Genomic DNA, 114,459 nt, shown 5'->3' on the forward strand with positions numbered 1-114,459 from the left:
GGCGATTGCGAAACAGGCGCGTGAACGCAACCTTCTCGGCGCGCGTGTCGGCCAGCCGGCGCATGCCCGCGCTGACACGCGCAAACATGCGCTCCAGAACCATGCTCCCCTTTTTTGCAGGCGCAGGTCGCCGAAGTATCCAAGCAGCAAAGCCATCGTCGTAGCCTCCAGAACAATGGCAGCTACAGAATCANATGCGNTTCAAACACTTCAAGCCATTTTCCGGCGTCGCTTCTTCACGCTTGACCACAGCACGAAGCAAATGTGTGCGCACGCTAGCCCACAGGGGAGAAGGTGGATCGGCGCGTAGCGCCGAGACGGATGAGGGGTGCTGGACGGAGCGCAATAGCCGGCTAATCTAAGCCATGCCGCATCAACCTGTCCCGCCAGCCAAACGAAGCTTCGCCCGTTCGCTCCGGCGTGTAATGACGGAAGCGGAAGACCGGCTGTGGCATGAACTGCGCGACCGCAGGCTCGACCGGATAAAATTTCGGCGCCAGGTTCCTATTGAAAAGTACATTGCTGATTTCGTCTGCTTCGAAGCACGCTTGGTCGTCGAGATCGATGGCAGCCAGCATGCGGAGTTGGAGTCTGACAGCGTCCGCAAAACTCACCTGGAAGAGAAAGGCTTTCGCATTCTGCGCTTTTGGAACGATGACGTTCTGAAAGACATGAACGCCGTTTGCGATACCATCATCGCCTATGTACGGGATACCAGCCTACAGCCTTGGCGGTAGGGGCGCGTTCTTCCCTTCTCCCCTGTGGGAAGGTGGATCGGCGCGTAGCGCCGAGACGGATGAGGGGTGTTCCAGCGGAGTGAGACGTTGGCTTTCCCTGGAACACCCCTCATCCGTCGCCTGCGGCGACACCTTCTCCCACAGGGGGAGAAGGGAAGAACACCTGCGGCCCGATCACAAACCGGTGAGCGCTGTAACGAAGGCGCCGACAGCGGCGAAGTGGGGATATCTGCGGTGCTTCCAGGCGCCGCCGCCCACGGAGCAAGCCGATGTCAGGGTCCAGCACGTTCATCAAAGTGTCCAGCCTCTCGGCGATTGCGCTGGCAGCGTCGCTCGGTGCGGCGGCGGCCCAGCCGCTCAGCGTGGTCGAGCTGTTCACCAGCCAGGGCTGCTCGTCCTGCCCGCCGGCCAATGCCAATCTGATCAAGGTCAAGGACCAGCCCGGCGTGCTGGCGCTGTCGTTCAACGTCACCTATTGGGACTATCTCGGCTGGAAGGATATCTTCGGAAAACAGGAATTCACCCGGCGCCAGGTCAGTTATGAGCCGGCGCTCGGCCATGACGGGCCGTTCACGCCGCAAGTGGTGGTCAACGGCCATGCCGATGTCGTCGGCGCCGCACCCGGCGAAATCGAAAAGCTGATTGCGGCGAGCGGCCGGACAAGCGGCCCGGCATTGTCGCTCGATGGCGGCAAGATCAGCATCGGCGCCGGCGCCGCACCTGGCGGCCGCGCCGATGTCTGGCTGGTGCGCTATGCCAAGGGCGTCGTCGAGGTGCCGGTTTCGCGCGGCGAAAACACCGGCCGCACCTTGCCGCACGCCAATGTCGTGCATGCGCTCGAAAACCTCGGCAGCTGGACCGGCGCGGCCGCGACATATCCTCTGCCCGCCGCGTCCGGCGGCATGAGCACCGCCGTGCTCGTGCAGTCGCCCGGTGGCGGACCGATCCTGGCCGCCGCGACCGACTAGATCCCGCTTCGACAAGAGATTGCGCAACGCCGCATGGAGCGGCGCCGCATAGCACGGCCGCCTAGAGGGCGCGCCTTCAACGCCAACCCCAAGGAGATCATCATGACCACTTCCCGCCTGACGCTGCCGGCGCTCGCTCTCGCTCTGTGCTCGACGGCGCTGTTTGCCGGCGGCATCGCCCGTGCCGACGACGCGACCAATGCGATGAAGCCGGCTGCAAATGCCATGAAACCGGCCGCGGATGCGATGAAGCCGGCCGCAGACGCCATGAAACCTGCAACGGATGCGATGAAGCCTGCCGACCCGATGGCCACCAATTCCATGAAGCCGGCGGCTGACGCCATGAAGCCGGCAACGGATGCGATGGCTCCGGCCAAGTAAAGGCGGTGCTGTTTCCGGCTTCGGTCCCGCGGGTCCGAAGCCGGATGCACGTGAAAGTGAGGCTTCGGCCGCAACTCGCCCGTCGCATGATCGTATCTTATCCAATAGACTCCACATGATGGACGTCACAGGAGCTCAAGCCATGACCGACATTCAAAAACCAGTCATCAGACAATCGTCGAACGTCTTCCGCAGCGCGCTCGCCGCTCTTGCGCTGGCCGCCGCGGGCGCCGCCTTCTGGCTGACGCCGGCGGTTTCGGCCGAGGACGCGGTGAAGATCCCGCCGCCGGCACTCGACGAAAAGGCGGCCACCGGCACTGAAAAGGCAGTCTTCGCCGGCGGTTGTTTCTGGGGCGTGCAGGGCGTGTTCCAGCACGTCAAGGGCGTCACCAAGGCCGTCTCCGGCTACACCGGCGGCGACAAGGACACCGCCGTCTACGAGACGGTCGGCTCAGGCCGCACCGGGCATGCCGAATCCGTCGAGATCACCTACGATCCGTCGAAGGTGACCTACGGCCAGCTGCTGCAGGTCTATTTCTCGGTCGCCCACAACCCGACCCAGCTGAATTTCCAGGGTCCGGACTCCGGCACGCAGTACCGCTCGACGATCTTCGCCGAAAACGATGCCCAAAAGAAGATCGCGCAAAGCTACATCGCCCAGCTCGACCAGGCCAAGGTGTTCCCGGAGCCGATCGTCACCACGCTGGAAACCGGCAAGACCTTCTATCCGGCCGAGAACTATCATCAGGACTTCCTGACGCTGAACCCGACCTATCCCTACATCGTCTACAACGACCTGCCCAAGGTGGCGAACCTGAAGGCCCTGTTCCCGGCGCTCTATAGCGAGAAGCCGGTGCTGGTGCTGGCGGCGAGCAATTGAGTTGAGTGCGAGAAGCGGGGGTGGGGTGTGCCAAGGGCGGCGACGCCCCGTCCGTTCGCCATCCTAGGGCGAAGCAAGGAGCGAAGCGACGCGGCGCAGACCCTAGGATGACGAAGGCGTGGGACTCTGCGGCCAATTTCGAGGGTTGGCTCCACCAACCTCGCTGCCAGCCGGCCTCCACCTTGCCGCTAGCCAGCCGCAACCTTCAGCCACAGCGCCTTTTCGCCAAGCGTGGCGACCATGCCGGCGTGCGCGGCGCGTTCGGCTTCGGTGACGCGCGGCAGCAGGGGTGCCGGGCGCTGGCTGATGATGATCTCGATCTGGCGGACATTTTCGCCTTGCGCCGGCGCGGTGGCGCTGTCGAGGATAAGGGCCGCCTGCTTGCCGCCGATCAGCTCGATATAGACCTCGGCCAGCAATTCGGAATCGAGCAGGGCGCCGTGCTTGGTGCGCTTGGTGTTGTCGATGCCGTAGCGCCGGCAGAGCGCATCGAGCGAATTAGGACCCATCGGGTGCTTGCGGCGCGCCAGCGCCAGCGTGTCGACGACGACGCCGTTGTCGATGACAGGGTGACCCAGCCGGCCGAATTCGACGTTGAGGAAGCCGACATCGAAAGTGGCGTTGTGGGCGACCAGCTTGGCGCCGTCGGTGAAGTCCAGCCACTCCTGCACGATCTCGGCAAAGGTCGGCTTGCCCGCGAGGTCCGCCGCGCTGATGCCGTGCACCGCCTGTGCCTCGGCATGGATCGCGCGGCCTTGCGGGTTGATGTAGTGGTGGAAGGTCCTGCCGGTCGGGAAACGGTTGACCAGTTCGACGCCGCCCAGCTCGATCACGCGGTCGTCGCGCGAATCGAGGCCGGTGGTTTCCGTGTCGAAGATGATCTCACGCATCGAATCAGTCGCTCCAAAGGAGCAGAATCGTGAGAGCGGAACAAAATGGCAATGAGAAACTATGATGGCCAGGGCAATCGCACAGGTTTGCGCCGCCCCTCATCGCCCTGCACCTTTCCTCTCCCCCGTCGATCGGGGGAGAGGTGTCGAGCGAAGCCGGCAGGCAGATAAGCGGCTCTCACATCGACAGCTGGCGGTCGAGCGGTGGGCTCAACCACCTGGCTTGCCTATCAGCTGGCTGATGATTGCAGCGACCTCCGCCCGCGCGGCGTCCATCCCCTGGCCGGTGTCGACGATGAAATCGGCCTGACGGCGCTTTTCCGCGTCCGGCACCTGCTTGGCCAGGATCGACGCCAGCTTCTCTTCCGTCATGCCGGGCCGCGCCAGCACGCGCTGGCGCTGGATCTCGGCTGGCGCTGTGACGACGACGACCTTGTCGACGCGGTTGCGGCCGCCGGTTTCGAACAGCAGGGGGATGTCGAGGACGGCGATCGGCGCGCCTGATCCACGATGCCTGGCCAGAAAGGCATCGGCATCGGCGCGCACCAGCGGGTGGATGATGGTCTCCAGCCGCTTCAGCGCCGCGGCATCGCCGAGCACGCGCGCGCCAAGTTTGGCACGATCGACCACGCCGGCGGATGTGGTGCCGGGAAAGGCGGCCTCGACCAGGGGGGCTGCCTTGCCGGCATAGAGGCGATGCACCGTCTCGTCGGAATCGTGGACCGGCACGCCGGCGTCAGTGAACATTTTTGCCGTGGTCGACTTGCCCATGCCGATCGAGCCGGTGAGGCCGAGCACGATCATGGCTTCGGCACCAGATCGGCGACGATCAGGGCCCGGAGTTCGGCCGTCACCCGCGGCCTGATGCCGAACCAGCGCTCGAAGCCAGGCACGGCCTGATGCAGCAGCATGCCAAGACCGTCGACCGTCTTCAGATTTCGCGCGCGGGCGGCCGCGAGCAGCGGCGTCTCCAGCGGCACATAGACGATGTCGGTGACGATGGCATGGTCGGGCAGCCGGGCGGGATTCGCCGACAGGCCTTCATTGCCATGCATGCCGAGCGCGGTGGTGTTGACCAGCAGGCCGGCATCGCCGAGCAGTTCGTTGGTCGCCGCCATGCCATGCGCCGAGACACCGGTGCCGAAACGATCGCGCAATTCCTGCGCTCGGGCCAGAGTGCGGTTGACGATGCGGATGTCGGCAACGCTGCGCTCCTTCAGCGCATGGATGACGGCGCGCGACGCGCCGCCGGCGCCGAGCACCACCGCCGGACCCTTGCTTGCCCAGCCCGGTGCATGATCGTCGAGGTTGGCGGCGAAGCCGTGACCGTCAGTGTTGCCGCCCCACAGGACGCCGTCCTCGAACCACAGCGTGTTGACGGCGCCGATTTCTTGCGCCGCCTGATCGCGGCGTTCCGCCAATGCGAAGGCCGCTTCCTTGTGCGGGATGGTGATGTTGCCGCCGCGGTAATTGTTTGCCTGCAATGTTTCCACGAACACGGCAAAGTCTTGCGGCGCGACATCGATGGCCTGGTAGCTTCCGTCGATGCCATGTTTGGCCAGCCAGTGACCATGGATCTTCGGCGAGCGCGAATGCTTGACCGGATGGCCCGACACGAAGGCTTTTTTCGACGCCTCAGCCATCGATCGCCCCCAGGTCTCGCAGTTCGGCCAGCAGCGGCAACAGCGGCAGGCCGACAATGGTGAAATGATCGCCCTCGATTTTCTCGAACAATTGAATGCCTTCGCCTTCGATCTGATAGGCGCCGACGCTTCCCAGCGCCTTGGCGCCGACGCGGGCGAGGTGGCGGCCGATGAATGCGGGGTCGAGCTTGCGCATGGTCATCGAAGCGATGCCGACATGGCGCCACAAAACCTTGCCGTCGCGAACCAGCACGGCGGCGCTGTTCAACTGATGGGTCTTGCCCGACAGCGCCAGCAAATGACGGCGGGCACCCTCCATGTCAGCCGGCTTGTGGAACACCTCGTCGCCGAGCGACAGCGTCTGGTCGCAGCCCAGCACCAGGGCGCCCGGCCTGCGCTCGCTGACTTCGGTCGCCTTAGCCTCGGCCAGCACCAGGGCGACGTCCTCGGGCGAGACGCCGCTATCTTGCAAAGGCGACTCGAGCGCGCGCTCGTCGACATCGGCCGGCACCGCCTCGACATCGATGCCGGCATTGACCAGCATCGCCTTGCGGAACGGACTGCCGGAAGCGAGGATAAGTTTTTCGGTCATGCTGATTCACCCATGTTGGCGCTCCGTCACGCACCCCTCATCCGACCGAGCTTCGCTCGGCCACCTTCTCCCACAAGGGGAGAAGGGAAGTCCCACGCGTACGCCGCTGCAAATCGCCAACTGGCGGTATCTTGCGGAGACGACGGTGCCACGTTCTTCCTTCTCCCCTTGTGGGAGAAGGTGGCCTCGCGAAGCGAGGTCGGATGAGGGGTGCTGGTGCTCACTTATCTTACCTGCCCTATCTATTCTTCCCCCGCAGGGCAACGATGGCCGCCGCCGTTTCCTCGATCGAGCGACGGCTGACGTCGATCATCGGCCAGCCATGGCGCGTGCAGATCTTGCGGGCGTAGGCGAGTTCTTCGCTGATCGCCGCGCGATCGACATAGTCTGATGCCTCATACGAGCTGCTGTTGCCGAGGATGCGGTTTTGCCGGACGTGCGAGATGCGCTCGGCGGTGGCGATCAGCCCGACGATGAGCGGCTTGCTGGCGGCAACCAGGCTTTCCGGCACCGGCACGCCGAGCACGATCGGGATGTTGGCGGTCTTGATGCCGCGGTTGGCGAGATAGATGCTGGTCGGCGTCTTCGACGTGCGAGAAATGCCGATCAGCACGACATCGGCATCGTCCATGTTGAGCGGCAACTGGCCGTCATCATGGTCCATGGTGAAATTGAGCGCGTCGATGCGGCGGAAATATTCGGCGTCGAGAACATGCTGGGCGCCGACGCGGCGGCCGGCCGGGGTGCCGAGATAGGACTGGAACACGGTCAGCACCGGCTCCAGCACCGAGACGCAGGGCAGGCCCATGGCCGCGCAGCGCTCGTCGATGCCGCGCGCCAGCTTCTGGTCGACGACCGTATAGAGGATGATGCCCGGCTCTTCCTCTATGTCCTCGAACACCTTCGCCACCTGCTTTTCGGTGCGGATGAGCGGATAGATATGCTCGATGGCGCGCGCATCCTTGTATTGTGCCGAAGCCGCCCGGCCGGCGGCGAGCAGCGTTTCGCCGGTCGCGTCGGAAATCAGGTGCAGGTGGAAGAAGCTCTGGGGTTTGTTCACAGGGGGTCACCTGGGGCTGTGGGCCGCTGTGGATAAAGCGGGATGGAAAAACGGGTCGGTCGGAGGCGACTGTATCAGATGGCAGTTTGTCCACAATTCGATGCGCTGTCAGCTTCGCCGGACGGCTGGGGACAAGTTTGGGGACGGCTTCTTTTGGCTGTCGTCCGTCCACAGGGCAGGTTTTGCGCCACTCTTGCTAAGGCTTTGACTCCAGTGACGGATTCCGGACTATCCCCAGAACCCTGCATCCAGGAAAAAGAAGCACGCGACAATATGTTGGCTGGTGTTTTCCGGGGCAAAGCGGGACAGGTGGCAATCACCAGAACCAACAGACTCTTAGAATCAGAAGAATCTTAGATATAAGAATCTTTGATTATAGAAGAGGCCGGAAGAAGCGAGCGCTCGATGCCCCAGAACCGGATCATGCTGGATGTCCTGAAGGGCAAGGCTCATTTTCCGCCTCCGCTCTGGATGATGCGTCAGGCAGGGCGTTATCTGCCGGAGTATCGGGAGACACGCAGGCGAGCAGGCTCGTTCCTCGATCTCTGCTATGATCCAGACCTTGCCGTCGAAGTGACCTTGCAACCGATCGAGCGCTTCGGCTTCGATGCTTCGATCCTGTTTTCCGATATCCTTGTCGTTCCGCATGCGCTTGGCCGTGACGTCCGTTTCGAAGAGGGCAGGGGGCCGCTGCTGACGCCGATCACCGCGCCGCAGATTCTGGCTCTGGAGGGCAAGGTGTTTCACGTGAATCTCGAACCGGTCTACGAGACGGTTCGCCGATTGCGGGCCAAATTGCCCGACGAGACAACCCTGATCGGCTTCTGCGGCGCGCCGTGGACGGTGGCGACCTACATGATTGCCGGCCATGGCACGCCCGACCAGGCGCCGGCGCGGCTTTTTGCCTATCGCGAGCCGGTGGCCTTTCAACGATTGCTGAAGGTGCTTGCCGAACATTCGGCCGCCTATCTCATCCGCCAGATCGAGGCGGGCGCGGATGTGGTGCAGATTTTCGATTCCTGGTCCGGCGTGCTGGACGATGAAACTTTCGATTTGTTCTGCGTTCAGCCGATGGCCGAGATCGTTGGCCGGGTGCGGGCGGTTTATCCCGATGTCCCGATCATCGGTTTTCCCAAGGGCGCCGGTGCGCGCTACCGGACCTATCGGCAGAAGACCGGCGTAACGGCGCTGGGCATCGACTGGACGGTGCCCCTGATTGCGGCGAAAGAATTGCAGCGCTCGGGTGCGGTTCAGGGCAATCTCGATCCCTTGCGGCTCGTGGCTGGCGGCAAGGCGCTGTCGGATGGCGTCGAGGCGATCCTGGGAGCGCTGGGAGACGGGCCGCTGATCTTCAACCTCGGTCACGGCATCACGCCGGAGACGCCGATCGCCCATGTCGAGGCGATGGTGAAACAGGTGCGGAGCGCGACACGCTGATGGCTCAGATGAACAACACGAACAGCGGCGGCCAGGCGATGATGCGCATGATATCAGGTATCGCCGTGCTGATCGTTTTCACCGCGCTTTTGTATTTCGCGGCACCCGACGGTTTCTACCCCTGGGCCAAGGCGATCCATATCCTCGCCGTCATCTCGTGGATGGCGGGCATGCTCTATCTGCCGCGGCTGCTGGTCTACCACGCCGATGCCGAGAAGGGCTCGGTGCAGTCGGAAACCTTCAAGGTGATGGAGCGGCGCCTGTTGCGCGGCATCATCAACCCGGCGATGATCGTCACCTGGGTGTTCGGCCTGTGGCTTGCCTGGAAGGGTTTCGGTTTCCAGGGCGGCTGGCTTCACGCCAAGATCGGAGCGGTGCTTTTGCTGTCGGCCATGCATGGCTATCTGGCCGGCGCGGTGCGCAAATTCGCCGAGGACCGTAATGAAAAACCGGCCAGGCACTGGCGGATGGTCAACGAGATCCCCACATTGCTGATGATCGCAATCGTCATCCTGGTGGTGGTCAAGCCGTTCTGATGCATGTTGCTCAAAAACGGCCAGGAGACTGCGACAGGCATTGATGCGTTTAGGCCTTCATAGGCCATGCAAAACGCAGCTTGCTCTTTCACCCGACCGACGATAAAAGACGGGTCTTCCTTCCCGTCATGCGCCGCCCCTCGTTGTTTTCGGCCGCGCCCGGCATTTGTCGCATCCCGCCGATATTTTCCCAAAGCCTACCCAGACTCCATCTATTCAAGGTCCGTCTATGCAAGAAATGAAACTCGCCGAGTTCAAGAACAAGAAACCGCCAGAGCTGATCGCTTATGCCGAATCGCTCGAGGTCGAAAACGCCAGCGTCATGCGCAAGCAGGAGCTGATGTTTGCGATCCTGAAGAAGCTGGCCGCCCAGGAGATCGAGATCATCGGTGATGGCGTGGTCGAGGTGCTGCAGGACGGTTTCGGCTTCCTGCGCTCCGCCAACGCCAATTACCTGCCAGGTCCCGACGACATCTATATTTCACCGTCGCAGATCCGGCGCTTTTCGCTGAAGACCGGCGATACTGTCGAAGGGCCGATCCGCAGCCCGAAAGAGGGCGAGCGCTATTTCGCGCTGCTCAAGGTCAACACTATCAATTTCGACGATCCCGAGAAGATCCGTCACAAGATCCACTTCGACAATCTGACGCCGCTCTATCCGACCAAGCGGCTGAAGATGGAGATCGAGAATGTCACCACCAAGGACATATCGGCCCGTGTGATCGACCTGGTGGCGCCGATCGGCAAGGGACAGCGCGCCTTGATCAACGCGCAGCCGCGTACCGGCAAGACGGTTCTGATGCAGAACATCGCCCACTCGATCACCGCCAACCACCCGGAATGCTATCTGATCGTGCTGCTGATCGACGAGCGGCCGGAAGAAGTGACCGACATGCAGCGCTCGGTGAAGGGAGAGGTGATCTCCTCGACCTTCGACGAGCCGGCGGTGCGCCACGTGCAGGTCGCCGAAATGGTCATCGAGAAGGCCAAGCGCCTGGTCGAACATGGCCGCGACGTCGTCATCCTGCTCGATTCGATCACCCGTCTCGGCCGCGCCTACAACACCGTCGTGCCGTCATCCGGCAAGGTGCTGACCGGTGGCGTCGACGCCAACGCGCTGCAGCGGCCGAAGCGCTTCTTCGGCGCCGCCCGCAACATCGAGGAAGGCGGTTCGCTGACCATTATCGCCACCGCGCTGATCGATACCGGCAGCCGCATGGACGAAGTCATCTTCGAAGAGTTCAAGGGCACCGGCAACTGCGAAATCCAGCTCGACCGCAAGGTGGCCGACAAGCGCATCTATCCGGCCATGGACATCCTGAAGTCCGGCACCCGCAAGGAAGACCTGCTGGTTTCCAAGCAGGACCTGCAGAAGATCTTCGTGCTGCGCCGCATCCTGGCGCCGATGGGAACCACCGACGCGATCGAGTTCCTGATCGACAAGCTCAAGCAGACCAAGACCAATGCGGATTTCTTCGATTCGATGAACACGTAAGGGGATGTGGTAGCGGTCCTTCGCGCCCCCCTCTGCCCTGCCGGGCATCTCCCCCTCTAGGGGGGAGATTATGCCCTTGGTCGCTTTCGGCAATTATCAACGCTGTAAGGTGAGCGGAACAGCGAAGCTGCCGATCTCCCCACTTGAGGGGGAGATGGCCGGTAGGCCAGAGGGGGCGTCTCTCGCCGGCGGTTAGCAAAACTATCGCCGTCGCAACAATCGCTCGAGCTCTTCAGCATCCGTCACCGCCGGCAAACAAACCTGCCCTGTACACAACCATGCACCTGCCTTGTCGGTCGGCGGCAGGATTCCACCGGGCAGCAAGGGTCGATTCGCTGCCGTACCGATCGGCACGACGATTTCGATGCGGCGCGGGTCCGGGTTTCGATTCGCAACCGGAACGAGCTTTGGATCTGTGAACTCATCCACCAACACCAGCTTGAGCGGCTCGATCGCCAGCGCGCAGGCATTGACGATGCCGGCCTGGCCATAGGCCTGCTGCGCCGCGCGGCCGGCGGCATGCTCGGCGACGTGCCAGGCTCTTTCCTGCAGCTCGAGATTGCCGGTGACGGAGCCGAGCCTGACCAGCGCCTCGATGATCTGGCCGGTGGCGGACGGAATGGCTTCGTCGACATCGCCCCGGATGCGGATCGGCACGTCGGTGCTGTCGGAAGCAGTCAGGTAGTAGCCAGTTTTCTCGGCGTCTGCGTGCCAATGGTCGAGTTGCTCGACGAACTTGCTGGCCTGGCCGACATAGCTCCAGTCGCCCAATGCCTCGAACAGCGAGATCGCGGCATTGGTCATGGCGGCGTAGTCGCTCGACAGAGCGGGGAACAATTTTCTGGCGCCGAGCATCGAATGTGGCAAGCGGCCGTCGCGGCTGGCTGAGCTGATATGGGCGAAGGCCTTTGCCGCAGCAATGATCCAGTCAGGCCGCGCCAGGGACCGGCCGGCCTCGGCAAGAGCTGCGATCATCAGGCCGTTCCAGTCGGTGAGGGTCTTTGCGTCGCGGCCGGGCCTGACCCGCTGTTCCCGGATGGCGAGAAGCTTCGCCTTGAGCGGGCCGAGCTCCTGGCGATCGATCTGCGCTTGCTGGGACCTTGTTTGGTGGACAATTGGCTTGCCTTCCCAGCCATGTGGGCTGGAGAGCGTGAAGTATTTGAAAAACAAGGCGGAATCGTCGCCTAGGGTGTTTTCGACCTCTTCCTTGCTCCAGGTGTAGAACAGCCCCTCCTCGCCGTCGCTGTCGGCGTCGAGGCTGGCGGCAAAGGCGCCGCCGTCAACGCGCATTTCGCGCAGCAGCCAGTCGATGGTCTCTTCGATTCGTACCCGGAACAATTCGTTGCCGCTCTGCGCGTAAGCCCAGTTGCAGAAGCGGGTGAGTTGGGCATTGTCGTAAAGCATTTTTTCGAAATGCGGCACCAGCCATTCGGCGTCGGTCGAGTAGCGGCTGAGCCCGCCGCCAATATGATCGTAGATGCCGCCGCTCAGCATCTGTTCGAGGCTGTTGAGGACGTCGTCGCGATGGGCAGCGTTGCCGTCACGCAGCCAGGACAGCCACAGCGTTTGCATGAACGGCGCGTTGGGGAATTTCGGCGCGCCCTTTAAGCCCCCGAGATCGCGGTCGATCATGCCGTCGATGCCTTTGGCCAGTTCCGCCAGCGTGTCGCGGTCGAGCACGGTTCTGGCGTGCGAACCGGCGAGCCGCGCCTCGACATGCGTCGTCAGGCCGTCGGCGCTCTGGATGAGGCTCGCCCGCTTCTCGCGCCAGGCCTTGTCCACCGCCTCCATCACCTGGATGAAACCAGGGCGGCCATAGCGCGGCTCGCGCGGAAAATAGGTGCCGCCCCAGAACGGCTTGCCGTCCGGGGTCAGGAACATGGTCAGCGGCCAGCCGCCTTGCTCGCCCATCGCGGAGAGAGCCGCCATATAGACCTGGTCGATGTCGGGACGCTCCTCGCGGTCGACCTTGATATTGACGAACAGACGGTTCATGACGGCGGCGACACCGTCGTTTTCGAAGCTTTCATGCGCCATGACATGGCACCAGTGGCATGCGGCATAGCCGACCGAGAGCAGGATCGGCCTGTCCAGCGCCTTTGCCTCTTCGAGCGAAGCCGGTGACCAGGCGCGCCAGTGCACGGGATTGCCGCTGTGCTGCTGCAGATAGGGGCTGGCTTCTTCGGCAAGCAGGTTTTGCGCGGGCAGCGTCACTGGGCAAACTCGGGTGCGATTGGCTGATAGGCGTGAAGCTAGGGCGGTTCGGTAGAGCGGGCAAATGATTTCAGGCGATTCCATCGTAGCGCTGTCGAGCGGCCGGCTGCCGGCCGGGGTCGCCGTCATCCGCATTTCCGGTCCGCAGACTCGATTCGCAATCGAAACGATTGCTGGAGCTATGGTTAAGGACCGGGTGGCGGTTCTGCGTAGATTTAAGGCGCCCGACGGGACCTTGCTCGATACCGGCCTGGTCGTTTTCTTTCCCGGACCGGCCAGTTTTACGGGTGAGGATGTCGCCGAGTTCCATGTCCATGGCGGGCGCGCCGTGGTGGCTCGAATGCTGGAGACGATCGGTGGTTTTGATGGCGTCAGGCATGCTGAACCGGGTGAATTCACGCGCCGCGCCTTCCTTAACGGTAAAATCGACCTCGTAGAAACGGAGGCATTGGCTGACTTAGTCAATGCCGAGACCGAAGCGCAGCGGCGCTTCGCTGTCCTGAATGCCCAAGGCGTCCAAAGCGAACTCTACCTCGGCTGGCGCCGCCGGCTGATCCATGCCCGCGCCATGATCGAGGCCGAGATCGATTTCGCCGACGAGGACGATGTCCCCGGTTCCGTTTCGGATACGGTCTGGTCTGATGTCAGAACAATGATCGATGAGATCGATCGGCACATCGCCGGGTTTCGCGCCGCCGAGATCATCCGAGACGGCTTCGAGGTGGTCATCCTCGGTGCGCCGAACGCCGGGAAGTCGAGTCTGTTCAACGCCCTGGCGCGGCGGGATGCCGCTATAGTAACGGATGAACCAGGCACGACCCGCGACCTACTTGAAGTGACGCTTGATCTACAGGGGCTGCGTGTCAGGCTCATCGATACCGCCGGCCTGCGCGACGCCGCCGGGAAGGTGGAGGCGATCGGCATCGAGAAGGCGAGGGCCAAGGCGCATGGCGCCGATCTGCTGCTGTTGCTTCAGGACGTGGCGGACCCACGGGATGTCGGTTCGCTGCCGGCGGTGGCGCCAACGCTGCGCGTCGGCACCAAGCTCGACCTGATCGAGAGCGGCGCGGCGAGCGAGGTCGCCGGCGGCTATGACCTCGTCATCTCGGTGAAGGACGGGACAGGCGTGGAGGCACTGCTTGCGGAAATCGGCCGGCGTGCGGCGGAGATAGCCGGCAGATCAGGCGATATCCTGCCGTCGCGCCTACGCCACGTCGAATTGCTTGGCGAGGCCAACCGTCATCTGCGCCTCGCCATGGATGACCGGGCCGTCGGGCAGGAGCTGCGCGCCGAGGAGTTGCGGCTCGCAGCCGATCGCCTGGGCCGAATCGTTGGCGCTATCGATGTCGAGGACATGCTGGACGTGATTTTCTCGCAGTTTTGTATTGGGAAATGACTCACGTGAAACACTGGGTCGGTCGGTAGGAACCAGGTTCCCTATGGCTTGACGGCTTGGATGCTACACTTTGATGAGCGTGCCTTGCTAATTTGGTGGAACGCCCATGACTTCGTCATCCACGGGCGGAGCAAGGAGCGCAGCGACGCGGCGCAGACCCGAGGATCCATGCCGCGACATCAAAGCAGCCGCCACGGTGCAGGATTCTGTGCCGCTGCACCCTACGGTCAAGGTCGCGGCATGGATCCTAGGGTCTCCGCTACGGAGCTTCGCTCCTGCTCCGCCCTAGGATGACGAAGTTGAGGGCTTCGGCCAATGCCAAGCCAGGAGAAAACTATGAAACCCTGGCGGTAAGGAACCTCAGCCGGAGAATAATAGACCGGCGGCGTGACTCACGTGAAACATGGCTGCAGTTGCACCCCCGCTCTGTTTCACGTGAAACTCATCGCGGAGTTTTCTTGACAGCGCCGCTCCGCGGGGACATGTGTCCCTCAATCATTCGAATCCGGGAAGTTTGTGATGACCAATCACTATGATGTGGTTGTGGTGGGCGGCGGCCATGCTGGTTGCGAGGCGGCCAGCGCTGCCGCGCGCGCCGGTGCCAGGACTGCCCTGGTGACGCTGCGTTTCGACACTATCGGGGTCATGTCGTGCAACCCGGCGATCGGCGGGCTCGGCAAGGGTCATCTGGTGCGCGAGATCGATGCCATGGACGGCTTAATGGGGCGCGTGGCGGATGCGGCCGGCATCCAGTTCCGCCTGCTCAACCGCCGCAAGGGTCCCGCGGTGCGCGGGCCTCGCACGCAGGCCGACAGAAAACTCTATCGCCTTGCCATGCAGGAAGCGATTCGGCAGCAGAACGATCTCGACGTGGTCGAAGGCGAGGTTCTGGACTTCGAGATCGCCGACGGGCAGATCACGGCGGTTCTCCTGGCCGACGGCCGGCGCCTGGCTTGTGGCGCGGTCGTTCTGACGACCGGGACTTTTTTGCGCGGGCTTATCCATATCGGCGAGAAGAAGATCGTCGCCGGCCGCATGAACGAGCAGGCGAGCCTCGGCCTGTCGGCGACGATGGACCGCGCCGGCTTCAAGCTTGGAAGGCTGAAGACCGGGACGCCGCCGCGGCTCGATGGCCGGACCATCGATTGGGCGTCGCTGGAAAGCCAGGCGGCGGATGCGGATCCGGTGCCGTTCTCGCTGATGACCGACCGCATCGAGACGCCGCAGATCGATTGCGGCATTACGCGGACGACGACCGCGACTCATGAGCTGATCCGCGCCAATCTCGGCCGCTCGGCCATGTATTCCGGTTCGATCGAAGGGGTCGGGCCGCGCTATTGCCCGTCGATCGAGGACAAGATCGTCAAGTTCGGTGACCGAGACGGGCACCAGATTTTCCTGGAGCCGGAAGGGCTCGGCGACGATACGGTCTATCCCAACGGGATCTCGACCTCGCTGCCCGAAGACGTGCAGCTCGACATCTTGAAAACCATTCCGGGGCTGGAGCGGGCCGTCATGCTGCAGCCCGGCTATGCCATTGAATATGATCATGTCGATCCGCGCGAATTGCATCAGACGTTGGAGACGAAGCGCATTAGTGGCCTCTTTCTCGCCGGGCAGATCAATGGCACGACCGGCTATGAGGAAGCGGCCGGGCAAGGCTTGCTGGCCGGCCTCAATGCGGCGCGGCGGGCGGCGGGGAGCGAGCAGATCGTGCTCAGCCGCACCGAGGCCTATATCGGCGTGATGGTCGACGATCTGACCAGCCGCGGCATCGCGGAGCCCTACCGGATGTTCACCTCGCGGGCCGAGTTCCGGCTGTCGCTGCGCGCCGACAATGCGGATGAGCGGCTGACGCCCCTGGCGGAGAGGCTGGGGATTGCCTCGGCGCAGCGGATGCAGCGCTACGGGCAAGTCATGCAGAGTCTCGATGAAGCGCGGGAGCTGGCGAAATCGCTCACCATGACGCCCAACGAGGCGGCGCGTCACGGGCTGGAGATCAACCGGGACGGCGTGCGCCGCTCCGGTTATGAATTGCTGTCCTATCCCGATGTCGATGTCGCCTGGCTGGGTCGCATCGATTCGCGATTCGCGGCGATCGACAGCAAGACGGCGGAACGCCTCGAAACAGAGGCGAAATATTCGGTCTATCTCGATCGCCAGAAGACGGATGTGGCCCAGATCCGGCACGAGGAGAGCCGGCTGATCCCCGAGACGGTCGACTTCGCCGGCGTGCCGGGACTGTCCAACGAATTGAAGCAGAAGATGCAGGCGCGGCGGCCGCGCTCCATCGCCGATGCCCAGCGCATGGAGGGCATGACGCCGGCGGCGCTGGCGATCATTGTCGCGCATGTCCGCCATGCGGAGAGCGCCAGGCGCCCACAAAGGGATGTTGCGTGAGTTCTATGTCCCTAGAGAGCCTGCAGGACGCGGCAGGCCCGGTTTCACGTGAAACATTCTATCGGCTGGTGGCGTTCGAGCAGATGTTCCAGAAATGGAATCGCAGCATCAATCTCGTCGCGCAATCGACGTCGGGCGATGTCTGGCAGCGTCATATACTGGACAGTGCGCAGCTCGCGCGCATAGAGCCTCAGGCCACACGCTGGGTGGATCTCGGCTCTGGCGGCGGATTTCCGGGCCTTGTCATGGCTTTCCTGCTGGCCGAGCGCGCCGGCGCTAGCATCGATCTGGTTGAAAGCAATCGCAAAAAAGCGTCGTTCCTGCAGACCGTCGTCGGCCAGTTCAACCTGCCGGCGCGGGTCGTGGCGCGCCGTATCGATGAAAGCCATGCACTTGTTTCGACACCGCAAATCGTGACAGCGCGGGCGCTGGCCTCGCTTTCGACCTTGCTGGACCTGTCGGCGCCATGGCTGACATCAGGCGCGCGCGGCCTGTTCCACAAAGGCCGGGATTACCGCGCCGAAGTGCAAGAAAGCGTTAACCGATGGTCATTCGATCTGGTAGAACATCCCAGTGTGACCGACCCTGGCGGCGTCATCCTGGAATTGTCCAACCTGCGACCTGTCTGATCCGTCACTGACAGGCGATTTGGCGCCCAAAATGAATTTCTGGCATAAACCCATGATGAAGAATGGCCCCCGAATCATCACCGTAGCCAACCAGAAAGGCGGCGTCGGCAAGACAACCACCGCCATCAATCTGGCGACCGCGCTGGCCGCGATCGGCGAAAAGGTGCTGATCGTCGATCTCGATCCGCAGGGAAATGCCAGCACCGGTCTCGGCATCGACCGCAAGGACCGGACGGTGTCCTCCTATGACGTGTTGACCGGCGAGTTGGAGCTGGAGGCCGCGGCCATCCCGACGGCGGTGCCCGGCCTGTCGATCGTGCCGTCGACGCTCGACCTGCTCGGCATTGAAATGGAGATCGCCTCCGCGCCCGACCGCGTGCTGAAGCTGCGCAATGCGCTGCGCGCCGCGACCGAGCGCGGCGCACCTTTCGGCTATGTGCTGATCGACTGCCCGCCCTCGCTCAACCTTTTGACTTTGAATTCAATGGCTGCGGCCGATTCTGTTCTTGTGCCGCTGCAATGCGAGTTCTTCGCGCTCGAAGGTCTCAGCCAATTGCTGGAGACGGTCGAGCAGGTGCGCCGCTCGATCAATCCGGATCTCACCATCCAGGGCATCGTGCTGACCATGTATGACGGCCGCAACAATCTCGCCAACCAGGTGGTGCAGGATGTGCGGGCGCATATGGGCGACAAGGTCTACGAGACCGTCATCCCGCGCAATGTGCGGGTGTCCGAGGCGCCGTCCTACGGCAAGCCTGCGATCCTTTACGATCTGAAATGCTCGGGCAGCCAGGCCTATCTGCAACTGGCGTCGGAAGTGATCCGCCGCGAGCGCAAGTTACGCGCCGCTTGATTAGACTCCCTGCAAATTAAGAGCCGATTCGATACCGAAACGATCCGGAACCTGGGATAAAGATGAGCGAAGACCTTTCGAGAAAGAGACTGGGGCGTGGGCTGGCGGCGCTGATCGGCGAGATCGATCGCCCAGCTGCGCCTGAAAAACCAGGCATGAGCGCCGACGGCAAGGTGCCGATCGAGTTCCTGACCCCCAATCCGAAGAATCCGCGGCGGCATTTCGGCGACGCCGAGCTGACCGACCTTGCCCAGTCGATCCGCGAACACGGCGTCGTCCAGCCGGTGGTGGCGCGTCCTTCGCCGGCACAGGCCGGCCGTTACGAGATCATCGCCGGCGAGCGGCGCTGGCGGGCGGCGCAGCGCGCCGGGCTTTCCGAGATCCCGGTCATCATCCGCGAGGTCAACGACCGCACCGCGCTCGAGCTGGCGATCATCGAAAACGTCCAGCGCACCGACCTCAATGCGGTCGAGGAAGCGCTTGGCTATCAGCAGCTGATCGACGAGCACGGCTACACCCAGGCCGATCTCGGCCAGGTGATCGGCAAGAGCCGCAGCCATGTCGCCAACACGCTCAGGCTCCTGAAGCTGCCGGACGTGATCCGCGACATGCTGGTCGACGGCGCGCTGTCGGCGGGCCATGCCCGTACACTGGTGACGGCGGAGGATCCGGCCGGCCTTGCCAAGCGTATCGTCGAAGAAGGACTTTCGGTGCGCCAGGCCGAAGCGCTGGCGCAGATACCGGCCGGCACCAGCAGCACCAAGGAAGCCAAGCCGGCGCCAAGTCCGGAGCAAAAGGACGCCGATACGCTGGCGCTGGAAAAGCTGTTGACCGATACGATCGGCATGATTGTGTCAGTGGATCACAAGGGCAAGGGCGGCACTTTGCGGGTTTCATACCGGTCGCTGGAGCAGCTTGATGAGCTGTGCAGAAGGCTGAAGCAGGAGCGTTAGTTAGCCGGCGAAGTATATTGAGACCGGAGATTGCGCAGTGGAAAGGGGCTGGCCGTTTGGCCGGCCTTTTCCTTTTGGGGCGCTGGTGATTGGCGAAATCGGTGACGCCGCGAATCTCCCCCCTTGAGGGGGGATGGCCGGCAGGCCAGAGGGGGTCGCCCCACATCAAGCGCCGGGCCCCTGCGGGAACGAAGAAGAGGTCAGCGCCCCACGCGCGGCGGCCCCCTCTGTCGCCTTCGGCGACATCTCCCCCCTCGAGGGGGAGATCAGGCTCGCTCCCCAGCCTCGCGCTCTCAACCGCGATCCCAAGCAGCGCCTGCCGCCAGCCCTGCCGCTCGCGGCTTGACAGTGCCAGGCAACGGCGTAACCTATATTAGATATGGCTTAAATTATGTGCCCTAGCGTGCCGGTCAGTCGAGGCGGGGGCTATTTGCCGTTCCTACAACAATCGTGAAATGGCACTGCCCCGCCAATGCGATATGCCGACGCGCCTGACGCAAGTGGGAGGTGCAAATGGCAGTCCGTTGGCAATTGTCCGGAAGTTACTTCGAAAATTGTAGCTGCGATGTCGTGTGTCCTTGTCTGCTGTCCACCAACGCGCAGCTGACATCGAAGCCGACGAAAGGTGTTTGCGACGTCGGTTTGGTCTTTCATATCAACACGGGCAACTACGGCGACGTTCGATTGGATGGGCTCAATGTCGCGATGGTCGCTCACACGCCGGGTCCTATGGCAAACGGCAATTGGACGGCCGCCGCCTATATCGACGAACGGGCCGATGACAGGCAAACAGAGGCGCTAGGTGCCATCTTCACCGGCGCTGCGGGCGGCCCTATGGCGGTGCTGGCACCCATGATTGGCACGAATCTTGGCGCCAAGAAGGTGCCGATAAGTTACCGGATAGACGGCAAGAAGCGGTCGGCGGAGATTGCGGGCGTCATGCAGATGGCGGTCGAGCCGCTGCCGACAATGCGCGAGGACGGGCAGATGTGGGCGGCCACCGGCCATCCTGTCAATCCCGATTGGCTCGCCATGGCGATGGGGGCGGAAGGCAGTACATTCAGCGATCATGGCATGAGCTGGGACAATTCCCGCCGAAACGGACATTACGCCCCGATCAATTGGTCTGGGCAGCAGTAGCCGTTGGCAGCGTAGCACGGAACGACCTCGTCCATGGCCCCGACGTTGCAGCGATACATCATTCTCGCGCTGCTGATCGCTATCGCTGCGGCGGCGTGGACCCTGCTTGTCTGGCAGCAGATGGGCATGGACGCGGACATGCGCATGGAAATGTACGCACTCACCATGGGTATGAAGGCGCCGCTGTTTCTTGCCATCTGGATGATCATGATGATTGCCATGATGTTTCCGACGGCCGCGTCCATGATCCTGACGTTTCACAAGGTCCAGGCCGGCAAACAGAGCCGGGGCGAGACCTTTGTCTCGAGCTGGGTGTTCGTGGCCGGGTATATGCTGGTTTGGGGCGTGATGGGCGTTATCGCCTTTGCCGGTGCGGCGGGTGCGGAGATGCTTGCCGGGCATGTGGGATTGTCCGCTGCGACGGCCGCGCGTATCGGCGGCGCGCTGCTGATGATTGGGGGCGCCTATCAACTCTCCCCACTGAAAGATCTGTGTCTGGCCAAATGCCGCACGCCGATTGGCTTCATCCTGACCTCATGGCGCGATGGTTATTGGGGTGCGGTTCGCATGGGCCTGGAGCATGGACTTTTTTGCCTGGGCTGCTGCTGGCTTTTGTTTCTCGCCCTCTTTCCTCTCGGGATCATGAACGTCGCCGCAATGGCCGTGGTCACCTTGCTGATCTTTGCGGAAAAGACCCTCCCGTCAGGAGGTGGGATCGCAAAGGTGTCGGGTATCGCTCTGCTTCTTTACGGCGCGGCGGTGCTGGTCTTTCCACAGGCGCTGCCAACCTTCCAGCAGGTGGGCGCCATGACAATGAATTGACCGATGGAGGCAGCGCTCGGCGCCGAGAAGAGGAGGATCGCTCTCCTACCGCTGCGCCAACCTGCTGCTCTCCACCGCAATGCCAAGCAGCGCCTGTCTTGCCAGCGCGACGGAAAGATCCGGCCGCCGCCTGGTCTGCAGCACCGCCGTCTGCAGCCGGGTCAGTGCGCGGCCGAGCGCTTCGGTGCTCCAGCGTTCCAGCGCTTTCTCCACCAGCTTGCGCCTGGAGAAAAACACCGGCGGGCGGGCGGCGGCAACGACCGAGGCGGCGTTGCGGTTGCCGGACTCCATCTGGCCGCGCATGATTTGGATCTGCTGCAACTGCCGCATTGCCGAGGACAGCACCAGGAAGGGCTGGCCGCCGGACTGGCAATGGCGGGTGAAGGCGGTGTCGAAGTCGCCGATCTTGCCTTCGAGAAGCGCGTCGACCGCGTCGTCGAAAGACGCGCCGGAGACATCACCTGACATCGCTTTGACCTCCTCCAGGCCGATCTCGGTCTGGCCATGGGCGTAGAGCACAAGCTTCTCGATCTCACCGCGCGAGGCCAGCCGGTCGCCGCCGAGATTGCGGCGCAGCGCCTGTCTCGCTTCCATGGTCATCGACATGCCGGCCCTGCCCAGTTCGCTGTCGATGACGGTGTCGATGTCGCGGGCTTCATCGGCATAGCAAGGCAGGGCCATGGCGTTGTCGGCCGCCTCGACGATGGCGCGCAGGCCGACACCTTTCTTGAGGTCGCCGGCCTCGATGAGAATGATCGCATCGCGCGCGGGCTCGGCCGTCAGCGCCTTGACGTCGTCGGCCAATGCCTTCTGGCCGCTGGCATTGCGCACCCACAGCAGGCGCCGGTCGGAAAACATCGGCACGGTGCGGGCCTCGTCGAGCAGCCGGCCCTCGTCGCGGTCAACCTCCGACCCCTCCAGCCTGACCACCGAGAAGGGATCGTCGAGCGGCAGGCCGGTCTTGCCGGCAAAGGCCTTTGCTCGCTCGGAGACGAGGCCGCGATCGGGGCCGTAAAGCAAGACGATGGAGATCCGCTGGTCCGGCTTCGCGAGCCAGCCATCGACCTCATATGCTTTCTTCTGTGCCATGGCGGGTTGGTTAGCATGATGTGGGGGCGGCATCCAGCTTGGGCGAACGGTCGACCCCCACTCCGTCGAGCTTCGCTCGACACCTCTCCCCCGTCGACGGGGGAGAGGAAAGGCGCGAGTTCGTCGACCAATCACCTTATCTGCCGGCAAACCTCGCCCAACCTTCCCTCTAATTGCGCGCCACCGCCCAACATCGACAAGAAATTTCGCGGACATATCTTCATCTTGGGTGCGGGAGGCTGGATCGGCCGGCGTGGCCGGGACCGACGTCCGCAGGCTACCCGACGAATTCGCACTGGCGGCGCAGATATGCAAATATCTGTTCCGGGCAACATTGGAGGACAAAGGTCATGGCCGATGCTGGGATGTTGCGTTTCCACGTTCCGGAGCCGGAAGTGCGGCCGGGTGGCATGCCTGACTTTTCCAATGTGCCGATCCCCAAGGCCGGCTCGGTGCCGCGTCCTGACATCGATGTCGATCCGCGCAGCATCCGCGATCATGCCTTCTCGATCATCCGCGTGCTGAACCGCACTGGCGAGGCCGTCGGCCCGTGGGCCGGCCTGCTGTCCAGCGACGAGCTCCTCACCGGCCTGCGCCACATGATGACGCTGCGGACCTTCGATGCGCGCATGCAGATGGCGCAGCGGCAGGGCAAGACCTCGTTCTACATGCAGCATCTGGGCGAAGAGGCTGTGGCTTGCGCCTTCCGCAAGGCACTGGCGCCGGGCGACATGAACTTTCCGACCTATCGCCAGGCCGGGCTGCTGATTGCCGATGGCTACCCGATGGTCACGATGATGAACCAGATCTATTCCAACGAAGCCGACCCGCTGAAGGGCCGGCAATTGCCGGTCATGTATTCGTCAAAGGAGCACGGCTTCTTCTCGATCTCCGGCAATCTGGCGACGCAGTACATCCAGGCGGTCGGCTGGGCGATGGCCTCGGCGATATCGAACGATTCGCGCATCGCAGCCGCGTGGATCGGCGACGGCTCGACGGCCGAGTCCGATTTCCACTCGGCGCTGGTGTTCGCCTCCACCTACAAGGCGCCGGTCGTGCTCAATGTCGTCAACAACCAGTGGGCAATCTCGACCTTTCAAGGCATCGCGCGCGGCGGTTCGGGCACGTTCGCGGCCAGGGGCCTCGGCTTCGGCATCCCGTCACTGCGCGTCGACGGCAACGACTACCTCGCCGTCCACGCCGTGGCCAAATGGGCGGCGGAGCGGGCGCGCAGCAATCTCGGGCCGACGCTGGTCGAATATGTCACCTACCGTGCCGGCGCACATTCGAGCTCGGACGACCCGTCCGCCTACCGGCCGAAGACCGAATCCGACGCCTGGCCGCTCGGCGACCCGATCGTGCGGCTGAAGAACCATCTCATCGCGCTCGGCGTCTGGTCGGACGAGCGGCACGCGCAGGCCGAGGCGGAAATCCTCGACACGGTTATAGCGGCGCAGAAGGAAGCGGAAAGCCACGGCACGCTGCATGCCGGCGGCAAGCCGTCGACGCGCGACATGTTCGAAGGGCTCTACGCCGAAATGCCGCCGCATCTCAGACGCCAGCGCCAGCAGGCGGGAGTCTGAGCCATGCCGAGACGGACCATGATCGAGGCCATTCGCGATGCCATGGATGTGTCGATGGGGCGCGACGACAAAGTCGTCGTGTTCGGCGAGGATGTCGGCTTCTTCGGCGGCGTCTTCCGCTGCACGCAGGGCTTGCAGGCCAAATACGGCAAGAGCCGCTGCTTCGATGCGCCGATCAACGAATCCGGCATTGTCGGCTCGGCCATCGGCATGGCCGCCTATGGGTTGAAGCCGTGCGTGGAAATTCAGTTTGCCGACTACATGTACCCGGCCTACGACCAGCTGACCCAGGAAGCGGCACGGCTGCGCTACCGCTCCAACGGCGATTTCACCTGCCCGATCGTGGTGCGCATGCCGACCGGCGGCGGCATTTTTGGCGGCCAGACGCACAGCCAGAGCCCTGAGGCGCTGTTCACCCATGTGTCGGGGCTGAAGACGGTGGTGCCGTCCAACCCGCATGACGCCAAGGGGCTTTTGATCGCGGCGATCGAGGATCCGGATCCGGTGATTTTCCTCGAGCCGAAGCGGCTCTACAACGGTCCGTTCGATGGTCATCACGACCGGCCGGTGACGCCCTGGTCGAAGCATGAGCTGGGGGAGGTGGCCGACGGCCACTACACGGTGCCGCTCGGCAAGGCGGCGATCCGCAGGGCAGGCTCGGCCCTCACCGTGCTCGCCTACGGCACCATGGTCTATGTCGCGCAGGCGGCCGTCGAAGAAACCGGCATCGATGCCGAGATCATCGATCTCAGGACCCTGCTGCCGCTTGACCTCGACACGATCGTCGCCTCGGTGAAAAAGACCGGGCGCTGCGTCATCGTGCATGAGGCGACGCTGACCTCGGGCTTCGGCGCCGAGCTGTCGGCGCTGGTGCAGGAAAACTGTTTCTATCACCTCGAAGCGCCGGTTGCTCGCGTTGCCGGCTGGGACACGCCCTATCCGCATGCGCAGGAGTGGGATTATTTTCCCGGTCCCGCTCGCGTTGGCCGTGCCTTGCTTGAAACCATGGGAGCCTGAGATGGGCGAACACGTCATCAAGCTGCCCGATGTCGGCGAAGGCGTCGCCGAGGCCGAGCTGGTCGAATGGCACGTCAAGGTCGGCGATATCGTCCGCGAGGACACTGTGCTCGCCGCCGTCATGACCGACAAGGCGACGGTTGAAATCCCCTCGCCGGTCGATGGCGAGATCCTGTGGCTGGGCGCCGAGATCGGCGACACGGTGGCCATCGGCTCGCCCATCGTGCGGCTGAAGGTGGCGGGCGAGGGCAACGCCAAGCCGCAAGGCGCCGAAGCGGAAGCGGTGTCCGCTGAGCCTCCGGCAAAACTTCCGACGCCGAAGCCCGAGGCTGCTGCGCCGGTCGTGAAGACATCCCCAAAGAGCGACGAGCCCAAGGCGAAACCGGCAGCCTCACAGAAAAGTACGGCGCAGCCTTCCGTCCCCGGCGCGCCGCGGCCTGAAGGCGAAAGACCGCTGGCGTCGCCGGCCGTTCGTCTGCGGGCAAAAGAAGCCGGCATCGATCTCAGGCAGGTTGCCGGATCCGGTCCGGCCGGTCGCATCGGCCATGAGGACATCGAAGCGTTCCTGGCGCGCGGGCCGCAGGTCGCAAAGGCATCCGGCCTCGCCCGCAACGATGCTGTGCAGGATATCAAGGTGGTCGGCTTGCGGCGCAAGATCGCCGAGAAGATGTCGCTGTCCAAATCGCGCATTCCGCACATCACCTATGTCGAGGAGATCGACGTCACCGCACTGGAGGAATTGCGCGCGGCGCTCAACAAGGAGAAGCGTCCTGGCGTGGAGCGGCCGAAACTGACGCTGCTGCCGTTCCTGATGCGGGCGATGGTCAAGGCGATCGCGGACCAGCCCAATCTCAATTCCCTGTTCGACGACGAGGCCGGCATCGTCCATCAGCATGGCGGCATCCATATCGGCATCACCGCACAGACGCCGTCGGGGCTGGTGGTTCCGGTGGTCAGGCACGCCGAGGCGCGCGACATCTGGGATTGCGGCGCCGAGGTCATCAGGCTGGCCGAGGCGGCCAAGTCCGGCACGGCAACACGCGACGAGCTGTCCGGCTCGACCATCACCATCACCTCGCTCGGCGCCATGGGCGGCGTGGCGACGACGCCGGTCATCAACCATCCGGAAGTGGCGATCGTCGGCGTCAACAAGATGATGGTGCGGCCGGTGTGGGACGGCACCCAGTTCATGCCGCGCAAGATGATGAACCTGTCGTCGAGCTTCGACCATCGGGTGATCGATGGGTGGGATGCGGCGGTGTTCATCCAGCGGATCAAGACGCTGCTGGAAACGCCGGCGCTGATTTTCGTGGATTGAGGGGATGAGAACGGTCGCAAGGGCCCCCTCACCCGGATTGCCAAAACCGAATTGCGAAGGGCAATTCGGGGCAATCCGACCCTTCCCCGAGGGGAGAGGAGGTCGCCGGCGTCTGTGCTCGCCTCTTCTCCCCACCGGGGAGAAGGTGGCCGCGAAGCGGCCGGATGAGGGGGCCCTCGCCACCAGAAAGAGCGTGCCATCATGAAAGAAATCTCCTGCAAGCTGCTCGTCATCGGCGCTGGCCCGGGCGGCTATGTCTCAGCTATCCGGGCCGGACAGCTCGGCGTCGATACGGTGATCGTCGAAGCCGGCAAGCCGGGCGGCACCTGCCTCAATGTCGGCTGCATCCCGTCCAAGGCGCTGATCCATGCGGCGGAGGAGTTCGAGAAGGTGTCGCACATGGCGGGCGGCAAGAGCCCGCTCGGCATTTCGGTCACCGCGCCGACGCTCGATCTTGCCCGGACCGTCGCCTGGAAGGACGGCATCGTCAGCCGGCTCAACAGTGGCGTCGCCGGCCTGCTCAAGAAGGCAGGCGTGAAAACCGTGCATGGCTGGGCGAGCTTTCGAGACGGCAAGACGGTCGCGGTCGAGACCGAGACGGGTAGCCAAGTGATCCGGGCCGAAACGATCGTCATCGCCTCCGGTTCGGCGCCGGTGGAGCTGCCGTTCCTGCCGTTTGGCGGTCGGGTGATTTCGTCAACCGAGGCACTGGCACTCAGCGACGTGCCGAAAAATCTCGCGGTCGTCGGTGGCGGCTATATTGGGCTGGAACTGGGCATGGCATTTGCCAAGATGGGCGCTGAGGTGACCGTGATCGAGGCCTTGCCGCGCGTGCTGGCGCAGTATGATGCGGAGCTGACCCGGCCGGTGGTCAAGCGGCTCACCGCGCTCGGCGTCGAGGTGATGCTGGGCGCCAAGGCCAAGGGGCTTTCAACCAAGGGTGACGCGTTGCTGGTCGAGACGGCGGACGGCAAGAGCGTCAAGGTCCCAGCCGACAAGATACTGGTGACGGTCGGGCGCAAGCCGGTGACCGAAGCTTGGGGGCTCGAGCAGATCGACCTCGACATGGCCGGCAAATTCATCCGCATCGACGACCAGTGCCGCACCTCGATGCGCGGCATCTTCGCCATTGGCGACGTCACCGGCGAGCCGATGCTGGCGCACCGGGCGATGGCGCAGGGCGAGATGGTCGCCGAGATCGTTGCCGGCCACAAGCGCAGCTGGGACAAGCGTTCGATACCCGCCGTTTGCTTCACCGATCCCGAACTGGTGACCGCTGGTCTTTCGCCGGAAGAAGCCAAGGCGCTCGGCGGCGAGATCAAGATCGGCATGTTCCCGTTCGCGGCCAACGGCCGGGCGATGACGAAGCTGGGCGAGGACGGCTTTGTCCGCGTCGTGGCCCGCGCCGACAACCATCTGGTGCTCGGCATCCAGGCGGTCGGGCAGGGCGTGTCGGAACTGGCGGCGGCGTTCGGGCTGGCGCTGGAAATGAGTGCGCGGCTGGAGGACATCGCCGGGACGATCCATGCGCATCCGACGCAAGGCGAAGGGTTCCAGGAAGCGGCGCTGAAAGCGCTGGGGCACGCGCTGCATGTTTAATTCGCGATGGCGCAAAAGCGGTGATGCCGGCGGGACAGCGCCCCCTCTGTCCTGCCGGACATCTCCCCCTCAAGGGGGGAGATTGGCAGTTTCGGGCAACCTGCCTCTTCCAAAACTTTCAAAAATTGGCGAAATCTAAGATGACAGCCGATCTCCCCCCTAGAGGGGGAGATGCCCGGCAGGGCAGAGGGGGGCACTGTCCCGCCCGCCTCTCCACAAGAGAGACACGCCGCCTCACCCCGCCAGCCGGCTCACCATCTCATGTTGTGCATAAGCCCGGCCAAAACGGTTGGCTAGAAACGCGTCCAGCGCGATGTCTTCCTGCTTGACGAAGCCGGTCGCCGGCAGGCTGCCGTCGGCCAGCATGTCGAGCACGGCGCAGATGCCGGACGCCGTGGTGATCTGGATGGCGCTGCGCACCACCTGGCCGATACGCTGGGAATAGACCTTGTTGGCGTAGGTCTCCTGCAGCAGGCGGCCGTTCTTGCGGCCGGAGACGGTGACGAAGACGATGACGACGTCCTGCAATGTCGCCGGCAGGGCGCTTTCAAAAATGTCCTTCAGCACGTCGCGGCGATGGCGCAGGCCGAGGTCGTTGAGCAGCGCCTTCATGATCGCGGCGTGGCCGGGGTAGCGGATGGTGCGGTAGTTGAGCGTGCGCACCTTGCCCTTCAGCGTCTCGGCCAGCGTGCCGAGGCCGCCGGAGGTGTTGAATGCCTCGTAGGTGACGCCGTCGAGCGAGAACTCCTCGCGCTCTTCCAGCGGCGGCACCTCGACCAGCTCGCCTTCGACGATCGCCTCGCAGGGCTCGCAATATTCGTTGATGACGCCGTCGGTGCTCCAGGTGAGATTGTAGTTCAGCGCGTTGGACGGGTATTGCGGCAGGGCGCCGACGCGCATGCGCACGCTTTCCAGCGAATCGAACCGGCTGGCGAGATCGTTGGCGACGATCGAGATGAAGCCCGGCGCCAGGCCGCATTGCGGAATGAAGGCGCTTCTGCCCGAACGCGCCAATTCCTTGACGCGGCGGGTCGAGACGACGTCCTCGGTCAGGTCGAGATAGTGCACGCCGGCACTGGCCGCCGCCTCGGCGATGCGGGTGGTCAGATGGAAGGGAGCGGCGCTGAGCACCGCGAATTTGCCGGCGAGTGCGGCTTCAAGCGTGCCGGACGCTTCGATGTCGAGCTCCAGCGTCGCAACCGTGGCCGGGACTTCGGCCGCTGCGAGCTGTGCTGCCGAGCGGTCGACGAGCGTGACCTGATAATCTCCCGTGGCGGCGAGCATCTCGGCAATGGTCGAGCCGATCTTGCCGGCGCCGACAACGACAATTTTCTTCATGACAAATCCCTCACTGATTGTGAGCACAGATTCGCAGCTTGCCCGTCGAAAGGAAGCGTGGTTCTGTACGAAACGAACCCATTGATTGGTCAGTCCGCCGAGAAGAATCGTCGAAATGCTCAGCGATGCCGAACAGACCCTGCTTTCGCTGCTGCGCGAGAATGCGCGCGCCTCGACCGCCGAGCTGGCGCGGCGGCTTGGCGTCTCGCGGACAACCGTGCAGAGCCGGATCGAACGGCTGGAGCAGCGCGGCATCATATCAGGCTACGGCGTGCGGCTGGCGCCGGATTATGAGCAGGGGCTGGTGCGGGCGCATGTGCTGCTCACCGTGACGCCCAAGCTTGCCGACAAGGTGGTGCGCGGCCTGCGCGGTTTGGCGACGGTCCGGACGCTGCATTCGGTCAGCGGCAATTTCGACATGATCGTCATCGTCGACGCCCCATCGATCCGCGACCTCGACATGCTGCTCGACCAGATCGGCGCCATGGATGGAGTCGAGCGGACGCTGTCGTCGATCATCCTGTCGACGCGGATAGATAGGTGAGGGGACCTCTCAGACCTGGGTTCCTCGCCCCCGCCAAAGGCGGGGGAGAGGTGGCCGCGAAGCGTCCGGAGAGGGGGCTTTCGTACGGCGTTCCCCNCTCCGTCTCGGCTTCGCCGAGCCACCTCTCCCCACGCTCGTGGGGCGAGGAACCCAAGCTGGGCTTGAACAGCACCAGCCGTTTCGCCGGCTAATCCGTCGCCAGCGGAAAACGCACCACCACCGCAAGTCCCGGTCGGCAATCCTCGAGCGTGATCGATGCGCCGTGCAGATCGGCGATGGCCCGGACAAGGCTGAGCCCGAGGCCGCTGCCTGATGTCGAGCGGCTGTGGTCCAGCCGGTAGAGCCGCTGGAACACTTTCTCGCGCTCTTCCGCCGGAATGCCGGGACCGTTGTCGGCGACGCCCGCAACGACGCGTTCGCCCTGGCGCGCTACCGACAGCTTTATCGTCGTGCCCGATGGACAATGGCGCAACGCGTTCTCGACCAGATTGGCGAACATCTGCGTCAGCAGCTCGCGATCGCCATGGATCCGGTCCGTCGTTTCCTGTGGTTGCGCCAACGACAGCGACTTTCCGTCGTCCTCGGCAACATCGGCATAGATCTCGGCGATGGTTTGCAGCACCTCGCCCAGATCGACATCGGTGAACCGCGCCCGGCGGGCGCCGGCCTCGATCTGCGCGATGCGCAGCAGGGCATCGAAGGTCTCGTTGATCTGCAGGCTCTCGGCATGCGCCTCCGCCAGTTCAGCGGCGATTTTCCGGCCCGACAGGTTCTTTTCCGACGCGGTGTCGAGGATCATCTGCAACCGGTTGAGCGGCGTCTTCAGATCGTGGGCGATGTTGGCGCTGACCTGTTTCATGCCTTCGACCAGCGCCGACAGGCGGTCGAGCGCGGCATTGACCTGGCTGGAGACGATGTCGATGTCGTCGCCCTTGCCGGTCAGCGGAATGCGGGTGTCCAGCCGTCCATGCGAGACATCCACCATGGTGGCGGCGATGCCGTCGAGACGGCGCTGGACGCGCGAGGCGAGCAGGGCGCCGCCGGCGACCGCCAGCCCGGTGATGATCAGGGTTCCCCAGCCAAAGCTCATCAGCACGATCCTCTCCAGCTCCTCCGTCTCGGAAAGGCTGAAGGCGACGGTCAGCGTGTTGCCGCCGACCGGGCCGGAATAGGCGCGGTACTCGGCGCCGGGCGGCACGCCGGGCATTTCGGTGTCGAACATCGAGAAGCCGTCGGGAAGCCCTGCCGCGGTGAAGTTGCCGGCCAGGCGATTGCCCGTTGCGTCGGTCAACGAAAACAGCTGCTCCTTCTTGAGGCTGCGCAGGGAGTGGCTGCCGACGGTCTCAACCAGCTCCTTGAGATCGTTCTCGGCATAGGTCGCGGCGACGACCGCGTAGGTTTCCTTGATGGTGTCGTCGAGCCGCTCGGCAAGATCGGCGCTCATCATCTGGTAGACGATGGCGCCAGACAGGACGAAGGCCAGCACGAACAGGAAGGCGAAGGTCAGGGCAAGCCGGAATGGTGTGCTGCGCAGCAGGCGGGACCAGGTTCCGGTCATGGCGCGTGCAGGCTGTAGCCGGTGTTGCGGACGGTGTGGATGAGCTGGGTTTCGAAGGGCTTGTCGACCTTGGCCCGCAGCCGGCTGATATGGGTCTCGACGACGCTGGTCCTGGGATCGAAATGAAAATCCCAGACCCGCTCCAGAAGCATGGTGCGGGTGATGACGCGGCCTTCGCCGCGCATCAGCACTTCCAGCAGGCTGAACTCCCGCGGCTGCAGGTCGATCGGCTGGCCCCGCCTCGTGACGCGGCGCATGATCAGGTCCATTTCGAGGTCGGCGACCCGCAGGACGGTTTTCTGCTCCTGCGCCGCCGGCCGCCGGCCAAGCGCGTTGATGCGGGCGAGGAGTTCGGAAAAGGCGAAGGGCTTGACCAGATAGTCGTCGCCGCCGGCCTCGAGCCCCTCGACGCGGTCGTCGATGCCGCCGACGGAGGTGAGGAAGATCGCCGGCGTCCGCACGCCGGCGGCGCGCACCGCCTTGACCATCGACAGGCCGTCGAGACCGGGGATCATCCGATCGGCGACGATCACGTCGTATTTGCCCTGGGTCGCCGCGAACAGCCCGTCATGGCCGTTGCGCAGGAGGTCGCAGACATGGCCGGCCTCGGTCAGTCCCCTGACGATATAGTCGGCCGTCCTGTGGTCGTCCTCGACGAGAAGCAGTCGCATGAAAGGTCCGGTCCGTTGCCGAGATGGAGAGGCTATCACCGGCACGGGCTTGTTCCTAGGATGTCACGAAGGCGCAGGCTGGTGGCGCTAGAACGTTCACGATTGGCCGAAGCGGTGGGGTTTTCGGCAATTGCCAATGCTAGCGCATCCGCCCTGCACCTAGTCCAGGTCCAGCAACAGTTCATCGGCTTCGTCGGTTGTCCCCTTCAGGGTCATGTGCAGGACGAGCGCAATGATACAGCCGAGGAAGAGCAGGCTGGTGAAGATGGTGCCGAAGCCCAGGCCGCCATGCCTGGCCGACCGCGACAGCAGGTCACCGAAGGAGGCGCCGAGCGGCCGCGTCAGGATATAGGCGAGCCAGAAGGCCAGGATGCCGTCGAGATTGAGCAGCCAGTAGGCCAGCACGATGAGCGCGATGGCGCCGCCGAACAGCAGGCCTGTGGTGAGGTAGCCCATGTCGAAGCTTTCGGCGACGAGATCGCCGCCGGCGGTGCCGAGCGCGAAGGTCAAGAGGATCGCCAGCCAGTAGAAGATTTCGCGCCTGGTGGTGAAGATGGTGTGGATCGACAGCGACCGTTCGCTGGCGTACCAGACCGCGAATGTCGCGGCGAGCGCAACCGAGAAGGCGATGGTCGTGGTCTGCAGGCGCACGCCGAAAGTGTCGACGAGATTGTCCGTCACCAGGGTGCCGACGATGCTGATCAGCACCACCGCCAGCCAGTAGGCCCACGGCACGTAACGCTTCTGCGCAAACTGCAGGACGAGGGCAGCGATCAGGATGCCGGTCATGATCAGCGAGGTGACGGTCAGCCCAAGTCCGATCGTGTCGGCAAGATAGTCCGCCGCGGTCTCGCCGGTGGTGACCGCCATCAACTTGATCACCCAGAAATCGAGAGTGACGTCGGGAACCCGGTTGTGGTTCGGTGGGGCGGGTTGTCGCCTGTTGGGCGCGAGCATGGCTGAAGTCCTGAGGTCGACGGTTGCGGCGGTGGCGATCCCCGCAGCGTAAGCAAACGAGTTCACGCCGGCCTGTCCGGCGGCATACAAATTCGTAAGAATGGGCGTGGGCCGCGCAAAGGTCCTTTACGAACGCCCGGCGCTGCGCCGATAGAGGGCGTGCGCCTTTCATCCGCCATCAATGTCATGCCCATTGCTCACGGGCACCCGTCAGTGCCCCAGGAAACACCAAATGACCTACGCTACCCTCAAGCCGGTTTCCCAGGCCTTCGACCAGCGCAAGCGCCTGATCTTCGTGCGGGTTGCGGCGGCGCTGGCGGTGTTGCTGCTGTTTCTCACCAAGCCGGGGCTGAGCGAGGGCTCCGACGGGCACGAAACGATCGAATTCTTCGGCTTTTGCCTGGTGCTCGTCTGTGTCGTCGGGCGGCTGTGGAGCATTCTCTATGTCGGCGGCAAGAAGAACGAGGAACTGGTCTCGACGGGACCGTTCTCGACCACGCAGAACCCGCTCTATTTCTTCTCGACGGTCGGCGCGGTCGGCATTGGATTGCTCTACGGCTCGCTGATGGCGGCCGTGGCGCTGGGCCTTGCCAGCTTTTTCATCTTTCGCGTCACGGCGCGCAAGGAAGCCGAATTTCTGCTCGGCAAGTTCGGCCCAGCCTATCTTGCCTACACCAAGAGCACGCCCCGGTTCTGGCCAAACCCGCTGCTCTACCGCGACGATGACGAACTGCAGTTCTCGACGCGGGCTTTGAAGCGCACGTTTTTCGACGGGCTCTATTTCCTCGCCATCTTCCCGGCCATCGAACTGGTCGAGCATTTCCGGGCGACCGGCATGCTGTTTCCGGCCTTCGTCACGCTCTACTGATCAGCTGGCTCTAGCTGCCGAGCGGATGCGGCATGTAGCCGACGAAGCCTGATATCTTCCAGCTTCCGCCGACCTTGCTGCAGAAATACAGCGTCTGCCATTTCAGCCGGTCGACGCTGCCGTCCGCCTTGGCGACCGAGCCGTCGAACTTCTTGTGCAGCACGGCGCGGTCGCCGTCGACGTCGATGTCTCGCATGTTGGTGACGCGAAACAGCGCCTCGCGCAGCGGCTCGGCGAATTTGGTCGCCGCCGTCTCTTTGGCCTGGCGCAGCCATTCGTCGCGATAGACTTCGAGCCTTGGAAACTGCAGCCGCCAGGCGTCGGCGTTGTGCAGGAAATGCGCATGCATGCCGAAGAAGCTCTCGGCGACGAAATCATCCTCGACCATAGCCCAGTCCTGGCCGATGAAAGCGTCGATGTCGCGCCGCACCAGCATTTCCCAGAGCGCGTGGCGATCGGCATCGCCTGATGGAAACGGGTTCTTGTCGTAGGTCATTGCTGGTATCTCCGCTCTGGCAAATCCGTCTATGCGGTGCGGCTTCCAAGCCGCCCGTCAGCGCGTACGATGCAAGGGCTCTTGTAATAAAGCAACGCAGATTTCCAAGAATGTTGCTTTCCAACAAGGCCCCTATGAGGATCGGCCGGATCGGCGTAAATGTCGATCGAAGCGGGCGCTGCAATGGCACCCCGTCCTGTCATCAGAGGAGGCTTGTCCCTTGCCGAAACAGTGTTTTGGAACGTCGCATGTGCCGTTGTCGCCCGCCGTGCGGGCAGGCGATCTCGTCTATGTCTCGGGCCAGGTTCCCGTCGGCAGCGACGGCATCGTGGTCAAGGGCGGCATATCGGAACAGACCGAGCAGGTGCTCGCCAATATCAAGGCCGCGCTGGCGCTGGCCGGCTGCACCATGGACGATGTGGTGAAGACCACCGTATGGCTGGAAGACGCGCGCGATTTCGGCGCCTTCAACGCCGTCTATGCCAGGCACTTTCCGAAGAACCCGCCGGCCCGCACCACGGTCGAATCGCGGCTGATGATCGATATCAAGATCGAGGTCGAGGCGGTCGCCTATCGGCCTCTGTAAGCAAAGCAACGAGCGGAGGTTACCCATGCAATTCGACCTCCTGCTGAAGGGCGGACGGCTGATCGATCCGGCCGCTGGCCTCGACGCGCTGCGCGATGTCGCCATCGCCAATGGCCGCGTTGCCGCGGTCGACGCCGATATCCCGGCGGACAGCGCCGCGCAGATCGTCGATGCCGCCGGCTGCATCGTCACGCCGGGCCTGGTCGACCTGCACAGCCACGTCTATTGGGGCGGCACGTCGCTTGGCGTCGATGCCGACCGGCTGGCCGCCAAGAGCGGCACCACCACCTTCATCGATGCCGGCAGTGCGGGCGCCGGCAATTTCCTCGGCTTCCGCCGCCATGTCATGGAGCGCTCGAAGGTTCGCATCCTGGCCTATGTCAACATTTCCTTTGCCGGCATTTTCGGCTTCTCGCAGACGGTGTCGGTGGGCGAGTGCAGCGATCTCAGGCTCTGCGAGCCGCGCGAGGTTGTGGCTGCGGTGCGCGAGCACCGCGATGTCGTGGTCGGCGTAAAGGTTCGCTCGGGCAAGCATGCCGGCGGCACCAGCGGCATCGCGCCGGTGGATCTGGCGCTGGAGGCCGCCGACCAGGCCGGCCTGCCGCTGATGGCGCATATCGACGAACCGCCGCCCGGCCGCTCGGAAGTGCTGCCGCGCCTGCGCAAGGGCGACATTCTCACCCATTGCTTCCGGCCTTTCCCGAATGCGCCGGTGTTCGCTTCCGGCGCGGTGCGGCCCGACATGCGGCTGGCGCGCGAGCGCGGCGTCATCTTCGACATCGGCCACGGCATGGGCTCGTTCGATTTCGCCGTCGCCCGCGCCATGCTCGAAGAAGGGCTGGCGCCCGACGTGATCTCGAGCGACGTGCATCTCTACTGCGTCGACGGTCCCGCCTTCGACATCCTCGTCTGCATGTCGAAGCTCCTGGCGCTCGGCATGCCGCTGGTCGAGGTCCTGCGCGCCGCCACGCAAGCGCCGGCGCAGGCGATCGCGCGGCCTGACCTGGGCACACTGGCCGTCGGCACGGTCGGCGACGTCGCCGTGCTCCGTCAGCGCCCGGGCCGCTTCACCTTCGTCGACGCGGTCGGCGCGTCATTGGTCGCCGATCAGAGACTGGTGTGCGAAGGCATCGTTATGGGCGGCACCTGGTGGCCGAACGAAGCGGTCAACGATGTCAGCGAGACTGAGCGGTTTGTGGCGCATGCCGCGCATACCCATGTCGAGGTTGCGGCGAGGCACTTTGGGCATCGGCACGACTAGCTGATCTCGGCAGCTTGTGCCTGTCTTGGGACTGTGCGCTTGGCGAATGGCTTCCCCCACTCCGGCGAGCGAAGCTCGACGGAGTGGGGGTCGACTTTACCCGGCGTTGCTCACCGCCCCGTAAACCGGCGTCTCGATGCCTTCCATCCGCGCCTTGATCTGCAGCGCCACATATTTCGAATAGAAGCGCGACAGCGCCAGATTGCCGCCGTGGAACCAGAGCGCTTCCTGGGCGGTCGGCTTCCACATGTTGCGCAGCTCGCCTTGCCAGGGGCCGGGGTCGCCCTTGACGCCGGAGCCAAGGCCCCAGCACGGGCCGACCTTGTCGGCGACTTCGCGCGAAACGATCGCGGCGACATTCTCGTTCATCGACTGATAGCCGGTGCAGGCGATGATGGCGTCGGCGGCGAGTTCACTGCCGTCCTCGAACAGGATGCCGCTCGGGGTCAGCGACTTGATGGCGACGCCGCTGCGGATGCCGATCTTGCCGTCGATGATCAGGTCGGAGGCGCCGACATCGATGTAGTAGCCGGAGCCGGTGCGGTAGGCCTTCATCAGAAGGCCGGTCTCGTCGTCGCCGAAATCGATGGCGAAGCCGGCGGCGCGCAAGCGGTCGTAGAAGGCCGCGTCGCGCGCCTTGATCACCTCGTAAAGCGCCCGCTGGCCCTTGGGCACCAGCGCGAACGGCGTCGAGGCGACGATCATGTCGGCCTTCTCGGTGGTGATGCCGCGCGCCAGTGCGTCTTCCGAGAAGATCTCGAAGCCGACTTCCATCAGCGTGTCCGACTTGACCACTGTCGTCGGCGAACGCTGGATCATGGTGACCTCGGCGCCGCTCTCCCAGAGGTCGACGCAGACATCGTGGCCGGAGCTTGCAGCGCCAATGACGGCGACTTTCCTGCCGCGGAATTTGTCGCCGCTGGCATACTGGCTGGAGTGCAGCAACTCGCCCTTGAACCGGCCGGCACCCGGCAGATCGATCCGCCGTGGCGGGCCGTAGGCGCCGGTGGCGAAGACGATGTGCTTGGGCTTCAGCGTGATCTGCCGGCCGACGCGGTCGACGACCACGGTCCAGACTCTTTCGGCCTCGTCATAGCTGGCGCTGAGGCATTTGGTGGCGACCCAGTAGTTGAGCTCCATGACGCGCGTATACATTTCCAGCCAGTCGCCCATCTTGTCCTTGGGCGTGAACACCGGCCAGTTTTCGGGGAAGGGAATGTAGGGCAGATGGTCGTACCAGACCGGATCGTGCAGCACGAGCGTGCGGTAGCGGTTGCGCCAGGAGTCACCCGGCCTGGCATTCTTCTCGATGACGATGGCCGGCACGCCGAGCTGGCGCAGTCGCGCCCCCAGCATGATGCCGCCCTGGCCGCCGCCGATGACCAGGCAGTAGGGCTGTTCATCAGTGCCGAGTTCGCGTGTCTCGCGCGCCCGCGCCTCCGACCAGGTCTCGCGCTGGGGATCGGCCTTGTGGCGCACGCCGAGCGGCCGCGCCGCGCCCTTGCGCTCCTCGAAGCCCTTGAGGTCGGCCATGGCCGTGAACAATGTCCGGCAGCGGCCGTCGCGCAGCCGCATGATGCCCTCCCCCCTGGCCACCACGGTTTCGAAGCTGAACCAGGCCTCGATGGTGCCGTCGTCCGAGGTCGCCTCGCCGGTCAGCCGCCACGCGCTCGGCTTGGCCGTCGCCAGCGTCGTCGCCAGCATGTCGGCGATCGCCGCGCGGCCTTCCATGGTGGTGATGTTCCAGGTGAAGGTCAGGAGATCGCGCCAGTAGCAATCGTCGACGAAGAGGTTGCTCGCAGCGGCCACGTCGCCGGCTGCGAGCGCCTGCGCCAGGGATTCGAGCCATGCGGCGGCCTGTTTCGTCGGTGCTATTTCGAGCATTTCTTTCCTCTTCCTGCGTGCGTCTAATCTGTGTTGGAATGGCAACTGTCGAACTCGGCGCTGCCCCTCATCCGCCTGCCGGCACCTTCTCTCCGTCAACGGGGAGAAGGGAGCTAGTCTCCGAGCGGCTCCATCTCCTTGCCGGTGCGGTGGATCTGGGCGTTGTATTTGATGCGGCGCACCGTCTCGCGGGCCGAGCCGTCGAGCTTGTAGGCGGAGGCCACCGCCAGCAGGTCGATCGCCGCCAGAAAGGCGAAGCGCGATGCCGTCGGCTTCAGCGTGTCGGGATATTCCGGCACCGCCACCGTCAGCCTGACGTCGCAGGTGCGGGCGAGCTCGGTGTCGGGCGCGGTCACGGCGATCGCATTGGCGCGGTAATGCTTGGCGAGCTCGACGGCCTCGATCACCTCGCGGGTGCGTCCCGTCGCCGAAATGGCGATCACCAGATCGCCGGGCTTGAGCGTCGAGGCGGTCATGCGCATCAGATAGGGATCGCACTGGGCGCTGACTGTTATGCCGTAGCGGAACAGCCGGTATTGGGTTTCCTGCGCCAGCGCCGAGGAGCTGCCGCCGAGGCCGAAGACCGTGACCTGGCGCGCCTTGGCGATCAGCTCGGCGGCCTTCTGCAGCTGGGCCGGGTCGAGCTGCCGCTCGGCCTCCTGCAGCGCCCGGCGCGCCTCGCCGAACACGGCGTTCCAGAACGGCATGCCATTGTCATTGCTGACGGAAGGCGACTTGGCCAGGTAGAGCGCGCCGACGACGAGGCTCTGCGCCAGCTTCAGCTTGAAATCGCGCACGCCCTCGCAGCCGATGGCGCGGCAGAACCGGGTCACCGTCGGTTCGCTGACCCCGGCGCGCTGGGCAAGGGCGGCGTTGGAGGCGTCGACGGCATATTTGACGTCGTCGAGAACGACATCGGCGACACGCCGTTCGGCCGGGCGCAATTCGCTGTAGGAATCCTTGACCAGCGAGATGATGTCGGGGATGCGCCGGACAGGATCGCGTCCCTCGGTATCGGGGCCTGGAACAGGCTCGTCCTGGCTGCCAGCGTCGGTCATGGGGTCCTGGTCTTTCCCTGGGTTGCGAGGCTGTCGTCTTAGCATGTTTGCACGCCCTGGCTCCACGTGCCCGACCGGATCGCAACCGCAGCGTGTCGTTGGGGAAAGCTCACCTTCCTCCGTTCCTCTCCGGTCCGCGTCAGTTCCGAAGTATGTAGGAAAGCAACATGCATTTCAAGGCCGTAAAACAGACATTAAAACAACATGATAGGTATACTAGTCGATTTTCGTGATACGGCTGCTATCGTCGGTGCTTGACAGGAAAGTAGGATAGTTACAGACTGATTTTCGCTGGGGATGAGCCAATGGATCATCGCGCAATCTTCCCGGGGGGCAGATGAACACGGGCGATGCAAAAAAGCCGAAGCTTGGCGTGCAGGCAGCCACCAAGATCTATCACACGGCCTCCGGCGACCTGCTGGCGCTGGACCGCTGCAGCCTCGATGTCAGCGTCAATGAAATCGTCTCGATCGTAGGCCCTTCCGGCTGCGGCAAGACCACGCTTTTGTGGTCGATGTCGGGCCTGCACAGCCTGACCAGTGGCGAGATCCGGCTCGACGGCAAGGCCATCACCGGTCCGCATCCCGATATCGGCATCGTCTTCCAGGAGGCGAACCTCCTGCCGTGGCGCAACCTCGACGCCAACATCCGCTTCCCCTTCGAGATCAAGGGCGAGAAGCCGGACCGGGCGTGGATCGCGCATCTGCTCAACCGGGTCGGACTCGATGGCTTCGGCGGCAAGTTTCCGCGCGAGCTGTCGGGCGGCATGCAGCAGCGCGCGGCGATCGTGCGGGCGCTGGCGCTAAAGCCCTCGGTGCTTTTGATGGACGAGCCGTTCGGCGCGCTCGACAGTTTCACCCGCGAGGAGATGAACCGGCTGGTCGAGGAGATCTGGCTCGACACCAAGACAACCATCGTCTTCATCACCCACTCGATTGAGGAAGCGATTTTTCTCTCGGACCGGGTGGTGGTGCTGAGCGCCCGGCCTGGCCGCGTCGCCAAGGAATACCGCGTGCCGTTCCCACGGCCGCGTTCGCTGGAGATCATGGCGACGAAGGAGGTCTTCGACCTCACCAACCGGATCAAGATGGACATTGTCGGCGAACGCACGCGGCCAAAAGCGCCGGAGCGCCCGAGCGCCGAAATCGTGAGGATCAGGCCGTGAGCGGGGGCGATGCCATTCCGGAATTCTCAAAGTCCAAGTCGGGCGCCAAGGCGGGCGATGGCCACGAGGTCAGCCTGACCAACCTTTCCGCCTTCGCCAGCGGCCCCGGCATCAAGTCGGGCAAGGAGGTGGCGGCCATTCTTGCCGTGGCGGTGATCATCATCGGCGGCATCGAACTGGCGCTGCGGCTGTTCCACGTGCCGCTCTATATCATGCCGCCGCCGAGCTCGATCGCCTATGCGCTGTTCGACGAGTTTCCGCTGATCGCGCCGCATCTCGGCTACACGCTGGTCGAGCTGGTGTCCGGCTTCACCATCGGCGCCATCATCGGCCTGGTGCTGGCCGCCGTCATCACCCAATTCCCGTTCGCAGAGAAGATCGTCGCGCCTTACATCCTGCTTCTGGTCACCACGCCGATGCTGGCGCTGGTGCCGCTTCTGATCCTGCGCTTCGGCTTCGGCTACACGCCGCGCATCATCGCGGTGGCGCTGGCCGCCGGGCCGATGGTGATGATCAATGCGGCGACAGGCTTTCGCCGCGTCGACAGCGCCAAGATCGCGCTGGCGCGTTCCTATGGCGCCAGCACCCTGCAGATCTTCTGGAAGATCCGCGCGCCGATGGCGCTGCCGATGATCCTGGTCGGGCTGATGATCGGCGCCATCTTCGGCCTGCTGACCGCGGTCGGCGCGGAAATGGTCGGCGGCGGTTTCGGCCTCGGCAACCGGCTGACCACCTATTCGTCGATGATCCAGATGCCGCAGTTCTTCGCGGTGGTGCTGATCCTGTCGACGCTCGGCATCCTGATCTACGTGCTGTTCTTCCTGATCGGCAAGAAATGGGCGAGCTGGGAGGCTTGAACACAGGGATATGACGGCGCCCGGGAGGCGGGCGGCAAGAGACTGACATCAAACAAAAAAGGGGAATGCCATGACCAAAGAGAACTCGATCAACCCGGCGGGGATCAGCCGCCGCTACTTCCTGCAGGTCACCGGCGCCGGGCTGGTGACGGCGACGGCGCTTGGCGCCACCGGCCCGAAGGCCAGGGCCGAACCCTACGGAAAATTCACCTGGATCTCGCCGCGCGGCACGCTCGAAGTGCTCGACGACTATCCCTACTGGGCGGCCAAGAAGGCCGGCTATTTCGACGGGCTGGACACCGACATGCAGCCGGGACCATCGGACGGCACCGCGACGGTGAAGTTCGTCGATGTCGGCCAGGCCGATATGGGCTTCCCGTCGCCCGGCGTGTTCTCCTTCGCCATCCAGAACGGCATGAAGCTGAAGTCGGTGTTCCACATGGGCGCGCGCGACACGTTCAGCATCGCCTTCCGCAAGGGCGAGGGATCGAACGACCTGAAGAAGCTGGAAGGCAAGACCATCCTGCTCGGCTCCGCCGCCTGGCAGTCGATCACCGACCCGCTGCTGGCCGCGCAGGGCGTCGACATCAAGAAGGTGAAATATGTCGAGGCCGGCTGGCCGACCTGGGGAACGGCGCTGGCCGGCGGCCAGGGCGACGCCGCCCTGTCGTGGGAAGGCCTGCGCGCCGAATGGATCGCCAAGGGGCTCGACTTCGAATACTGGCTCGGCGTGCAGAATTCGAAGCTGCCGGCCAACACCTTCGTCGTGCGTGCCGCCGATCTCGAGGATCCCGACCGCAAGGCGTTTTTGGAAAAGTACCTGCGCGGCTGGGCGATGGGCCTCGAATTCGGCTACCAAAATCCACGCGCGGCGGTCGAAGCGGTGTTCGAGCAGTTCCCGACGCTGGCCAAGAATCTCGGGCCGGAGCTCGGCACCACCTCGATCCTGCAGCAGATCAACGTTTTCCGCGGCGACATGGACAAGCGCGGCGGCTGGGGCTCGCACGACATGGCGAGCTGGCAGGGCTTCTTCGACGAAATCCACAAGATCGGCCAGATCACCGCCCCGGTGAAGGCCGAGGATGTCTGCACCAACGATCTGATCGGCCCGGCCAATGATTTCGACAAGGCCAAGGTCAAGGCCGATGCCGACGGCGTCAAGCTGTCGGAAGGTTTTGCCGCGCTCGATGTCGAGAAGATCAAGGCGCATCTGTTCGATTCGGCGGTGAAATAGGGCTGCGCAACGGGTTATGTCGGCGCCGCCCTCCATTACCCTGCCTTGGCTCCTTTCCTCTCCCCCGATCGACGGGGGAGAGGAAAGGGCAGGCAATGAGCGGCGGCGCTGACCCGAGGTGATTGTCTCGGATAGACATACGAGCGGCAACCGATCGCCGCGCACAATTCAATCAAAACCTGGGAGATATTCGGTGTCCGACAAGGTAAAAGTGCTGGTGGTGGGTCTCGGCAATATGGGTGCGTCGCATGCCAGCGCCTATCACCGGCTCGACGGTTTCGAGATCGTCGGCATCATGAGCCGGTCGATCAGGAGCAACACGAAGATTCCGGAAGAGTTAGCCGGCTACCCACTCTACGAGGATTTCGACCAGGCGCTGAAGGAAACAAAACCGGACACCGTCTCGATCAACAGCTGGCCGAACACCCACGCCGAATACGCGCTGAAGGCAATCGCCGCCAACTGCCATGTGTTCATGGAAAAGCCGCTCGCCACCAACAACGAGGATGCCGTGAAGGTGGTCGCGGCGGCGCGGGCCAAGAACCGCAAGCTGGTGCTCGGCTATATTCTGCGCGTGCATCCGTCGTGGATCAAGTTCATCGAGGTCGGCAAGACGCTCGGCAAGCCGCTGGTGATGCGGCTCAACCTCAACCAGCAGAGCAGCGGCAGCGCCTGGCACTGGCACAAGAACCTGATCGATTCGCTGATCCCGATCGTCGATTGCGGCGTCCACTATGTCGACGTCATGTGCCAGCTGACCGGCGCCAAGCCGGTGCGCGTGCACGGCATCGGCGCCAAGCTCTGGGCGGAAGCCGACAAGCAGAATTACGGCCATCTGCACGTCACCTTCGATGACGGTTCGGTCGGCTGGTACGAGGCGGGCTGGGGCCCGATGATGAGCGAGACGGCCTATTTCGTGAAGGACGTCGTCGGCCCCAAGGGCGCGGTGTCGATCGTCGCCGGCCAGCAGGCAAGCAGTGTTGCCGAGCTGGCAGAGGTTTCGAATTCCGCCGACATCGACCGCCACACCAAGACCGATGCGCTGAAGATCCATTATGCCGCTGTCGACGGCGACAAGAATTTCTCCAAACCCGACGAGATCGTCAGCATGGAGGACGAACCCGGCCACCAGGAACTGTGCGATCGCGAGCAGGCCTTCTTCCTGCGCGCCATACGCGAGGATCTCGACCTCACCGAGCAGATGGATGCGGCGGTCAACAGCCTGCGCATCGTGCTGGCCGCCGAGCAGAGCATCGCACTGGGGCGCACCATCGACCTGGCCTGAAGTCGCGCCAGCCCCCTCATCCGGCCGCTTCGCGGCCACCTTCTCCCCGTTGGGGAGAAGAGGGTGGCGCTGGCGCTGCAAGTCTCCTCTCCCCTCGGGGAGAGGTCAGCCGAGCGAAGCGGAGGCTGGGTGAGGGGGCCGATGCCCCAATACAGTTCTCCGCAGGAGCAGCATCAACACAAGCTATCCGCCGAAGGAGAGAGATATGGCCGCCGTCACCGACAGTCTGCTGAAAACCTATGCCGAGTCCGACGCGCTGGACCTTGCGGCGCTGGTGAAGCGCGGCGACGTTACCCCGGCGGAGCTGGTGGAAGCGGCGATCACGCGGGTCGAGCGGCTCAACCCGACGCTCAATGCGGTCATCCATCGCCTCTACGACATGGCGCGCGGCCAGGCGCAGACGGTCGACACATCAGCGCCCTTCGCCGGCGTGCCATTCCTGCTCAAGGAGCTGGCCTCGTCCTGGACCGGGGCGCCGAACACCAACTCCTCATTCTACCTGAAAGATGTCGTCGCCGATTTCGACACCGAAGTCGTTCGCCGCATGAAGGCGGCCGGGCTGGTGCTGGTCGGCAAGTCGAACGCCCCAGAAAATGGCTGGTCGATCACCACCGAGCCAAAGCTCTACGGCGCGACGAAGAACCCGTGGAAGGAAGGCATCACGCCCGGCGGCTCCAGCGGCGGAGCGGCCGCGGCGATTGCTTCGCGCATGGTGCCGATCGCCGAAGCCAGCGATGGCGCCGGCTCGATCCGCATCCCGGCCTCCTGCTGCGGCATCGTCGGCCTGAAGCCGTCGCGCGGCCGCGTCAGCCTCGCGCCGTTCGGCGACTATTGGTATGGGGGCGCCTATTTTCTTTGCTGCTCGCGCACGGTGCGTGACACGGCGGCCTATCTCGACGCGGTCGCCGGCGCGCTGCCGGGCGACCCCTACACGCCGCCGGTTCCTGATGGCAGCTGGCTCAGCCTGTCGGCGCGGGCGCCGAAGAAGCTGCGTATCGGCTTTTCCGTCACGCCGCCCAACGGCACCGCGATCGATCCGGAGGTGAAGGCGGCGGTGCTGGAGACCGTGGGGACGCTCGAGCGGCTCGGCCACCATGTCGAGGAGCATGACATGCCGCTCGACGCCGATGCTGTGTGGAAGACCTACACCAACATGACCTGCGTGCAGACGGCGGCGACCTTCGACTACCTTGAAACGGTGATGGGGCGGTCGGTGACACCGGGCGAGGTCGAGGCGGTGACCTTTGCGATCATCGAGCGCGGCCGTGCAACCAGCGGCACCAGGCACATCTCCGACGTCGAGCAGCTCAGGCAGGTCGGCCGCGACATCGTCGGCGACCTTGGCGCCTACGATCTCTTCATCACCCCGACGCTGACGCAGCTGCCGCGCCCGCTCGGCTATTACGACATGTCGGAAACCGATATCGACCGCTACAACGCCAAATGGGCGGACTCGGTGTTTGCCTTCCCCTTCAACATCTCCGGCCAGCCGGCGATCTCGCTGCCGCTCGGCTGGTCGAAAGACGGCGTCCCGATCGGCGTGCAGCTGGTCGGCCGCTACGGCGACGAGGCGACGGTGCTGGCCGCGTCGGCGCAGCTGGAGCAAGAGATGCCGTGGAGGGGGAGAAGGCCGGCGGTGAGTGGTTAGGTGCTTGGCAGCCCACCGCCGAGTTCCGTGGCGCCCCCCTCTGTCCTGCCGGACATCTCCCCCTCAAGGGGGAGATTACGCGCTCAACAGCCTTCGCCAAATCATCTACACGGTAAGGTGGGCGAGACGGCGAAGCTGCCAATCTCCCCCCCCTTGAGGGGGAGATGCCCGGTAGGGCAAGGGGGGCGTAGAGCGCTGTCCCTGCAGTGACCCGCCTCGCTATCCAATCCTCTCCAGCCGTCGCGGCAGCCTGTTCATCGGCTTGGGCCCGTCCGGCGTGATCAGGAACTGGTCCTCGAGATTGAAGCTGGCGAGGCCGTCTATGTAGAGCGGGATCTCGAAGGCCAGCACCATGCCGGCTTCGATCACGACATCGCTGTCGGCGGCGATGAACGGCCATTGTTCGGAAAACACCGACTGGCCGACGCCATGGCCGAAATGGCCGCGGCGGTAGGTGCGCAGCCCTTGCCGCGCCAGGCTGTCGGTGGCGACGCGATGCACGTGGGCGAGCGTGGTTCCCGCAACAAGGGACGCCAGCCCGTCGTCAAAGGCCCGCTCGGCAATGGCGTGCAGTTCGGCCTGCTCGGCGGATGGCGGCCCGAAGGTGAAGTTGCGCGACATGTCGGAGGCGTAGCCGCCGACCGTGCAGACCATGTCGCACTTCAGCGGATCGCCAGGCATCGCTTTCGCATCGGCATCTTTGGCCCGAGCGCCCAGCGTCACATATTCGGCAGTTTGGACCGGATGAGACAGGCCGGACGCGGCCGTGGCGACACCTTGCCGGTAGAGGGCAATGAGATCGGCCTGGCGCATGCCGGCCATCGCATCGACCTGCAGCCGCTCCAGCCCGGCTTCCGACAGGATGATGCCTTGCTGCAGCAGGTCGATCTCGCGCGGCGACTTGATGGCCCGCAACCTGTCGAGCACGGCCGAGCCGTCGACCATCGTGCAGGCCGGCAGCAGCGCCTGCATGACCGAGAAATCGGCGGCGGGAACAAAATCGAGGTCGACGCCGACCCTTGCGCGCCCGAGCCCGAACCCGGTCAGGATCTGCTTCAGCTCGTCGACGGCACGGGCGAGTTCGAATGTCGCGGGCCGAGAAAAACCAGGCGCCCGGCCGGCAAGGCCGGCCTCGATGCGTTGCGGCAACCCTTGCCCTGACGTCGAGGCGTCCAGCGTGGCGGCTTCGATCCAGATCGGGTGGCTGCGGATAACAGCGTCCGGCAGAACCCGCTGCAATTGTCCCGCATTGAAGTCCGCCACCACGACGCCGATCGGCAGGTCTCGGCCAGCCGGGATGACGACAAAGCCGGCGCCGGAGCGCCGGAACAGTCCCGCCGGGCCGATCGAGGCTCCGGTCGCATAGTGGAAGGCCTCGGGCGCGCACAGCACCAGCGCCTCGATGCCGGCGCGGTCCATCAGTTGCGCCGCGCGCTGGCGGTCGACAAAGCCTGTCATGGATTTCTCCACTGTCCGAAGCGGCAACGGAGCATTCCGGGTGCGTACAATCAAGCCGCTGACAACAGCTACTTGATCGATTCCAGCTTGGCGACGGCGGCGGTGAAGCCAGCCAGCGACACCGGGATGGTGACCGGCTTGCGGGTGACCGATTCCATGCCGATGTTCAGATTGGTCCCCGACTTCATGGCCTTGATGAGATCCGCCGACAGCGGCGTGGCGGCATAGGCGCCGTTCTGGTCGCTGGTCTGGATGGCAATCGTCGTCTTCTGGCCCTGATCGATCTGGAAGGAGGCGCCGGACGGCAGGAACAGGCCGTGCGGCAGGGCAAGCAGCATGGCGAGGCTGCCATTGCCGTTGTCGCGGCGCACGGTCACGGTCAGCACGCGCTGCCCGGTCTTGGCCTCGGTCAGGTTCTGCGAAAGCTGGCACTGAAGCTCGGTGGTCGTCGAACCGCTGGAGCAGTTCACCGCCCACGGATTGGCATCGGCCGGTTTTGCATTGCTTTCAGCCGGCTTTGGCTGGGCCGGCTTGGCATCTTCGGCGAGGGCTGGGCCGGTGGCCAGAGCAAGCCACAGGGCGGCCAGTCCCGCGGCCATGCCGAGTAAATTAGATCTAGCTAAAGTAAATGTCATGTTGTTTTGCCGGATGCCCTGCATGTTTCCTCGCCGCGCCCGGTATTCTCCCGAGCATGGCTTGATACAACACCCGCGACTGTTCCGAAAGCCGAGCAGGAGGCAAGCAAGCCGGCGAAATTACTGTGGCTTTTCGGATACAACGAACAATATTGCAGGAGGCCCTCAGAAATCGAAGCGCCGGAGACTCGCTATACAATAGAATTCGAGTAAGATTTTACACGGGGTGCGTGCAGTCCCCGAAGGACTCGCCAGGGATGGGAACTACCGAGACGCCTCGGCAAGTTGGTGAGATGGCGGCGCGTGGGGAGGATTTCCGCGTGCACGCCGGCTATCGCCGTTCGCGAATCGCCAGGCATCTCTGGAAGACGACGGCACTGACGACGCTGGCGCTCGGCCTTTCAGGCATGGCCGCCTATGGCGATCCCAACGGGCTATGGCAGCCGCAGATCCGCGCCATCATCGGCGCCGACAACAATGGCGGCAACGGCGCGCTCGAAGGTTTCATCCCGCTCAAGCAGACGGCCGAATCCGTGCTGTTCCTGGATGTCCGGGCCAAGCACGATTTCAAGGATGGTTCCGGCCAGGATGTCGGCCTCGGCATTCGCCGCATCGTCAACCCGGACCTGATGATCGGCGGCTACGCCTATCTCAATCTCGAGAACTACAACTCCACCCAGTTCACCGCCGCCACGCTGGGGGCCGAAGCGATCACGCCTCATTTCGATGCGCATGTGAACGTCTACCTGCCTATCAAGGGTGATTCGACGGATCACTCGACCAGTTCGACCCTGTCGATGGTCAGCAACCAGCTGATCGAGCAGATCTCGGTCCTCGACCACCGCGATTACGCGGCATGGGGCATTGAGGGCGAGATCGGCGCGCAGGTGCCGGTCAACCTGCCCGACAAGCATTCGCTGCGGCTCGACATTGGCGGCTATCATTTCGAGGATCCGCATGGCGACGACGGCAGCGTCACCGGCGCCAAGGCCGGCTTCGAGTATACGATCGGCGATGTCTTCGGCAGCAACACGGAACTGGTCTTCGCCGGCGAGGTCCGCAACGACAATCGCGACGACACCCAGTTCGCCGGCAGTGTGCGGCTGAACATCCCGTTCAATCCCGGCAGCGGCTCGAACCACGCCGCCAATGGGGCGGATAGCGGGCCGGAGCCGGTCTATCCGGTCAGCGAAGGCCTGCGCAAGCGCGTCAACGAGCGCGTGCGTGGCGATATCGGCGTCCGCGTCCAGTCGCAGACGCTGACCGGCGGCTCGACGACGCGTGTCGCCATCAACGCCGCCACCAATGCCGCCTTCGGCAAGTTCTACTACGCCGATGGCGGCCTCGCCGGTGCCGGCACGCTGGCCGACCCGACGACGCTCGACGACGCCGTGACCAAGTCGGGTGCGAACGGTTTTGTCGTGGCACTCGGCGGCAACGGCAATCTGACGACTGGCGGGGTGACGCTTGCCAATGGACAGACCGTCATCGGCGGCGGCGAAAGCGTCACCGCAAGGCTTTTCGGCGGCGGCACCAGCACCTTCAACCTGGGCGGCAGCGACGGCACGATCCAGGGCACCAACGTCGCCAACCCCGTCTTTACGCTCGCCAACGGCAACACGCTCAGCGGCATCACCATCACCGGCGGCGGCGACGGCATCTTCGGCAACAACATCACCGGCGCGACGCTGACCAATGTGACGGTCACCGGTGCGGGCGGCAACGGCGCCGACTTCACGGGCAGTTCGACCGGCATCACCGGCTCCAACTTCACCGCCACCGGCAACGGCCTCGACGGCCTGCACATCGACGGCGACGGCACCTACAATTTCACCGGCACGACGCTGCTGAAGGGCAATCTCGACGACGGTCTCGATATCACCGGCAAGGGCACCTACACCTTCGCCACCGTCAATGCGCAGGACAATACAGACCGCGGCATCACCGTGCAGGGCACGTCGACCGGAGGCACGTTCACCACCACCGGCGGCACCGTGTCAGGCAATGGCGGCACCGCCGTCTTCATCGATCCGATCACCGCCCATGTGGTGCTGGACTCGATCAGCCAGAGCGGCGGCACGTCGGGTGTCGTGCTGGAGAATGTCGCGGGCAGCTTTACCGTCAACGGTGCGACGACGATCTCCAACACGACCGGACCGGCGATCGCCATTTCGGATTCGCCGGCGACGATCCGCTTCGGCGACATCAGCATCACCAACCCCGGCGCCGACGGCATCTCGTTTGCCGGCGTCAATGCGGCGGTGGTCGCCGGCAACATCGTCATCTCCGGACTGGGTGTCGGCACCGGCCTCGACTTCTCCGGATCCAAGACCAATTTCACTGCGCAGTCGCTCAGCATCACCGGCACCGGTGCTGCCGGCTCGATCGGCATCGATCTGACGTCGCCGAGCGTTGGCGGCGCGGTGATCATCATCACCGATGGCGGCGTCATCACCAATGTCGATACCGGCGTGCGGCTGGGCATTGCCGGCACGCCGGGCGCCACGGCCAACGCCGAATTTACCTTCGGCGGCAATTCCAGCTCCATCTCCGGCATCACCGCCTCGCTCGATGCGCGCGGGCTCAATGAGGGCAGCGGCCACTACGCTTTCGGCACGACCGCGTTTTCCGGCCCGCAACTTTACGATCTGCGCAATTACATCTTCGTTGCGGCCGGGGCTTCGGGCGGCGGCACGTCGATCACCGACCTCGCCTCGATCGAATATGCCGACAGCATTACCGCCAGCGACGCCATCATTGTCCTGGTCAACCGCGGGACAATCGACGACGCCACCGGCTTCTCGCTGAGCGACGGACAGGAACTGGCCTCGTTCGGCAACGACCGCGCGTTCTCGCTCGGCGGGGTGCCGTTGAATGTCACCGGCACCAACGTCCATCATGACGAATCCATATCGGATTCAGCGGGTGCGGCGACGCTGACCAGTTCCGGCGGCGGTAATGTCGTGACGTTGGGCAACGGCAACACGCTGCTCGATTTCAACATTTCCGGGGGTTCCGGCTCGGCGATCTACGGCTTGGGCATCAACGGCCTGACCGTCCAGGGCGTGACGGCCAGCAATGTCGGGTCCGGCCTCTATCTCAATGGTGTGACCGGCACGGTCTCGGTCGACGACCTGACCGTCCAGACCGCATCTCAAACCGGCATCGTGCTTGTCGATTCGAGCGCGACCGTCGATTTCACCGGCAACACCAAGATTACCAGTGCCGCCAACGTCGGGCTGTTCGCCAACAATTTCGACGGCATCGCCACCTTCGACGATCTCGACATCAGTGGCGGCGGCAGGGGCGTGGCCATCTGGAGCGGCTCGAGCGGCACGCTGACTTTCGCGGCCGCGAGTTCCATCACCAACACGGGCGATGTAGCCTTCAACATCAACGGTGCGGTGCCCAACGTCACCTACAACGGCACGATCGACCAGGCCAATGCGGCCAACGCGGTCAGGATCATCGGCCAGACCGGCGGCACCGCCACCTTCGGCGGCAAGATCACCGCCAGCACGGGCTCGGCCAACGCGATCGACCTGTCCGCCAACACCGGCGGCACGGTGAAATTCACCGGCGGGCTGGACCTGACCACGACGACCGGTACCGGCTTCGATGCCACCGGGGGCGGCACGATCACAGTCGCGGCCGCGGGCACGGAGCAGATCACCACCGGCACCGGCCGGGCGATCAATCTCGACGGCATCACCATCGGCACCGGCGGCATGGCGTTCGACAGCATCACGACAGGCGTTGCGACGGCCACGGCGCTCAACTTCAATGCCGTCTCGGGCGGCCAGTTCCTGGGTGGCAATGTCACTGTCGGCGGCACCGCTGCCGGCATCAACGGCCTTGCAATCAACGCTTCGTCATCGACTTTCACCATCACCAATCTGGTGACGACCAATGTCGCGGGCACCGATGTCAGCCTGACCAACAATACGGGCTCGATCACGATCCTCGGCGGCACCATCACCAATTCGGGCGCTGGCGACGGTGTCGTCGTTTCCGGCGGCAGCGCGACAGTCGGCGTAGCGGCCAACATCTCCAGCTCGGCAACCGCGCCAGGCGCGGCGGTCAAGGTCGACGGCACCACCGGCGGCTCGGTGACCTTCAGCGGCACCATCACCTCCACCGGCACCGGCAATCTTTTCGCGATCGGCTCGACGCTGCCCCCGGTCGGCGGCGCGATCAGCTTCACCGGCTCGACACTGTCTGCGACGGGTGGCGGTGGGGCGCTTGTCAGCAGCCTCGGCGGCACCGCGACGTTGAACGTGACCGCGCCGCTGTCGATCACCAATGCCACGGGCACCGGCCTGTCCGTCACCAATGTCGCCAGCACGGCATCGGCGAGCTTTGGCGAGGTCACCGTGACGACGCCTGGCGGCACCGGCATCTTCATTGCCGACAATGGCACGGTCACCTTCGGCACAACCCAGGTTACGCTGGGAGCGGCAAGCACCGCCGGCATCGAGTTCCTCGACATCAACGAACATATCAGCTTCGGCACGACCACGATCGACGAGGTTGGCGCCAACCAGACCGGCATCGACTTCAGCGGTTCCTCGAGCGGTTCCTCGACAAGGGCCGATTTCGGCCTGACCACGATCACCGGCACCGGCAGCCTGACCTCGCGCGGCATCGACCTGTCGTCGACGACCGGCAACAAGACCATCACCTTCCTGCGCGGCTCCAGCATTTCCAATGTCGGCGTCGGCGTCGAATTGTCGTCGAGCGGCGCCACCGCGACCTCGGCCAACGCCAACTTCACCTTCGGCGACGGCACGTCCGCCGATGGGCTGCAGTCCTCCATCAGCGCCGCCGCCGGCGGCTACACCGTCAACACGATCGGGCTCGATCCGACGCTCGGCAATTATGATTTCGACGACGTCAACTTCACCGGCGCCGCCCATCTGGCCAGCGCGGTCGGTGGGACCATCATGATTTCCCAGGGCGGTGGCATCGTCCACGCCAACACGGACGGGCTCAGCGCCGACGTGACCACCTACACGGTCGCCGAGGCCGATGCCATGACCGGCACGCTGAACTTCGCCTTTGTCGGCACCGTCGATCTCAGCGGCACCCCGTTCACGCTCGATTCCGGCCAGTCGATCATCGGCTTCGGCAACGGCGCCTCCATCCTCACCTCCGGTACCGTCCAGCCGGTCAATGTCCAGGGCAATCTCGGCGCTACTGGCGGCAACGTCACCGGCGATGAGGGCGTGGTCAAGAGCACGGGCAGCGATACCCTGCATCTGCTCGGCAACAACCAGGTGCGCGACACCGCTTTCGACTTCAGCGGCGGCAGCGGCTCGGTCTTCCTCGTCGACGGGAGCGCGGCTGGCTTCGTCAATACCGGCGGCATCTTCATCGAAGGCGTCACGGTCAGCAATGTCGCCGTGGGCCAGACAGCGTTCAAGGTCGTCGGCCTCGACACCAATTTGTCGATCACCAACAACAACATCAACGTCGCCGGCACGCTGCTCGACGCCAATGGCGGCAGCGGCGACATCACGGTCACGCGTGGCAGCTTGCCCAACAGCGGTCCGGCGGGCACGCTGACCGGCGGCGGCATCTCGATCGCCAACCGCAGCGGCGGCCTGGTCAACTTCACCGACAAGGTGACGGTCAACGGCAACGGCGTCTCGCTGACCGGCAATGCCGGCTCAACGATCACCTTCGCCGATGTCGACATCACCACGAACGGCCAGACGGCGTTCAGCGCCAGCGGCGGCGGCACGGTCAATGTCGTGACCGGCACGATCAATGCCACCAACGCGCAGGCGGTGGCGCTCGACGGCATCACAGCCGGTGTCACGCCCAATGTCGATGGTATCCATTTCGCCTCGACAAGTGCGACCTTCAGCTCCGGCAGCGGCATCGATCTGCAGAACCTCAGCGGCACGGTCGCTCTCGGCACCGGCAAGTTGACCAACACCGGCCTGGACGCGGCCTTCGATGTCGGCTCGGGCACCAATGCGAGCGGCGGCAACGCGGTCATCTCCTATGCCGGCACCGTCGCCAGCAACGGGACGGGTGCGGCGGTCTCGATCCAGGAACTGACTGGCGGCTCGGTGACGCTGTCGGGCAACCTGACCGACGGCAACGCCGCGGACGGCGGCAATATCGTCGTTGCCGGCATCGATAACGGCACGGCGGCGACCGTCACCTTCTCGGGCGCCAGCCAGGTGATCAGCTCGGGCACGACGGATGCCGTCAGCCTTGGCATCCTCGGCGCCTACCCGGCGGGCACTCCGACCCCCAACACCGACGGCCTGATCAATTTCACCGGCGGCAACCTCGCTATAACGACGACGACCGGGGCGGGCTTCGTCGCGTTCGGCGTCGGCGATGGCCTCGTTGCTGGCACCGGTAATGGCAAACTCACAGTAACCGGCGCCAACAACACAATCTCGTCCGGCGGCAACGGACTGCTGCTGTTCCTCAGCAATGTCGGCAGTGGCGGCATCGCCTTCAAGAGCATCGCGGCGGACTCAAACAGCGATGGCGCCGGCGTGATCCTGTCGGGCCTCAATCTCGCCGGCAATGTCAACATCGGTAGCGGCGACATCGGCGGGCTGACCGATACGGGATATACGGGCGCCTCGTTGAACGGCCTGTTCGGCGCCGGTCAGGTCAATTTCGAAGGCAAGACCGATCTCGACGTCAGCTACGAAGGGTTCGAGATCAGCGGTCAGGTCGGCGCCATAAACATCGCCAATGTCGCCGGATCCACCCTGGCCATCGACGGCGCCCAAGTTGGCATCGCGTTTGCCGCCCTGCAGACCGGAACCGTCAATGTCGGCGGCAATGGCGGCATCGCCGGCATCGGCGCGACGACAAGTACCAGTGTTTCGGCCATCAGCCTCTCCGGCGGCAACGACCTTATCAATGCAACGCTGAACTACAACGGTTCGATCAAGATCGATACGGGCGCTGTGCTGCAAGCTGGCGTCGGCGACTGGACCGAGCTGAACATGAGCGGTTCGGTCGTTTCGACTACGGCAATATCCGGGCTGGGGGCAGCAGCTTTCGTCTTCAGCGGCAACGCCAACGGGCTCTACAATATTTCGAGCACGATCGATCATACCGGCACAGCCGTCGGCGTGCTGTTTGACGGATCGTCCGAGGGAACGGTCACTTTCTCCGGCACGTCGAAGATTTTCAACACCAGCAGCGGCACCAACGGCGCCATCGTCAAGGCCCCGAGCATCGGGGTCGGCGAAGGCACGGGTACGCTCGCCTTCACCAATGGCGGCCTTGCCATCACCACCAGCAGCGGCGCCGGCTTCACCGCCAGCACCTCCGGCCCCGGCACGGTCAGCATCACCGGCCTCAACAACACCATCGCCACGACGACCGGAACCGCGCTCAAGCTCGACGGCGCGACGGTGGGCGCGGGCGGTCTCAATTTCAGCTCGGTGTCAGTCAATGGCGCGGCGACCGGCATTTTGCTCAACAATGTCAGTGGAAGCATTATCAATTTCGGTGTCGTCAACCTGCTCGACGTCACCTCACGCGGCGTCGACATTTCTGGCACTTTGGGCGGTATGGCGCTGAGCGCCGTCGGCCTCAACATCGGGTTGGGTGCCGCTAACGCCGTGGGCCTCGATCTCAATGGTGCGGCTCTCGGCACAAGCGTTATCTCGGTTAGCGACTTCGACGTCGACGGCGGCGGCTTTGCCGGCACGATCGGCATCGACATGGCTGGCACGACGGGTACCGGCACGATCCAACTCGGCGACTCAATCAACAACAACCCGGCTGGCCAGACCTCGACCATCGCCAATGTCGGCTATGGCGTCCAGTTCTCCAGCGCCACCAACGCCAAGCTGGTGTTCGGTGACGGCGCCGGCCCGGCCGAATCCTCGATTTCGACCACCGGCGGCCAGGTCATCCACACCACCGACGCCAGCCTGCCGGCCAATGGCAGCTACAATTTCAACGACGTCAATTTCACCGGCGACACCGCGAACCTGGCGTCGATCAGCGTCTATTATGTCACCGCAGGGGGAACCGGCGACGGCAGCCTCGCCAATCCTGGCAGCTATGCCGGAGCGCAGGCTTCCACGGCCAATGTCGTGGTGCTGATCGACAAGACCGTCGACGGCGGCCAGGCGACGATCGACCTCGGCGCGACAACGTTCCAGCTCGACGACGGACAGGTGTTGCTCGCCTTCAAGAGCAACGACGCGGCGGTGGATGTTTCGCAACTCGGCGTCGGCGCCGCCGGCGGCGCGTCGGCGGCGTTCCAGTTCACCACGATACAGAACACGACGATCGTCTCGGCGCCGGCGGGCATCGACACGCTGCGGCCGGTCCTGCAGAGCAACAACGCCACGCAGGTCATCAACCTGGCGACATCAGGCAGCGGCATCTTCACGGGCGGCATCCAGAACCTGATCGTCAGCAATCTCGGTTCCGGTGCGGGCGTTGCCGTCAACGCGACCGGCGCTTCCAGTTTCTTCGTCAAGAGCAACACCATCACCGCCGGCGGCAACGCGCTCGATTTCTCCACCACGGGAGCTCCGGCCAATACGCTTCTGCTTTCGATCGACGGCAACACGCTCAATTCGAGCGGCGGACTGGCGGCGTCCTTCACCGGGCAGAACATCGATGCCGACCTGAACTCGATCGCGATCAGGTCCTTTGCCGGCAATACGGTGACCGGCGGCACCGGCGGCGGCATCGCCTTCAACAATGTCCGTTTCGATTCAAACGGCACCGGCGGCACCGTCAGTGCCGGCACGCTCGACGTCGGCACGACCGCTGCGGGCGGGCGCGTCCAGGGCGACGGGTTTGGCTTCAACAACACCAGCGGTACGCTCGATCTCGGCACGTTCAGCGTCGCCAACAATGGCGGCACCGGCGTCATGGTCAGCGCCAAGACCACCAACTTCACGCTGAACAGCAGTGGCGGTTCGGTCGACACCACGGGCGGCAACGCGTTCGATCTCGACCCATTGACTGTCAACATGACGCTCGGCAGCGTCACCGCCACCGGCGGTGCCAATGGCATCATCTTCGACGGCGTCGCCGGCACTTTCAGCGTCACCGGCGCCACCACCATCACTGGCACCACCAACTACGGCATCAGTGCGATCAACACCAACACCGGCACCTTCAATTTCAACACGGTGACGGTGAACAACGCCGGCAGCAGTGGCGGCGGCATCCAGGTGGCGAGCGGCACGCTCAAGGTCACCGGTCTCGCCAACATCGACACCACAAGCGGCACCGGCGTCTCGCAAGGCACGGGCTCGACCAGCTTTACCGGTGGCCTGACCATCGACACCACCAGCGGCGACGGCTTCCTCGGCATCGCCGCCGGCTCGATCACTGTCATCGGAACCGGCAACACGATCACAACGGCGACGGGCCGGATCGTGTCGCTGCAGACCGCCGTGATCGGTGCCGGCGGTATGACATTCGACACGCTGAAGGCGACGGGAACGGTCGGCATCGGCGCCGGCGTACAACTCGCGACGGTCTCGGGCGGCAACTTCAACGGCGGCGCGCTTTCCGTCGCCGGCACAAGCAACAATGCGCTGGTGGTTCAGAACAGCACGTCGTCAGCGGTCAATTTCAACAGCGTGGTCGTCAGTTCGGCAAGCGCCAACGGCATCTATGTCGTCAACGGCGTGACCGGCCCGGTCACTATCGGCACGGTGACGATAGACAATACGGGCGGCGCGGGCGTGCGCGTCGACAGCTCGTCCGGCACGATAAACATCAATGGCGGCTCGATCGGTGCGACCGACGATCCGACCGGCTCCGCCGTCCAGCTTGTCGGCGGCGCCGCGACCTTGAACATCGCCGCTTCGCTCACCAAGACGACGACGGGCAAGATCGTCGACATTTCCGGCGTCACCGGCGGTAGTGTCACGCTGTCCGGCAACCTCAGCGCGACCGGCGGCGGCTTCGACAACGGCATCGATGTCCGCAACAATGGCGGCGGCACGTTCACCTTCAGCGGCGCCAAGACGCTTTCCACCGGCGGCTTTGCGGCTGTCAATCTGGCCAACAACGCTGGCGCGGCGATCGACTTCACCGGCGGCGGGCTGGTGATCAACACGACCTCCGGCCCTGGCATCGCCGCCAGCGGCGGCGCGACGGTCACGGTCACCGGCGCGTCCAATGCGATCACCACGAGCGTTGGGTCCGCACTGGACTTGTCCGGCGTGACCGTCGGTGCGGGCGGCATCAACCTGAGCTCCGTATCGGTCAATGGCGCATCCGTCGGCATAGGGTTGAACAACGTTGCCTCGTCTGGCGGCGGGGCCATCGCGCTGGGCACGGTCGACCTGCAAGGCATCACCACGTTCGGCGTTGACGTCGGCGGCACGCTGGGTGCGGCGCTGAGCTTCGCCAACCTCGACATTGGCCTGAACAGCACGACGGGCGTCGCCTTCGACCTCAACGGCTCGACGATCAACGCGGCGGTGACGGCCAATGACTTTGACGTCACCAACGCGTCCGCCGCCGGCGCCTCGATCGGCGTCGACCTGCGCGGCGCCATTGGCGGCCAGGTGGTGCGCCTCGGCGATGCCGCAGCCGGCGGCGCCATCTCGAGCATTGCCGGCGTCAACACCGGCGTGTTCCTCGGCAGCACGACCAATCTCGCCTTCACTTATGGCGACGGCGAATCGGTGACCGACAAGAATTCGACCCTCGGCGCCAATGTCGGCATCGATGCGGCCAGCGCGCCGGTCGCCGGCACCTACAATTTCCAGGATGTGAACCTCACGACCAGCCCGGGCCTCGGCTTCGGCGTCGGCAAGATCTATTTCGTCGGCGCCAGCCCCAGCGGCGACGGCACCGGCCGCGACCAGAGCAATCTGGCGACGCTTTCGACGGCCGAAGCGGCGTCCGTCGCCAGCGACATCCTCGTCCTTGTCAACAATGGCGGCGTTATCAGCGCGGCGGGCACCAATGCCGACAACACACTGGTGCTTGGCGCCGGCGAGCAGGTGCGTGGCTTCGGCAATGGCGCCATCAATCTGGCGCTGGCGGTGCCGTCCACCATTCAGCTTTCCAGCAACAGCATCTCGATCATCGACCAGACGCCGGACGGCGCGGCGACGCTGACGACCGGCAATGGCAGCAACGCCATCACGCTCGGCACCAGCGGTAACATCATCGATGGCTTCATTCTCGACGGCAGCCCGACGGGTGCGGCGCGCGGTATCAAGGACAATAGCGGTGGTACGACGACGGGCACCATCATCAGCAACATGACGATCAAGAATTTCCTGACCGCCGGTGTCGAGATCACGCCGTCGGCCAACACGACGATCGACCATGTGACGTTCTCCAGCAATGCCAGCGACGTCATCGTCAACGCGGCCAACACCACCATCAGCAACGTCAGCAGCACAGGCGCCACCGGCATCGCCTTCGACATCCGCAACGCGACCGGCACGACGACGCTCAGCAACCTCAACATCACCACGAACACGACCGGCACCGGCATCGCCTTCGGCGGTGCATCCGGCCCCCAGGGCACGATCACCGGCACCAATGTCGATGTCACGGGCGGCGCCGGCGGCGGGATCAAGGTCACCGGCGGCAACGCGGCCATCACCTTCGATGCGGCGAGCTTTGTCGGCGTCCCCGACACATCGAGCGGCACGGCGGTCACGATAACGGGCCGTAGTGGCGGCAGCTTCGCCTTTGCCGGGTCGGTCGCGGCAAATGGCACGGCGAGCGGCATCAGCGTTTCTGGCGCGACGGCGGCCAACACGGTCAGCTTCACCGGCGCAGTCGGTCTCGGCACGGTCTCGACGCTGACCGGCACCGCGGTTTCGATCAACAACAACGCCACGGCTTCGACTGTCAGCTTCGCCAACATCGGCATCGTCACCAACAGCACCACCGGCTTCAGCGCCATCAATGGCGGCACGGTCAATGTGACGACGGGCACGGTGAGTTCCACCGGCGCGCAGGCGGTTAACCTCAATGGCGTCGCGGCCGGCATCAATTTCACCTCGACCACTTCGACCGGCGGCTTCAACAATGTGAAGCTGACCAGCGTCACCGGCTCGGTCAACCTCGGCGCCGGCGCCCTGAGCGGCGTGACAGGCGTGGGCGCGGTGGCCTTCCTGGTTGGCGACGGTTCGGGAACCGCCGGCACCGGCGGCACGGCCACGATCAGCTATGGCGGCACGATCAGCGCCGGCGCTGGATTCAACACCGTCAACATCCAGGATCACTCGGTCGGTCTGGTCACGCTGTCGGGCAATCTGACCCATAGCGGCGCAAGCGGCAGCGCCATCGTCCTCGACGACAATTCCAGCAGCTTCACCTTCTCGGGTGCAACCAATAATCTCACCACGGGCACGTCGAACGCCATCGACATCATCGACCAGACCGGCGGCACCATCGCCTTCCAGGGCGTGCTCAACATCGACACCACCTCTGGCATCGGCATCAGCCTCAGCGGCACCAGCACCGGCACCTTCAACTTCACCGGCGGCAATCTCACCATCGACACCACGGGCGGCGCTGGCTTCAGGGCCACCGGCGGCGGCACGGTCAGCGTGACGGGCACCGGCAACCATATTAGCAGCGGCAACGGCACCGCGCTCAATATCAGCAACACCCAGATCGGCTCGGGCAACGTTACCTTCCGCGACATCACATCGAATGGCGGCAGCGCCAACGGCATCATCCTCAGCAACACCGGCACCGCCGCCGGCAATGGCGGCCTGCATGTGACGGGAAATGGCGCCAACGTCGGCGCGACCGGCGGCGGCGTAATCGCCAACAAGACCGGCGCCGATGGCTCTACGACGCAAGGCAGCGGCATCTACCTCAACAACACGAAGGATGTGCAGCTCAACGGCCTGCAGATGAACGATTTCCAGAACTACGGCATATCTGGAACCAACGTCACCGGCTTCACGCTGGACCACACGATCATCAACGGCACGGTCGGAACGTCGGTGGGCGGCATCGGCGAAGGTAATGTCTATTTCACCGGCCTGAGCGGTTCGGCATCGGTTTCGAACTCCACCTTCACCGGTGCGGCGTATGATGCGTTCCACGTTTTCAACGATGGCGCACAGACGCTTAACCGGCTCACCATCACCGGCTCGACATTCGCGACCAACGCGGCTGCGGGCAATGCGTCAAACGACGCGATTGTGTTCCAGGCGACGGGCGGCACATTCAACGCCACCGTCCAGAATTCGACCGTTACATCCGCCAGGAGCGATATGGTCCAGCTCAACCTGCTGGGCACGGTGACGTCGGATCTTGTGTTGACCGGCAACACGATGAACAACACCAACCAGAACATTGTTTCTGGCGGCGGTGGCCTCACCATCGGCGGCGGCGGCCCGGCCAACAATGTCAGCCTGACCTACAACATCTCGAACAACACGATCTCGGGATCGCACGGCGCGGTGATCGCGGTCGCCAAGGGTACCGGCATCGGCGCCTCGTTCGTCGGCACGATTAACAGCAACACCATCGGCACGCAAAACGTGGCCGGCAGCGGCTCGACTCAGGGCTTTGGCATCGCGGTGTTCCACGATGGCGCAGGCAATTCGAACACGACCATCACCAACAACCAGATCCACGGCACGGTTGGTGGCATCTATACGCAGGTGAAAAACGGCGCTGGCGGAACGATGACCGCGGTGATCCAGGGCAACATCATCGACACGCTCGATCAGGTGAATTCGTTTACGGGCATCTATGTGCAGACCGGTTCGAACACCACCAACAGCGGCACCCCGGACAACAACAAGTCCAACATCACCCTCGGCGGCGCCGGTGCACTCGCCAACCACGTCGATATCGGAGCCAATGCGGGCTTTGCCATCGCCGCCGGCATTACAATCGAACAGGAAGGCAATTCGCGCGTCGGCCTGATAGGCAGCCCCAATTATGCGGGCGCGCCATATGACTTCACGGCAATCCAGACCTACATTGCCAATTTGAACGTCGTCACCGGGAGCAATGCACCAGACGTCTTTGCCTTTGGAGATCCAAACACGCCTGCCGGCTTCGGTTTCTTCGGAGGCGCGCAGTTCTAGTCATGGCTTCGGCTTCGGTCATCCAGGGCAACACGTCGACATATTCGATGGAGAGAATAGTTTGCCGGCGCGCTGTACGATTTCACAGCGATCGCGAACTACGTCAGCCGAGGAGCGGCGTCACCGTCTCTCATGCGACAGCCGTATCCGATGGAGATTCCGGTATATTAGCGGATAGTGATATTTTGACCAACCCAGTTCTGATAGGTAGTCGGCGCAGATTAAAGCTTTAGACAATTTGGCAACAAGAACACATTGTCGCGCATTCTGAATTTTATACGGGCACACACCAAGATTTGTAGTGACTTGCTAATGTAATATGCCATAGTGGGCTCAGCGCTCAAATAGAGGGGGGACGCGTGGCTGAGCCGTTTCTTTCGGAAATCAGGATCATGTCCTTTGTCTTCCCGCCCAAGGGCTGGGCGTTGTGCGACGGGCAACTCCTTCCCATAAACCAGAATCAGGCGCTGTTTTCGTTGCTGGGAACGACGTTTGGCGGCGACGGCCGGGTCAATTTCGCCTTGCCCGACTACCGGGGGCGCATGCCGATCCATGTCGGCAGCGGCCATACGCTCGGTGAGCGGGGTGGCGAACAGGCGCACACGCTGTCCATTTCGGAGCTACCCACACACACGCATCTCGGAATGGCTACGAATACAAATGGCGCGGTTCCGATTCCGGGCAACGCGTTTCTGGGGGCTGTGAACAATGCCTATACCCAGCCCGCACAGCTGACATCCATCAATCCCGGAACCATTGCAAATCAGGGCGGCAGTCAGGCGCATCTCAACATGCAGCCTTTCCTGACACTCAGCTTCTGCATCGCCCTGCAGGGCATTTTCCCGTCGCCGACCTGAGGAAACGCGATCATGGCACAGCCTTATGTTGGTGAGATCCGTATGTTTGCCGGAAATTTTGCGCCGGCAGGCTGGATGTTCTGCGAAGGGCAGCTGCTGCCTATCTCCGAGAACGAGACGCTTTTCCAACTGATCGGTACCACCTATGGCGGCGATGGCCAGAGCACATTCGCGCTGCCCGACCTGCGCGGCCGCCTTCCGATCCATCAGGGCAACGGTTTCATCCTTGCCGAGACCGGCGGTGTAGAAGAGCTCACGCTGACGATCAGCCAAATCCCTTCACACAGCCACCCGATGCTCGCGTCGGGCAACACGGGAACCGGCTCCAATCCGCAAGGTAATGTGCTCGACCAGATGAGCGGCGCGATCCTGCTGTATAAAGACCAGCCGCCCACGATTCCAATGAGTGCGGTGGCCGTCAATTCCATAGGCGGCAGCCAGCCGCACAGCAACTTCCAGCCCTATCTCTGCGTCGATTTCATCATCTCGCTGTTCGGAATCTTTCCGTCGCAGACTTAAAGAGGGACCGCCATGGCCGACCCGTTCGTCGCCGAAATCCGCATCTTTCCGTTCAATTTCGCACCCAAGGGCTGGGCCTGGTGCGACGGCCAGCTATTACCGCTGTCGCAGAACACGGCGCTATTTTCGCTGCTCGGCACGACCTATGGCGGCGACGGCAAGTCCAATTTTGCGCTGCCCGACCTCCAGGGCCGGACGCCGATGCATCCAGGCCATGGCCCCGGCCTTTCGCTGCACGATCTCGGCGAAACCGGTGGTTCGGAGACGGTGACGTTGCTCGAATCTGAAATTCCCATGCATTCGCATGGCATGATGGCGGCGAATATACCCGCCGATCAGGGGGCTCCGTCGCCGGCCCGGTCGCTTGGCAGATCGGTGAACGCATTCGCCTATGTCGCCGGCAGTCCGCAGCCGGCGTTGGTTCCGATGAGTGATCAAATGCTCGCTCCCGCCGGCGGCGACCAGCCGCACAACAATATGCAGCCCTATCTCACCTGCTATTTCTGCATCGCACTGCAAGGCGTCTTCCCGCCAAGAAGCTGAATTCCGAACCAAAGGGCAGGATCGTACGATGGCCAAGAACGCAGAACCGAAGTCGAAGGCCCCCGCAGCGAAGACGCCGGCGTCGAAAGCGGCTTTCAGGGCCCGCCCGGCGCGGCCCAGCCCCCCACCCATTTACCAGCACAAGCCGGCCGGCGCTTCCTTCTTCGAACTGTCGCGGCTGATGGTGGTGGGGATCGATTCCGCCAAGGGGCAGTTGATCCAGAAGGCGCAGCTTTCGCCGAACGGGCCATGGCCTTCGGCCTGGTCGTTCATCGCGCCCGGCGCCTGGGTGATCATGACGGCGGGGCTGACCAGGGACGGCCGCGTCGCGGTGGTCGCGCAGCCATCGGGAACCACCAACCTGTCCTTCATCACCGAGGACGCCAACCAGATCGGCCCGGTCGAGAAATGGACCGCGCCGATGAGCATCGGCACGCCGCCCGGCGCCACCAGCTACCAGAAGCTTTCGATGGCGCGCGATGCCGATGGCCGCATCGAAGTCTTCGTCACCGACAATCAGGGCCGCATCTGGTGGATCTACCAGAATCCGGACCAGATCGTGCAGGTGCAGAAAACCATCACGCCACCGGGCACGACGACGCCGATCGTCGTCACCGTCGACGTGCCGGCGCCGCCGGCCAAACCGTGGAGCGACTGGATCCAGATCCCCGGCGGGCTGGTGACGGTTTCGGCGATTCGCCAGGGTGACGGCCGCATCGCGCTGTTCGGCATCAATTCGAACCTGCATCTCTATCGCTGCCAGCAGGCGAAGGCGCGGGCCTTGAAGGCCGCCGACTGGACGGGTTGGGTGCAGATCGACACGACCCAGACAGGCGGCTTCATCGAGATGGCGCCGGTGATCGGCCCGCTCGGCGCCACCAATCTCTTCGCCCTGACCCAGAGCGGCCAGGTGCTGCATACGCGCCAGATGCCCGCCGGATCGGATACGTGGACGCAGTGGGCGACACCTGGCTACTCCAGGGCGTCCAACCTGGCGCTTGCCGCCGGCATCCAGGGCGACGGCGATATCGTGCTGGTCGCCGCCGACCAGCATTTCCTCCAATTCAACGCGCAATGGGATGCCTACACCCAGAACTGGTCGGGATGGCGCGATTTCGGCGCATCCCTTCGCTCGACGCGCCTGACGCTCAACTACAATGCCGATGGCCGGCTTGCCCTGTTCAGCCTGGCGCGCATGCCGGACGGCACCAACGGCCTGTGGACGATCAACCAGATGGGCATCGACAGTTCCGAATGGGAGTATAACTGGACGTCGCTGACCGACAACAATCTCAAGCAGATCGTCGTCGTGCGCGACCTGACGCCCCCGGTCTGACGGTTGATTTCCGGTCGCGTGGCAGAAACGAAACAGGCACGTCCGGTCTGGTCGCGCTCCGACAAGGCCGGGCTCCGCTTTCGTGCGGCAGTGGACGCGGACATGCCGTTCCTGTCGCGGCTCTACGCCTCGACGCGCATGGATGAACTCGCCGTGACGGCGTGGAGCGACGCGCAGAAGGCCGAATTCCTCAGCATGCAGTTCCAGGCGCAGCACGCGCATTACCAAAAACACTATCCCGAGGCCGACTGGCTGGTGGTGGAACGAGCGGGGAAAGACATCGGCCGGCTCTACATCGAGCGCTGGCCAAGCCAGCACCGCATCATCGACATTGCCTTCCTGCCGGAGCATCGCCACAAGGGCTACGGCACCGCACTGCTGCGCGATCTCATCGACCAGGCATGGTTAGCCGGCAAATCAGTATCGATCCACGTCGAGAAGCACAATCCGGCCAGGTGGCTCTATGTCAGGCTCGGTTTTGCGGTGGTCGAGGACAAGGGTGTATACGATTTGATGGCGTGTGCGGCGCCGAGCGGCGGGGCGGGATGAGACGATGGCTGTCCCGCTGGCGTCAAGGTTTCGCGCCGCAGCGCAAGCGTCGCCTCAAAAAGCAAACGTCGCCTAGTTGAACACCGCTTCGTACAGCCGCCCGGCCGCATCGGCGGCGACCGGCACGATGAAGATCTCGTGGCTGCCGCTTTCCCCGGTGAAAAGGTAGGTCGCCTGCGGCAGCGCGATGTCGCGCGGGCCTCTAAACAGCAGCGAGAAACCGCCACCCAGGCGCGGGCTGGCGGCGATGGGCTTGACCGCGCTCAGTTCGAGCGGGATCTGCTTGCCCCCGGCTTCGATGGTGAAGGTTTGTCCCTGCTCGAAATCCGACACCGACGCCATCCCGTTTGCCTCAATCTGTGCGCTGGAGCGGTTCAGCGTTCGGATCCGATCCAGCTTTTTGTTTCTCCGCAATTGCCAAGGGAAAACCGCTGCACACTTTTCCCGGAATTGCTCCAGCGGCGGCACTGTCGCCGCTTCGCCGTAAGCTGTCCAGAGGCAGGCAGGCTGCCGGGCCGGGCGCCCTAAGACAATTCGTCGCCGCAATCCCAAAATACAGCACCGCCTGTCCTTTTATGCGCGCAAGAGACGCTGTAGTACTTTGTTCCTGCGCGGGATTCCTTTCGATCCAAGATCAGCGCAAACAAGCATAGATCCCGGCTTCGGGACCATTGGCAGCCTGACGGGCGTGCGGGAGACGGATGATGGCGGATGCAAAGACGGACGTGCCGGGCGATGCGCTGCCGCTGTTCTATTCGAGGCCCGAGGCGCTCAATCCGGCGCGGCACGGCTCGCTCGGCCTGACCGCGCGCAGCGACTTCGGCTTCGCCCGCTCGGCGCACGCCATTCCGGTGGTCGCGTCGGAAATGCCGGCGGCGATGCGCTCCTACCCGATCGTCTTCATCGGCCCGGCCAAGTCGCCGGTGATCATCACCGGCGTGCGCCAGAACGAGAACCTGTTCGTCGATGCCGACGGCAAATGGACCGGGCCGCACTACATCCCCGCCTATGTCCGCCGCTTCCCCTTCATCCTGGCCGAAGACCCGACATCGGCCGGCCGGCTGACGCTGTGCGCCGACCGGGCAAGCGACCGTGTCGTCGACCAGCTGCTGGCGCCGTTGCGCGACGACAAGATCCTGCCGTTCTTCGCCGGCAACGAGCCGACCGAAGCGACCAGACAGGCGCTCGCCTTCTGCAACCAGTTCCAGATCGACTTCCGAGCCACCCGCGAGATGGTCGAAAAGATCGATGCGCACGGCCTGTTTTCGCCGCGCCAGAGCAAGGTGACGCTGGAGGGCGGCGAAATTCTCAACCTCACCGACTTCCAGGTGATCGACGAGCCGGCCTTCAACAAATTGAGCGACGAGGCGTTTCTCGACCTGCGCAAATCAGGCGCGCTCGGCCTGCTCTATTGCCACCTCGCCTCGACCAACAGCTGGACCTCGCTGGTGCATCAGGCATCGCTGCGGAAGGCGGATGGGGCGAAGGTTGGCTGAGGCAGCCTTTCCCCTTGGCCGTATCCAACTCCGGAAAACAGCGTACGAGCAATCAGGAAAGAAACTTCCGATCTATGTCCCTGCCGGTCAGCTCATCCTCAGGCGAACCAAGACAACCTTCGGCTGGTCGCCCGCGCGCTCCACATCTAGTATACCGGAAGCTTCAGCTAGATCACTCAATCGCGCATAGCCGTAGTTTCTAGCGTCGAAGTCTGGAGATTGCTTTGCCAGATGGGCGCCCACGCGTGCGAGATTCGCGCGACCGTCTTCGTCTGCCGATGCTTCCACCGCCTTTCGGAGCATGCTCAGCGCGGCCTTGTCCAGTCTGCCACCCGCCGCTCCGCCCTGCGCTGGACGGGCTTTTTCCGGTTCGGTTTTGACGGGTACGGCGGCAGAGGCGGCGGGCTTTCCAACGAGCTTCTCTTTTGTAATCGGGGCAGTCAGCGGCGGCTCGGCTGCCGCGCCATCGAGCACATCGACATATATGAACTTGTCGCAGGCCGTTATGAACGGTCGAGGCGTCTTGCGTTCACCGAACCCGTAAACGGTTATGCCCTGTTCGCGGATTCGTGACGCGAGCCTTGCGAAATCGCTGTCGCTCGAAACGATACAGAAGCCGGAAAAGCGCCCCGTGTAGAGCAGGTCCATCGCGTCAATGATCATCGCGCCGTCGGTCGCGTTCTTACCTGTCGTGTAGGCGAACTGCTGCATCGGTTGAATCGAATGCTCAAGCAGGCATTCCTTCCAGCCACCGAGGTTTGGCTTCGTCCAGTCACCGTAGATTCGCCTGACGCTCGCGGTGCCGTAATTGGCGATCTCCGCAAGAAGCCCCGAGATGATCTTCGGTGAAGCGTTGTCGCCGTCAATCAAAAGCGCCAGTGTATCGCCCGTCATTTTGCAAACCCTCTGCCTGTCCCATACGATAACCCAGATTTTAGGTTCAGGCATCTTGCATGGATACGTCTCGAAACTCGCTCGTGCGAGGGATTTGGAGGCGTTTTTTTGAGCCGGGGATGCGTAAACTTGGGAGGCGATTGCCGGGCCAAAAACGAAAAAGCCGCGGCGGACCGCGGCTTTTCGATGCTTGATTTCCTTAGAGGAAATTGGAGCGGGTGAAGCGATTCGAACGCTCGACCCCAACCTTGGCAAGGTTGTGCTCTACCCCTGAGCTACACCCGCTCGCACGGCGTCTTGGCCGCAAGCCGGGCCTATATGGCTGAAGAGCGCGGCGATTGCAACAGGGAAATCGCAGGCTTTTTTACGACCCGGCAAGCGAGGCCGGCAAGCCGCCGGCGGGCGCGCGAGTGGCACGCGGCGGGGGCGCCACCGCAAAGGGCGGGTGCCGCTCACCGTGATGTCGCATGACGGTCTTGTGTCGGCCGCCCCATTGGCCGTAAACGGCATGGGCTCACAAACGGGACGAAGACGAAACCGATGCCGAAGACCGAAGCCGAACTTTTTGCCTTTCTTGCCGAGCTGGGCATTGCTGCCTCGACCAAGCGCCATCCACCGCTCTATACCGTCGCCGATTCGCAGGCGCTGCGCGGCGAGATCGCCGGCGGGCACACGAAAAACCTGTTCCTGAAGGACAAGAAGGACAATTTCTTTCTGGTCACCGTCGGCGAGGACGCGGTCGTCGACCTGAAGCAGATCCACCAGGTGATAGGCGCCGCCAGCCGGGTTTCTTTCGGCAAACCGGAGATGCTGATGGAGTTGCTCGGCGTCACGCCGGGCGCCGTCACGGTCTTTGGCATCATCAACGACACGGCAAACAGGGTCAAGCTCGTGCTCGACAAGGATTTGATGGAGCATGCGGTGATCAATGGGCATCCGCTGACCAATGAGGCGACGACATCGATCGCAGCGAGCGACCTGATCAGATTCGTCGAGGCAACCGGGCACGATGCTGCTATCTTGAAAGTCTCCGCGTGATCGCCACATGGATGGCTTAAAACCGATGGTCTGAAGCATAGGGCGCCTGGCCGCCGGCCGGCGGCGCCACGGAAGGGTAAAGAGATGAGCGACAACAATCCGTTCGGCGGCCCCTTTGGCGGCAATGGCGGCCAGTACACCACCTCGGTGCAGTATGGTGGAACCGCGCCGGCGCCGGCGAAAGTCGCGCTTGGCGATACGCCCGCCGCTCCCGCCGATGTGATCAAGGACACGACGACGGCTGCCTTTGCCGCCGATGTCATCCAGGAATCGCGCCGCCAGCCGGTGCTGGTCGATTTTTGGGCGCCTTGGTGCGGACCTTGCAAGCAACTGACGCCGCAGCTGGAGAAGGCGGTCAAGGCCGCCGGCGGCAGGGTCAAGCTGGTCAAGATGAACATCGACGACCATCCGTCGATCGCCGGCCAGCTCGGCATCCAGTCGATCCCGGCGGTCATCGCCTTCAAGGACGGCCAGCCGGTCGATGGCTTCATGGGCGCCATCCCGGAGAGCCAGATCAACGAATTCATCACCAAGGTCGGCGGCAAGGGCAATGGCGCGCCGCCGGTGGCCGAAGCTCTGGCTGCGGCGACCGAGGCGCGCGACGCCGGCGACATGCAGACCGCGGCCGACATTTATGACGCCATCCTGGCGCAGGCGCCGGAGACGATCGAGGCGATCGCCGGACTGGGAGAGCTGCTGTTCGAGGCCGGCGACACGGAAGGCGCCGAGGCGCTTTTGGCAACGGCCCCGGAGGCCAAGAAGGATGCGCCGCCACTGGCAGCCCTGCGCGCCAGGATGGCGGTTGCGGCGCAGGCGGCGGCTCTCGGCAATCCAGCCGAATTCGAGCGGCGCCTTGCGGAAAATCCCGGAGATCACCAGGCGCGTTTCGATCTGGCCATGATCCAGAACGCCAACGGCGACCGTACGGCCGCAGCCGACAATCTGCTGGCCATCATCAAGGCCGACCGGGCCTGGAACGAGGATGGCGCCAGGACGCAATTGCTGCAGCTGTTCGAGGCCTGGGGCATGACCGACGAGGCGACGCTGGCCGCGCGCCGCAAATTGTCGGCGCTGCTGTTTTCCTGAGCCGGCTGCCGGTTGTTTTGCCCCACGGGCTTGGCGTCGGCGATGATTGCGCCAGATTAGGGCCAAGAACTCACGCGCTTCTTGATGGCGCGATCGGAGGAATGAGGTGCAAGCGGGAAACGCGCATTACCGGCTCGCCAAGGATTTGCCGTCGACGATCCCTATCTTTCCGCTCGAGGGGGCGCTTTTGCTGCCGGGAGGCCGCATGCCGCTCAACATCTTCGAGCCGCGCTATCTGCAGATGGTGGACGAGGCGATCGCCGGCTCGCGGCTCATCGGCGTCATCCAGCCCAGTCTCGACGGCGCCTTGCGCGACGACGGTGAGCCGGAACTCTGCAATGTCGGTTGCACCGGGCGCATCATCGCCTTTTCCGAGAGCGGCGACGGCCGTTACCTGATTTCGCTGCAGGGCGTGTGCCGGTTCCGCATCGCCCATGAATTGACGGTCAAGACGCCGTTTCGCCAGTGCAAGCCCTCGCCTTTCCTTGCCGATCTCGATGAGGACCAGGCGGGCAACGAGATCGACCGGCCATCGCTGCTCAAGGCATTTCGCGCCTATCTGCAGGCCAACGACCTCGAGGCCGACTGGGAAAGCGTCAGCCGGGCCGAAAATGCCATGCTGGTCAATGCGTTGTCGATGATGGCGCCCTACGGGCCAGCCGAGAAACAGGCGCTGCTCGAAGCGGCGGATTTGAAGACCCGGGCCGAGACGCTGATCGCCATCACCGAAATGGCGCTGGCGCGCGAGAATGAGGATTTTGGGTCGAGTTTGCAGTAAGAGGGCGCGATGGCGGACGGACGTGACGGGAAGAAGGTCGACCCCAAGCTGCTGGAACTCTTGGCCTGCCCACTGACCAAGGGGCCGCTGGCCTGGGATCCGGAGCGCGGCGAACTGATTTCCAGGGTCGCCAAGATTGCCTATCCGGTGCGTGACGGCATCCCGATCATGCTGCCTTCCGAGGCGCGGACGCTTTCGGTGGAGGATGTGCTGGCCCCGCCACCGCCACGTTTGGGTGGGCCGGGCTGAGGGGCACGTTTCTTGTACCCAATAGGCCGGCAGGACAGAGGGGGCGCGAAGGATCGCCGACGTCCGCTTTCGTTCCGTTCTTGGCATGGCCTTGCCTACTGAAAATTCCGCCCCTTGGGCATGACCTGTTCCGCTTCTTCCGACAGCGTTGCGAGATCCTGCCGGATCGGCGCGCTTTGTTTGGCGGGGCTGAAGCGATCCGAACCGTCCTTGGCGAGGTCTCTCGGAGGAACCACTGGTGCAGCCTCGCTGACCTTCTCCAGAAGCACGGTCAGCCAGGGCGTCAGATCCTCGATCTTCTCGGCGACGATGTGGACCACACCCGATTCCGACTGCAATTTCCCGGTGACCTTGACGAACCGGGCGCCCATGACGATGGGCCGGTAATGGTCGAAGGTTCTTTGCCAGAAGATGATGTTGGCCACCGCCTTGTCGTCCTCCAGCGTCAGGAAGATCGCATTGCCCTTGCCGGGGCGCTGCCGCACCAGCACGAGGCCGGCGACCGAGACGCGCCTGCCGTCGCGCACGGAAGGAAGATTCGCATTGGGGATGACGCCGGCGCGGTCGAGCCGCTCGCGCAGGAAGGCGACCGGATGCGCCTTCAGCGACAGGCCGAGCGCGCGGTAATCGTGGATGACATGCTCGCCGAGCGGCATTTTCGGCAGCCTCGTCTCCGGTTCCAGCTCGCGCAGGCGAAGCGCCGGCTGGTCGAACAGCGGCAGCCTTTCGGCGGCGCTCTTGCCGTCGAGCGCGCGCACCGCCCACAGGGCTTCGCGACGGTCAAGACCGAGCGAGCGGAAGGCATCGGCCTGCGCCAGTTTTTCGATCTCGCCGACATCGAGGCCGGAGCGCAGCCAGACATCCCTGACGGATACATAGCCTGAGCCGCGCCGCTCGACGAAAGCTTCCATGCGCTCCTTCGACAGGCCCTTGATCTGCCTGAAGCCGAGCCGGACGGCATGCTTCGTCTCGATGACGCCGCGCATTTCGGCATGGCGTGGCAGGATGCGGGCCGGATCGAATGGCGCCTTTTCCAACGTACAATCCCACACCGAAAAATTGACGTCGACGTCGCGGATGTCGACGCCATGGTCGCTTGCGTCGCGCACGAGTTGGGCCGGCTGGTAAAACCCCATCGGCTGCGAATTCAGGATCGCGGCGCAGAACACGTCGGGATAGAAGGTCTTGAACCAGCAGGAGGCATAGACGAGCAGGGCGAAGGAAGCAGCATGGCTTTCAGGAAAGCCGTATTCGCCAAAGCCCTCGATCTGCTTGAAGCAGCGCTCGGCGAAGTCCTTCGTGTAGCCCTTGCCGACCATGCCATTGATCATACGGTCGCGGTAATTGCCGATGGTGCCGGTGCGCTTGAAGGTGGCCATGGCGCGGCGCAGTTCATCGGCTTCGCCCGGTTTGAAACCGCCGGCGACGATGGCGATATTCATCGCCTGTTCCTGGAACAGCGGTACGCCAAGCGTCTTCTTGAGGATCGCTTCCAGCTCCGGCTTTTGATACTCGGCCTGTTCCTTGCCTTGCCGGCGGCGCAGATAGGGATGAACCATGTCGCCCTGGATCGGGCCCGGCCGAACGATCGCCACCTCGATGACGAGATCGTAAAAATTGTCTGGCTTGAGACGCGGCAGCATCGACATCTGCGCCCGCGATTCGATCTGGAAGACGCCGAGCGTGTCGGCGCGGCAGATCATCTTGTAGACCTGCCTGTCCTCCGGCGGCAGGGTGGCCAACACATAGGGCTGCCCATACTCATCCCGCGCATTAGGATAGTGATCCGTGAGCAAGGTGAAGGCGCGTTGCAGGCAGGTCAGCATGCCGAGCGCCAGCACGTCGACTTTCAAGATCTTCACCGCGTCGAGATCGTCCTTGTCCCATTCGACCATCTTGCGCTCGTCCATCGCCGTCTTGACGATGGGCACAATCTCGTCGAGCCGGTCCCTGGTGATGACGAAGCCGCCGACATGCTGGGAGAGATGGCGGGGGAAGCCCATGATCTCATTGGCACGCTCCATCACGTGCCTCGACACCGGGTCGGTGCGGTCGAGGCCGCCGGCGCGGGCTTCCTTCTCGCCAAGCTCCGATGTCGACCAACCCCAGATCGAGCCGGAAAGCGATGCCCTGACATCCTCGGACAGGCCCATCGCCTTCGACACTTCGCGCAGCGCCGACCGGCCGCGATAGCTGATGACGGCGGCGGCAAGTGCCGTGCGCTTGCCGCTGTATTTCTCGTAGATGTACTGGATTACGGTTTCGCGCTTTTCGTGCTCGAAATCGACGTCGATATCCGGCGGTTCGTTTCTCTCCTCGGAAATGAAGCGCTCGAAGAGCGAATCGATTTTTTCCGGCCCCACTTCGGTGATGCCGATGCAGAAGCAGACGACCGAATTGGCGGCTGATCCACGTCCCTGGCAGAGAATATCCTTGCTGCGCGCGAACTTGACGATGTCGTAGACAGTCAGGAAATAGCGGGCATAGTTGAGGCGTTCGATCAAAGCGAGCTCTTCCTCGATGCGCTTGGTCACGGAATCCGGCACACCAGCCGGATAGCGGTTCGCCGCCCCCTCCCGCGCCAGTCGCGCCAGCTCAGCCTGTGGACCAAGACCCGATTCCGTCGGCTCGTCGGGGTAGTTGTACTGGAGGTCGCCAAGCGAAAAAGTCAGCTCTTGCGCAAACCGCAGCGTCTCGGCCAGCGCCTGCGGATGCCGGCGGAACAGGCGGCCCATCTCCATTGGCGGCTTCAGATGGCGCTCGGCATTGGCGGTGAGTTGCAGCCCGACCTCGGCAACGGGCGTGTTGAGGCGGATCGCGGTCAGCACGTCCTGCAGCGGGCGCCGTTCGGCGGTGTGATAAAGAACGTCGTTGGTCGCCATCAGCGGAATGCCGGCGCTCTCGGCAAGTGCTGCCGCCTGCTCGATCCGGAAACGGTCATTGCCGGCGTAGTCGGGCGAAACGCCAAGCCGCAGGTTCCTGCCGAAACGGCCCTTGAGCTCACCAAGCAAGGCAAGACTGTCTTGCGCCCCCGTCGACAGACCGGGCAGGACCGCCAGCGATATCAGGTCACCCCATTCGAGCAGGTCGCCGCGCTGGAGAAGGGTGGCGCCTTTTTCGTTCTCGTCGCGCAGATTGGCTTGCGTCAGCATGCGGCAGAGGTGCCCCCAGCCCTTGCGGTCCTGGGGATAGGCGAGGATGTCCGGCGTGCCGTCGTCAAAAACCAGCCGGCAGCCGGGGTGATAGGAGAGTTTTTCGACCTTGGCCTGCTGCCAGGCGCGCACCACGCCGGCCACCGTGTTGCGATCGGCAAGTCCGATCGCCGAGAAGCCCAGGAGCTTGGCCGCGACCACCAGCTCCTCCGGCTTGGAGGCGCCGCGCAGGAAGGAGAAATTCGACTGGATGCCGAACTCGGCATAGGGAATGACGGTCAGCGCGTTCATGCGAAGACTCCATGCAGGAACCAGCGCGGCGGGACTTGCGAGGCGCCGCCGTAGAGGCCTTGCCGGTAGAGCCAGTAGCGGCGGCCGTCGGCATCCTCGATGCGGAAATAGTCGCGCGTCGATGCCGCCTCGTCGCTTGGCGCTTCCCGCCACCATTCGGCGGCGATGCGTTCCGGCCCTTCGGCGCGCTTGACCCGGTAGAGCGCGCGCCGCCAGCGGAAGTTCAGCGGCGGTCCTTCCGGCATTTCGGTGGCCGGCACATCGATGGGTTCGGGCGAGCGGAACAGCCGGATCGGTCGTTCCGGCGGAAATATGGTTTTTGGTGCCTGCAGCCTGTCCGGCTTCTTCGGCGGCGTGGTCCGGCACGGCGCGTCGGTGAAGGGGATGGTGGCGACGGCACGCTCCGGCAGATGGCTTTCGACCGCGACCGGCCGGAGAACCGCGCCATCGCCGAGCCGGGCGCGGATGCGGTCGGCGAACAGCGCGATATCGGCGCCGTCGTCGGTCACCTCGCCGGCAAGATCGGCCTGCTGCATGTCGAAGGTGGCTGATGCCAACACCGAGAGCCGCACCAGATCGAAACCATAGCCGGCATCGATATCCTGTTCGAGCGCGGCCAGCCTTTCATGGAACAGTTTCTGGATCAGCATGGGTTCGCGCATCGGCCGCGAGGTACCGAGCGCGATGCGGCTGACGGCGCCGTCGACGCGAAAGAGCAGCAGCGCCAGCGTCCGGGCGCCCTCGCCGCGGCGCTCGAGGTCGGTCTTCAAGGTCGCCGCCAGCATGCCCACCAGCCGTTCGATGTCCTCGGTCAGTGTGACGGGTTCGGCGAGGTGGCGTTCGACCGAAAGCGGCGCGACGGGCAGGCGCGGCGACACCGCCTCGTCGAGCCGGCCAAGCGCCTGGTCGAGGCGCAGGAGCAGCAGGGCGCCGAAGCGGCGGGCGAGCGGCGCGCGCGGTGCCGCCATGACGGCGCCCGCCGTGCGCAGGCCCACACTTTCCAGGCTGGTGCGGGTCGAAGGTTCTATGCGCAGCGCGGCCAGCGGCAGGGGCGCCAGCAGCGCCTCCTCCTCGCCTGACACAACGATGCGGTCGCCGCAAAAGCGTGCCGCCGCCCAGGCAGCGCCCGGCGTCGCGGCAAGCCCGGCGCGGACATCGAAACCCTGATGGAAGAAGCGCGACAGGATGTCGTCCAGCATGGCGCGCTCGCCGCCGAACAGATGGGTGCAGCCGGTGACGTCGAGAAACAGGCCGTCTGCCCCGTCCAGCGCCACCAGCGGGGTGTAGCGGTCGCACCAGTCGGCGAGGCCTTCGAGCAGGCGGCGATCGGCTTCCGGATCGGCCTCGACGACGTCGATCGACGGATGCATGGCGCGCGCATCGGCGATGCCCATGTCGCGCTTCAGGTGCAGCGCCTCAGCCCGCTCGTCGAGGGCCGAGATGCGCTGTGCGTTGCGGTCGCGATGGCTGATCACGAGCGGCGGGTGAGAGGGGTGATCCGACGGCCGGGAACGCCAGGACCGCCCCAGACGCTGGCGCAGGATCCTTTCCGCCGCCAGATAGGGAAACCATAGGGACAGGATTCTTTGGCCGGTTTCTTTCCCCACCTGCTCCTTCGTCGCCCGCTCTTTCGTCGAATGCGCGTTCATCGGGGTTCCACTCCAGTGTGAATTGTCCAGGCAGGGCCGTGCGGCTCTTGCCGATGGTGAGGGTGAAGGCCGGGCGGCCGATCGAGCCGGCCAGCGGCCCGGCGATGGTGTCGCGCGGCACCGCCGGCGCCGAGGCGACGATGAGGCGGACGGGTGCCGCCGTCGGTTCGGGCCCAGCCGCCTGCCGCAGCAGGAACACCGGCCGGCCGGCCGCTTGCGCCCTTGCATGCAGCCGGCGTGTCGCGGTCAGGTCAAGCCGCTGCGGATTGCCGCGGATTTCCAGGATGACGGCGGCGAGCGCCGTCATCCGGGCCGCCTCCTCGGCGACCCACAGTGCATCGACGAGCCTTGGCGCCTCGGAAAACAGCAATTGCTCCGGCTCGATGCCGAACGAGGCGTGAAGCCCCCTGGCATAGGGAAAGCCGGCCTCGCGAAAAATCTCCGATGTGCCGATCCACAGCACCGGCAGCCCCGGCGTTTGCTTGAGGATCAGGCTGGTGAGCGACAAAGCGAAGCCGGCGACGGCCCCGGCATCGCGGGTTTCAAGCCCATGGATTTCGCTCAGGGCGGCCTTCGGCAGCCCGCCGCTCAGGGCGGCGTCGAGGCGCCCGACGCCGATAGGCAGGAACGCATCCGGCAACGCCGCGGCAATGCCACGCCGGACGATTGTGAGATCAGTGTTGACGTCAGCATCAAAGGGTGCGGCTGCCGGCGCAGCCAAGCGCTCGGGCAGCGTTCCCTCGATTTTCGCGATCTGGCGGCGCAGGGCAAAAACAGTCTCCCGCGCCACGGCGGTCATCGCCATGACGGTCAGCTTCCACTCACAATTGTTCCTGTTATGTTCCTATAGATTCCAGAGCGCATCCCAAGAGTCAAGCAGAGTCATGGGGAATTTATTCCTCTCTGCAGGGATGGCGCAGGCGCATCGGCCCGTTCATTTGCCGATTCCGGTGCGAAAGCCTATATGCCGGGATCAAAGGACAAAGCATGGCCCGCATCTACAAGACCCGCACCTGGCACGACGAACTCTCGCCCTCGATGGACGAAATGGAGTTCCTGGCGCTGGAGGCGTACGCCCATCTGCCGGAGGATTTTCGCAAGCTGACCGGCGAGATCGTCATCCAGATCGCCGAATTCCCAACCGACGAAATCATGGACGATCTGTCGCTGGAAACGCCATTCGACCTGCTCGGCCTGTTCGAGGGACGCGGCATCGCCGAGCGCTGGAACCCGCAGACCGGCGAAGGCCCGAACCGCATCACGCTCTACCGCCGCGCCATCCTCGATTACTGGTCCGAGAACGAAGAGACGCTGGGCGACATCGTCACCCACGTGCTGATCCACGAGATCGGCCACCATTTCGGCCTGTCGGACGATGATATGGAGAAGATCGAAGAGGCGGCGGAGTAGGGTGCGCTGATATTCAGGTGATGCCGGCCTGCAAATGATGGCTTACTGCGCTTCCCCGCTCTACCGCGTCGCGGTAGAACGGTGCTCACGTACCCAAAAGTACGCTCCGCTCCGGTTCTCGGAAACCACCATTTTCGACTCGGCCTGACCTGAATCTCAACACACGCTGCGTCGGAGCTTTTCAAATCTACCAGTCACTCAGCTTGGTATCGGGCCCGTATTCCTGACCGTCGATATCCTTGACCACGGCCTGGCCGCAACGCATCGCTTTGGCCTTCTTGTCGTAGGCATAGGTCGGCGAGCCGAACAGATGCCAGCCCTTGTTCAGCGCCGCTGTCACCTTGTGGCAGAAGCTGGCATCGTCCGGAGCGGACAGAAAGCGGTAGAGTTTCATTGTTCAATTCCTGTCGTGAGTAGCTGTAGCCCGCTCGCATCCATCGAGCATTTATGACCCGATGGCGGCTGCCTTCGCCAGCAGTTTTTCGGCCTGCGCCAGGTGCAGCCGTTCGACCATCCTGCCGTTCAGCGCGATCACACCCTTGCCGGCATTCTCGGCGAGCGCGAAGGCTTCCTTCACCGAGCGTGCCTCGGCCACCGCTTCCGTGGACGGCACGAAGGCGCGGTTCGCGGCTTCGATCTGGGCCGGGTGGATGAGGCTCTTGCCGTCGAACCCCATGGCCGCGGCTTCCGCGCATTCATGGGCGAAGGTGTCGAGGTCGCGAAAATCGTTGGAGACGCCGTCGAGCATGTCGATGCCGCCGGCGCGTGCGGCCAGCACCATCTGCATCAGCCATGGCACGAGGTAGCGCCTGTCAGGCGTCGCCAGAATGCCGGTCTCCTTGACCAGATCATTCGTTCCGGCAACAAACAATTGAGCCGCGAGGCCGGATCGCGGCCAAGTTCGGCGATGGCGCCGATGTTGAGCAGCGCCTTGGGCGTCTCGATCATCGCCCATAGTTTCACGCTGTCGGGGGTAAAATTGTCGTCAAGCACGTCGCCGGCCTCGAGCAGGTCGCGCGGCGTGTCGACCTTGGGCAGAAGGATGCCGTCGGGTTCGCAGCTTGCGGCCGCCAGCAGGTCGTCGGCGCCCCATTCGCCTGATATCGCATTGATGCGCACGATCATCTCGCAGCGTCTCTCGGAATGGCCGGCGAAAATGCCGGCCAGTTTTTCGCGGGCGGCGATCTTGTCGGCCGGAGCGACGGCGTCTTCCAGGTCGATGATGATGGCATCGCAGGCAAGCTGCGCGATCTTGGCCAAGGCCTTGTCGCTGGAGGCCGGGATGTAGAGCACGGAGCGGCGCGGGCGATAGGTTTCCATGGATGATCTATGCCGCTTGTGGTTGGTCGAGGCAAGTCGGGGCATGAAGCTACCAATCTCCCCCCTCGAGGGGGGAGATCGGCAGCGTTTACCCCTGCACGAAAACTGCACGGGCCTGCGGAAAACCTCCTCGGATCCGCCCTGCCGTTTCCCCGCCCGCTTGCGAGACAAGCGGCATGCACAAGCGAGCAAAGCCCCGTTGGTCCCTGCCTCACCGACTGCGTAGCGAGGGCTGGTGGCTGGCCGATCCGCCGCGCGCGTGTCCCGTCGCAACCCTCATTCCCTTTGTCCGCAGAAGCCCGCCAACGGTTCGGCTGGAAGCCATCAGGAAAGCCAGGTCATGACAGCGTTGTTCTCCGCCGCGCCGAGCTATTGCAGCCGTTTCGGTGTCGCCATCCTGCTGGCAGCGCTCGCGGATTTTCTGTTCTATGGCCAGCCCGCCGGGATCACGGTTTTCCTGTTCGCCCTGCTGATTGCCGCGGCGGTCGTGGCTGTGCACCCGGCCGCCTTCAACGACGGCCGGGTCTGGCTCAAGCCCATCGCCATGCTTGTCGCGCTGCTGCCGCTGGCTGAAAACGTCAGCACCCTGTCGGTCTCGATCGCGCTGGCGGCGCTGACCGTCTTCGCGCTTTCGTTGAGCGGCCGGCTGCGGCACAGCATCGCCCGCATTGCCGGGCAGATCGTGCTGTTCGGGCTGGCGGCGCCGTTCCGCTTCGTCATTGATTTCATCCGCTGGCGCAGGACGGCGCGGCGGTTCGGTGGGCGTCGCATCCGGCTGGCGGCGATCGCCGTCTGGGTGATGCCGCTGACGCTGGGCGCGGTCTTCCTGGCGCTGTTCGGTGCCGCCAATCCGGTCATCGACTATTGGCTGTCGCTGATCGATCTCGTGAGGCTGCTCGATCTTATCCAGCTGGCGCGGATTGCCTTCTGGCTGTTCGTGCTCGCCGCTGTCTGGGCTTTTCTGCGACCGCGCCTGCCGCGCCTGATTCGCCGCATCCCGCGCGCGTTGCCGGCGGTCAGCGCTCAAGCCGGCAAAACCGCCACCACCATCGAAGACATCCTGTTCGGCAAGGCCGCCATCCTGCGCGCCCTGATCGTCTTCAACATCCTGTTTGCGCTGCAGACGGCGCTCGACGCCGCCTATCTGTGGGGCGGGGCAGCGCTTCCCGATGGGCTGAGCTACGCCTCCTACGCGCATCGTGGCGCCTATCCCTTGATCGTCACGGCACTGCTTGCCGCCGGCTTCGTACTGGCAGCGCTGCGACCCGGCAGCGAAACCTCGGCCGATCCGCTGATCCGCCGGCTGGTCTATGTCTGGGTGGCGCAGAACATCATGCTGGTCATCTCGTCGATCCTGCGGCTCGACCTCTATATCGGCATCTATGCATTGACCTACTGGCGCGTCGCCGCCTTTGTCTGGATGGGGCTGGTGGCAGCAGGCCTTGCCCTGATCATTGCCCGCATCGCGCTTAGAAAATCCAACGAATGGCTGCTGTCCGCCAATCTTCTGACGTTATCCCTGACGCTTTATGCCGGCTGTTTCATCAATTTCGCAGCAACGATCGCCAATTACAATGTCGACCATTCCCTCGAAATGACCGGCCAGGGCATTCCCCTAGACGCCTGGTATCTTCACTCGCTCGGTCCGGGCGCGTTTCCCGCGCTTGATCGCTTCCTCGAGCACCAGGGCAAGACGGCGGCCGCCGGCACTGTCCGCGAACTGGCCGGCGTGCGCGGCAGCGACGAAATCTGGTATCGAACTATCCAGCAGAACTGGCGGGCCTGGAGCTTTCGCGACTGGCGGCTGCTTCGATATCTCGACACCAAGGAGCCGTTCGTGATTCCCTCCGCTATCGAACCTTCCATGCCGGGCCGCTGATCCATGCCGCATCACATCCTCGTCGCCGACGATGACCCGCACATCCGCGAGGTGATCTGCTTTGCCTTGGAGAAGGCCGGCATGAAAACGACAGGGGTGGCCGACGGTGCCGCCGCCTTGCAGGCAATCGGCCGCCGGGCACCGGACCTCGTCGTGCTCGATATCGGCATGCCGGAAATGGACGGGCTGGAGGTCTGCCGGCGGCTGCGGCACATATCCGATGTGCCGGTGCTGTTCCTCTCTGCGCGCGACGAGGAGATCGACCGCATTCTCGGGCTCGAAATGGGCGGCGACGACTATGTGACGAAACCATTCAGCCCGCGCGAGCTGGTTGCCCGCGTCAACGTCATCCTGCGGCGCGCCCGCCCGGCGGCGCCCGAACCGGCCGACGACAGGCAGTTTTCGCATGGCAAACTGGCTCTGGCGCCGGCCAGCCATACCGCCAGCTTCGACGGCAAGCCGTTATCGTTGACAGGAATAGAGTTCTCGATCCTGAAGGGGTTCCTGGCGCGGCCGGCGCATGTGCTCGACCGCGACGCGGTGACGGCCAGCGCCTATGCCGCAAACATCCACGTCGCCGGCCGCACCGTCGACAGCCACATCCGCAACATCCGCGCCAAACTGGCAGCTGTGGGTTGCCCAAATGTCATCGAGACGGTGCATGGCGTCGGCTTCCGGCTTGGCCGATGCGGCTGACGGCCTCCAGCAAATGGATCGGCCGCAAATGGCGGCCACGGCTTGCCACGGTCGTCGTCGCCATCCTGATCATGGTGATGGCCTTGCCACTGGTCGGCCTGTTCTTCTTCCGCCTCTACGAGAACCAGCTGATCCGCCAGACCGAGGCGGAGCTGATCGCGCAAGGCGCTGCCATCGCCGCCATCTATGCGCGGGATGTACGTGACGCCGGCATCCCACCGGAAAAGCTCGGTGCGCCGATGCCGGAGCCAAGTGGGGATTCAAGCCGCAGCGTCAATCCGGACCCGCTCTACAGGCCAATCGAACCGCAGCTCGATCTTGCCTCGGATTATGTCCTGCCGACCCGGCCGGCGGCGATGCCGGCGATCGTCGATCCCGCCTTCGCGGTGATCGGCGCGCGCCTGTCCGGCATCCTCGACGCCACCCAGAAAACCACGTTGGCCGGCTTCCGGCTGCTCGACCCCCGGGGCGTCGTCATTGCCGGGCGCGGCGAGGTCGGCCAGTCGCTCAGTGCGGTCGAAGAGGTGCGCACAGCACTTGCCGGCCACTATGCCAGCGCGCTCAGGCTGCGCATTCCCGACCAGCCGACGCCACCGCTCTATTCGGTCAGCCGCGGCACCAAGGTGCGTGTCTTCGTCGCTCTGCCGGTCGCTGTCGACGGCCAGGTCGCCGGCGTCGTCTATGTGTCGCGGACGCCCAACAACATCATCAAGCATCTCTATGGCGAACGTGGCAAGGTGACGTTGGCGGCGATCGCCATTCTCGGCGGCACGCTGCTCATCGGTCTCATCTTCCTGCGCACCGTCAGCCGGCCGATCTATGCGCTGATCGACCGCACCGAGCGCATCGCCGCCGGCGACCGCACGGCGATCCGGCCGCTCGACCACCACGGCACGCGAGAGATGGCGGAGCTGTCCGCCGCCTTCCTCGACATGGCCGAGAAGCTTCAGGCGCGCTCGGACTCGGTCCAGACTTTCGCCACACATGTCTCGCATGAGCTCAAATCGCCGCTGACGGCGATCCAGGGCGCGGCCGAATTGCTGCGCGATTCCGGTGGCGCGATGGACGATGCGGAGCGGCGGCGTTTCTCCAACAATATCGTCACCGATGCGGGGCGGCTCAATCTGCTGGTGCGGCGCCTGCTCGACCTGGCACGCGCCGAAAACCTGGCGCCGAGCGGCGAAAGCACATCGCTCGGTGCGGCGCTGGCGCTGCTGCCCGTCGACAACAGGCTCGCGGTTAGCGTCGGGGCGGGCGGCGACATCAGATTGCGCATATCGGCCGAGAACGCGGCTATCGTGCTGGCCAATCTCATCGACAATTCGGCCAGGCATGGCGCGACGCAGGTTTCTGTCTCCGCTACGAGCGCCGGCGGCAAGGCGAGGATCCTGGTCAGCGACGACGGTGCGGGCATTTCGCCGAGCAACCGGGTGCGCATTTTCGAGCCGTTCTTCACCACGCGGCGCGAACAGGGCGGCACCGGCATGGGGCTTGGCATCGTGCTGGCCCTCCTGAAAGCGCATGATGGTATGATCGCGCTGGTTGACAGCGAGCGCGGCACGCGCTTCGAGGTCATTCTGCCGGTGGCGTGAAGGACACTATCGGCCGGATCGGAGAGAACATGCGCTACGACATCGTCATCATCGGCGGAGCCATCGTCGGCTCCTCGGTCGCCTATTACCTGCTTGAGCAAGGGTTTTCCGGCACGATCGCGCTGATCGAGCGTGATCCGCAATTCGCGCATGCGGCAACGACGCTGTCCATGGCCTCGATCCGCCAGCAATTCTCGATCCCGGAAAACATCCGCCTGTCGCAGTTCACGCTGAAGCTGTTCCGGCGGTTGAAGGAAGAGTTCGGGGATGACGCCGATATCGGCTTTCGCGAGGGCGGCTACCTCATCCTTGCCGGCGAGGACGGCTTGCCGATCCTGAGGAGCAATCACCAGGCGCAGATCGCGGAGGGCGCCGACATTGTGCTGGAGGACGCGGATCAGCTGGTGCGCCGGTTCCCATGGCTGTCGACCGAGGGCATTTCAGCCGGCGCCTATGGCCGCAGCGGCGAAGGCTGGTTCGACGCGCATGCGATGCTGACGCTGTTCCGCAAGGCGCTGCGGCAGAAGAAAGTCGATTTCATCACCGCCGATGTCACCGGCATCGCGCGCGATGGCAACCGCGTCACGGGAGTGAGCCTGGGCAATGGCGAGACGCTGGAGGCTGGCATCGTCGTCAACGCCGCCGGCCCGAACGCCGGCAAGGTGGCTGCCATGGCCGGGCTTCATCTGCCGGTCGAGCCGCGCAAGCGCAATGTCTTCGTCTTCGAGGCACGCGAGAAATATGCCGACATGCCGCTGCTGGTCGATCCCTCCGGCATCTATGTCCGTCCGGAAGGCTCGGTCTACCTCACCGGCGGCGCCGAACCGGAGGAAGGCGACTGCGCACCCGATCCCGGCGACTTCGAGGTAAACTGGCCACTGTTCGAAGAGGTGATCTGGCCGGTGCTGGCGACCCGTATTCCCGCCTTCGAGGCGATCAAGCCGACCCGTGCCTGGGCCGGCCACTACGACTACAACACGCTCGACCAGAACGCGGTGATCGGTCCGCATCCCGACGTCGGCAATTTCCTGTTCGCCAACGGCTTTTCCGGCCACGGCCTGCAGCAGGCGCCAGCAGTGGGCAAAGCGCTGGCCGAACTGGTCGTGCACGGCGGTTATCGCACGGTGGATTGCTCGGCGTTCGGGTATGAGCGGGTGGCGGAGGGAAGGGCGTTCCGGGAATTGAATGTGATTTGAGCGGGCAAAGGGAAGGTTCTTTTTGACGCTGGCGCGAAGGATCGCTACGGTTGCGGAAGAGTATTTCGAGCGAGCCTTAACCCTTGCGGTCGAACCAGAAGGCGTCGGCCATGCGCTTCATGCCGATACGTTCGTAGAAGCCTACGGCATCGGGCATGGAGATCAGGCTGATGGCGACCGATGGTCCAAGCTGCCGGCGCGCCTCGTCCATCAGGCCCTTGCCGATGCCGAGCCCCTGTGCCGATCGGGAAACGGCGAGTTCGGAGATGTAGCAGACCCAGGAGAAGTCGGTGATCGCCCTGATGACGCCGATCAGCGGCTTGCCCTGAATATCAAGGCGCGCGGTCAGCACCAGATTGGCGCCCGACAGCATCGCCCGCAGCCGCGCTTCATCATCGATCGGCCGTGTCTCGCCGAGGCCGGATTCGACCAGCACGCGACGGAATTCGGCGATGTCGAGCGCGGATTCTCTTTCGTAGAGGACGTGTGCGTTTTCTGCCATGGCCGCCAGATTGCACCATCGGGCTGGCTTGTGCCACCGTGCACGAACAGTTGCCTTTTATTTGCCGCCGGCTTTGTGTAAACCGGGCCTCAGCAAATTCCCCCGCAACGAAAACACGGGCAAAAGCCATGGAAAAATTCACCAAGCTCACCGGTGTCGCCGCTCCGATGCCGATCGTCAATGTCGACACCGACATGATCATCCCCAAGGATTACCTCAAGACGATCAAGCGCACCGGGCTCGGCACCGGCCTGTTCGCCGAAATGCGCTACAAGGACGACGGTTCGGAAAACCCGGATTTCGTGCTCAACAAGCCGGCCTACCGCAAGGCGCAGATCCTGGTCGCCGGCGACAATTTCGGCTGCGGTTCCAGCCGCGAGCACGCACCATGGGCGCTGCTCGACTTCGGTATTCGCTGCGTCATCTCGACCTCGTTCGCCGACATTTTCTACAACAACTGCTTCAAGAACGGCATCCTGCCGATCACCGTCAGCCCCGAGGATCTTGAGAAGCTGATGGACGACGCCTCGCGCGGCTCCAATGCCACGGTGTCGGTCGACCTCGAAGCCAAGGAAATCCGTGGGCCGGATGGCGGCGTGGTCAAATTCGACCTCGACGACTTCAAGCGGCACTGCCTGCTCAACGGGCTCGACGATATCGGCCTGACCATGGAGAAAGCCGGCGCCATCGCTTCGTTCGAGAAGCGGAACGCCGAACAGCGCCCCTGGGCCTGAGCGGCGCGCTCCGGACGGATGGATCTGGCCTTTCGGGCCGGTTCGCGGCGACTGAGTGGAGGGACAGTCATGACACGTTCGCTTCTTGCCGGCCTTTGCGGGCTGGCCTTGTTGCTGGGGCAAATCGCCAGCGCGTCTGCGCAGACCCAGACGCCCGCCATACAGCCGGCCCCGGCGACGGAGCAGCCGTCCGCCGATCAGGGGACGAACGCCGCCGATGCTTCCGATGACGACAAGCAAGCTCCCGTCCCGTTCGAAGGCGGCACGCTGACCATCACCCAGAAGGAACAGTATGGCGAGAAGGTGCTTGCCTATGACGGCAAGCAGTTGGCCAGCAATTACGATGTCTTCTTCGACAAAATAATCGAGGTCGGCGACGTCAAGGTGGCGCTGTTCGATGTCGGCGACGGCGGCAATCAATGCGGGCCGGCGACGGTGATCGTCTGGAAACCGGAAGGCGGCACGATCCAGAGCACCACGGTCGAGCAGGACCAGTGCGGCGCGCCGCCCTCGGCGGTGTCCGACAACGCCATCTATTTCGTGCCTTACCTGTTGCCGGGAGATCAGAAGCCGGCTTTGCAATGGTCGCCGACCGACGGGCTGACGATTTCGGGCAATCTGACCTACATGCCGGAACCCGGCACGGACTGGAAAGACATCGATCCGGAAAAGTACCAGAACATCATCGACGCCTTCCACAATGAGGCCGTCTACAAGGAAGCGGAAAAGCTGCTCGGCAAGGACATGGCCGACATGGCGACCAGCCTGCTGGTCGGCGGCGGCACCGAAAAGACCGCTTCGGGCGCCTTCTACGCCAGCGGCTGCGTGCCGCATGATTGCGGCGGCAATGACGGCTTCATGGCGGTCGACCCGGCCCAGCACAGGCTCTATTTTGCGCGCCGCGGCGACAATGGCCAGCCGAACGCCTGGCCTGATGTGGCGACATGGCCGGCGGATGTGAAGGCGGCGTTGGACAAGGCGCTGGGGGCGGCAAATTAAAGCTTTAGCGTTGCGCAGCACCCCCTCGCTTTCGTCATCCCATGGTCTGCGCCGCGTCGCTACGCTCCTTGCTCCGCCATAGGATGACGACGGAAGGGATGCTTCAACCAATCTCGGAGGTTCGCGCTTCGCTTCCGGGATAACAGTTTGCCTGGCTTGGCCCACGACCCGCGCCGTTCCGCCTGCTAATGCTGGCCGACAACCCAAGCAAGGCCCCTCATATGCGCAAACTCATCTCCACCGGTTCGCCGTTCGAAAAGACCGCCGGCTATTCGCGCGCCGTGGTGCAGGGCGACTGGTGCTTCGTCTCCGGCACCGCCGGCTACGACTATACGACGATGACGATGCCGGAAACGGTGGAGGCGCAGACGCGCAATTGCCTGGCGACGATCGGCAAGGCGCTGAAGGACGGCGGCTTCGAGATGGCTGACGTGGTGCGGGCGCATTACTACATCACCGACCAGGCCTTCGTGGATGTAGTCTTCCCGATCCTCGGCGAGACGTTCGGTGACATCAGGCCGGCAGCGACGATGATCGTCTGCCAACTCAACAAACCGGAAATGAAGATCGAGATCGAGGTGACGGCGCTGCGGCGCACGGCCTGAAGGGCAACCGACGATGAAAGTCCAGCGCATTGTTGCCAATATCGAGACAGCGGATGTCGCGGCGGCAAAACGCTTCTACCACGATGTGCTCGGCCTCGACGTGCTGATGGATCTCGGCTGGATCGCAACCTACGGCTCCGATGAAACGATGCAGGTGCAGGTCAGCTTCATGGCGCAAGGCGGTTCCGGCACGCCGGTGCCGGATCTCTCGATCGAGGTCGACGATGTCGATGCAGCGCTCGATGCCATGAAGGCGGCGGGCTTTGCCATCGAATACGGACCGGCCGACGAACCGTGGGGCGTGCGGCGCTTCTACGTGCGCGATCCGTTCGGCCGGCTGGTCAACATTCTCTCGCATCAGTGATGACGTATGCCGGCGGGATAGCGCCCCCCTCTGGCCTGCCGGCCATCTCCCCCCTCAAGGGGGGAGATTGGATGTCGCCTCGGCGTTCGCCAATCTCCACGTCAGAAAGAAGAGGCGAAACGATAATGCTGCCAATCTCCCCCCTTGAGGGGGAGATGCCCGGCAGGGCAGAGGGGGGCGCTACGGATCACCAACGAATCGGGTCATCCGTGATCGCTGCGTTCCTGCTTGCATGCAAGTCGCTTGGCGTTTAGCAAGGCCGCGGTTCAAATCTTTCCAGGACGGTTTCTCCATGGCAACGAAGCATCTTTTCCTGCTCCCCGGTGACGGCATCGGTCCTGAGGCCATGGCCGAGGTCAAGAAACTGATCGCGGTCATGAACGACAGGCTCGGCAGCGGTTTTGCCACCGATGAGGGGCTGGTCGGCGGCTGTGCCTATGACGCGCATGGCGCGGCGATCTCCGATGCCGACATGGAAAAGGCGATGGCGGCCGACGCGGTGCTGTTCGGCGCCGTCGGCGGTCCGAAATGGGATGCGGTGCCCTATGAGGTGCGCCCGGAAGCCGGCCTGCTGCGCCTGCGCAAGGACATGGAGCTATTCGCCAATCTGCGCCCGGCCATCTGCTATCCGGCGCTGGCGGCGTCCTCCTCGCTCAAGCAGGAGGTGGTCGAAGGTCTCGACATATTGATCGTGCGCGAGCTGACCGGTGGCGTCTATTTCGGCGAGCCCAAGCAGATCATCGATCTCGGCAACGGACAGAAGCGCGGCATCGACACGCAGGTCTACGACACGTTCGAGATCGAGCGCATTTCGGGCGTCGCCTTCGAACTCGCGCGCACCCGCAAGAACCACGTCACCTCGATGGAAAAGCGCAATGTGATGAAGTCGGGCGTGTTGTGGAACGAGGTCGTCACCCAGACCCACAAGGCGCGCTATTCCGACGTCAAGCTCGACCACATGCTGGCCGACGCCGGCGGCATGCAGCTGGTGCGCTGGCCAAAGCAGTTCGACGTCATCGTCACCGACAATCTGTTCGGCGATATGCTGTCCGATATCGCCGCTATGCTGACCGGCTCGATCGGCATGCTGCCGTCGGCCTCGCTCGGCGCGCCTGACGTGAAGACCAAGAAGCGCAAGGCGCTCTACGAGCCGGTGCACGGTTCGGCGCCCGACATTGCCGGCAAGGGCATTGCCAACCCGATCGCCATGATCGCCTCCTTCGCCATGTGCCTGCGCTATTCCTTCGGCATGGTCGATGAAGCCGACCGCGTCGAAGGCGCGATCGCCGCCGTGCTCGACGCGGGCCTGCGGACGAAAGACATCATGTCCGATGGCATGACCGAGGTCGGTACGGTTGAGATGGGCGACGCGATCATCGCCAAATTCCTGGGCTAATACCGTGACGGTCGACGTCCGCTGGGCGACGATCGAGGACGCGACGACGCTCGCGGCCATGTTTTGCGAGATGGCGGAACATTATCGGCAACCGCCTCTCGATGCCGACCGGGCCCTGTCTGCGGCACGAAAATGGCTTGGCGAGGAAAGCCCGGCCTATCCGCATTTCGCGCTCGCCTTCGTCGAGGGCGAGGTCAGCGGCCTGGCGTCGGTGGCGATCGCGCATCCCGGTATCGATCTCGAGCGGCTGCTGTTCCTCAAGGACCTGTTCGTGCGCGACAAAGCCCGCGACGCTGGTGTCGGCCGGGCGCTGATCGGCTTTCTCGCCGATCATTGCCTGCGCGAAGGCATCGGCCGCATCGACCTGACCAGCGAGGACTGGAACGAAGGCGCGCAGCGCTTCTACGACCGGCTTGGCGCAGAACGCCACGGCCAGAAGGTCTTTCTCAGGCTTTCGGGCGAGGCGCTGAAGGCGATCATCCCTAGACCCTGACGCCCGCCGGCACCGGTCCCCACTGGTTTTCGCGGGCCTGCGTCGGGATCAGCGCGAAGACCAGGATGATCAGGCTGCCGATGGTCGGGATCAGCACCACCAGATAAAGCCAGCCCGAGAGGCCGATGTCATGGATGCGGCGAACGGTCATGCCGAGGCTGGGCAGCAATGTCGCCAGAACGAAGGTGCCGCAAAGGCCGACGGTTACCGCCGCCGATACGCTGCTGTCGAAATTGCCCATTTCGTTGTCGGCGAAAAGGCCGATGCCGCCGATGACAAGCAGCGAGACCACCCAGAACAGGAAAAAACCCCAGTATTCCTTGCGGCGGGCGCGACCGGCGAAATTGAAATAGTTCTGCGTCACGCCACGCCAGAAATAGCCCCAGAGATCGCTGGGCTCGGCTGTCTCGGAAGACCGGCCGAAATGCTGCGCAGGACTTGGGGCTGCTGCAGGCGGAACGCTGGCCTGGACTGGTGCGGCTTTGATGCCGGGCTCAGCGGCGGCCGGAGCGGCGGTCGGGGCGGCGATCGAAAAGACGTCGCGCGCCTGGCCGCCGCCTGGCTGGAACTCGACGGCGGTACCGTTGGGCATGGCGGTTTCCCGGCGTAAACTCTCGCGGGTGAAGGTGTAGCGGTTCCCGTCGGCTCCGGTGATGAAGCCGAACCCCTGGTCACCGTCATAGTGAAGCACTTCACCGCGCATGGGCCACCCTCTTGCCACGTCCCGGCCAAAGGTGTGGCACAGGGCCGAGCCGATGGGCAATACCGGGCAGCACGGCTACCGTCTTCGCGGCAAATGAAGCATAAGGCATCGAGTGCAACCGCCTTCGACAGAAGCAGAACATGACAGTCGAGAGTCCTGACAGTAAAACCGTGATTGAAGATGGAGGGGAAAGAAGGCCTCCCAGGCTGGCCATCGACGCCACCGGCCTGACGTTCTGGCCGTCCGGCCAGGGACTTGTCGGCATCCCACGGGTGGAAAGCTTTCTCGTCAGCGCAGCCCTGGCCGATCCCGACCCTAGCGTGGAGGTGGTGGCGTTCCGACCGTGGGAAGGCCGGTTTCGCCCCCTCGCTCCTTTCGAGCAGGACCATGTCGCGACGGGCGAGATTTCACCCTGGCGCCTCAAACGATGGCCTGGGAGGCGCACGGCGATGTCGCAGGCCCTCGAAGCGGTGAGGCAGCAGCCATGGGGCAAGCGCGACGCCGACCGCCATCTCGCCAAGACGGTGACCCATGGCCGCAAAGGCATTGCCTATCAGGCGACGAAGCTGCTGATCCGGGCCTATCGTCTGTACCAGCGGGCGCGAGTCCGGTCGGCCCCGCGTCAGGATGTTCCAGGCCAACCGGCCGAGACTGAACGCGGCTTTGTCCTGATCAGCCATCACATTCTGACCGGGGACGACCGAGTCGCCGTCTCCGGGCGCGCCGGTGGCCTCGCGTTTCTTTGCCATGACCTCATACCGACACTGCGCCCCGACCTCGTTGGTATGAGCCCTGGCGAGGCGCGTTTCGGGTCATATCTCGAACACCTCGTGCGTTCCGGCGCGCCGGCATTTTGTGCATCCGACGAAGTTGGCTCGACGCTGACCGATCATATGCAACAGGCAGGCGTCACGCAGCCGGTGGTATACCGGTTTCCGATGCCTTCCATCCTGTACGAGACGGCTTCGCGCATGGGCGAGACTTCGCGCATCGAGGCCGCCGAGCCATTCGTGCTCTACTGTTCGACGATCGAAGTGCGCAAGAACCACATCCTGCTGGCACGGATCTGGCAGCAGGCGCTCGACGAAGGCGTCAAGCTGCCGAGGCTCGTCTGCGCCGGGCGCTGGGGCTGGATGATCGATCCGCTGCGCGCCTATCTCAAGGCCCATCCGAGACTGCTCGAGCGGGTTACGTTCACCGGAGCGATCAGCGATGAGGAGCTCATCCGATACTACCGCAGCGCTTCCTTCGGCGTCTTTCCCTCGCATATCGAGGGCTGGGGCTACGGCGCCTCGGAATGTCTCGATTTCGGCGTTCCCGTCATCGTCTCGACCGCGCCGTCGCTGATCGAGGCGAGCGGCGGGCTGATGCCGGCGATCGATTCCAATGACCAGGCGGGCTGGTACGCTGCGATCCGCCGGATGGCGGAGGATCCGGAATGGCGCTCGTCGCTGACGGAACGCATCGCAAAGCAGCATCGCCCGACGCCGGCGTCGGCCAGCTGGGCTGCCATCAAGGCTGGCCTGCAGGCAAGCGCGTCCCTCCGGCCGAAGTCCTAGAGCAATTCCAGGAAAAGTGTGCAGCGGTTTTCCCGGGAAAACGCATAGCGTTTTCCCTCGGGAATTGCGTCAAAACAAAGAGTTAGAGCAGATCGCCGTTTCCGTGAAACGGTGAAATGCTCTAGGCGGGCCGCTTCTTCGCCTTCTTGTGCTTGGGCGCGCCGGTGGTGTCGAATTTCGGCTTGCCCGGCTTCTTCGCCCATGGCTTTGCGTCATGCGGGGCGGCCGGGCGCTGATCGACTGCTGCCGGTGCACGTTTTTCGAATTTGCGCTTCGGCGCGTTGGGGTCGAACGGCGCCTTGCCGCGATGCGGCTTCTTGTCGGGGCTTGGCGGCTGATAGCCGGCGCGCGACAGATCGGGCGTACCGTCGAGCCGCTTCACCAGGATGTTGCCTTGCAGCTTCCGGTCGGGACCGATCGCGGCCAGGAAGCGGTCTGCCCAATCCGCCGCGATCTGCACGTAGGTCTCTTCCGGCTGCATCTTGATGGCGCCGATCTCTCGCTTCGAGATGCTGCCGGTGCGGCATAGCATCGGGATGAGCCAGCGCGGCTCGGCATTCTGCCGGCGCCCGATCGACAGCGAGAACCAGACGCTGTCGCCGAAATCGTCGCGGCGGCTGGGCGCCTCGTCGCGGCGCGCGAAACCTTCGCCCGCCGGTCTTTCACGCGACGGCGTGAAGGGCGCGATCTCCATGAGGTCCTCGGGGGCCGAGCGGCTGGCGCGGCACTGGCGCACGAAGGCAGCGGCCACCTGTTCGGCGCCATGCCTGGCGAGCAGCGCGTCGATGAAGGAGCGCTCGTCCTCCTTCACCGGCTCATCGAAAGCCGGATCGGCAAGGATGCGCTCGTCGTCGCGCCGCATCACGTCGTCGGCCGAGGGCGGGCTCGCCCATGTCGCCTTGAGGCCGGCGTTCTGCAACAGCCGTTCGGTGCGCCTGCGGGCGCTGTTGGGCACGATCAGCGCGCTGACGCCCTTGCGCCCGGCGCGGCCGGTGCGGCCGCTGCGGTGCAGCAGCGTTTCCGGGTTGGTCGGCAAATCGGCGTGGATGACCAGCTCAAGATTGGGCAGGTCGATGCCGCGCGCCGCGACATCGGTGGCGATACAGACTTTTGCGCGGCCGTCCCGCATCGCTTGCAGCGCATGGCTGCGCTCATTCTGGCTGAGCTCGCCCGACAGGGCGACGACGGAGAAGTTGCGGTTGTTGAAGCGCGCGGTCAGATGATTGACGGCGGCACGCGTGTTGCAGAACACCAGCGCGTTCTTGGCTTCGTAATAGCGCAGCACATTGATGATGGCGTTCTCGCGGTCGGGCTGGGCGACGCTCAGCGCCCGATATTCGATGTCGAGATGCTGCTTCTCCTCGCCGGCGGCCGAAATGCGCACCGCATCGCGCTGATAGCCCTGGGCGAGCGTGGCGATCGAGCGCGGCACCGTGGCCGAGAACATCAGCGTCCGGCGTTCGGCCGGAGCGGCGTCGAGGATGAATTCGAGGTCTTCGCGAAAGCCGAGATCGAGCATCTCGTCGGCCTCGTCGAGCACCACCGCCTTCAGCGCCGACATGTCGAGCGAGCGCCGGGTGATGTGGTCGCGCAGCCGGCCGGGCGTGCCGACGACGATATGGGCGCCACGCTCCAGCACCCGCCGCTCCGAGCGCATGTCCATGCCGCCGACGCAGGACGCCACGGTGGCGCCGGTCAGTTCGTAGAGCCATTCCAGTTCGCGCGTCACCTGCAAGGCGAGTTCGCGCGTCGGCGCCACCGCCAGCGCCAGTGGTGCGGCGGCGTGGCCGAAGCGCTCCGCGCCCTCAAGCAGGGTCGGCGCCAGAGCGAGGCCGAAGGCCACCGTCTTGCCGGAGCCGGTCTGCGCCGAAACCAGCGCATCGGCCTCGCCGAGCTCGGGCGCCACGACCGCCTTCTGGACGGGCGTCAGCTCGGAATAGCCGCGTTTCTCCAGCGCCCTGGCAAGCGCTGGAACAAGTGCTTCGAAGTTGGACATCTCACTCTTTCGGAATTTTAGGGTCCGCGCTCATCACGGAGCACATGCCGGGGCGGGCCTCGCGCCAGCCAAACAATCTTGGCCGTTCGTACTTCGCGCAGCCGCGATTGTACAGGGCGCGCGCAAAACCAGGCGCCGCTCGGCAATTGACTCTTGCCGCAAACCGCGTAAAAGCCGGCACCGAACGGGACAGTTTCGATGCGCGGCCTTTTGACGGCTCTTCCTGCATTCGATGCCCCCAGCCTCAATGCACATCATTGGGCCGGGCGCGTCGGCGCATCTCCTCGTTTCAGCAAAACCGCATTCTTGGCCGAGAAAACTGGCAAAACCACCACCAAAACGGTGTGATTCCCTTGGCCTAACCACCCTCTCCCGGGTTCGGCCCGGGGGACGGAACCCGCAGCGGCCAGCGGGTTTCTCCAAAACCAAGCGGAGAGGGACAGGAGATTTTTCGATGAGTTTCAAGGTAGCGATCGTCGGCGCCACGGGCAATGTGGGCCGGGAAATGCTCAACATATTGGAAGAGCGCGGCTTTCCGGTAAGCGAAGTCGTGGCGCTGGCGTCGCGGCGCAGCCAGGGCACGGAAGTGTCGTTCGGCGACCGCACGCTGAAGGTGAAGACGCTCGACCAGTATGATTTTTCCGACACCGACATCTGCATCATGTCGGCCGGCGGCAGCGTCTCCAAGGAATGGTCGCCGAAGATCGGCAAGCAGGGCTGCGTCGTCATCGATAATTCGTCGGCCTTCCGCTACGACCAGGACGTGCCGCTGATCGTGCCGGAAGTGAACCCGGACGCGATCTCGCTGTTCACGCGCAAGAACATCATCGCCAATCCGAACTGCTCGACGGCGCAGCTGGTGGTGGCATTGAAGCCACTGCACGATTTCGCCACCATCAAGCGCGTCGTCGTCGCCACCTATCAATCGGTGTCGGGCGCCGGCAAGGAAGGCATGGACGAACTCTTTACCCAGACCCGCGCGGTCTTCGTCGCCGATGGCGTCGAGGTCAAGAAGTTCACCAAGCGCATCGCCTTCAATGTCATCCCGCACATCGACGTCTTCCTCGACGACGGCTCCACCAAGGAAGAGTGGAAGATGGTCGCCGAGACCAAGAAGATGCTCGACCCCAAGATCAAGCTGACGGCGACCTGCGTGCGCGTGCCGGTGTTCATCGGCCACTCGGAAGCGGTCAACATCGAGTTCGAAAAGCCGATCACCGCCGACGACGCGCGGGATATCCTGCGTGAAGCCCCAGGCTGCCAGGTGTTGGACAAGCGAGAGGACGGAGGCTACATCACGCCGCTGGAATCGGCCGGCGAGGACGCCACCTTCATCTCGCGCATCCGCGAGGATTCGACCATCGACAACGGCCTGTCGATGTGGATCGTCTCCGACAATCTGCGCAAGGGCGCCGCACTCAACGCGGTGCAGATCGCCGAGCTTTTGGTCGAGCGCGGCCTGATCCAGCCGAAGAAGAAGGCGGCCTGACGGCCGTTTAGTTTTCGCTCACGGGCCGTATCGCCGCTGCCGCGACGGGCCCTCCGCGGGGGCGCCGAACGATCGGCGGCCCGCGGTCGCGGGCTCGGCCTTTGGCCGGGATACTTCTTGCTTTTCCCCTTGTCGGATACGGAGGACGGGTCAGTCGCGCGGCACCTGACGGCCTTGCCCGGCTTCCCAGATCGTCCTCAAGCGCTCCACCAGTGATGAAAACAGCCGGGGCGGCAACAGGCCGTAGTCATAGCGGTCGGTGGAGCGCGGCACCGGACGAAGGTCGTAGCCTGGCCACGCGAAGCGATTGCCTTCGTGGAGCATCACCCATGAACGCTCGCCGTCCAGTTCCAAATGACGCTTGACGGCTGGCGGCAGCTCGATCGCCAGCGACGGATCGGCCGGCGGTACATGCGTGACAGGCACCACCGTCACGATCAGACCATCGGCGCCGCGTTCGACGGCTAGCACGATCACGCAAGGGCGATCTTTCCGCCCTTCGTCCTGTCCGGCTTGATGTTCATGATGCCACAGATATGCATAGGAGATGACGAGGCCGAGCTGTGGGTCGGGAAGCGGCATGCCTTACTTGGTATCCATCAAGGCATTGAGATGATCGTGTTCTGATGACATGCGGCCGCCGGCGATAGCTTCCACTTCCTCGCGCTGCAGATCCCTGGTCGCAAATGACTGCCGGGCCAGGTTCTTGTAGTGTTGCAGCTCTTCATACTCGACAGCTGAAACGAAATAGCCGGTTGGCCGCCCGTGACTCATCACAGCGACCGGCTCACGCTGCACGATCTCTCGGTAACGCCCGAAATTACGGGTGAATTCTGTGGTGGGAACTTCACGCATGATGGGGTCATCCTAAATCGCGTAATTTACGCATTTACCGCAATTTACGCGATTTTTGGGGTCCTGTCAAAATTCAGCCGGCGCTGTCCCTAGCCAGTTGGCGCAGCAGCTCCAGCGCTTCCTCCGCCCTGTCGGCCGGCACGAACAGATGATCGTGGTAGAAGGCCGAAACCGGGTTCACGCCCATGCCGGCGGCGGCTAGGCGCGTGGTGATGGCGGCGAGGAAGCCGACGGCTTCCAGCGACGAATGGATGTTCAGCGTCAGCATCCGGCAGCGGAACGAAGCGGTCAGTGCCGCGGCGTTGGCCTCCTCCTCGGTCACGATCAGCGTCACACCCTCGCGCTCGCGAAACACCATCACCGGCTCAACGCCTTCCGGCTGAGGGACGCCGGGTGCCAGCGTGACGAAGACATAGGCGCCGGCGAGCAGCTCCGGTGTCATCGACGCCAGCAGTGTCTTGAGATCGGTTTCGCCGGCCATCTGTCTTCCCTCGCCTGCAAAAAACGGGCCGCAGCCCACGTGCTCTTCAATATCCGCGACCGGCGCGTGCCGATAGTCCAGGCGCTGCAAGGACGACATGGCGATGTCGCTGGCGGCTGGGCTTGCAGAGCTGTCGCATCGCACAATAGAGAAGCTGAGGGCCAGTGCCGGTCCGTGAAAGGCCTTCGATGATCGTTCGCCCGCGCCCCACATTCCTGCAGCTGTTCTTCATCATGCGCGGTTCGGTCGTGCCACGCATTCTGCCGCAAATATTGGGCTTCGCGCTTTATTCCGCGATCATCCTGGCCGCGGCGCGCCGGTTCCAGCTTGATTTCAGCGTCTTCAACATCACGCCTTTCGGCCTGGTCGGCGTGACATTGTCGATCTATCTCTCGTTCCGCAACAACGCCGCCTACGACCGTTGGTGGGAGGCGCGCAAGCTGTGGGGCGCGCTGGTCTTCGAAATGCGCAACCTGGCACGCGCCACCACCAGCCTCATCCCGGACCAGACTGAACAGCGCGCCCTGCTGATGGAAGCGCTCGCCTTCTGTCATTTCCTGCGTGGGCAGCTGCGCAAGATCGACAGCATGAAGGATGCCCGTGCCTTCATCGACGCGGAGGCGGACAAGGCAGCAGCCTTTTCCAATCCGGCGGATGAGATGGTCAGGCGGATGGGCCGGCGTGCCAATGCGCAGCGCCTGGCGGGCGACGTCGACACGATCGGCTTTCGTATCCTCGATGAGAGGCTCGCGTCGGTCGCGGCCATCCAGGCCGGCTGCGAGCGGATCGCCGGTACGCCCTTGCCGTTCGCCTACACGCTGCTGGTGCATCGCACGGCCTATATCGTCTGCCTGCTGCTGCCGGTCGGCCTGATCTCGACCACCGGTTGGGCGACGCCGCTGTTCACCGCGCTGATCGCCTATACTTTCTTCGGCCTCGACGCGCTGTCGGAAGAGCTCGAGGATCCGTTCGGCACCGAAGCCAACGACCTCGCTCTCGACAGCCTCTGCCGTGTCTGCGAAATCTCGGTGTTCGAGGCGCTGGGCGAAACGCCGCCGAAGATGATCCCGGCGGAAAAGTTCTATTTTTCGTAGGCAAAGGCGCGCGGGCTTAGCGGGATTAAAAGAATCCGCCCCGCTGTCGGATCGCCGCTCCATGCCACGTCCTTGGTTCGACCCCAGCAAGAAGGGGATAGAACCATCAGGAGGGACCATCATGAGCATTTCCGAAACCGCGCCCGTCTCGCCGGGCGCTTTGTGGACCGGCCGCGCGCTCAGCGGCGTCATCGTGCTGTTCATGATCTTCGACGGCGCCATCAAGCTGCCGCCGCTCGATATCGTCATCCAGACGATGGTGCCGCTTGGCTGGCCGGCCGATCCGAATGTCGCGCGCATGCTTGGCGTCATCGGCCTGATCTCGACCGCTCTCTATGCGCTGCCGCGCACCTCGGTGCTCGGCGCCATCCTGCTTACTGCCTATATGGGCGGCGCCATCGCCACCAATGTCCGCGTCGACAACCCGCTGTTCTCGCACATTCTGTTCGGCGTCTATCTCGGCATTATCCTGTGGGGTGGCCTGTATCTGCGCGATCCCAGGCTCCGCGCGCTGATCCCGTTCAGCCGTTAGATCCGGATCGAAGCACCGCTTTCGGCTCGAAGCCTGAACCCTTTGCCGGGCAATATCTCAGGGATCGAATCGTCGAGTTGCGAGTTAGAGATTCGCCCGGCGGCGGAGGCGGCTCCTATCGGAGAGGAACAACGATGAAGAAAACGATGCTTTTGATGGCGCTGCTGGTGCCGCTCGCTGCTTGTTCGCAAACGGAAAAAGGCGCGGCCGTAGGCGGCCTCGGTGGCGCTGCCGTCGGTGCGGCGGTCGCCGGCGATCCGGTTGAAGGCGCCGTCGTCGGTGGTGCTGTCGGCGCTGTTGCCGGCGCGCTGATCGGCCGGGCGAGCGAGCGTGGCGAATGCCGCTACCGCGATAGCCGTGGCCGCGTCTATATTGACCGCTGCCCGCGCGGCTATTGACCGGGCGGCTTTTACAGACAGGGTCGAATGAAAAAATGGCGGGCACATGGCCCGCCGTTTTCCTGGATGCGATAGAGCAAATACTTATTCGGCGGTTGCGGCTTCCGCCTCGGCCGGTGCAGCCGCGGCGGCGGCAACGGCAGCAGCGGCATCTTCCTGCGCCTTCTTCAGAAGAGCAGCGCGTTCCTGCGCCTTCTTGCCCGGCTCGGCCTTCTTCGGGTTGGAACGGGCGTCGCGCTTGACGAGGCCGGCCTCGTCGAGGAAGCGCAGCACGCGGTCGGTCGGCTGGGCGCCATGCGCCAGCCAATGCTTGACGCGGTCGGCGTCGACCTTGACGCGTTCGCCATCCTTGGGCAGCAGCGGGTTCCACGAGCCGATGGACTCGATGAACCGGCCGTCACGCGGCGAACGGGCGTCGGCAATGACGACGTGGTAGTAAGGACGCTTCTTCGAGCCCGCACGGGCCAGTCGGATCTTCAAGGGCATTTCTTTTCTCCTAAAAACTAAGTTCGTTGATTGGGTTTCAGTTGGTTTTCGTCACGCCGTTGGAAGCGGCGATCTGTTCGTGGTGGCGGATCACTTCGCGGACGACGAAGTTGAGGAACTTTTCCGCGAAATCCGGGTCGAGATGGGCATCCTTCGCCAGCTGGCGAAGCCGGGCGATCTGCTGCTGCTCGCGTGCCGGGTCGGCCGGCGGCAAGCCATGAGTCGCCTTCAGCACGCCAACCGCCTTGGTGCAGCGGAAGCGCTCGGCAAGCATGTGGATGAGGGCTGCGTCGATGTTGTCGATCGACGCCCGGTAATCTGCCAGGAGGGCGCGGGCGTCGGCCATGTCCTTTTCTTCGTTCATGGCGTCCTCACTTCTTCTTGCCAAGGCCGGGCAGCCCGCCACCGCCGAGGCCGGGAAGCCCGGGAAGTTTCATGCCGCCGGGCAAACCTGGCATGCCGCTGGGCAGGCCACCGCCGCCGGGAAGGCCTTTCATGCCGCCGCCTAGGCCGGCTGCCTGCGCCTGCTTCTGCAAGGCTTCGAGCTGCTTGGGGTCCATCTTCGACAGGTCCGGCATGCCGCCGCCCATCATGCCACCCATACCGCCGGGCATCATGCCGCCGAGGCCCATCTTGGAGGCGAGGCCGCCCATCATGCCGCGCATCAGGCCGCCGCCTTTGCCCTTGCCGCCCATCGCCTTCATCATGTCGGCCATGCCGCGATGCATTTTGAGCAGCTTGTTGATTTCGGCCGCGTCGGTGCCGGAACCGGCAGCGATGCGCTTCTTGCGCGAATGCTTGAGCAAATCGGGATTGGCGCGCTCTGCCTTGGTCATCGACGAGATGATGGCGAGCTGGCGGCCGAACATCTTGTCGTCGAGACCGGCGGCGGCCATCTGGTCCTTCATCTTGCCCATGCCGGGCATCATGCCCATGATGCCGCCCATGCCGCCCATCTTCGACATCTGCTGAAGCTGGCCGGCGAGATCGTTCAGGTCGAACTTGCCCGACTGCATCTTCTTGGCCATCGCCGCCGCCTGTTCGGCGTCGATGTTCTCGGCGGCCTTTTCGACGAGCGAGACAATGTCGCCCATGCCGAGGATGCGGTCAGCGATGCGCTTGGGGTGGAATTCCTCCAGCCCGTCCATCTTTTCGCCGGTGCCGATCAGCTTGATCGGCTTGCCGGTGACGGCGCGCATCGAAAGGGCAGCACCGCCACGGCCGTCGCCGTCCATGCGGGTCAGCACGAGACCGGTGATGCCGACGCGCTCGTCGAAGCTCTTGGCCAGGTTGACGGCGTCCTGGCCGGTCAGCGAATCGGCGACCAGCAGGATTTCGTGCGGGCTCGATACCTTCTTGATGTCGGCCATCTCGACCATCAGCGGCTCGTCGATATGGGTGCGGCCGGCGGTGTCGAGGATGACGACGTCGTGGCCGCCGAGCTTGGCCGCCTGCACGGCGCGGCGCGCGATGTCGACCGGCGACTGGCCGTCGATGATCGGCAGCGTGGCGACCTTGACCTGTTCGCCGAGCTGGCGAAGCTGCTCCTGCGCGGCGGGGCGCCGCGTGTCGAGCGAGGCCATCAGGACCTTCTTGTTCTGACGCTCGGAAAGACGCTTGGCGATCTTGGCCGAAGTGGTCGTCTTGCCGGAACCCTGCAGGCCGACCATCATGATGACGACCGGCGCCGGGGCATTGAGATCGATGGCGACGCCTTCAGCGCCGAGCATGTCGACCAGTTCGTCATGAACGATCTTGACGACCATCTGGCCGGGCTTGATCGACTTGACCACGGCAGCGCCGACGGCCTTCTCGCGCACCTTGTCGGTGAAGGAGCGCACCACTTCCAGCGCCACGTCGGCTTCGAGCAGCGCACGGCGCACCTCGCGCAGCGCCGCCGAGACATCAGCCTCCGACAGCGCGCCGCGGCCGGTCAGGCCGTTCAGGATCGAACCAAGACGTTCCTGTAGCGATTCAAACATTCGTTTTCCTTTTCCCTGGCACCCGGATGGTGCCCGAGAGGTAATGCGTTCGCGCCCAGTGTCCAACCAAAAGTCCAAGCAAAAGCCAAAACCAAAAAGCACCCGGGGGCGCTCAGCGCTGCCGGGTGTTGGCCTCCAGGATCGATTTACAGCACTTCACCTCAAAGAGGTTTCGGCGTCCTGGTCGGCTTGCTCGGAGGGATACTCGTCGCGGAATTCGGGGCGTGTAGACAGGAAATCTGCGCAAGAGTCAAGACAAGGGCCGGGTAGCGTCATTCCCGGACCCGCATTCAGGCCGTGCTCGCGCGGTCCGGAAGCTCGGAGGCGACCTTGAGCGGCGAGCGCGGATGCAAAAGCAGCCCGATGGTCAGCAGGCTGCAGGCGATGCCGATGAAGGCGATGAGAACCGCATCCGACGTTGCCCAGCCCGGTCCCTCGAGCGGCCTGGCGTTGAACAGGGCGAAGGAATTGTAGCTTTCCTGATGCGAGATCAGCAGGAAGCCGGTCAGGTTGTTGCCGAGATGAGCACCCAGCGCGGCGCCGAGATCGCCTGTTGCGTAAACGACAAGCGTCAGCAGCAACGCGAAAGCGGCGATCGACGCCAGCACACAGGCGTTGATGGCTGGCGACGAACTCGCACTCCAATGCAGCGAGGTGAACAGCAGGGCCGGCAGCAGCGCCCAGATGAACGGGCTCTTGAACCGGCTGGCCAGCCCGCGCAGCAGGTAGCCGCGAAACAGCAACTCTTCCGACGAGGTCTGCAACAGAGTGAGCGCGGCGATCGGGATCGCAAACAGCAGCCAGGACGACAGGCTGATCGGGCCGCGCGCGATCTGCGGCTGCAAGAGATAGAGCAGGATTTCGGAGATCAACGAGGTGATCAGCACCGCGATCAGCCCCTTGAGGAAGCCGGACCATGAAACGCGCCGGCTGTTGCCGAGCAGCGCCGACAGCTTCTCGCCGTGCACCCAGCGCATCGCGGCCCACACGCCGATCCAGATGCCGGCGAACGAGACGAGCGCGGTGAGGATGCCGATGGGCGAGGCGAGGAAACCCTGCATGCCGGATGATGGGGCCGCCTGCCGGGCGAAGAAGGCATAGGTGCCGCCGACCAGCACGGCCACGGTGGTTGCTGCCCAAAAAAGGACGACGATCCCCGTTCCGAGCAACAGGCGCGGCAAGGTCGTCCTGGCGTTCGGCGAATGCCTGTAGCGCTCGAAGGCGGCCGGATCGATGGTCACGCGGGCTCCTTTGCCAAAGTCATCGCCTATTGACTAACCGACCGCCAAAAAATCGGAAGTTTTCCGCAAAGGACAATGCTCAGAGCAGCGTCGGCGCACAAGAGGCGACGCTGCGGTGCCGCCTGCCGGCGGCCGCTGCTGTGGCAGCGGCCGCTTATGTCAATTGTCGTCAGCGCACGACGTACATGATGCGCCGGGTCTGCGGATCGATCAGCGCCCGCTGGCCGTTCACATAGACATAGCGGTAATTGTAGTCTGGAATCTCGCGCAGCTCGACGGTGTCGGGCAGGGTCGCGCCGGTGACCACTTCGCCTTCCAGATAGATGGGATCGAGGCGATGCGTGTCGACATAGGTGCGGACTTCAGCCGGGGGCGGCGGGAAGTCATCGACGACCGGATCGCTGGCGATGATCGCGCCGGTATAATCGGTCGAGTAGTTGCCGATGTCCTCCGGCGGCGAGACGACAGCAACGCTGGCGCGCCGTTGCGTCAGCACCACCCGGCTGCCGCCTATATCGGCCGTCACATAGTCGGAATAGACCCAGCCCTGGCCGCCGGCCTCGGCTATGGTGCACCATTTGCTGTTTTCGATGCAGCCATTGAGCGTTGCCGACTGACCGGCGGCGAGCACGCCGATGACAGGGTATTGCGGGCCGGGTCCGGCGCGAACGTTAAGGTCGGTGACGGCTGAGACGGCGGTGTCGGCAAACGCGGCGCCCGACATCACGGTCAGCATTCCGGCGACCGCCGGAAACAACAGGGATTTCATGGTTTCTCTCCGTTTTCATGGTCCCTCGCCAGCGAAAACGGGGCAGCAGCTCATGCGTTCCCGCTAAAGCGCCTGTGCCAACTCACGATTTGTTCCCTGTTCTCCAGGCAAATCGGTCAGAAGTTCGTGAACGAAGTCCAATTTCCGCGCCGTGACGTCCGAAATGACAAAGGGATAGAGGTCCGGCAGGCCCATGCAGCGGTTGATCGAATTGGAGGCTTCCGACAGCACCAGCCAGCGGGCAAGGATCTTTTCGAAAGACTCGGGCGCGGTCGGCGGCTCCGAGGGTGCGGCCTGCAATTCGCCGCCTGTGTCGCCGCGCGGCAAGTCGTTGGCCTCCACCGTCTCCAGCCGGCCGAGCGGAAAGTTCAGTGCGTGCACCATTTCCAGCGTGTCGGTGATGTGCAGGTGGTGAGCCCAGGTCTCGGCCCAGTCCTCCCATGGATGCGAGGTCGCATAGGCCGAGATGTGGCCTTGCTGCCAGTCGGGCGGCGCACCATTGGCATAATAGGCCTTCAGCGCCTGTTCGTAATCGGCGCGGTCATCGCCGAACAGTGCGCGGAAAGCTTCGAGCCGGTGCGGATCGTCGCGGATCAGGCGGTCCCAATAATAGTGCCCAAGCTCATGACGGAAATGACCGAGCAAGGTGCGGTAGTTCTCGCCCATCTCGACGCGCCGCTTCTCGCGCTCGGCCGAATCCGCCTCGGCGACGTTGAGCGTGATCAGGCCATTGTCGTGGCCGGTCAGGATCCGCTCGCCGCCGGGGCCGCCGCCGATCGGATCGGCGAGGAAGTCGAAGGCCAGCCCGATCTCGTCGGCGGGGTTCTGCTTGGGCGCCACCGGCAGCCCGAAGGCCAGCAGCGAATAGATGGCGCGCTTCTTCGCCGCTTCGACACGGATCCAGCGGCGGCGGTTGCCGTCGACGGAGAGATCCGGGATCAACTGGTTGAGCGCACAGGCGCGGCAAAAGGCGTGTCCAGGCTCGGCCATCCAGTTGCAGGCGCATTCATCGGCGTTGGTGCACTGGAAGATGCCGTCGGCGCTGGCCAGCGCGAAACAGGCGTGCTCGGGATCGTAGAGCACGGGGTTCCCGCAGTTCAGGCACTGGGCGTTCTCGAAATAGATGCGATGGCCGCAATGGGGGCAGTCGAAGAGTTTCATGTCGGTCTCAATTCACCGGAGGTGACATAGATGTTCACGGCGGCCCGTGCCCAACGCGAACAGCCGCGCGGCGTTCCACATTTTCCTGAAGCTATTTGGCCGCAAGCTGGGCGACAACCTGTCTTGCCACCGCTTCGCCCGACAGCCGTGCGCCGCCGCAGGTCTGCATCAGCGGGCCGGCCAAGTGCTCGCCGGCGAAGAAGATCTTGTCGGCCACCGGCTGCATGAGCGCGGCGCGCGCCAGTGAACGGCCAGGGCGGGCGGCGGCGTAGGCGCCGCGCACGAAGCGCTCGCCGCCCCAATTGGTCATCATGGCGCGTCCGACATGCTTGCGCGTATCGCCACCGAAGATGCCGCACAGCCGGTCGACGACGAAGTCGATGCCGGCCGCCTCGCCGGCCGCCGACATTTCCCAGGCGAAATCGCCGCCGACGAAGCCGACCATCAGGTCAAGGTCGAACGGGAAGCACAGGAAATAGATGTCGTGCCTGGCCATCCGTTCGATCAGCAGGTCGTCGAAGGGCTGCAGCCCGAGCCTTGTGCCCGATATTTCGACCGGCAATTTGGTCAGCATGCCCATCGGCAGGTCGAAGAAGGCGCCAAAATGGGTGTCGGGCAGGGCCGGCGAGAACGCGATCTCCTCGAAGGCGAGCACCGCCGGCGAAGCGGTCACGATCACCGCTTTGGCGCGGACGGTGCCGCGATCGGTGACGCAGGCGACGCCGGGCACGTCCCACAGGATCTTGCGTACCGGCGTCGACAGTTCGACCGGCACGCCGGCGCCGAAACGCGCCACCAGCGCGCCAAGGCCCTCCTTGCTGAAGTAGTTCGGGTCGAGATCGGCGGCGGCTTGGAAGTCCAGGATCGAGATTTCGTCCTCGTCGGCGCCGAAATCCATCGGCCCGGCGAAGGTGGCGGCGGCGCGCGGCGCATGGCCTTTTGCCAACAGCGCCGAAAGACGATCGTCATCTCCGTCCTTCACTTCATGCCTGGCCAGCAGTTCGAACAGCTTTGCGTCGGCGGCCTTCATGTCGGCTTCTTCCGCTTCGCTCGCCTTGCGCTCGCGGTAGTAGAGATGATCGACATTCATGTCGTGATGATGCAACGTCCAGCCTGCCACTTGCGCTTCGGGAAAATAGGGATTGCGGTCGGCGGCATGCAGCCAGGCGCAGCCGATGTCGAAAGGCACGCCGAAATGCTGGTCGCTGGTCCAGGCTCGCCCGCCGATTCTGTCCATCGCTTCGAGCAGCGTGAAGGAAAGCCCCGCCGCCTGCAGGGTTTTGGCAGCGGCAAGACCCGCCGAGCCGGCGCCGATGATGACGACATCAACGTCTTGCATGCAGCCCCCTTGCCACAATAATCACTTGATCCTAGGCAAATTCCACGGCATTCGCCAGCATTGCAGCGGTGACAGTGACAAGTGCGCGTTTCGCTGGCAAGTTCGCAATTGGGACGTGATTCAGGCAACCAGGAGATCAACATGGCAATTCTTGCCAAGGGAAAGATGTTTGCAGCGGCCGCGATGGCGGTGCTTGCGCTGGCGACGGGCGCACAGGCAGCGGCCAGCTGCGGCAAGACCGGCGCCGGCTTCGAGGCCTGGAAGCAGGACTTTGCCGCGCAGGCCAGGTCGGAAGGTGTGGGCGCCAAGGGGCTGGCCGCTCTGGCCGGGGCGAACTACGCGACAAAGACGATCTCCGTCGACCGCGGCATTCACAAGGCCTTCAGCGGCTCGGTGGACGATTTCATGCGGCGGCGCGGCGGCGCGGCGATTATCTCCAAGGGCCGGTCGCTGAAAAAGTCGAATGCGGCGCTGTTCTCCAAGATCGAAGCGAATTACGGCGTGTCGCCGGGCGTGTTGCTGGCCATCTGGGGTATGGAAACCGGCTTCGGTTCGGCCATGGGCAACCAGAACACCGTCTCTGCGATTTTGACGCTTGCCTATGATTGCCGCCGCCCGGGGTTCTTCTACCCGCATGCGATCGCCGCCCTGAAGCTGGTCGATCGCGGGGCGTTGACAGCCTCGTCGGTCGGGGCGGCGCATGGCGAGATCGGACACACGCAGTTCCTGCCAGGAAACGTCCTGAAATATGGCGTCGGCGGCGGAAACCTGCGCGACAAGGGCACGGCGCTGGCTTCCACTGCCAACTTCCTCAAGGGCCATGGCTGGCGGGCAGGTGCGAGCGCGAGTGCGAATATGGGCGCGATTGCCGGCTGGAATTCCGCGAGCGTCTATCAGCAGGCCATCGCCCGCATTGCCACGGCGATCGACGGCGATTGACGGACCATGCACCGGGCAGGAGGCCCCGGCCATTTTTGACTTGATCGAAAACCCGGCGTGAATGCCGGGTTTTTATTTGATTTCGAGCGTGTAGGAGCAGCCGGCCAGGGTCTTGCCGGGATGGGACTCGACGGTCGAGACGTTGAGCTTGACGTCGGTGGAGAAGGTCAATCCTTCCGACTCTTCGGTGCTTTGGACAACGACCTTTTCGCCAAGGAATTTTTGCGGCGTGGAAAACACGGCCATGACGTCGAGTTCTTTTGCAAGCTCCGGCGCGGCAACGCCGTCGAGCACGGCCATCGGCCCCGCAGCGGTAAACACGATCGATCCTGTCTCGCGGTTGAACACGCGGATTTTGGCCGGCAGTTCGTATTGGCTGAGAAACGGATTGGCGGAGGCAACCTCCTTCCAGCCAAGCGTTTCAACGGCACCCGGTGCGCTGGACAGCCACAGGGCAAAGTCGTTGTAAGTCGGAACGTCCGCCCTGCACTCGATCAGCGCGGGAAGGTCAAGAGAGGCGGGGTCGAACTCCTGGCCGGCGGCCGGCGTCGCCAGAACAACCAGCGGCGCCAGGCAGCGACCGAAACCGCGCATCCGCCCTACTTGGCGCGGTTGCGCGCTGCCAGCGTTCTCAGCCGTAGTGCATTGAGGCGGATGAAGCCGGCGGCGTCCTTCTGGTCATAGGCGCCACGGTCATCCTCGAAAGTGACCAGCGCATCGGAGTAAAGCGTCTTCTTCGACTTGCGGCCGGTGACCATGACGTTGCCCTTGTAAAGCTTGAGCCGCACCGTGCCCTCGACGTCTTCCTGGCTCTTGTCGATCATCGCCTGCAGCATCAGCCGTTCGGGCGCAAACCAGAAGCCGTTATAGATCAGCTCGGCGTAACGCGGCATGAACTCGTCCTTGAGGTGGGCCGCACCTCGGTCGAGCGTGATCGATTCGATGGCCCGGTGCGCGGCGATCAGGATAGTGCCGCCTGGCGTTTCGTAGACGCCGCGCGACTTCATGCCGACGAAGCGGTTCTCGACCAGGTCGAGCCGGCCGATGCCATTGTCGCGGCCAAGATCGTTGAGTGTCGCCAGCATGGTTGCCGGCGACAATTTCTTGCCGTTCAGCGCGATCGGATCGCCCTTCAGGAACTCGATCTCGATCTCGGTGACCTTGTCCGGCGCGTCCATCGGCGAAACGGTGCGCTGATGAACGAATTCCGGCGGCTCCACCCACGGGTCTTCCAGCACCTTGCCCTCGGAGGACGAATGCAAGAGGTTGGCGTCGACCGAGAACGGTGCATCGCCCTTCTTGTCCTTCGGCACCGGGATCTGGTGCTGCTCGGCGAAATTCATCAGGTCGGTACGCGACTTGAACGTCCAGTCGCGCCACGGCGCGATGACCTTGATGTCGGGGTTCAGTGCGTAAGCCGAGAGCTCGAAGCGAACCTGATCGTTGCCCTTGCCGGTGGCGCCATGCGCGATCGCATCGGCGCCGGTTTCCCGGGCTATATCGACCAGATGCTTGGAGATCAGCGGCCGGGCGATCGAGGTGCCGAGCAGATAGGTGCCTTCATAGACGGTGTTGGCGCGGAACATCGGGAAGACGAAGTCGGCGACGAATTCCTCGCGCACATCGACGATACGGATGTCCTTGATGCCCATCATCTCGGCCTTGCGGCGCGCCGGTTCCAGCTCTTCACCCTGACCGAGATCGGCGGTGAAGGTGATGACCTCGGCGCCGAACTCGGTCTGCAGCCATTTCAGGATGATGGATGTGTCGAGACCGCCGGAATAGGAGAGCACGACTTTCTTGATGTCTTTGGTTTTGGACATTTTTACCCCGTCGGTGGCGGACGCCCCAGCCTGGGCGTCACGGATTGTCGCAGCGCCTTTTAGCAGGAACGGCAGAGCGAGCAAGCACGCGTGCATGCATGGCTTCTGGTCCAGCGCATGGCGGGAGCGCGATGCCTGGGCCGTGGCGTTTTGGCGGGACCGTGCCATGGCGCCCCGCATCGCAGCACTAAGAAGATGCAGTTCAGCACGGAGCGCGGTCTATCCGCGCGACGGGGCCGACCGCGAGCGGTTGGTCAGCAACGCCGACCTTGCCATGTACCGGGCGAAGAACGACGTGACGCGAGCCGTCTGCTTCTACGAATCCGCCATGGACGAGACGGCGCGGGCGCGCCGCGCCTTGGCCACCGACCTTCGCCAGGCGATCGACCGCGGCGAGCTTTCGCTTCACTATCAGGTGCAGACCTCGGTCCCGACCGGCGCCACCTGCGGCTACGAGGCGCTGCTGCGCTGGACCCATCCCGTGCATGGTATGATCCCGCCCGCCGAATTCATCCCGATTGCCGAAGAGAACGGCTCGATCATGGCGATCGGCGAATGGGTGCTGCGGACCGCGTGCCGGCAGGCGGCCTCGTGGGGCAATGGCCACAAGATCGCGGTCAATTTGTCGCCGGTGCAGTTCGCCCATGCCGATCTCGCCAAGCTCGTCCATCAGATCCTGATCGAGACCGGGCTGTCGCCGAAACGGCTGGAGCTGGAGTTGACCGAATCGACGATCGTCGCCGACAAGGTGCGCACGCTGCATGTCCTGCGCCAGGTCAAGGCGCTTGGGGTGACGATCGCGATCGACGATTTCGGCACCGGCTATTCATCGCTCGATACGCTGCGCTCGTTTCCCTTCGACAAGATCAAGCTCGACCGCTCATTCATGGCCGATGTCGAGCGAAGCCCGCAGGCCAAGGCCATCATCCGGGCGGTGCTGACGCTGGGCCGCAGCCTCGACATTCCGGTGCTCGCCGAAGGCGTCGAGACACATGTCCAGCTCACCATCCTGCAGGTCGAAGGCTGCAATGAGGCGCAAGGCTATTTTCTCGGCCGGCCCAAGCCGATCGACCAGATCACCGGGGACACCGATGTCCGCAACGATCGACTCTTCGCGGAGGAGCCAGCGAGGATACGGCTGAGCAGGCAGGCATAGGACTGCCGCGGCCGGCGCCCAGCGAATACCGTGCAGACGCCTGCTGGATCGAGATCGGATCGCTGCTGTGTCTGGCGTCGACATGGCGCATCCTGTATAGGCCTCCCAATTCCCCGGGGCCGCTCATGTCGTTCATTCCAGACACCACCACGCTGATCCAGTTCGCCATCGCCACGGTCATCCTGGCGATCACGCCGGGGCCGGACATGACCCTGTTCGTCTCGCGCACGCTGAGCCAGGGCCGTGCCACCGGCTTTGCCTCGATGGCCGGCGCGCTTTGCGGCACGCTGATCCACACCACGCTGGTGGTGGTCGGCGTCTCGGCGCTGATCGTCGCCTCGCCGATGGCATTCTTCGTGCTGAAGATCTTCGGCGCCGGCTATCTCGTCTTCCTGGCCTGGCAGGCAATCACCAGGGGCTCGGCCTTTTCGCCGGAGAAGAAGACGGGACCCGAGATTTCGCTGTTGCGCAGCTGGGCGGCGGGCCTTGGCGTCAATCTGCTCAACCCGAAGATCATCCTGTTCTTCATGACCTTCCTGCCGCAGTTCGTCTCCGCGCATGATCCGAACGCACCGGGAAAGCTGTTTTTCCTGGGCACGATGTTCATCGTGCTGTCGGTCCCGGTGACGGTGCCGATGGTGCTGGCGGCGGAAAAGTTTTCGGCGGCGATGAAGGCCAGCCCGCGCGTTACGCGGGTGGTCGACTATCTGTTTGCCGGCGTGTTCTCCGCCTTCGCCCTCAAGATCCTGACGGCCCAGGCGAAGTAGGCGCCGTCATCCTGTCCGGCCATCCTCTTTTGATTCTGGTTCGCCTTGCCACCAGCTTGCGGCCCAGCGCCCGGCGCTGAGCCAGTAAAAGATACCACCGACCATGCCGCTGCCGATCACGGCCATGATGGCGCTGGTGTCCCTGACGGCGAAGGCGGTGTCATCGCTGTGGTCGGCAAGCCCGAGGAAAACACCGGCAACCACCGCGCCCGCCAGCGCATAGAACAGCCAGTCGCGCCGGCCCAGGATTTCGGCAAGCAGGATGACGACAGAGGCCGGCATCAGGGCGAAATAGGCGACGAACAGGGCGGCGAAGGGAATTGAGAAATACAGGGAAGCCGTCGCCGTCGGATGCGCATGCTCCGGCGTGTAGCCGAGCGATGCCAGGAACAGGATGTTGAGGAAGGCGCTCGCCGCCAGCGAGGCGACGGCATAGCCGAACAGGATGACGGTGAAACGGATGAGGTAGCCGACGAGACGCGCCATCAATCCCGGCCCAGATTCCGGCCCGTGCCGGACCTGCGTCCAGCCAGAAGCCAGTAGATCCAACCGGCGGCGATGCCGGCGGTGGCGAGAAAACCCAGAAAGCCCGGATTGAAGACAAAGCTGCTGGCCGAGCGCGGCATGGATACGCCAAAGGCGATGGACGTGATCGCACCGGTGGCGGCGAAGTAGAACCATCCCCGAAGTGAAAACCGTTCGGCGACAAAAAGCGCCGGACCGACGATCAACAGCGCGCCGATCATTACGGTCAACACGGCGAGCGGGAACGAGCCAAGCCAGTCGAAGGCGAAAATGATCGACCAGTTGCCGTCTTCGATGCCTTCCAGAAGAGCGATCAGCAGCACCGGCACCAGGATCGAGGTCAGCACGGCGGCGACATAGCCGACCGCCATGATGGCGAGGCGTCTTAGCCAGGCGAAGGGGCGGTTCACGCCTCGCCGTGCCCCGCTATCATCATCGCTTCCAGAGCCAGCCGGTCCACCTTGCGCATGCGCTCGGAGTCGGATTTGAGCTGGCCGCAGGCGGCGAGGATGTCGCGGCCGCGCGGCGTGCGGATCGGCGAGGCATAGCCGGCATTGTTGATGTAGTCGGCGAATTTCTCGATCGTCTCCCAGTCCGAGCACTGGTAATTGGTGCCCGGCCACGGGTTGAACGGGATCAGGTTGATCTTGGCCGGAATGCCCTTGAGCAGCTTGATCAGTCCCTTGGCGTCCTCGATGGAATCGTTGACGTCCTTCAGCATCACATATTCGAAGGTGATGCGCTTGGCGTTCGACAGGCCGGGATAGGCGCGGCAGGCGGCGATCAGTTCCTTCAGCGGATACTTCTTGTTGATCGGCACAAGCAAGTCGCGCAGATCGTCATTGGTGGCATGCAGCGAGATTGCCAGCATGACGCCGATTTCCTCGCCGGTGCGGAAGATTTCCGGCACGACGCCGGAGGTCGACAGCGTGATGCGCCGCTTCGACAGGGACAGGCCGTCACCGTCGGAAGCGATCAGCAGCGCCTTCTTCACCGCTTCGAAATTGTAAAGCGGCTCGCCCATGCCCATCATGACGATATTGGACACTTTGCGGCCTTCGGCCGGCACGATGGCGCCGTCGGGCGTGTCGCGGTCAGGGAAATCGCCGAGCCGGTCGCGGGCGGTGAGCAGCTGGGCGAGGATCTCCTCGGCCGTCAGATTGCGCACCAGCTTCTGCGTGCCGGTGTGGCAGAACGAGCAGGTCAGCGTGCAGCCCACCTGCGAGGAGATGCACAGCGTGCCGCGACCCTCTTCGGGAATGTAGACGGTTTCGATCTCGACGGGCCGGCCGGCGCCGCGCGGCGGAAAGCGGAACAGCCACTTTCGCGTGCCGTCGGCGGAAATCTGCTCCTCGACGATCTCGGGCCTGGCGACGGTGAAATGCTTGTCGAGCTCAGCACGCAGATCCTTGGAGATGTTGAACATGCCGGCGAAATCGGAGACGCCGCGCACATACATCCAGTGCCACAGCTGCTGGGCGCGCATTTTCGCCTGGCGCTCGGGCACAGCGCCTGATGCAACCAGAGTCTCGGCGAGTTCGATCCGCGTCAGGCCGATCAGCGACTGCTTTTCGGGCTGTGCCGAGCGGGCACGCAACGCGTCGCGGGCGCTGTCAGTGGTGAGATCGAATGAAAGGGTCATGGTTGCACTGATATAAGCGGTTTGCGGCCGATTTCACGCATCGTGCCGGAAAGGAAGCGCGGCGCATAGCACAGGTTGAGGGCAGAGTCATGCTCAGCTAGCTTTACGATCTACGATCGCCTTGGAACGACGTCGGCACCGCCCCTCGTCATGGCGGGCATTTCTCTCCCGATAATGCCTGTCTTGCGGCGGCAGCGCGTTTGGCTGATGGCTTCCCCCACTTCGTCGAGCGTAGCTCGACGGAGTGGGGGGCGACCTTTCACCGAAGCGATGCTTCCGCCTGGCACTCAGGCGAGCGCCAACGACAGGTTTTTCCGGCGCTAGTTTAATAGACTGCCCAGCTGTGTTAGGCCGAAACATTCCCCGCTCGAGGACAGACATGGCCGGCACATCGCGAAAATATCCCATGCTGCGGCGTTCGCGCGCGATGTGGGGCTCACGGCGGGTCTGGCAGCCGCGCCTGGTGTTCTGGGCCGGCGCGCTTGGCATCGGTGTGATCAGCGTGCTGTTCGCGGTGCTGGCCGACAGGGCGCAGGAACTGTTTCAACTGATGACAGGAGATGCAGGCGGCTGGCGTTTCTATCTGCCGCTTGCCATTACGCCGTTGGGTTTCGTGCTGTGCGCCTGGCTTGCCCACACCTTCTTTCCCGGTTCGCAAGGCAGCGGCATTCCGCAGGCGATCGCCGCCCGCCATCTGCGTGACGACGAGGACCGCAGCCACATCCTGTCCCTCAAACTGGTGGCCGGCAAAATCATGCTCACCATCGTCGGCCTGTTCTGCGGCGCCTCGATCGGCCGCGAGGGTCCGACGGTGCAAGTCGGCGCGTCGCTGATGCTGCAGGCGGCACGCTGGGGCGGCATGGTGCAGGCCCGGGGTCTGATCCTGGCCGGGTCGGCCGCCGGGATTGCCGCCGCCTTCAACACGCCGCTGGCCGGCATCGTCTTCGCCATCGAGGAGATGGGCCGCACCTATGAGGCGCGAACTAACGGGCTGGTGCTGACGGCGGTGATCCTGGCCGGTCTCGCTTCGCTCGGCCTGCTCGGCAACTACACCTATTTTGGCGTCGCCAGGGACACCATCTCGTTTGCCGCCGAGTGGCCGCTGGTGCTTGCCTGCGGCGTCATCGGCGGCGGGTTCGGCGCGCTGTTCTCGCTGCTGGCGTTGAAGGCGACGCGGCGGATCCGGCGCTGGAACACTGGGCAGCCTTTGCGGCGCGCCCTGGTCGTGGCCGCAATCTGCGGGCTTGCGGTGGCGGTGATCGGCATCGCCTCGGGCGGGCTGACCTTCGGCACCGGTTACGTCCAGGCGCGGGGCGCCGTCGAAGGCACGCCGCTGCCGTGGTTCTTCTTCGCCGAAAAGTTCCTGGCGGGATTGCTGTCGATGATCTCGGGCATTCCGGGCGGTATCTTCGCGCCCTCGCTGGCTGTCGGCGCCGGCATCGGCAGTTCGCTCGGCCTCCTCTTTGGCGCGAGCACTGGGGTGGCGGCACTGCTCGGCATGGCCGGCTATTTCGCCGGTGTGGTGCAAGCGCCGATGACGGCCTTCGTCATCATCCTGGAGATGACCGGCAATCACGACAATGTCATCGCGCTGATGCTGGCCTCGATGCTGGGCTACGGCACGGCGCGCATGATCTCGCACGAGCCGCTCTATCACGCGCTATCGCGTGTCTTCATCGCCGAGGCGATCCGGCGCCGCCGGGCGGAGGCCGGGCCGGGGCAAGTATGAAAGAAAAAAGGCCGGGCTTCGCGGCCCGGCCTTTCCCTCAAAAAAAGTAGCTTTGCCTATTTACACTTGGCGATCGATGTCAGCGCCGCCGAAATGCCCTTCAGAGAGAAGACATAGGAGGTGGGATTGCCGCGGCCGGACTTCGCCGTCACCTTCATGTCGGTGCCGGTCTTCATGGCGGCGATCAGTACCGGCTCCTCGGCGGCATTCTCCACCCAGGCCGATTTGCCGCGGGTGAACATCGAAAACGTCTTCTTGTCGATGGTCACGGTGGCCTTGGAGCCTTCCTGGAAATTGTAGCCGGCAATGAATTGCGGCTCGTAGGACACTTGCTGGCCGGGCCGCTGGCTGACGAAGAAGAACATATCGCCATGGTCGAGCGTGGGCGGCTGCTTGTCGGTCGGCACGGTCAGGACATAGCAGACCTTGCCGCCCGATGCCTGGTAGCTGTAGGTGCCCCAGGCATTGTGCTGGCCGATCTTGGTCGCCGACTGCGCCAGTGCCGGCGCTGCCACGGCCACCAGGGCCAGACTCGAAACTATCGCAATCAATCCGCGCATCGCTTTTCCCGTATTCCAAATGGTGCGGAGGCAGGCCGGCTTGGCGTCCTGCCCGTCGCTTCATTTTGATTTAATCTGGGTTACCAAACGGTGAATTTCCGAAGAGAAAAGGACCCTCACCCCGAGGAAACCGCCACCATACCCGCGCCGCCGCCCTGCGAGCGGGTGGCGCGACATCCCTTTGGCGACTTGGAGGCCACGAAAGCGGCAAGAGTTTGACTTTTTACGCTGTCGCCGAAAGCCGGCTCCAACGGCGTTCCGCGCGCGTGTTCAGCCCTTGTCGGCCATGGCGTCCCTGGCGGCCTGCCGGTGCGCAGTGGTGATGTGGGCACTGACGGCGGTGATCGCGGCGGTGAGCACGGCGATGTCGTCGGTGAAGCCAAGCCCGAAGACGAAGTCGGGGATGACATCCACCGGCAGCACGAAATAG

At 64.0% G+C, this 114,459-nt stretch carries 100 protein-coding genes, 1 tRNA gene and 2 pseudogenes (1 of these 103 only partly in view); 59 read left to right on the forward strand and 44 right to left on the reverse strand.

The window, feature by feature from the left end:
- Positions 1-365: 365 nt before the first annotated feature.
- From M729_RS0121605 to msrA, 4 genes are all read left to right on the forward strand, one after another.
- Complete coding sequence (locus M729_RS0121605; protein ID WP_027162825.1) at positions 366-737, forward strand: endonuclease domain-containing protein; 372 nt, start codon at positions 366-368, stop codon at positions 735-737.
- A gap of 269 nt (positions 738-1,006) precedes the next feature.
- Complete coding sequence (locus M729_RS0121610) at positions 1,007-1,705, forward strand: DUF1223 domain-containing protein (protein WP_027162826.1); 699 nt, start codon at positions 1,007-1,009, stop codon at positions 1,703-1,705.
- Positions 1,706-1,807: 102 nt separating this feature from the next.
- Positions 1,808-2,086, forward strand: a complete 279-nt coding sequence (locus tag M729_RS0121615) for a hypothetical protein (RefSeq protein WP_027162827.1) — start codon at positions 1,808-1,810, stop codon at positions 2,084-2,086.
- A 142-nt stretch (positions 2,087-2,228) separates the two neighbouring features.
- The gene (gene msrA, locus M729_RS0121620; RefSeq protein ID WP_027162828.1) at positions 2,229-2,966 is read left to right on the forward strand and encodes a peptide-methionine (S)-S-oxide reductase MsrA; all 738 of its coding nucleotides are present in this window, start codon (positions 2,229-2,231) and stop codon (positions 2,964-2,966) included.
- Positions 2,967-3,154: 188 nt separating this feature from the next.
- Here msrA and dnaQ read toward each other — a convergent pair whose 3' ends face one another.
- From dnaQ to M729_RS0121645, 5 genes are all read right to left on the reverse strand, one after another.
- Entirely contained in the window at positions 3,155-3,856 is a 702-nt protein-coding gene (gene dnaQ / locus M729_RS0121625; RefSeq protein WP_024504096.1) for a DNA polymerase III subunit epsilon, read from the reverse strand.
- A gap of 210 nt (positions 3,857-4,066) precedes the next feature.
- Positions 4,067-4,660 (reverse strand): dephospho-CoA kinase, encoded by a 594-nt coding sequence (gene coaE / locus M729_RS0121630; RefSeq protein ID WP_027162829.1) that lies wholly within the window; start codon positions 4,658-4,660, stop codon positions 4,067-4,069.
- Positions 4,657-5,499, reverse strand: a complete 843-nt coding sequence (locus M729_RS0121635) for a shikimate dehydrogenase (RefSeq protein ID WP_027162830.1) — start codon at positions 5,497-5,499, stop codon at positions 4,657-4,659. Before M729_RS0121635 ends, coaE begins: the two co-directional genes overlap by 4 nt.
- Positions 5,492-6,091, reverse strand: coding sequence for a Maf-like protein (locus M729_RS0121640; RefSeq protein ID WP_027162831.1), 600 nt, complete (start codon positions 6,089-6,091; stop codon positions 5,492-5,494). The genes M729_RS0121635 and M729_RS0121640 overlap by 8 nt, the downstream gene beginning before the upstream one ends.
- A gap of 238 nt (positions 6,092-6,329) precedes the next feature.
- A complete protein-coding gene (locus tag M729_RS0121645) occupies positions 6,330-7,151 on the reverse strand; it encodes a pyruvate, water dikinase regulatory protein (protein ID WP_013528729.1) in 822 nt (273 codons plus the stop codon).
- A 405-nt stretch (positions 7,152-7,556) separates the two neighbouring features.
- Between M729_RS0121645 and hemE the strand changes: the two genes are divergently transcribed.
- From hemE to rho, 3 genes are all read left to right on the forward strand, one after another.
- Positions 7,557-8,588 carry a uroporphyrinogen decarboxylase gene (hemE, locus tag M729_RS0121650; RefSeq protein ID WP_027162832.1) on the forward strand — a complete coding sequence of 344 codons (1,032 nt, stop codon included), beginning with the start codon at positions 7,557-7,559 and terminating at the stop codon, positions 8,586-8,588.
- Positions 8,588-9,124 carry a protoporphyrinogen oxidase HemJ gene (gene hemJ, locus M729_RS0121655; RefSeq protein ID WP_027162833.1) on the forward strand — a complete coding sequence of 179 codons (537 nt, stop codon included), beginning with the start codon at positions 8,588-8,590 and terminating at the stop codon, positions 9,122-9,124. Before hemE ends, hemJ begins: the two co-directional genes overlap by 1 nt.
- Before the next feature lie 229 nt (positions 9,125-9,353).
- On the forward strand, positions 9,354-10,619 hold the full coding sequence (rho, locus tag M729_RS0121660; RefSeq protein ID WP_013528732.1) for a transcription termination factor Rho: 1,266 nt from the start codon (positions 9,354-9,356) through the stop codon (positions 10,617-10,619).
- Between the two features lie 201 nt (positions 10,620-10,820).
- Here the strand turns inward: rho and M729_RS0121665 are convergent, their stop codons facing one another.
- Entirely contained in the window at positions 10,821-12,833 is a 2,013-nt protein-coding gene (locus tag M729_RS0121665; RefSeq protein ID WP_027162834.1) for a thioredoxin domain-containing protein, read from the reverse strand.
- A 64-nt stretch (positions 12,834-12,897) separates the two neighbouring features.
- Here M729_RS0121665 and mnmE point away from each other — a divergent pair, with 64 nt between their 5' ends.
- The 7 genes from mnmE (at position 12,898) to M729_RS0121705 (ending at position 21,026) form a co-directional block, all read left to right on the forward strand.
- Positions 12,898-14,229: a tRNA uridine-5-carboxymethylaminomethyl(34) synthesis GTPase MnmE gene (gene mnmE / locus M729_RS0121670; protein ID WP_027162835.1), complete on the forward strand. Its 1,332-nt coding sequence runs from the start codon at positions 12,898-12,900 to the stop codon at positions 14,227-14,229.
- A gap of 519 nt (positions 14,230-14,748) precedes the next feature.
- Complete coding sequence (gene mnmG, locus M729_RS0121675) at positions 14,749-16,629, forward strand: tRNA uridine-5-carboxymethylaminomethyl(34) synthesis enzyme MnmG (RefSeq protein WP_027162836.1); 1,881 nt, start codon at positions 14,749-14,751, stop codon at positions 16,627-16,629.
- Positions 16,626-17,258 (forward strand): 16S rRNA (guanine(527)-N(7))-methyltransferase RsmG, encoded by a 633-nt coding sequence (gene rsmG, locus M729_RS0121680; protein ID WP_027162837.1) that lies wholly within the window; start codon positions 16,626-16,628, stop codon positions 17,256-17,258. Before mnmG ends, rsmG begins: the two co-directional genes overlap by 4 nt.
- Before the next feature lie 52 nt (positions 17,259-17,310).
- Entirely contained in the window at positions 17,311-18,111 is an 801-nt protein-coding gene (locus M729_RS0121685) for a ParA family protein (RefSeq protein ID WP_013528736.1), read from the forward strand.
- Between the two features lie 62 nt (positions 18,112-18,173).
- A complete protein-coding gene (locus M729_RS0121690) occupies positions 18,174-19,064 on the forward strand; it encodes a ParB/RepB/Spo0J family partition protein (protein WP_013528737.1) in 891 nt (296 codons plus the stop codon).
- Between the two features lie 513 nt (positions 19,065-19,577).
- Positions 19,578-20,204 (forward strand): DUF1326 domain-containing protein, encoded by a 627-nt coding sequence (locus M729_RS0121700; RefSeq protein WP_027162840.1) that lies wholly within the window; start codon positions 19,578-19,580, stop codon positions 20,202-20,204.
- A 33-nt stretch (positions 20,205-20,237) separates the two neighbouring features.
- Entirely contained in the window at positions 20,238-21,026 is a 789-nt protein-coding gene (locus tag M729_RS0121705; protein ID WP_027162841.1) for a DUF2182 domain-containing protein, read from the forward strand.
- Positions 21,027-21,071: 45 nt separating this feature from the next.
- On the opposite strand, the gene holA is transcribed toward M729_RS0121705, so the two are convergent.
- Positions 21,072-22,115 carry a DNA polymerase III subunit delta gene (gene holA / locus M729_RS0121710; protein WP_027162842.1) on the reverse strand — a complete coding sequence of 348 codons (1,044 nt, stop codon included), beginning with the start codon at positions 22,113-22,115 and terminating at the stop codon, positions 21,072-21,074.
- 350 nt (positions 22,116-22,465) lie between these two features.
- Between holA and M729_RS0121715 the strand changes: the two genes are divergently transcribed.
- The 4 genes from M729_RS0121715 (at position 22,466) to lpdA (ending at position 27,632) form a co-directional block, all read left to right on the forward strand.
- Positions 22,466-23,698, forward strand: a complete 1,233-nt coding sequence (locus M729_RS0121715) for a 3-methyl-2-oxobutanoate dehydrogenase (2-methylpropanoyl-transferring) subunit alpha (RefSeq protein WP_027162843.1) — start codon at positions 22,466-22,468, stop codon at positions 23,696-23,698.
- Between the two features lie 3 nt (positions 23,699-23,701).
- Entirely contained in the window at positions 23,702-24,715 is a 1,014-nt protein-coding gene (locus M729_RS0121720; protein ID WP_027162844.1) for an alpha-ketoacid dehydrogenase subunit beta, read from the forward strand.
- 1 nt (position 24,716) lies between these two features.
- Entirely contained in the window at positions 24,717-26,033 is a 1,317-nt protein-coding gene (locus tag M729_RS0121725; protein ID WP_027162845.1) for a dihydrolipoamide acetyltransferase family protein, read from the forward strand.
- A gap of 201 nt (positions 26,034-26,234) precedes the next feature.
- Positions 26,235-27,632 carry a dihydrolipoyl dehydrogenase gene (gene lpdA, locus M729_RS0121730; protein WP_027162846.1) on the forward strand — a complete coding sequence of 466 codons (1,398 nt, stop codon included), beginning with the start codon at positions 26,235-26,237 and terminating at the stop codon, positions 27,630-27,632.
- A 234-nt stretch (positions 27,633-27,866) separates the two neighbouring features.
- Here the strand turns inward: lpdA and M729_RS0121735 are convergent, their stop codons facing one another.
- A complete protein-coding gene (locus M729_RS0121735; protein WP_027162847.1) occupies positions 27,867-28,970 on the reverse strand; it encodes a saccharopine dehydrogenase family protein in 1,104 nt (367 codons plus the stop codon).
- 115 nt (positions 28,971-29,085) lie between these two features.
- Here M729_RS0121735 and M729_RS0121740 point away from each other — a divergent pair, with 115 nt between their 5' ends.
- Positions 29,086-29,514, forward strand: coding sequence for an Lrp/AsnC family transcriptional regulator (locus M729_RS0121740; RefSeq protein WP_013528746.1), 429 nt, complete (start codon positions 29,086-29,088; stop codon positions 29,512-29,514).
- 187 nt (positions 29,515-29,701) lie between these two features.
- Here the strand turns inward: M729_RS0121740 and M729_RS0121745 are convergent, their stop codons facing one another.
- The 3 genes from M729_RS0121745 to M729_RS0121755 form a co-directional block, all read right to left on the reverse strand.
- Positions 29,702-31,072, reverse strand: a complete 1,371-nt coding sequence (locus M729_RS0121745; protein WP_027162848.1) for a HAMP domain-containing sensor histidine kinase — start codon at positions 31,070-31,072, stop codon at positions 29,702-29,704.
- Positions 31,069-31,743 (reverse strand): winged helix-turn-helix domain-containing protein, encoded by a 675-nt coding sequence (locus M729_RS0121750; RefSeq protein ID WP_027162849.1) that lies wholly within the window; start codon positions 31,741-31,743, stop codon positions 31,069-31,071. The genes M729_RS0121745 and M729_RS0121750 overlap by 4 nt, the downstream gene beginning before the upstream one ends.
- A 159-nt stretch (positions 31,744-31,902) precedes the next feature.
- Positions 31,903-32,700, reverse strand: a complete 798-nt coding sequence (locus M729_RS0121755) for a membrane protein (protein WP_027162850.1) — start codon at positions 32,698-32,700, stop codon at positions 31,903-31,905.
- 232 nt (positions 32,701-32,932) lie between these two features.
- Here M729_RS0121755 and M729_RS0121760 point away from each other — a divergent pair, with 232 nt between their 5' ends.
- Positions 32,933-33,568: an isoprenylcysteine carboxylmethyltransferase family protein gene (locus M729_RS0121760; protein WP_024504074.1), complete on the forward strand. Its 636-nt coding sequence runs from the start codon at positions 32,933-32,935 to the stop codon at positions 33,566-33,568.
- A 10-nt stretch (positions 33,569-33,578) separates the two neighbouring features.
- Here the strand turns inward: M729_RS0121760 and M729_RS0121765 are convergent, their stop codons facing one another.
- The gene (locus M729_RS0121765; protein WP_027162851.1) at positions 33,579-34,064 is read right to left on the reverse strand and encodes a hypothetical protein; all 486 of its coding nucleotides are present in this window, start codon (positions 34,062-34,064) and stop codon (positions 33,579-33,581) included.
- Positions 34,065-34,284: 220 nt separating this feature from the next.
- On the opposite strand from M729_RS0121765, the gene M729_RS0121770 reads away from it, so the two are divergent.
- The gene (locus M729_RS0121770) at positions 34,285-34,650 is read left to right on the forward strand and encodes a RidA family protein (RefSeq protein WP_013528752.1); all 366 of its coding nucleotides are present in this window, start codon (positions 34,285-34,287) and stop codon (positions 34,648-34,650) included.
- Between the two features lie 25 nt (positions 34,651-34,675).
- Entirely contained in the window at positions 34,676-35,911 is a 1,236-nt protein-coding gene (locus tag M729_RS0121775) for an amidohydrolase/deacetylase family metallohydrolase (protein WP_013528753.1), read from the forward strand.
- A 96-nt stretch (positions 35,912-36,007) separates the two neighbouring features.
- Here M729_RS0121775 and M729_RS0121780 read toward each other — a convergent pair whose 3' ends face one another.
- Together M729_RS0121780 and M729_RS0121785 are read right to left on the reverse strand one after the other, a co-directional pair.
- Complete coding sequence (locus tag M729_RS0121780; RefSeq protein WP_027162852.1) at positions 36,008-37,795, reverse strand: NAD(P)/FAD-dependent oxidoreductase; 1,788 nt, start codon at positions 37,793-37,795, stop codon at positions 36,008-36,010.
- Between the two features lie 113 nt (positions 37,796-37,908).
- Positions 37,909-38,853 carry a MurR/RpiR family transcriptional regulator gene (locus M729_RS0121785; RefSeq protein WP_024504069.1) on the reverse strand — a complete coding sequence of 315 codons (945 nt, stop codon included), beginning with the start codon at positions 38,851-38,853 and terminating at the stop codon, positions 37,909-37,911.
- A gap of 337 nt (positions 38,854-39,190) precedes the next feature.
- Here M729_RS0121785 and M729_RS0121790 point away from each other — a divergent pair, with 337 nt between their 5' ends.
- The 5 genes from M729_RS0121790 to M729_RS0121810 all read left to right on the forward strand — a co-directional run bounded on the left by M729_RS0121790 (position 39,191) and on the right by M729_RS0121810 (position 45,042).
- Positions 39,191-40,018, forward strand: coding sequence for an ABC transporter ATP-binding protein (locus M729_RS0121790; RefSeq protein ID WP_024504068.1), 828 nt, complete (start codon positions 39,191-39,193; stop codon positions 40,016-40,018).
- Positions 40,015-40,875, forward strand: a complete 861-nt coding sequence (locus tag M729_RS0121795; protein ID WP_013528757.1) for an ABC transporter permease — start codon at positions 40,015-40,017, stop codon at positions 40,873-40,875. Before M729_RS0121790 ends, M729_RS0121795 begins: the two co-directional genes overlap by 4 nt.
- Positions 40,876-40,945: 70 nt before the next feature.
- Positions 40,946-42,109 carry an ABC transporter substrate-binding protein gene (locus tag M729_RS0121800; protein WP_027162853.1) on the forward strand — a complete coding sequence of 388 codons (1,164 nt, stop codon included), beginning with the start codon at positions 40,946-40,948 and terminating at the stop codon, positions 42,107-42,109.
- Positions 42,110-42,302: 193 nt separating this feature from the next.
- Positions 42,303-43,394 carry a Gfo/Idh/MocA family oxidoreductase gene (locus M729_RS0121805; protein WP_013528759.1) on the forward strand — a complete coding sequence of 364 codons (1,092 nt, stop codon included), beginning with the start codon at positions 42,303-42,305 and terminating at the stop codon, positions 43,392-43,394.
- A gap of 205 nt (positions 43,395-43,599) precedes the next feature.
- Positions 43,600-45,042, forward strand: a complete 1,443-nt coding sequence (locus tag M729_RS0121810; protein WP_027162854.1) for an amidase — start codon at positions 43,600-43,602, stop codon at positions 45,040-45,042.
- Between the two features lie 219 nt (positions 45,043-45,261).
- Here the strand turns inward: M729_RS0121810 and M729_RS0121815 are convergent, their stop codons facing one another.
- Both M729_RS0121815 and M729_RS0121820 read right to left on the reverse strand, forming a co-directional pair.
- Positions 45,262-46,500, reverse strand: a complete 1,239-nt coding sequence (locus M729_RS0121815; protein WP_013528761.1) for a Xaa-Pro peptidase family protein — start codon at positions 46,498-46,500, stop codon at positions 45,262-45,264.
- A gap of 68 nt (positions 46,501-46,568) precedes the next feature.
- Positions 46,569-47,099, reverse strand: a complete 531-nt coding sequence (locus tag M729_RS0121820; RefSeq protein ID WP_245267610.1) for an invasion associated locus B family protein — start codon at positions 47,097-47,099, stop codon at positions 46,569-46,571.
- 329 nt (positions 47,100-47,428) lie between these two features.
- Here M729_RS0121820 and M729_RS01000000135560 point away from each other — a divergent pair, with 329 nt between their 5' ends.
- The 6 genes from M729_RS01000000135560 to M729_RS0121855 all read left to right on the forward strand — a co-directional run bounded on the left by M729_RS01000000135560 (position 47,429) and on the right by M729_RS0121855 (position 64,984).
- Positions 47,429-61,180 carry a hypothetical protein gene (locus tag M729_RS01000000135560; RefSeq protein WP_245267611.1) on the forward strand — a complete coding sequence of 4,584 codons (13,752 nt, stop codon included), beginning with the start codon at positions 47,429-47,431 and terminating at the stop codon, positions 61,178-61,180.
- Between the two features lie 359 nt (positions 61,181-61,539).
- A complete protein-coding gene (locus tag M729_RS0121835; RefSeq protein ID WP_024504063.1) occupies positions 61,540-62,037 on the forward strand; it encodes a tail fiber protein in 498 nt (165 codons plus the stop codon).
- A 12-nt stretch (positions 62,038-62,049) separates the two neighbouring features.
- Complete coding sequence (locus M729_RS0121840; RefSeq protein ID WP_024504062.1) at positions 62,050-62,556, forward strand: tail fiber protein; 507 nt, start codon at positions 62,050-62,052, stop codon at positions 62,554-62,556.
- Positions 62,557-62,568: 12 nt separating this feature from the next.
- Positions 62,569-63,099: a tail fiber protein gene (locus M729_RS0121845; protein WP_024504061.1), complete on the forward strand. Its 531-nt coding sequence runs from the start codon at positions 62,569-62,571 to the stop codon at positions 63,097-63,099.
- A gap of 28 nt (positions 63,100-63,127) precedes the next feature.
- Positions 63,128-64,435 carry a hypothetical protein gene (locus M729_RS0121850; RefSeq protein WP_027162856.1) on the forward strand — a complete coding sequence of 436 codons (1,308 nt, stop codon included), beginning with the start codon at positions 63,128-63,130 and terminating at the stop codon, positions 64,433-64,435.
- Between the two features lie 18 nt (positions 64,436-64,453).
- Positions 64,454-64,984 carry a GNAT family N-acetyltransferase gene (locus M729_RS0121855; RefSeq protein ID WP_027162857.1) on the forward strand — a complete coding sequence of 177 codons (531 nt, stop codon included), beginning with the start codon at positions 64,454-64,456 and terminating at the stop codon, positions 64,982-64,984.
- Between the two features lie 72 nt (positions 64,985-65,056).
- Here M729_RS0121855 and M729_RS0121860 read toward each other — a convergent pair whose 3' ends face one another.
- Complete coding sequence (locus M729_RS0121860; protein WP_245267612.1) at positions 65,057-65,452, reverse strand: hypothetical protein; 396 nt, start codon at positions 65,450-65,452, stop codon at positions 65,057-65,059.
- Between the two features lie 236 nt (positions 65,453-65,688).
- Between M729_RS0121860 and M729_RS0121865 the strand changes: the two genes are divergently transcribed.
- Complete coding sequence (locus tag M729_RS0121865) at positions 65,689-66,480, forward strand: SapC family protein (RefSeq protein ID WP_027162859.1); 792 nt, start codon at positions 65,689-65,691, stop codon at positions 66,478-66,480.
- 87 nt (positions 66,481-66,567) lie between these two features.
- Here the strand turns inward: M729_RS0121865 and M729_RS0121870 are convergent, their stop codons facing one another.
- Together M729_RS0121870 and M729_RS0121875 are read right to left on the reverse strand one after the other, a co-directional pair.
- Positions 66,568-67,374 (reverse strand): NYN domain-containing protein, encoded by an 807-nt coding sequence (locus M729_RS0121870; protein WP_027162860.1) that lies wholly within the window; start codon positions 67,372-67,374, stop codon positions 66,568-66,570.
- 210 nt (positions 67,375-67,584) lie between these two features.
- Positions 67,585-67,659: transfer RNA gene (locus tag M729_RS0121875), tRNA-Gly, on the reverse strand.
- 255 nt (positions 67,660-67,914) lie between these two features.
- On the opposite strand from M729_RS0121875, the gene M729_RS0121880 reads away from it, so the two are divergent.
- From M729_RS0121880 to M729_RS0121895, 4 genes are all read left to right on the forward strand, one after another.
- Complete coding sequence (locus M729_RS0121880; RefSeq protein WP_027162861.1) at positions 67,915-68,412, forward strand: prolyl-tRNA synthetase associated domain-containing protein; 498 nt, start codon at positions 67,915-67,917, stop codon at positions 68,410-68,412.
- Positions 68,413-68,496: 84 nt separating this feature from the next.
- Complete coding sequence (gene trxA / locus M729_RS0121885) at positions 68,497-69,498, forward strand: thioredoxin (protein ID WP_027162862.1); 1,002 nt, start codon at positions 68,497-68,499, stop codon at positions 69,496-69,498.
- A gap of 106 nt (positions 69,499-69,604) precedes the next feature.
- Positions 69,605-70,276: an LON peptidase substrate-binding domain-containing protein gene (locus M729_RS0121890; protein WP_024504054.1), complete on the forward strand. Its 672-nt coding sequence runs from the start codon at positions 69,605-69,607 to the stop codon at positions 70,274-70,276.
- A gap of 9 nt (positions 70,277-70,285) precedes the next feature.
- A complete protein-coding gene (locus M729_RS0121895) occupies positions 70,286-70,525 on the forward strand; it encodes a Trm112 family protein (RefSeq protein WP_013528775.1) in 240 nt (79 codons plus the stop codon).
- Positions 70,526-70,620: 95 nt separating this feature from the next.
- On the opposite strand, the gene M729_RS0121900 is transcribed toward M729_RS0121895, so the two are convergent.
- From M729_RS0121900 to M729_RS0121910, 3 genes are read right to left on the reverse strand one after another with little or no spacing between them, the layout of a single operon-like run.
- Entirely contained in the window at positions 70,621-73,968 is a 3,348-nt protein-coding gene (locus tag M729_RS0121900) for an error-prone DNA polymerase (protein WP_027162863.1), read from the reverse strand.
- Complete coding sequence (locus M729_RS0121905) at positions 73,965-75,443, reverse strand: DUF6504 family protein (RefSeq protein WP_027162864.1); 1,479 nt, start codon at positions 75,441-75,443, stop codon at positions 73,965-73,967. Before M729_RS0121905 ends, M729_RS0121900 begins: the two co-directional genes overlap by 4 nt.
- Positions 75,385-76,422, reverse strand: coding sequence for a hypothetical protein (locus M729_RS0121910; protein WP_027162865.1), 1,038 nt, complete (start codon positions 76,420-76,422; stop codon positions 75,385-75,387). The genes M729_RS0121905 and M729_RS0121910 overlap by 59 nt, the downstream gene beginning before the upstream one ends.
- Before the next feature lie 182 nt (positions 76,423-76,604).
- On the opposite strand from M729_RS0121910, the gene M729_RS0121915 reads away from it, so the two are divergent.
- Complete coding sequence (locus M729_RS0121915; protein ID WP_023763026.1) at positions 76,605-77,027, forward strand: metallopeptidase family protein; 423 nt, start codon at positions 76,605-76,607, stop codon at positions 77,025-77,027.
- Between the two features lie 187 nt (positions 77,028-77,214).
- Here M729_RS0121915 and M729_RS0121920 read toward each other — a convergent pair whose 3' ends face one another.
- The gene (locus M729_RS0121920) at positions 77,215-77,421 is read right to left on the reverse strand and encodes a DUF1737 domain-containing protein (protein WP_013528780.1); all 207 of its coding nucleotides are present in this window, start codon (positions 77,419-77,421) and stop codon (positions 77,215-77,217) included.
- Between the two features lie 51 nt (positions 77,422-77,472).
- Positions 77,473-78,347: pseudogene (locus M729_RS01000000135570) on the reverse strand (CoA ester lyase).
- A gap of 340 nt (positions 78,348-78,687) precedes the next feature.
- On the opposite strand from M729_RS01000000135570, the gene M729_RS0121930 reads away from it, so the two are divergent.
- The 4 genes from M729_RS0121930 to M729_RS0121945 are packed head-to-tail and all read left to right on the forward strand — an operon-like array spanning position 78,688 to position 83,710.
- A complete protein-coding gene (locus M729_RS0121930; RefSeq protein ID WP_027162866.1) occupies positions 78,688-80,226 on the forward strand; it encodes a DUF4173 domain-containing protein in 1,539 nt (512 codons plus the stop codon).
- A 3-nt stretch (positions 80,227-80,229) separates the two neighbouring features.
- Positions 80,230-80,922: a response regulator transcription factor gene (locus M729_RS0121935; RefSeq protein ID WP_024504048.1), complete on the forward strand. Its 693-nt coding sequence runs from the start codon at positions 80,230-80,232 to the stop codon at positions 80,920-80,922.
- A complete protein-coding gene (locus M729_RS0121940) occupies positions 80,913-82,514 on the forward strand; it encodes an ATP-binding protein (RefSeq protein ID WP_027162867.1) in 1,602 nt (533 codons plus the stop codon). Before M729_RS0121935 ends, M729_RS0121940 begins: the two co-directional genes overlap by 10 nt.
- A gap of 29 nt (positions 82,515-82,543) precedes the next feature.
- Positions 82,544-83,710 carry an FAD-binding oxidoreductase gene (locus tag M729_RS0121945; protein WP_027162868.1) on the forward strand — a complete coding sequence of 389 codons (1,167 nt, stop codon included), beginning with the start codon at positions 82,544-82,546 and terminating at the stop codon, positions 83,708-83,710.
- Between the two features lie 76 nt (positions 83,711-83,786).
- Here the strand turns inward: M729_RS0121945 and M729_RS0121950 are convergent, their stop codons facing one another.
- The gene (locus M729_RS0121950; protein ID WP_027162869.1) at positions 83,787-84,212 is read right to left on the reverse strand and encodes a GNAT family N-acetyltransferase; all 426 of its coding nucleotides are present in this window, start codon (positions 84,210-84,212) and stop codon (positions 83,787-83,789) included.
- A gap of 128 nt (positions 84,213-84,340) precedes the next feature.
- On the opposite strand from M729_RS0121950, the gene leuD reads away from it, so the two are divergent.
- The 6 genes from leuD (at position 84,341) to M729_RS0121985 (ending at position 88,803) form a co-directional block, all read left to right on the forward strand.
- Complete coding sequence (gene leuD, locus M729_RS0121955; RefSeq protein ID WP_013528787.1) at positions 84,341-84,946, forward strand: 3-isopropylmalate dehydratase small subunit; 606 nt, start codon at positions 84,341-84,343, stop codon at positions 84,944-84,946.
- A 69-nt stretch (positions 84,947-85,015) separates the two neighbouring features.
- On the forward strand, positions 85,016-85,945 hold the full coding sequence (locus M729_RS0121960) for a hypothetical protein (protein WP_027162870.1): 930 nt from the start codon (positions 85,016-85,018) through the stop codon (positions 85,943-85,945).
- A 221-nt stretch (positions 85,946-86,166) separates the two neighbouring features.
- On the forward strand, positions 86,167-86,550 hold the full coding sequence (locus tag M729_RS0121965; RefSeq protein ID WP_013528789.1) for a RidA family protein: 384 nt from the start codon (positions 86,167-86,169) through the stop codon (positions 86,548-86,550).
- A 13-nt stretch (positions 86,551-86,563) separates the two neighbouring features.
- Entirely contained in the window at positions 86,564-86,914 is a 351-nt protein-coding gene (locus tag M729_RS0121970) for a VOC family protein (RefSeq protein WP_013528790.1), read from the forward strand.
- A 292-nt stretch (positions 86,915-87,206) separates the two neighbouring features.
- The gene (gene leuB / locus M729_RS0121980) at positions 87,207-88,310 is read left to right on the forward strand and encodes a 3-isopropylmalate dehydrogenase (protein WP_013528791.1); all 1,104 of its coding nucleotides are present in this window, start codon (positions 87,207-87,209) and stop codon (positions 88,308-88,310) included.
- Positions 88,311-88,314: 4 nt separating this feature from the next.
- The gene (locus M729_RS0121985; RefSeq protein WP_027162871.1) at positions 88,315-88,803 is read left to right on the forward strand and encodes a GNAT family N-acetyltransferase; all 489 of its coding nucleotides are present in this window, start codon (positions 88,315-88,317) and stop codon (positions 88,801-88,803) included.
- On the opposite strand, the gene M729_RS0121990 is transcribed toward M729_RS0121985, so the two are convergent.
- Entirely contained in the window at positions 88,793-89,506 is a 714-nt protein-coding gene (locus M729_RS0121990; RefSeq protein WP_027162872.1) for a DUF805 domain-containing protein, read from the reverse strand. The genes M729_RS0121985 and M729_RS0121990 overlap by 11 nt on opposite strands.
- Positions 89,507-89,646: 140 nt before the next feature.
- Here M729_RS0121990 and M729_RS0121995 point away from each other — a divergent pair, with 140 nt between their 5' ends.
- A complete protein-coding gene (locus M729_RS0121995) occupies positions 89,647-91,065 on the forward strand; it encodes a glycosyltransferase (protein ID WP_024504039.1) in 1,419 nt (472 codons plus the stop codon).
- A 121-nt stretch (positions 91,066-91,186) separates the two neighbouring features.
- Here the strand turns inward: M729_RS0121995 and M729_RS0122000 are convergent, their stop codons facing one another.
- The gene (locus M729_RS0122000; RefSeq protein WP_027162873.1) at positions 91,187-93,061 is read right to left on the reverse strand and encodes a DEAD/DEAH box helicase; all 1,875 of its coding nucleotides are present in this window, start codon (positions 93,059-93,061) and stop codon (positions 91,187-91,189) included.
- Between the two features lie 198 nt (positions 93,062-93,259).
- On the opposite strand from M729_RS0122000, the gene M729_RS1000000138915 reads away from it, so the two are divergent.
- Together M729_RS1000000138915 and M729_RS0122005 are read left to right on the forward strand one after the other, a co-directional pair.
- Positions 93,260-93,409 (forward strand): hypothetical protein, encoded by a 150-nt coding sequence (locus tag M729_RS1000000138915; RefSeq protein ID WP_167355191.1) that lies wholly within the window; start codon positions 93,260-93,262, stop codon positions 93,407-93,409.
- A gap of 106 nt (positions 93,410-93,515) precedes the next feature.
- A complete protein-coding gene (locus M729_RS0122005; protein WP_013528795.1) occupies positions 93,516-94,550 on the forward strand; it encodes an aspartate-semialdehyde dehydrogenase in 1,035 nt (344 codons plus the stop codon).
- A gap of 150 nt (positions 94,551-94,700) precedes the next feature.
- Here the strand turns inward: M729_RS0122005 and M729_RS0122010 are convergent, their stop codons facing one another.
- The 3 genes from M729_RS0122010 to M729_RS0122020 all read right to left on the reverse strand — a co-directional run bounded on the left by M729_RS0122010 (position 94,701) and on the right by M729_RS0122020 (position 95,886).
- Entirely contained in the window at positions 94,701-95,132 is a 432-nt protein-coding gene (locus tag M729_RS0122010) for a type II toxin-antitoxin system PemK/MazF family toxin (RefSeq protein WP_027162874.1), read from the reverse strand.
- Between the two features lie 3 nt (positions 95,133-95,135).
- Positions 95,136-95,405: a type II toxin-antitoxin system prevent-host-death family antitoxin gene (locus M729_RS0122015; RefSeq protein ID WP_024504036.1), complete on the reverse strand. Its 270-nt coding sequence runs from the start codon at positions 95,403-95,405 to the stop codon at positions 95,136-95,138.
- A gap of 73 nt (positions 95,406-95,478) precedes the next feature.
- Positions 95,479-95,886, reverse strand: coding sequence for an ACT domain-containing protein (locus M729_RS0122020; protein WP_027162875.1), 408 nt, complete (start codon positions 95,884-95,886; stop codon positions 95,479-95,481).
- 188 nt (positions 95,887-96,074) lie between these two features.
- Here M729_RS0122020 and M729_RS0122025 point away from each other — a divergent pair, with 188 nt between their 5' ends.
- The 3 genes from M729_RS0122025 to M729_RS0122035 all read left to right on the forward strand — a co-directional run bounded on the left by M729_RS0122025 (position 96,075) and on the right by M729_RS0122035 (position 97,910).
- Positions 96,075-96,980: a bestrophin family ion channel gene (locus M729_RS0122025; protein WP_027162876.1), complete on the forward strand. Its 906-nt coding sequence runs from the start codon at positions 96,075-96,077 to the stop codon at positions 96,978-96,980.
- A 121-nt stretch (positions 96,981-97,101) separates the two neighbouring features.
- Positions 97,102-97,512, forward strand: coding sequence for a DoxX family protein (locus M729_RS0122030; RefSeq protein ID WP_027162877.1), 411 nt, complete (start codon positions 97,102-97,104; stop codon positions 97,510-97,512).
- A gap of 134 nt (positions 97,513-97,646) precedes the next feature.
- Complete coding sequence (locus M729_RS0122035; protein ID WP_013528799.1) at positions 97,647-97,910, forward strand: glycine zipper domain-containing protein; 264 nt, start codon at positions 97,647-97,649, stop codon at positions 97,908-97,910.
- Between the two features lie 84 nt (positions 97,911-97,994).
- Here the strand turns inward: M729_RS0122035 and rpsP are convergent, their stop codons facing one another.
- From rpsP to M729_RS0122070, 7 genes are all read right to left on the reverse strand, one after another.
- Positions 97,995-98,396, reverse strand: a complete 402-nt coding sequence (gene rpsP / locus M729_RS0122040; RefSeq protein ID WP_013528800.1) for a 30S ribosomal protein S16 — start codon at positions 98,394-98,396, stop codon at positions 97,995-97,997.
- A gap of 37 nt (positions 98,397-98,433) precedes the next feature.
- Positions 98,434-98,760, reverse strand: a complete 327-nt coding sequence (locus M729_RS0122045; protein ID WP_013528801.1) for a chorismate mutase — start codon at positions 98,758-98,760, stop codon at positions 98,434-98,436.
- 7 nt (positions 98,761-98,767) lie between these two features.
- Complete coding sequence (gene ffh, locus M729_RS0122050) at positions 98,768-100,378, reverse strand: signal recognition particle protein (RefSeq protein ID WP_024504031.1); 1,611 nt, start codon at positions 100,376-100,378, stop codon at positions 98,768-98,770.
- A 290-nt stretch (positions 100,379-100,668) separates the two neighbouring features.
- Complete coding sequence (locus M729_RS0122055; RefSeq protein WP_027162878.1) at positions 100,669-101,619, reverse strand: CPBP family intramembrane glutamic endopeptidase; 951 nt, start codon at positions 101,617-101,619, stop codon at positions 100,669-100,671.
- Between the two features lie 169 nt (positions 101,620-101,788).
- Positions 101,789-102,388, reverse strand: a complete 600-nt coding sequence (locus M729_RS0122060) for a DUF1236 domain-containing protein (RefSeq protein ID WP_027162879.1) — start codon at positions 102,386-102,388, stop codon at positions 101,789-101,791.
- Positions 102,389-102,451: 63 nt separating this feature from the next.
- On the reverse strand, positions 102,452-103,549 hold the full coding sequence (locus M729_RS0122065) for a putative zinc-binding metallopeptidase (RefSeq protein ID WP_013528805.1): 1,098 nt from the start codon (positions 103,547-103,549) through the stop codon (positions 102,452-102,454).
- 91 nt (positions 103,550-103,640) lie between these two features.
- Positions 103,641-104,888, reverse strand: a complete 1,248-nt coding sequence (locus M729_RS0122070) for an NAD(P)/FAD-dependent oxidoreductase (RefSeq protein WP_013528806.1) — start codon at positions 104,886-104,888, stop codon at positions 103,641-103,643.
- 141 nt (positions 104,889-105,029) lie between these two features.
- Between M729_RS0122070 and M729_RS0122075 the strand changes: the two genes are divergently transcribed.
- Positions 105,030-105,827 (forward strand): lytic transglycosylase domain-containing protein, encoded by a 798-nt coding sequence (locus M729_RS0122075; RefSeq protein ID WP_024504026.1) that lies wholly within the window; start codon positions 105,030-105,032, stop codon positions 105,825-105,827.
- 72 nt (positions 105,828-105,899) lie between these two features.
- Here M729_RS0122075 and M729_RS0122080 read toward each other — a convergent pair whose 3' ends face one another.
- Both M729_RS0122080 and M729_RS0122085 read right to left on the reverse strand, forming a co-directional pair.
- Positions 105,900-106,421: a hypothetical protein gene (locus M729_RS0122080; RefSeq protein ID WP_027162880.1), complete on the reverse strand. Its 522-nt coding sequence runs from the start codon at positions 106,419-106,421 to the stop codon at positions 105,900-105,902.
- A gap of 5 nt (positions 106,422-106,426) precedes the next feature.
- Positions 106,427-107,650: an argininosuccinate synthase gene (locus tag M729_RS0122085; RefSeq protein ID WP_013528809.1), complete on the reverse strand. Its 1,224-nt coding sequence runs from the start codon at positions 107,648-107,650 to the stop codon at positions 106,427-106,429.
- Between the two features lie 214 nt (positions 107,651-107,864).
- Between M729_RS0122085 and M729_RS01000000135580 the strand changes: the two are divergent.
- Positions 107,865-108,806 (forward strand): annotated as a pseudogene (locus tag M729_RS01000000135580) (GGDEF domain-containing phosphodiesterase); the annotation flags it as partial.
- Positions 108,807-108,931: 125 nt separating this feature from the next.
- Positions 108,932-109,573 carry a LysE family translocator gene (locus M729_RS0122095; protein ID WP_013528810.1) on the forward strand — a complete coding sequence of 214 codons (642 nt, stop codon included), beginning with the start codon at positions 108,932-108,934 and terminating at the stop codon, positions 109,571-109,573.
- Between the two features lie 6 nt (positions 109,574-109,579).
- Here M729_RS0122095 and M729_RS0122100 read toward each other — a convergent pair whose 3' ends face one another.
- From M729_RS0122100 to rlmN, 3 genes are read right to left on the reverse strand one after another with little or no spacing between them, the layout of a single operon-like run.
- A complete protein-coding gene (locus M729_RS0122100; RefSeq protein ID WP_027162881.1) occupies positions 109,580-110,059 on the reverse strand; it encodes a hypothetical protein in 480 nt (159 codons plus the stop codon).
- Complete coding sequence (locus M729_RS0122105; protein ID WP_013528812.1) at positions 110,059-110,508, reverse strand: hypothetical protein; 450 nt, start codon at positions 110,506-110,508, stop codon at positions 110,059-110,061. Before M729_RS0122105 ends, M729_RS0122100 begins: the two co-directional genes overlap by 1 nt.
- On the reverse strand, positions 110,505-111,740 hold the full coding sequence (gene rlmN, locus M729_RS0122110) for a 23S rRNA (adenine(2503)-C(2))-methyltransferase RlmN (protein WP_027162882.1): 1,236 nt from the start codon (positions 111,738-111,740) through the stop codon (positions 110,505-110,507). The genes M729_RS0122105 and rlmN overlap by 4 nt, the downstream gene beginning before the upstream one ends.
- A gap of 379 nt (positions 111,741-112,119) precedes the next feature.
- On the opposite strand from rlmN, the gene M729_RS0122115 reads away from it, so the two are divergent.
- Positions 112,120-113,469 carry a chloride channel protein gene (locus M729_RS0122115; protein ID WP_027162883.1) on the forward strand — a complete coding sequence of 450 codons (1,350 nt, stop codon included), beginning with the start codon at positions 112,120-112,122 and terminating at the stop codon, positions 113,467-113,469.
- Positions 113,470-113,525: 56 nt separating this feature from the next.
- Here the strand turns inward: M729_RS0122115 and M729_RS0122120 are convergent, their stop codons facing one another.
- Both M729_RS0122120 and M729_RS0122125 read right to left on the reverse strand, forming a co-directional pair.
- Entirely contained in the window at positions 113,526-114,029 is a 504-nt protein-coding gene (locus M729_RS0122120) for an invasion associated locus B family protein (protein ID WP_013528815.1), read from the reverse strand.
- Positions 114,030-114,299: 270 nt separating this feature from the next.
- A protein-coding gene (locus tag M729_RS0122125; RefSeq protein ID WP_027162884.1) for a YkvA family protein crosses the window boundary here: on the reverse strand, positions 114,300-114,459 show its 3' end. It continues 203 nt past the right edge of the window; only the last 160 of its 363 coding nucleotides appear in the window; its start codon lies off the right edge, out of view; the stop codon is at positions 114,300-114,302.

This window comes from Mesorhizobium sp. WSM1293, from assembly GCF_000513875.1.
Taxonomy (GTDB): Bacteria; Pseudomonadota; Alphaproteobacteria; order Rhizobiales; family Rhizobiaceae; genus Mesorhizobium; species Mesorhizobium ciceri.

Coding starts and splice junctions, on each gene's coding strand:
- M729_RS0122060 (WP_027162879.1), bottom strand. CDS start 102,388: ATGAAATCCCTGTTGTTTCCGGCGGTCGCCGGAATGCTGACCGTGATG.
- M729_RS0121705 (WP_027162841.1), top strand. CDS start 20,238: ATGGCCCCGACGTTGCAGCGATACATCATTCTCGCGCTGCTGATCGCT.
- M729_RS0122115 (WP_027162883.1), top strand. CDS start 112,120: ATGGCCGGCACATCGCGAAAATATCCCATGCTGCGGCGTTCGCGCGCG.
- M729_RS0122030 (WP_027162877.1), top strand. CDS start 97,102: ATGAGCATTTCCGAAACCGCGCCCGTCTCGCCGGGCGCTTTGTGGACC.
- M729_RS0121775 (WP_013528753.1), top strand. CDS start 34,676: ATGCAATTCGACCTCCTGCTGAAGGGCGGACGGCTGATCGATCCGGCC.
- M729_RS0122015 (WP_024504036.1), bottom strand. CDS start 95,405: ATGCGTGAAGTTCCCACCACAGAATTCACCCGTAATTTCGGGCGTTAC.
- hemE (WP_027162832.1), top strand. CDS start 7,557: ATGCCCCAGAACCGGATCATGCTGGATGTCCTGAAGGGCAAGGCTCAT.
- M729_RS0122100 (WP_027162881.1), bottom strand. CDS start 110,059: ATGGCGCGTCTCGTCGGCTACCTCATCCGTTTCACCGTCATCCTGTTC.
- M729_RS0121735 (WP_027162847.1), bottom strand. CDS start 28,970: ATGAAGAAAATTGTCGTTGTCGGCGCCGGCAAGATCGGCTCGACCATT.
- M729_RS0121850 (WP_027162856.1), top strand. CDS start 63,128: ATGGCCAAGAACGCAGAACCGAAGTCGAAGGCCCCCGCAGCGAAGACG.
- M729_RS0121820 (WP_245267610.1), bottom strand. CDS start 47,099: ATGGCCGCGGGACTGGCCGCCCTGTGGCTTGCTCTGGCCACCGGCCCA.
- M729_RS0122085 (WP_013528809.1), bottom strand. CDS start 107,650: ATGTCCAAAACCAAAGACATCAAGAAAGTCGTGCTCTCCTATTCCGGC.
- M729_RS0121945 (WP_027162868.1), top strand. CDS start 82,544: ATGCGCTACGACATCGTCATCATCGGCGGAGCCATCGTCGGCTCCTCG.
- M729_RS0121615 (WP_027162827.1), top strand. CDS start 1,808: ATGACCACTTCCCGCCTGACGCTGCCGGCGCTCGCTCTCGCTCTGTGC.
- M729_RS0122095 (WP_013528810.1), top strand. CDS start 108,932: ATGTCGTTCATTCCAGACACCACCACGCTGATCCAGTTCGCCATCGCC.
- M729_RS0121815 (WP_013528761.1), bottom strand. CDS start 46,500: ATGACAGGCTTTGTCGACCGCCAGCGCGCGGCGCAACTGATGGACCGC.
- M729_RS0121990 (WP_027162872.1), bottom strand. CDS start 89,506: ATGCGCGGTGAAGTGCTTCACTATGACGGTGACCAGGGGTTCGGCTTC.
- M729_RS0121685 (WP_013528736.1), top strand. CDS start 17,311: ATGATGAAGAATGGCCCCCGAATCATCACCGTAGCCAACCAGAAAGGC.
- M729_RS0121995 (WP_024504039.1), top strand. CDS start 89,647: ATGACAGTCGAGAGTCCTGACAGTAAAACCGTGATTGAAGATGGAGGG.
- M729_RS0121920 (WP_013528780.1), bottom strand. CDS start 77,421: ATGAAACTCTACCGCTTTCTGTCCGCTCCGGACGATGCCAGCTTCTGC.
- M729_RS0121895 (WP_013528775.1), top strand. CDS start 70,286: ATGGCGGACGGACGTGACGGGAAGAAGGTCGACCCCAAGCTGCTGGAA.
- rlmN (WP_027162882.1), bottom strand. CDS start 111,740: ATGACCCTTTCATTCGATCTCACCACTGACAGCGCCCGCGACGCGTTG.
- M729_RS0121785 (WP_024504069.1), bottom strand. CDS start 38,853: ATGACCGACGCTGGCAGCCAGGACGAGCCTGTTCCAGGCCCCGATACC.
- rpsP (WP_013528800.1), bottom strand. CDS start 98,396: ATGCCCTTGAAGATCCGACTGGCCCGTGCGGGCTCGAAGAAGCGTCCT.
- M729_RS0121950 (WP_027162869.1), bottom strand. CDS start 84,212: ATGGCAGAAAACGCACACGTCCTCTACGAAAGAGAATCCGCGCTCGAC.
- M729_RS0121810 (WP_027162854.1), top strand. CDS start 43,600: ATGGCCGCCGTCACCGACAGTCTGCTGAAAACCTATGCCGAGTCCGAC.
- mnmE (WP_027162835.1), top strand. CDS start 12,898: ATGATTTCAGGCGATTCCATCGTAGCGCTGTCGAGCGGCCGGCTGCCG.
- M729_RS0121640 (WP_027162831.1), bottom strand. CDS start 6,091: ATGACCGAAAAACTTATCCTCGCTTCCGGCAGTCCGTTCCGCAAGGCG.
- M729_RS0121840 (WP_024504062.1), top strand. CDS start 62,050: ATGGCACAGCCTTATGTTGGTGAGATCCGTATGTTTGCCGGAAATTTT.
- M729_RS0121930 (WP_027162866.1), top strand. CDS start 78,688: ATGACAGCGTTGTTCTCCGCCGCGCCGAGCTATTGCAGCCGTTTCGGT.
- M729_RS0122005 (WP_013528795.1), top strand. CDS start 93,516: ATGAGTTTCAAGGTAGCGATCGTCGGCGCCACGGGCAATGTGGGCCGG.
- M729_RS0121715 (WP_027162843.1), top strand. CDS start 22,466: ATGGCCGATGCTGGGATGTTGCGTTTCCACGTTCCGGAGCCGGAAGTG.
- M729_RS0122075 (WP_024504026.1), top strand. CDS start 105,030: ATGGCAATTCTTGCCAAGGGAAAGATGTTTGCAGCGGCCGCGATGGCG.
- lpdA (WP_027162846.1), top strand. CDS start 26,235: ATGAAAGAAATCTCCTGCAAGCTGCTCGTCATCGGCGCTGGCCCGGGC.
- M729_RS0122035 (WP_013528799.1), top strand. CDS start 97,647: ATGAAGAAAACGATGCTTTTGATGGCGCTGCTGGTGCCGCTCGCTGCT.
- M729_RS0122070 (WP_013528806.1), bottom strand. CDS start 104,888: ATGCAAGACGTTGATGTCGTCATCATCGGCGCCGGCTCGGCGGGTCTT.
- M729_RS0121760 (WP_024504074.1), top strand. CDS start 32,933: ATGACCTACGCTACCCTCAAGCCGGTTTCCCAGGCCTTCGACCAGCGC.
- M729_RS0121915 (WP_023763026.1), top strand. CDS start 76,605: ATGGCCCGCATCTACAAGACCCGCACCTGGCACGACGAACTCTCGCCC.
- M729_RS0122065 (WP_013528805.1), bottom strand. CDS start 103,549: ATGAAACTCTTCGACTGCCCCCATTGCGGCCATCGCATCTATTTCGAG.
- M729_RS0121845 (WP_024504061.1), top strand. CDS start 62,569: ATGGCCGACCCGTTCGTCGCCGAAATCCGCATCTTTCCGTTCAATTTC.
- M729_RS0121910 (WP_027162865.1), bottom strand. CDS start 76,422: ATGGCGATGACCGCCGTGGCGCGGGAGACTGTTTTTGCCCTGCGCCGC.
- M729_RS0121970 (WP_013528790.1), top strand. CDS start 86,564: ATGAAAGTCCAGCGCATTGTTGCCAATATCGAGACAGCGGATGTCGCG.
- M729_RS0121635 (WP_027162830.1), bottom strand. CDS start 5,499: ATGGCTGAGGCGTCGAAAAAAGCCTTCGTGTCGGGCCATCCGGTCAAG.
- M729_RS0122020 (WP_027162875.1), bottom strand. CDS start 95,886: ATGGCCGGCGAAACCGATCTCAAGACACTGCTGGCGTCGATGACACCG.
- M729_RS0121965 (WP_013528789.1), top strand. CDS start 86,167: ATGCGCAAACTCATCTCCACCGGTTCGCCGTTCGAAAAGACCGCCGGC.
- M729_RS0122120 (WP_013528815.1), bottom strand. CDS start 114,029: ATGCGCGGATTGATTGCGATAGTTTCGAGTCTGGCCCTGGTGGCCGTG.
- leuB (WP_013528791.1), top strand. CDS start 87,207: ATGGCAACGAAGCATCTTTTCCTGCTCCCCGGTGACGGCATCGGTCCT.
- M729_RS0122010 (WP_027162874.1), bottom strand. CDS start 95,132: ATGCCGCTTCCCGACCCACAGCTCGGCCTCGTCATCTCCTATGCATAT.
- msrA (WP_027162828.1), top strand. CDS start 2,229: ATGACCGACATTCAAAAACCAGTCATCAGACAATCGTCGAACGTCTTC.
- ffh (WP_024504031.1), bottom strand. CDS start 100,378: ATGTTTGAATCGCTACAGGAACGTCTTGGTTCGATCCTGAACGGCCTG.
- M729_RS0122025 (WP_027162876.1), top strand. CDS start 96,075: ATGATCGTTCGCCCGCGCCCCACATTCCTGCAGCTGTTCTTCATCATG.
- M729_RS0121865 (WP_027162859.1), top strand. CDS start 65,689: ATGGCGGATGCAAAGACGGACGTGCCGGGCGATGCGCTGCCGCTGTTC.
- M729_RS0121790 (WP_024504068.1), top strand. CDS start 39,191: ATGAACACGGGCGATGCAAAAAAGCCGAAGCTTGGCGTGCAGGCAGCC.
- M729_RS0121720 (WP_027162844.1), top strand. CDS start 23,702: ATGCCGAGACGGACCATGATCGAGGCCATTCGCGATGCCATGGATGTG.
- M729_RS0121780 (WP_027162852.1), bottom strand. CDS start 37,795: ATGCTCGAAATAGCACCGACGAAACAGGCCGCCGCATGGCTCGAATCC.
- M729_RS0122080 (WP_027162880.1), bottom strand. CDS start 106,421: ATGCGCGGTTTCGGTCGCTGCCTGGCGCCGCTGGTTGTTCTGGCGACG.
- holA (WP_027162842.1), bottom strand. CDS start 22,115: ATGGCACAGAAGAAAGCATATGAGGTCGATGGCTGGCTCGCGAAGCCG.
- M729_RS0121765 (WP_027162851.1), bottom strand. CDS start 34,064: ATGACCTACGACAAGAACCCGTTTCCATCAGGCGATGCCGATCGCCAC.
- M729_RS0121690 (WP_013528737.1), top strand. CDS start 18,174: ATGAGCGAAGACCTTTCGAGAAAGAGACTGGGGCGTGGGCTGGCGGCG.
- M729_RS0122000 (WP_027162873.1), bottom strand. CDS start 93,061: ATGTCCAACTTCGAAGCACTTGTTCCAGCGCTTGCCAGGGCGCTGGAG.
- M729_RS0121605 (WP_027162825.1), top strand. CDS start 366: ATGCCGCATCAACCTGTCCCGCCAGCCAAACGAAGCTTCGCCCGTTCG.
- M729_RS0121935 (WP_024504048.1), top strand. CDS start 80,230: ATGCCGCATCACATCCTCGTCGCCGACGATGACCCGCACATCCGCGAG.
- M729_RS0121900 (WP_027162863.1), bottom strand. CDS start 73,968: ATGAACGCGCTGACCGTCATTCCCTATGCCGAGTTCGGCATCCAGTCG.
- leuD (WP_013528787.1), top strand. CDS start 84,341: ATGGAAAAATTCACCAAGCTCACCGGTGTCGCCGCTCCGATGCCGATC.
- M729_RS0121740 (WP_013528746.1), top strand. CDS start 29,086: ATGCTCAGCGATGCCGAACAGACCCTGCTTTCGCTGCTGCGCGAGAAT.
- coaE (WP_027162829.1), bottom strand. CDS start 4,660: ATGATCGTGCTCGGCCTCACCGGCTCGATCGGCATGGGCAAGTCGACC.
- M729_RS0121700 (WP_027162840.1), top strand. CDS start 19,578: ATGGCAGTCCGTTGGCAATTGTCCGGAAGTTACTTCGAAAATTGTAGC.
- M729_RS0121880 (WP_027162861.1), top strand. CDS start 67,915: ATGCCGAAGACCGAAGCCGAACTTTTTGCCTTTCTTGCCGAGCTGGGC.
- mnmG (WP_027162836.1), top strand. CDS start 14,749: ATGACCAATCACTATGATGTGGTTGTGGTGGGCGGCGGCCATGCTGGT.
- trxA (WP_027162862.1), top strand. CDS start 68,497: ATGAGCGACAACAATCCGTTCGGCGGCCCCTTTGGCGGCAATGGCGGC.
- M729_RS0121725 (WP_027162845.1), top strand. CDS start 24,717: ATGGGCGAACACGTCATCAAGCTGCCCGATGTCGGCGAAGGCGTCGCC.
- rho (WP_013528732.1), top strand. CDS start 9,354: ATGCAAGAAATGAAACTCGCCGAGTTCAAGAACAAGAAACCGCCAGAG.
- dnaQ (WP_024504096.1), bottom strand. CDS start 3,856: ATGCGTGAGATCATCTTCGACACGGAAACCACCGGCCTCGATTCGCGC.
- M729_RS0121960 (WP_027162870.1), top strand. CDS start 85,016: ATGACACGTTCGCTTCTTGCCGGCCTTTGCGGGCTGGCCTTGTTGCTG.
- M729_RS0122045 (WP_013528801.1), bottom strand. CDS start 98,760: ATGAACGAAGAAAAGGACATGGCCGACGCCCGCGCCCTCCTGGCAGAT.
- M729_RS1000000138915 (WP_167355191.1), top strand. CDS start 93,260: ATGCGCGGCCTTTTGACGGCTCTTCCTGCATTCGATGCCCCCAGCCTC.
- M729_RS0121940 (WP_027162867.1), top strand. CDS start 80,913: ATGCGGCTGACGGCCTCCAGCAAATGGATCGGCCGCAAATGGCGGCCA.
- M729_RS0121610 (WP_027162826.1), top strand. CDS start 1,007: ATGTCAGGGTCCAGCACGTTCATCAAAGTGTCCAGCCTCTCGGCGATT.
- M729_RS0121755 (WP_027162850.1), bottom strand. CDS start 32,700: ATGCTCGCGCCCAACAGGCGACAACCCGCCCCACCGAACCACAACCGG.
- M729_RS0121750 (WP_027162849.1), bottom strand. CDS start 31,743: ATGCGACTGCTTCTCGTCGAGGACGACCACAGGACGGCCGACTATATC.
- M729_RS0121870 (WP_027162860.1), bottom strand. CDS start 67,374: ATGACGGGCGATACACTGGCGCTTTTGATTGACGGCGACAACGCTTCA.
- hemJ (WP_027162833.1), top strand. CDS start 8,588: ATGGCTCAGATGAACAACACGAACAGCGGCGGCCAGGCGATGATGCGC.
- M729_RS0121745 (WP_027162848.1), bottom strand. CDS start 31,072: ATGACCGGAACCTGGTCCCGCCTGCTGCGCAGCACACCATTCCGGCTT.
- M729_RS01000000135560 (WP_245267611.1), top strand. CDS start 47,429: ATGGCGGCGCGTGGGGAGGATTTCCGCGTGCACGCCGGCTATCGCCGT.
- M729_RS0121800 (WP_027162853.1), top strand. CDS start 40,946: ATGACCAAAGAGAACTCGATCAACCCGGCGGGGATCAGCCGCCGCTAC.